Origin of the sequence: Streptomyces sp. NPDC001532 (assembly GCF_040298625.1) — a bacterium.
GTDB lineage: Bacteria > Actinomycetota > Actinomycetes > Streptomycetales > Streptomycetaceae > Streptomyces.
The window spans coordinates 128,503-242,226 of record NZ_JBEPAL010000006.1; the positions used below are offsets into that span (position 1 = coordinate 128,503).

100 protein-coding genes, 4 tRNA genes and 1 riboswitch (2 of these 105 cut by a window edge) are annotated in these 113,724 nt (G+C 71.1%); of the genes, 33 read left to right on the top strand and 71 right to left on the bottom strand.

Annotated elements, in window-relative coordinates; translation table 11 throughout:
* Positions 1-381: the start of an exopolysaccharide biosynthesis polyprenyl glycosylphosphotransferase gene (locus tag ABT232_RS08575; protein ID WP_351837727.1), read on the bottom strand. 1,092 nt of this gene lie to the left of the window's left edge; the window shows 381 of its 1,473 coding nt (coding positions 1-381); its start codon is at positions 379-381; the stop codon falls past the left edge of the window.
* 427 nt (positions 382-808) lie between these two features.
* Between ABT232_RS08575 and ABT232_RS08580 the strand changes: the two genes are divergently transcribed.
* The 7 genes from ABT232_RS08580 (at position 809) to pqqE (ending at position 5,828) form a co-directional block, all read left to right on the top strand.
* Positions 809-1,309: a hypothetical protein gene (locus ABT232_RS08580; protein ID WP_351837730.1), complete on the top strand. Its 501-nt coding sequence runs from the start codon at positions 809-811 to the stop codon at positions 1,307-1,309.
* A gap of 93 nt (positions 1,310-1,402) precedes the next feature.
* Positions 1,403-2,515 carry a PQQ-dependent sugar dehydrogenase gene (locus ABT232_RS08585; protein ID WP_351837733.1) on the top strand — a complete coding sequence of 371 codons (1,113 nt, stop codon included), beginning with the start codon at positions 1,403-1,405 and terminating at the stop codon, positions 2,513-2,515.
* A 25-nt stretch (positions 2,516-2,540) separates the two neighbouring features.
* On the top strand, positions 2,541-2,669 hold the full coding sequence (locus ABT232_RS08590) for a pyrroloquinoline quinone precursor peptide PqqA (protein ID WP_351837736.1): 129 nt from the start codon (positions 2,541-2,543) through the stop codon (positions 2,667-2,669).
* Between the two features lie 24 nt (positions 2,670-2,693).
* Entirely contained in the window at positions 2,694-3,605 is a 912-nt protein-coding gene (gene pqqB / locus ABT232_RS08595; RefSeq protein WP_351837739.1) for a pyrroloquinoline quinone biosynthesis protein PqqB, read from the top strand.
* A complete protein-coding gene (pqqC, locus tag ABT232_RS08600) occupies positions 3,602-4,327 on the top strand; it encodes a pyrroloquinoline-quinone synthase PqqC (RefSeq protein WP_351837742.1) in 726 nt (241 codons plus the stop codon). The genes pqqB and pqqC overlap by 4 nt, the downstream gene beginning before the upstream one ends.
* Complete coding sequence (gene pqqD, locus ABT232_RS08605; protein ID WP_351837745.1) at positions 4,324-4,596, top strand: pyrroloquinoline quinone biosynthesis peptide chaperone PqqD; 273 nt, start codon at positions 4,324-4,326, stop codon at positions 4,594-4,596. Before pqqC ends, pqqD begins: the two co-directional genes overlap by 4 nt.
* A complete protein-coding gene (gene pqqE / locus ABT232_RS08610; protein WP_351837748.1) occupies positions 4,593-5,828 on the top strand; it encodes a pyrroloquinoline quinone biosynthesis protein PqqE in 1,236 nt (411 codons plus the stop codon). Before pqqD ends, pqqE begins: the two co-directional genes overlap by 4 nt.
* A 124-nt stretch (positions 5,829-5,952) precedes the next feature.
* Here pqqE and tuf read toward each other — a convergent pair whose 3' ends face one another.
* The 15 genes from tuf to ABT232_RS08685 all read right to left on the bottom strand — a co-directional run bounded on the left by tuf (position 5,953) and on the right by ABT232_RS08685 (position 25,081).
* Complete coding sequence (tuf, locus tag ABT232_RS08615; RefSeq protein ID WP_351837750.1) at positions 5,953-7,146, bottom strand: elongation factor Tu; 1,194 nt, start codon at positions 7,144-7,146, stop codon at positions 5,953-5,955.
* A 156-nt stretch (positions 7,147-7,302) separates the two neighbouring features.
* Complete coding sequence (gene fusA, locus ABT232_RS08620) at positions 7,303-9,429, bottom strand: elongation factor G (RefSeq protein ID WP_351837753.1); 2,127 nt, start codon at positions 9,427-9,429, stop codon at positions 7,303-7,305.
* Positions 9,430-9,468: 39 nt separating this feature from the next.
* Positions 9,469-9,939: a 30S ribosomal protein S7 gene (rpsG, locus tag ABT232_RS08625; protein WP_009330725.1), complete on the bottom strand. Its 471-nt coding sequence runs from the start codon at positions 9,937-9,939 to the stop codon at positions 9,469-9,471.
* Positions 9,940-9,941: 2 nt separating this feature from the next.
* The gene (rpsL, locus tag ABT232_RS08630) at positions 9,942-10,313 is read right to left on the bottom strand and encodes a 30S ribosomal protein S12 (protein ID WP_003948652.1); all 372 of its coding nucleotides are present in this window, start codon (positions 10,311-10,313) and stop codon (positions 9,942-9,944) included.
* A 481-nt stretch (positions 10,314-10,794) separates the two neighbouring features.
* A complete protein-coding gene (locus ABT232_RS08635; RefSeq protein ID WP_351837756.1) occupies positions 10,795-14,694 on the bottom strand; it encodes a DNA-directed RNA polymerase subunit beta' in 3,900 nt (1,299 codons plus the stop codon).
* Between the two features lie 107 nt (positions 14,695-14,801).
* Positions 14,802-18,287 (bottom strand): DNA-directed RNA polymerase subunit beta, encoded by a 3,486-nt coding sequence (gene rpoB, locus ABT232_RS08640; RefSeq protein ID WP_351837759.1) that lies wholly within the window; start codon positions 18,285-18,287, stop codon positions 14,802-14,804.
* Positions 18,288-18,845: 558 nt separating this feature from the next.
* Entirely contained in the window at positions 18,846-19,235 is a 390-nt protein-coding gene (gene rplL, locus ABT232_RS08645) for a 50S ribosomal protein L7/L12 (RefSeq protein WP_351837762.1), read from the bottom strand.
* A gap of 118 nt (positions 19,236-19,353) precedes the next feature.
* A complete protein-coding gene (gene rplJ / locus ABT232_RS08650; RefSeq protein WP_142193707.1) occupies positions 19,354-19,884 on the bottom strand; it encodes a 50S ribosomal protein L10 in 531 nt (176 codons plus the stop codon).
* A 322-nt stretch (positions 19,885-20,206) separates the two neighbouring features.
* Positions 20,207-21,217: an SCO4651 family lipoprotein gene (locus ABT232_RS08655; RefSeq protein ID WP_351837766.1), complete on the bottom strand. Its 1,011-nt coding sequence runs from the start codon at positions 21,215-21,217 to the stop codon at positions 20,207-20,209.
* A 102-nt stretch (positions 21,218-21,319) separates the two neighbouring features.
* Positions 21,320-22,129 carry an SCO4651 family lipoprotein gene (locus ABT232_RS08660; RefSeq protein ID WP_351837769.1) on the bottom strand — a complete coding sequence of 270 codons (810 nt, stop codon included), beginning with the start codon at positions 22,127-22,129 and terminating at the stop codon, positions 21,320-21,322.
* A gap of 128 nt (positions 22,130-22,257) precedes the next feature.
* Complete coding sequence (gene rplA / locus ABT232_RS08665; RefSeq protein ID WP_351837772.1) at positions 22,258-22,983, bottom strand: 50S ribosomal protein L1; 726 nt, start codon at positions 22,981-22,983, stop codon at positions 22,258-22,260.
* 81 nt (positions 22,984-23,064) lie between these two features.
* Positions 23,065-23,499, bottom strand: coding sequence for a 50S ribosomal protein L11 (gene rplK / locus ABT232_RS08670; protein ID WP_250070948.1), 435 nt, complete (start codon positions 23,497-23,499; stop codon positions 23,065-23,067).
* Positions 23,500-23,683: 184 nt separating this feature from the next.
* A complete protein-coding gene (gene nusG, locus ABT232_RS08675; protein WP_351837776.1) occupies positions 23,684-24,538 on the bottom strand; it encodes a transcription termination/antitermination protein NusG in 855 nt (284 codons plus the stop codon).
* 77 nt (positions 24,539-24,615) lie between these two features.
* Positions 24,616-24,903: a preprotein translocase subunit SecE gene (secE, locus tag ABT232_RS08680; RefSeq protein ID WP_351837779.1), complete on the bottom strand. Its 288-nt coding sequence runs from the start codon at positions 24,901-24,903 to the stop codon at positions 24,616-24,618.
* Between the two features lie 105 nt (positions 24,904-25,008).
* Positions 25,009-25,081 (bottom strand) — tRNA-Trp (locus ABT232_RS08685).
* Between the two features lie 282 nt (positions 25,082-25,363).
* Here ABT232_RS08685 and ABT232_RS08690 point away from each other — a divergent pair.
* Complete coding sequence (locus ABT232_RS08690; RefSeq protein WP_351837780.1) at positions 25,364-26,590, top strand: pyridoxal phosphate-dependent aminotransferase; 1,227 nt, start codon at positions 25,364-25,366, stop codon at positions 26,588-26,590.
* A gap of 129 nt (positions 26,591-26,719) precedes the next feature.
* Positions 26,720-27,790 (top strand): adenosine deaminase, encoded by a 1,071-nt coding sequence (locus ABT232_RS08695; protein WP_351837783.1) that lies wholly within the window; start codon positions 26,720-26,722, stop codon positions 27,788-27,790.
* Here ABT232_RS08695 and ABT232_RS08700 read toward each other — a convergent pair.
* From ABT232_RS08700 to ABT232_RS08735, 8 genes are all read right to left on the bottom strand, one after another.
* A complete protein-coding gene (locus ABT232_RS08700; protein WP_351837786.1) occupies positions 27,780-28,835 on the bottom strand; it encodes a UDP-N-acetylmuramate dehydrogenase in 1,056 nt (351 codons plus the stop codon). The two genes, ABT232_RS08695 and ABT232_RS08700, sit on opposite strands and share 11 nt — an antisense overlap.
* A 90-nt stretch (positions 28,836-28,925) precedes the next feature.
* Entirely contained in the window at positions 28,926-30,368 is a 1,443-nt protein-coding gene (locus tag ABT232_RS08705; RefSeq protein WP_351837789.1) for a DHA2 family efflux MFS transporter permease subunit, read from the bottom strand.
* A gap of 122 nt (positions 30,369-30,490) precedes the next feature.
* A complete protein-coding gene (locus tag ABT232_RS08710; RefSeq protein ID WP_351837791.1) occupies positions 30,491-31,057 on the bottom strand; it encodes a TetR/AcrR family transcriptional regulator in 567 nt (188 codons plus the stop codon).
* Between the two features lie 147 nt (positions 31,058-31,204).
* Positions 31,205-31,633 carry a MaoC family dehydratase gene (locus ABT232_RS08715; protein ID WP_351837794.1) on the bottom strand — a complete coding sequence of 143 codons (429 nt, stop codon included), beginning with the start codon at positions 31,631-31,633 and terminating at the stop codon, positions 31,205-31,207.
* A 5-nt stretch (positions 31,634-31,638) separates the two neighbouring features.
* Complete coding sequence (locus ABT232_RS08720; protein ID WP_351837797.1) at positions 31,639-32,091, bottom strand: FAS1-like dehydratase domain-containing protein; 453 nt, start codon at positions 32,089-32,091, stop codon at positions 31,639-31,641.
* Positions 32,092-32,277: 186 nt separating this feature from the next.
* Positions 32,278-32,442 (bottom strand): 50S ribosomal protein L33, encoded by a 165-nt coding sequence (gene rpmG, locus ABT232_RS08725; protein ID WP_003948671.1) that lies wholly within the window; start codon positions 32,440-32,442, stop codon positions 32,278-32,280.
* Between the two features lie 88 nt (positions 32,443-32,530).
* Positions 32,531-32,603: transfer RNA gene (locus ABT232_RS08730), tRNA-Met, on the bottom strand.
* Between the two features lie 46 nt (positions 32,604-32,649).
* A tRNA-Thr gene (locus tag ABT232_RS08735) sits at positions 32,650-32,722 on the bottom strand.
* 234 nt (positions 32,723-32,956) lie between these two features.
* Here ABT232_RS08735 and ABT232_RS08740 point away from each other — a divergent pair.
* Both ABT232_RS08740 and ABT232_RS08745 read left to right on the top strand, forming a co-directional pair.
* The gene (locus ABT232_RS08740) at positions 32,957-34,231 is read left to right on the top strand and encodes an amidohydrolase family protein (RefSeq protein WP_351837799.1); all 1,275 of its coding nucleotides are present in this window, start codon (positions 32,957-32,959) and stop codon (positions 34,229-34,231) included.
* A gap of 641 nt (positions 34,232-34,872) precedes the next feature.
* Positions 34,873-35,529 (top strand): SDR family oxidoreductase, encoded by a 657-nt coding sequence (locus tag ABT232_RS08745; protein WP_351837802.1) that lies wholly within the window; start codon positions 34,873-34,875, stop codon positions 35,527-35,529.
* A 2-nt stretch (positions 35,530-35,531) separates the two neighbouring features.
* Here the strand turns inward: ABT232_RS08745 and ABT232_RS08750 are convergent, their stop codons facing one another.
* Complete coding sequence (locus tag ABT232_RS08750; RefSeq protein WP_351837805.1) at positions 35,532-35,744, bottom strand: hypothetical protein; 213 nt, start codon at positions 35,742-35,744, stop codon at positions 35,532-35,534.
* Positions 35,745-35,903: 159 nt separating this feature from the next.
* Between ABT232_RS08750 and ABT232_RS08755 the strand changes: the two genes are divergently transcribed.
* Positions 35,904-40,115: a tetratricopeptide repeat protein gene (locus ABT232_RS08755; RefSeq protein ID WP_351837808.1), complete on the top strand. Its 4,212-nt coding sequence runs from the start codon at positions 35,904-35,906 to the stop codon at positions 40,113-40,115.
* Between the two features lie 50 nt (positions 40,116-40,165).
* On the opposite strand, the gene ABT232_RS08760 is transcribed toward ABT232_RS08755, so the two are convergent.
* Positions 40,166-40,247: transfer RNA gene (locus ABT232_RS08760), tRNA-Tyr, on the bottom strand.
* A 224-nt stretch (positions 40,248-40,471) separates the two neighbouring features.
* Here ABT232_RS08760 and ABT232_RS08765 point away from each other — a divergent pair.
* Together ABT232_RS08765 and ABT232_RS08770 are read left to right on the top strand one after the other, a co-directional pair.
* Positions 40,472-40,960, top strand: a complete 489-nt coding sequence (locus ABT232_RS08765; RefSeq protein WP_351837811.1) for a YajQ family cyclic di-GMP-binding protein — start codon at positions 40,472-40,474, stop codon at positions 40,958-40,960.
* A gap of 95 nt (positions 40,961-41,055) precedes the next feature.
* Positions 41,056-42,303 carry an APC family permease gene (locus ABT232_RS08770; protein WP_351837814.1) on the top strand — a complete coding sequence of 416 codons (1,248 nt, stop codon included), beginning with the start codon at positions 41,056-41,058 and terminating at the stop codon, positions 42,301-42,303.
* Positions 42,304-42,358: 55 nt separating this feature from the next.
* Here the strand turns inward: ABT232_RS08770 and ABT232_RS08775 are convergent, their stop codons facing one another.
* From ABT232_RS08775 to ABT232_RS08830, 12 genes are all read right to left on the bottom strand, one after another.
* A complete protein-coding gene (locus ABT232_RS08775) occupies positions 42,359-42,757 on the bottom strand; it encodes a YccF domain-containing protein (protein ID WP_351837816.1) in 399 nt (132 codons plus the stop codon).
* On the bottom strand, positions 42,754-43,617 hold the full coding sequence (gene htpX / locus ABT232_RS08780) for a zinc metalloprotease HtpX (protein ID WP_351837819.1): 864 nt from the start codon (positions 43,615-43,617) through the stop codon (positions 42,754-42,756). The genes ABT232_RS08775 and htpX overlap by 4 nt, the downstream gene beginning before the upstream one ends.
* Positions 43,618-43,827: 210 nt before the next feature.
* A complete protein-coding gene (locus ABT232_RS08785) occupies positions 43,828-45,351 on the bottom strand; it encodes an NADH-quinone oxidoreductase subunit N (RefSeq protein ID WP_351837822.1) in 1,524 nt (507 codons plus the stop codon).
* The gene (locus ABT232_RS08790) at positions 45,348-46,922 is read right to left on the bottom strand and encodes a complex I subunit 4 family protein (RefSeq protein ID WP_351837825.1); all 1,575 of its coding nucleotides are present in this window, start codon (positions 46,920-46,922) and stop codon (positions 45,348-45,350) included. The genes ABT232_RS08785 and ABT232_RS08790 overlap by 4 nt, the downstream gene beginning before the upstream one ends.
* A 6-nt stretch (positions 46,923-46,928) precedes the next feature.
* Entirely contained in the window at positions 46,929-48,923 is a 1,995-nt protein-coding gene (locus tag ABT232_RS08795) for an NADH-quinone oxidoreductase subunit 5 family protein (protein WP_351837828.1), read from the bottom strand.
* Positions 48,920-49,297 (bottom strand): NADH-quinone oxidoreductase subunit NuoK, encoded by a 378-nt coding sequence (gene nuoK, locus ABT232_RS08800; protein WP_351837831.1) that lies wholly within the window; start codon positions 49,295-49,297, stop codon positions 48,920-48,922. The genes ABT232_RS08795 and nuoK (ABT232_RS08800) overlap by 4 nt, the downstream gene beginning before the upstream one ends.
* Positions 49,297-49,968, bottom strand: a complete 672-nt coding sequence (locus ABT232_RS08805; RefSeq protein WP_351837832.1) for an NADH-quinone oxidoreductase subunit J family protein — start codon at positions 49,966-49,968, stop codon at positions 49,297-49,299. Before ABT232_RS08805 ends, nuoK (ABT232_RS08800) begins: the two co-directional genes overlap by 1 nt.
* The gene (locus ABT232_RS08810) at positions 49,965-50,516 is read right to left on the bottom strand and encodes a NuoI/complex I 23 kDa subunit family protein (RefSeq protein ID WP_351837834.1); all 552 of its coding nucleotides are present in this window, start codon (positions 50,514-50,516) and stop codon (positions 49,965-49,967) included. The genes ABT232_RS08805 and ABT232_RS08810 overlap by 4 nt, the downstream gene beginning before the upstream one ends.
* Positions 50,517-50,518: 2 nt before the next feature.
* Complete coding sequence (locus ABT232_RS08815) at positions 50,519-51,487, bottom strand: complex I subunit 1/NuoH family protein (RefSeq protein WP_351837837.1); 969 nt, start codon at positions 51,485-51,487, stop codon at positions 50,519-50,521.
* The gene (locus tag ABT232_RS08820; RefSeq protein ID WP_351837839.1) at positions 51,484-53,427 is read right to left on the bottom strand and encodes an NADH-quinone oxidoreductase subunit C; all 1,944 of its coding nucleotides are present in this window, start codon (positions 53,425-53,427) and stop codon (positions 51,484-51,486) included. Before ABT232_RS08820 ends, ABT232_RS08815 begins: the two co-directional genes overlap by 4 nt.
* Positions 53,424-54,035 carry an NADH-quinone oxidoreductase subunit B gene (locus ABT232_RS08825; protein ID WP_351837841.1) on the bottom strand — a complete coding sequence of 204 codons (612 nt, stop codon included), beginning with the start codon at positions 54,033-54,035 and terminating at the stop codon, positions 53,424-53,426. The genes ABT232_RS08820 and ABT232_RS08825 overlap by 4 nt, the downstream gene beginning before the upstream one ends.
* Entirely contained in the window at positions 54,026-54,433 is a 408-nt protein-coding gene (locus ABT232_RS08830; protein ID WP_351837843.1) for an NADH-quinone oxidoreductase subunit A, read from the bottom strand. The genes ABT232_RS08825 and ABT232_RS08830 overlap by 10 nt, the downstream gene beginning before the upstream one ends.
* 244 nt (positions 54,434-54,677) lie before the next feature.
* Between ABT232_RS08830 and ABT232_RS08835 the strand changes: the two genes are divergently transcribed.
* From ABT232_RS08835 to ABT232_RS08855, 5 genes are all read left to right on the top strand, one after another.
* Complete coding sequence (locus tag ABT232_RS08835) at positions 54,678-55,919, top strand: sensor histidine kinase (protein ID WP_351837845.1); 1,242 nt, start codon at positions 54,678-54,680, stop codon at positions 55,917-55,919.
* A gap of 117 nt (positions 55,920-56,036) precedes the next feature.
* Entirely contained in the window at positions 56,037-57,371 is a 1,335-nt protein-coding gene (locus tag ABT232_RS08840; RefSeq protein WP_351837847.1) for a sensor histidine kinase, read from the top strand.
* Between the two features lie 164 nt (positions 57,372-57,535).
* The gene (locus tag ABT232_RS08845; protein WP_351837989.1) at positions 57,536-58,195 is read left to right on the top strand and encodes a LuxR C-terminal-related transcriptional regulator; all 660 of its coding nucleotides are present in this window, start codon (positions 57,536-57,538) and stop codon (positions 58,193-58,195) included.
* 303 nt (positions 58,196-58,498) lie between these two features.
* A complete protein-coding gene (locus ABT232_RS08850) occupies positions 58,499-60,427 on the top strand; it encodes a 2-oxoacid:acceptor oxidoreductase subunit alpha (protein ID WP_351837849.1) in 1,929 nt (642 codons plus the stop codon).
* Positions 60,420-61,469: a 2-oxoacid:ferredoxin oxidoreductase subunit beta gene (locus ABT232_RS08855; protein WP_351837852.1), complete on the top strand. Its 1,050-nt coding sequence runs from the start codon at positions 60,420-60,422 to the stop codon at positions 61,467-61,469. The genes ABT232_RS08850 and ABT232_RS08855 overlap by 8 nt, the downstream gene beginning before the upstream one ends.
* Before the next feature lie 36 nt (positions 61,470-61,505).
* Here ABT232_RS08855 and ABT232_RS08860 read toward each other — a convergent pair whose 3' ends face one another.
* Positions 61,506-61,901, bottom strand: coding sequence for a winged helix-turn-helix transcriptional regulator (locus tag ABT232_RS08860; protein WP_351837854.1), 396 nt, complete (start codon positions 61,899-61,901; stop codon positions 61,506-61,508).
* 91 nt (positions 61,902-61,992) lie between these two features.
* On the opposite strand from ABT232_RS08860, the gene ABT232_RS08865 reads away from it, so the two are divergent.
* From ABT232_RS08865 to ABT232_RS08875, 3 genes are all read left to right on the top strand, one after another.
* Positions 61,993-62,847 (top strand): SDR family oxidoreductase, encoded by an 855-nt coding sequence (locus tag ABT232_RS08865; protein WP_351837856.1) that lies wholly within the window; start codon positions 61,993-61,995, stop codon positions 62,845-62,847.
* A 224-nt stretch (positions 62,848-63,071) separates the two neighbouring features.
* Positions 63,072-64,142 (top strand): EamA family transporter RarD, encoded by a 1,071-nt coding sequence (gene rarD / locus ABT232_RS08870; protein WP_351837859.1) that lies wholly within the window; start codon positions 63,072-63,074, stop codon positions 64,140-64,142.
* Positions 64,143-64,222: 80 nt separating this feature from the next.
* The gene (locus ABT232_RS08875) at positions 64,223-64,696 is read left to right on the top strand and encodes a VOC family protein (protein WP_351837861.1); all 474 of its coding nucleotides are present in this window, start codon (positions 64,223-64,225) and stop codon (positions 64,694-64,696) included.
* 64 nt (positions 64,697-64,760) lie between these two features.
* Here ABT232_RS08875 and ABT232_RS08880 read toward each other — a convergent pair whose 3' ends face one another.
* On the bottom strand, positions 64,761-66,110 hold the full coding sequence (locus ABT232_RS08880) for a tetratricopeptide repeat protein (RefSeq protein ID WP_351837864.1): 1,350 nt from the start codon (positions 66,108-66,110) through the stop codon (positions 64,761-64,763).
* 216 nt (positions 66,111-66,326) lie between these two features.
* Between ABT232_RS08880 and ABT232_RS08885 the strand changes: the two genes are divergently transcribed.
* A complete protein-coding gene (locus tag ABT232_RS08885; protein WP_351837867.1) occupies positions 66,327-66,905 on the top strand; it encodes a flavodoxin family protein in 579 nt (192 codons plus the stop codon).
* A gap of 17 nt (positions 66,906-66,922) precedes the next feature.
* Here ABT232_RS08885 and ABT232_RS08890 read toward each other — a convergent pair whose 3' ends face one another.
* The 4 genes from ABT232_RS08890 to ABT232_RS08905 all read right to left on the bottom strand — a co-directional run bounded on the left by ABT232_RS08890 (position 66,923) and on the right by ABT232_RS08905 (position 72,519).
* Positions 66,923-67,810, bottom strand: coding sequence for an ABC transporter permease (locus tag ABT232_RS08890; RefSeq protein WP_351837870.1), 888 nt, complete (start codon positions 67,808-67,810; stop codon positions 66,923-66,925).
* On the bottom strand, positions 67,797-68,759 hold the full coding sequence (locus tag ABT232_RS08895; protein ID WP_351837872.1) for an ABC transporter ATP-binding protein: 963 nt from the start codon (positions 68,757-68,759) through the stop codon (positions 67,797-67,799). The genes ABT232_RS08890 and ABT232_RS08895 overlap by 14 nt, the downstream gene beginning before the upstream one ends.
* 46 nt (positions 68,760-68,805) lie before the next feature.
* Complete coding sequence (locus ABT232_RS08900; protein ID WP_351837875.1) at positions 68,806-70,020, bottom strand: LolA family protein; 1,215 nt, start codon at positions 70,018-70,020, stop codon at positions 68,806-68,808.
* 1,488 nt (positions 70,021-71,508) lie between these two features.
* Entirely contained in the window at positions 71,509-72,519 is a 1,011-nt protein-coding gene (locus ABT232_RS08905; RefSeq protein WP_351837878.1) for a polyprenyl synthetase family protein, read from the bottom strand.
* Positions 72,520-72,750: 231 nt separating this feature from the next.
* Here ABT232_RS08905 and ABT232_RS08910 point away from each other — a divergent pair, with 231 nt between their 5' ends.
* A complete protein-coding gene (locus ABT232_RS08910) occupies positions 72,751-74,745 on the top strand; it encodes a CocE/NonD family hydrolase (RefSeq protein ID WP_351837880.1) in 1,995 nt (664 codons plus the stop codon).
* Between the two features lie 311 nt (positions 74,746-75,056).
* Positions 75,057-75,240: riboswitch (cyclic di-AMP (ydaO/yuaA leader) on the top strand.
* A gap of 3 nt (positions 75,241-75,243) precedes the next feature.
* Entirely contained in the window at positions 75,244-75,747 is a 504-nt protein-coding gene (locus ABT232_RS08915) for a transglycosylase SLT domain-containing protein (protein ID WP_351837883.1), read from the top strand.
* Positions 75,748-75,752: 5 nt separating this feature from the next.
* Here the strand turns inward: ABT232_RS08915 and ABT232_RS08920 are convergent, their stop codons facing one another.
* Entirely contained in the window at positions 75,753-76,583 is an 831-nt protein-coding gene (locus ABT232_RS08920; RefSeq protein ID WP_351837886.1) for an HAD family hydrolase, read from the bottom strand.
* 214 nt (positions 76,584-76,797) lie between these two features.
* On the opposite strand from ABT232_RS08920, the gene fahA reads away from it, so the two are divergent.
* Together fahA and ABT232_RS08930 are read left to right on the top strand one after the other, a co-directional pair.
* The gene (gene fahA / locus ABT232_RS08925) at positions 76,798-78,009 is read left to right on the top strand and encodes a fumarylacetoacetase (RefSeq protein ID WP_351837889.1); all 1,212 of its coding nucleotides are present in this window, start codon (positions 76,798-76,800) and stop codon (positions 78,007-78,009) included.
* A 207-nt stretch (positions 78,010-78,216) separates the two neighbouring features.
* Complete coding sequence (locus ABT232_RS08930) at positions 78,217-79,155, top strand: M56 family metallopeptidase (protein ID WP_351837892.1); 939 nt, start codon at positions 78,217-78,219, stop codon at positions 79,153-79,155.
* Between the two features lie 72 nt (positions 79,156-79,227).
* On the opposite strand, the gene ABT232_RS08935 is transcribed toward ABT232_RS08930, so the two are convergent.
* The gene (locus tag ABT232_RS08935) at positions 79,228-79,719 is read right to left on the bottom strand and encodes a MarR family winged helix-turn-helix transcriptional regulator (protein ID WP_351837895.1); all 492 of its coding nucleotides are present in this window, start codon (positions 79,717-79,719) and stop codon (positions 79,228-79,230) included.
* Positions 79,720-79,793: 74 nt separating this feature from the next.
* Between ABT232_RS08935 and ABT232_RS08940 the strand changes: the two genes are divergently transcribed.
* Positions 79,794-80,741 carry a quinone oxidoreductase family protein gene (locus tag ABT232_RS08940; RefSeq protein WP_351837897.1) on the top strand — a complete coding sequence of 316 codons (948 nt, stop codon included), beginning with the start codon at positions 79,794-79,796 and terminating at the stop codon, positions 80,739-80,741.
* 187 nt (positions 80,742-80,928) lie between these two features.
* Here the strand turns inward: ABT232_RS08940 and recQ are convergent, their stop codons facing one another.
* On the bottom strand, positions 80,929-82,974 hold the full coding sequence (gene recQ, locus ABT232_RS08945) for a DNA helicase RecQ (protein ID WP_351837900.1): 2,046 nt from the start codon (positions 82,972-82,974) through the stop codon (positions 80,929-80,931).
* 199 nt (positions 82,975-83,173) lie between these two features.
* Here recQ and ABT232_RS08950 point away from each other — a divergent pair, with 199 nt between their 5' ends.
* The gene (locus ABT232_RS08950) at positions 83,174-83,776 is read left to right on the top strand and encodes a Uma2 family endonuclease (RefSeq protein WP_351837903.1); all 603 of its coding nucleotides are present in this window, start codon (positions 83,174-83,176) and stop codon (positions 83,774-83,776) included.
* Between the two features lie 66 nt (positions 83,777-83,842).
* Here ABT232_RS08950 and nuoN read toward each other — a convergent pair whose 3' ends face one another.
* From nuoN to ABT232_RS09020, 14 genes are read right to left on the bottom strand one after another with little or no spacing between them, the layout of a single operon-like run.
* Positions 83,843-85,501 carry an NADH-quinone oxidoreductase subunit NuoN gene (nuoN, locus tag ABT232_RS08955; protein ID WP_351837905.1) on the bottom strand — a complete coding sequence of 553 codons (1,659 nt, stop codon included), beginning with the start codon at positions 85,499-85,501 and terminating at the stop codon, positions 83,843-83,845.
* A complete protein-coding gene (locus ABT232_RS08960) occupies positions 85,498-87,069 on the bottom strand; it encodes an NADH-quinone oxidoreductase subunit M (protein ID WP_351837907.1) in 1,572 nt (523 codons plus the stop codon). The genes nuoN and ABT232_RS08960 overlap by 4 nt, the downstream gene beginning before the upstream one ends.
* 5 nt (positions 87,070-87,074) lie before the next feature.
* Positions 87,075-89,039 carry an NADH-quinone oxidoreductase subunit L gene (nuoL, locus tag ABT232_RS08965; protein WP_351837910.1) on the bottom strand — a complete coding sequence of 655 codons (1,965 nt, stop codon included), beginning with the start codon at positions 89,037-89,039 and terminating at the stop codon, positions 87,075-87,077.
* 12 nt (positions 89,040-89,051) lie between these two features.
* The gene (nuoK, locus tag ABT232_RS08970) at positions 89,052-89,351 is read right to left on the bottom strand and encodes an NADH-quinone oxidoreductase subunit NuoK (RefSeq protein ID WP_351837913.1); all 300 of its coding nucleotides are present in this window, start codon (positions 89,349-89,351) and stop codon (positions 89,052-89,054) included.
* Complete coding sequence (locus ABT232_RS08975; protein ID WP_351837915.1) at positions 89,348-90,190, bottom strand: NADH-quinone oxidoreductase subunit J; 843 nt, start codon at positions 90,188-90,190, stop codon at positions 89,348-89,350. The genes nuoK (ABT232_RS08970) and ABT232_RS08975 overlap by 4 nt, the downstream gene beginning before the upstream one ends.
* Positions 90,187-90,837, bottom strand: a complete 651-nt coding sequence (gene nuoI, locus ABT232_RS08980) for an NADH-quinone oxidoreductase subunit NuoI (RefSeq protein ID WP_351837918.1) — start codon at positions 90,835-90,837, stop codon at positions 90,187-90,189. The genes ABT232_RS08975 and nuoI overlap by 4 nt, the downstream gene beginning before the upstream one ends.
* The gene (gene nuoH / locus ABT232_RS08985) at positions 90,830-92,194 is read right to left on the bottom strand and encodes an NADH-quinone oxidoreductase subunit NuoH (protein ID WP_351837921.1); all 1,365 of its coding nucleotides are present in this window, start codon (positions 92,192-92,194) and stop codon (positions 90,830-90,832) included. Before nuoH ends, nuoI begins: the two co-directional genes overlap by 8 nt.
* Complete coding sequence (locus tag ABT232_RS08990) at positions 92,191-94,695, bottom strand: NADH-quinone oxidoreductase subunit G (RefSeq protein ID WP_351837924.1); 2,505 nt, start codon at positions 94,693-94,695, stop codon at positions 92,191-92,193. Before ABT232_RS08990 ends, nuoH begins: the two co-directional genes overlap by 4 nt.
* Positions 94,692-96,044, bottom strand: a complete 1,353-nt coding sequence (gene nuoF, locus ABT232_RS08995) for an NADH-quinone oxidoreductase subunit NuoF (protein ID WP_351837926.1) — start codon at positions 96,042-96,044, stop codon at positions 94,692-94,694. The genes ABT232_RS08990 and nuoF overlap by 4 nt, the downstream gene beginning before the upstream one ends.
* The gene (nuoE, locus tag ABT232_RS09000; RefSeq protein ID WP_351837929.1) at positions 96,041-96,922 is read right to left on the bottom strand and encodes an NADH-quinone oxidoreductase subunit NuoE; all 882 of its coding nucleotides are present in this window, start codon (positions 96,920-96,922) and stop codon (positions 96,041-96,043) included. Before nuoE ends, nuoF begins: the two co-directional genes overlap by 4 nt.
* Positions 96,919-98,241: an NADH-quinone oxidoreductase subunit D gene (locus ABT232_RS09005; protein ID WP_351837932.1), complete on the bottom strand. Its 1,323-nt coding sequence runs from the start codon at positions 98,239-98,241 to the stop codon at positions 96,919-96,921. The genes nuoE and ABT232_RS09005 overlap by 4 nt, the downstream gene beginning before the upstream one ends.
* Positions 98,238-98,981, bottom strand: coding sequence for an NADH-quinone oxidoreductase subunit C (locus ABT232_RS09010; protein WP_351837935.1), 744 nt, complete (start codon positions 98,979-98,981; stop codon positions 98,238-98,240). The genes ABT232_RS09005 and ABT232_RS09010 overlap by 4 nt, the downstream gene beginning before the upstream one ends.
* Positions 98,978-99,532, bottom strand: a complete 555-nt coding sequence (locus ABT232_RS09015) for a NuoB/complex I 20 kDa subunit family protein (protein ID WP_030494814.1) — start codon at positions 99,530-99,532, stop codon at positions 98,978-98,980. Before ABT232_RS09015 ends, ABT232_RS09010 begins: the two co-directional genes overlap by 4 nt.
* A gap of 13 nt (positions 99,533-99,545) precedes the next feature.
* A complete protein-coding gene (locus ABT232_RS09020) occupies positions 99,546-99,905 on the bottom strand; it encodes an NADH-quinone oxidoreductase subunit A (protein WP_007383963.1) in 360 nt (119 codons plus the stop codon).
* A gap of 716 nt (positions 99,906-100,621) precedes the next feature.
* Between ABT232_RS09020 and ABT232_RS09025 the strand changes: the two genes are divergently transcribed.
* Positions 100,622-101,470 carry a C40 family peptidase gene (locus ABT232_RS09025; protein WP_351837938.1) on the top strand — a complete coding sequence of 283 codons (849 nt, stop codon included), beginning with the start codon at positions 100,622-100,624 and terminating at the stop codon, positions 101,468-101,470.
* Between the two features lie 105 nt (positions 101,471-101,575).
* Here the strand turns inward: ABT232_RS09025 and ABT232_RS09030 are convergent, their stop codons facing one another.
* The gene (locus ABT232_RS09030; protein WP_351837941.1) at positions 101,576-102,865 is read right to left on the bottom strand and encodes a geranylgeranyl reductase family protein; all 1,290 of its coding nucleotides are present in this window, start codon (positions 102,863-102,865) and stop codon (positions 101,576-101,578) included.
* Positions 102,866-102,962: 97 nt separating this feature from the next.
* On the opposite strand from ABT232_RS09030, the gene ABT232_RS09035 reads away from it, so the two are divergent.
* Together ABT232_RS09035 and ABT232_RS09040 are read left to right on the top strand one after the other, a co-directional pair.
* A complete protein-coding gene (locus ABT232_RS09035) occupies positions 102,963-103,469 on the top strand; it encodes a GNAT family N-acetyltransferase (protein WP_351837944.1) in 507 nt (168 codons plus the stop codon).
* A 93-nt stretch (positions 103,470-103,562) separates the two neighbouring features.
* The gene (locus ABT232_RS09040) at positions 103,563-103,913 is read left to right on the top strand and encodes a PASTA domain-containing protein (protein WP_351837946.1); all 351 of its coding nucleotides are present in this window, start codon (positions 103,563-103,565) and stop codon (positions 103,911-103,913) included.
* Between the two features lie 28 nt (positions 103,914-103,941).
* Here ABT232_RS09040 and ABT232_RS09045 read toward each other — a convergent pair whose 3' ends face one another.
* From ABT232_RS09045 to ABT232_RS09060, 4 genes are read right to left on the bottom strand one after another with little or no spacing between them, the layout of a single operon-like run.
* A complete protein-coding gene (locus ABT232_RS09045) occupies positions 103,942-104,637 on the bottom strand; it encodes a demethylmenaquinone methyltransferase (RefSeq protein ID WP_351837949.1) in 696 nt (231 codons plus the stop codon).
* A 44-nt stretch (positions 104,638-104,681) separates the two neighbouring features.
* Positions 104,682-106,016, bottom strand: a complete 1,335-nt coding sequence (locus ABT232_RS09050) for an acyltransferase family protein (RefSeq protein WP_351837951.1) — start codon at positions 106,014-106,016, stop codon at positions 104,682-104,684.
* Complete coding sequence (locus ABT232_RS09055; RefSeq protein ID WP_351837953.1) at positions 106,013-108,295, bottom strand: bifunctional polysaccharide deacetylase/glycosyltransferase family 2 protein; 2,283 nt, start codon at positions 108,293-108,295, stop codon at positions 106,013-106,015. The genes ABT232_RS09050 and ABT232_RS09055 overlap by 4 nt, the downstream gene beginning before the upstream one ends.
* A 29-nt stretch (positions 108,296-108,324) precedes the next feature.
* Positions 108,325-108,711 (bottom strand): hypothetical protein, encoded by a 387-nt coding sequence (locus tag ABT232_RS09060; RefSeq protein ID WP_351837954.1) that lies wholly within the window; start codon positions 108,709-108,711, stop codon positions 108,325-108,327.
* Between the two features lie 154 nt (positions 108,712-108,865).
* Here ABT232_RS09060 and ABT232_RS09065 point away from each other — a divergent pair, with 154 nt between their 5' ends.
* Positions 108,866-109,876 (top strand): chitinase, encoded by a 1,011-nt coding sequence (locus tag ABT232_RS09065; RefSeq protein WP_351837957.1) that lies wholly within the window; start codon positions 108,866-108,868, stop codon positions 109,874-109,876.
* Positions 109,877-109,915: 39 nt separating this feature from the next.
* Here the strand turns inward: ABT232_RS09065 and ABT232_RS09070 are convergent, their stop codons facing one another.
* The 5 genes from ABT232_RS09070 to ABT232_RS09090 all read right to left on the bottom strand — a co-directional run.
* On the bottom strand, positions 109,916-110,782 hold the full coding sequence (locus ABT232_RS09070) for a dioxygenase family protein (protein ID WP_351837959.1): 867 nt from the start codon (positions 110,780-110,782) through the stop codon (positions 109,916-109,918).
* Positions 110,783-110,820: 38 nt separating this feature from the next.
* Positions 110,821-111,753, bottom strand: coding sequence for a helix-turn-helix transcriptional regulator (locus ABT232_RS09075; protein WP_351837962.1), 933 nt, complete (start codon positions 111,751-111,753; stop codon positions 110,821-110,823).
* A 70-nt stretch (positions 111,754-111,823) separates the two neighbouring features.
* Complete coding sequence (locus tag ABT232_RS09080; protein WP_351837964.1) at positions 111,824-112,423, bottom strand: imidazolonepropionase-like domain-containing protein; 600 nt, start codon at positions 112,421-112,423, stop codon at positions 111,824-111,826.
* Positions 112,424-112,430: 7 nt separating this feature from the next.
* The gene (mqnC, locus tag ABT232_RS09085) at positions 112,431-113,627 is read right to left on the bottom strand and encodes a cyclic dehypoxanthinyl futalosine synthase (RefSeq protein ID WP_351837967.1); all 1,197 of its coding nucleotides are present in this window, start codon (positions 113,625-113,627) and stop codon (positions 112,431-112,433) included.
* Positions 113,628-113,699: 72 nt separating this feature from the next.
* Positions 113,700-113,724: the 3' portion of a prepilin peptidase gene (locus ABT232_RS09090; RefSeq protein WP_351837970.1), read on the bottom strand. Its footprint extends 770 nt past the window's final position; only the last 25 of its 795 coding nucleotides appear in the window; the start codon falls outside the window, past its right edge; the stop codon is at positions 113,700-113,702.

Sequence of the window (113,724 nt, forward strand, 5' to 3'; positions counted from 1 at the left end):
AGGACACAGCGCGACCGGGAGCGCGGCGGGTGCGCCGCCGGCCCCGGTCACCGCGCTCAGCACCGCCAGCGCGCCGAGCAGCATCAGCCAGTCCCGCACGACCGGCCCGACCGGCGCGCCCTCGTCCCAAGTCCAGGGCGCGTACCGCTTGTTGGTGAGGCCGATGAGCACCCAGACGACGGTGATGGCCAGCGCCTGCTGGACGGGGTGAGGCTCCGCGGCCGCGAGGAATGTCAGCGCCGTCGGCAGCGCCACGGCGGCGGAGTCGGCACAGACGGCGAGCGGCACGTACCGCTCGGCTCTCGGGCTCTTGCGCGAGGTGGTCCGGTGCGGCGTGAGGGGGACCGCCTGCCCCGTCGCCGCGCTGCTGAACTGCCGCATGGCTCTCCCTGTGACCCCCGGACCCCGACGAGGACGTAGGGCGGGCTGCATCGGAGGGTTGGGGCAGCTCAGACGCCCCATGTGACGGTTATATCAACCTTTTTGCATGCATGTCCTACTTACCCGGCGGGCTGTCGGCCGGGGTCCGCCCGGGCGGCAGAACGCCCCGAGGGCGCCGGGGGACCGGCCCACCGGGACGAGGGCAGCCTTGTCGGATACCCCGCCGTACGAGATCTGCACTCGTCCTTTCCGGTGCTCTCCGGCCTCCAACGGCGTAGCGGACGGGCCCTCGAAGCGTGGCGCCGGTCGGATTGTGCAAATGATCGGGGTGCCCGGTGGCGGACAGCTGTTCCCTACTCGAATCGCCGATGGAAAAGGCGCGAGAGTCCGCGGGGGCCATCCAAGACTTCAAGGAGGAGTACTCGTCATGCGAGTAGCTACCCGTGCCAAGGCCGCGTCGAAGTTCGGCGCCCGGTTCGCCGGCGTCGGCCTGACCGCCGCCGTCGCCCTCGGCCTCGCCGCCGGCCCCGCCGCCGCCCAGCCGGGCCCGCCCAGCGACGCCGGCGTGCAGCCGGTGGAGGTCCCGGGCAACCCGACCTTCGCGTCGCTGGACCCCGAGGTCTGGGGCACCTTCGACTGCGAGGGCACGCCGATCCGTATCGAGGACCCGCAGGAGGGTGACGTCTCGGGCCCCGTGACGATCACCAACGTCGACGACAACAACACGTTCGACTTCGTGATCGACGACGACTTCGCCGCCATCGGTGTCATCGTCAAGGGCGGCCCGAACGCCAACGTCTACGACTACCGCCCCACCGGCATCCAGGCGGACGAGAACCTGCACGCGCCGATCAACCCGAACAACGGCACGTTCTACGGCCTGAGCCACATCGACTTCTGCCTGATCCCGGACGGGAACAACACCTGAGCCGCGCGGGCGGCACGGCCTGACGGCCTGTCGCCGGCGGACGGGGGCCCGGGAGATCCCGGGCCCCTGTCACGTCCGACCTGAGGAGTCGACATGACACACCCGGCTCGCCCGGTACGGCGTCCGGCCCGCAGGGGCCTGGCCGCACTCACGGCGGCAGCAGCCCTCCTGGCCGTCGGTCTCACCCAGCCGGCGACGGCGGCGCCGGACGCGGCGGACGGCGGGCAGCCGTCCGGGGCGACCGTGCTCTCCGACGCGTGGACCCGGCCCTGGACCATCTCCTTCCTGCCCGACGGCCGCTCGGCGCTGGTGACCGAGCGCCACACCTACCGGATCTTCCGCCTGGACCGCGACGGCTCCAAGACGCTGGTCGGCACCGTGCCGGACACGGTCGCCGGCACCTCCACCCCCGGTGTCGGCACCGGCGGACTCCTGGGCGTCGCCCCCTCTCCGACCTGGAACGGCACGACGGACAAGCGCGTCTTCTTCGTCCACACCGCGGCCACCGAGACCCGCGTCGCCAGGATGAGCTACGACGGCAGCACGCTCAGCGGGTACACCAAGGTGCTCGGCGGCATCGCCCGCGGCGGGGACCACAACGGCGGCAAGATCGCCTTCGGCCCCGACGGGTACCTTTACGTCGCCACCGGCGACGCCCTCCAGCGCAGCCTCGCGCAGGACAAGAACTCGCTCAACGGCAAGATCCTCCGCATCACCAAGACCGGGGCTGCCGCTCCCGGCAACCCGTTCGGCACACGCGTCTACAGCTACGGCCACCGCAACCCGCAGGGCCTCGCCTGGGACCGCTCGGGCAGGCTGTGGTCGGCGGAGATCGGCGAGAGCAGGTCCGACGAACTCAACCTGATCAAGGCGGGCGCCAACTACGGCTGGCCCACCTGCGAAGGCGCCTGCACGGTCGCCGGCATGACCAACCCGAAGCAGACGTGGGCACCGGCCGAAGGCACGCCCTCCCAGATCGCCATCGTGCGCAACGTCGTCTACGTGTCGACCCTGCGCGGCCAGCGACTCTGGCGCGTCCCGGTCGACGGCGACACCGAGCAGGTAGGCACCAAGGCCGCGTACTTCTCCGGCACCCACGGCCGACTGCGCGCCCTCGCCAAGGTGCCCGGCGCCGACGAACTGTGGCTCGGCACCAGCGACCGCGGGCTCGGCAAGGACCGGATTCTGCGCGTCATCATCAAGTAGCGCCTGACGAAAGGCAGTCACGACCATGCACGAGACCCACGACCAGACGCAGCCCGCCGAGCAGCAGCCGGAGCCGGCCGTCTGGCAGCCCCCCGCCCTCACCACCGTCGACACCGCCCTCGAAGTCACCGCCTACTCCCTCAACTCCCGCTAGCCGACAGGCAGGAGAGCAGGAGCCATGCTGCTGCTGGTACTCGGCACCGCCGCCGGTGGCGGTGTCCCCCAGTGGAACTGCGCGTGTCCCGGATGCTCCGGGGCACGCGCTCACGCGCACCGGCGGCGCCGGCACGCCTCGCTCGCGGTGCGCACCGGCGAGGGCCGCTGGTACCTCGTGAACGCCACCCCCGATCTCGGCGACCAGATCGAGGCCCGGCCCGAACTGCACCCCGGCCCCGGCCACCGCCGGACCCCGCTCGCCGGCCTCGTCCTCACCGACGCCGAACTCGACCACACCCTCGGCATCGCCCGGCTGCGCGAGGCGGACCGCCTCCAGGTGCTGGCGACGGCCCCGGTCCGCCAGGCCCTCCTCGACCGCCTCCGCCTCGGCGACATCCTCACGCCGTACACCTCGGTGACCTGGCGGGACCTGCCCCGGCGCGGCGCGGAACCACTGGACCCGGAGACCGAGACGACCGGACGAGGCCTGCGCGTCACCGGCATCCCGGTGTCGGGCAAACGCCCGCGCTACGCCGCCGACGCCCCGGACGACGACGCCTGGGTGGTCGCGCTGCGCCTGTACGACCCCGCGTCCGGCGCCTCGGTGCTCTACGCCCCGGCGCTCGCGGCCTGGCCCGACCGGTTCCAGCAGGCGGCCGAGGAGGCCGACTGCGTCATCGTCGACGGCACCTTCTGGGACGACGACGAACCCCGCCGCACCGGCATCTCCACCCGCACCGCGACCGGCATGGGCCACCTGCCCATCGAGGGACCGAACGGCACGGCCGAACGGCTGGCCGCCCTCCCGGCCCGCTGCCTCTACACGCACCTCAACAACACCAACCCCCTCGTCGACCCGGCGGCACCGCACCACAAGCGGCTCGCGCGGCTGGGCGTCGAGGTGGCGTACGACGGGATGGTGATCGAGCTGTGACCACGGCACTCGCCCCGCTCGCGGAGCCCTGGAGCCCCGCCGAGTTCGAGGCACGGCTGCGCGCGGTCGGGGAGGAGCGGTACCACGACCGCCATCCCTTCAACGTCCGGATGCACGGCGGGGAACTGAGCCGGGCCGAGCTGCGCCGGTGGATCACCAACCGCTTCCACTACCAGCGGCACATCCCCGTCAAGGACGCCCTGATCACCGCCAAGCTGGAGACACCCGCGCTGCGCCGGATGTGGCTGCGCCGCATCCAGGACCACGACGGGCCGGCCGACGGCGAGGGCGGCATCGAGCGCTGGCTGCGGCTCGGCGAGGCGGCCGGCGTGGACCGCGAGACCCTGCTGAGCGCCGACGGCGTCCTGCCGGGAGTGCGGCTCGCGGTGGAGGGATACGTCAACTTCTGCCGGCTGCGCTCGCCGCTCGAGGCCGTCGCCGCCTCGCTGACCGAGCTGTCCGCCCCGGACCTGATGCGCACCCGGATCGACGCCTTCAAACGCCACTACCCGTGGATCGACGGCCACGGACTCACCTACTTCCGCACCCGGGTCTCCCAGGGCCGCCGCGACAGCCGCGAGGCCCTCGACCTCGTCCTGACGTGGGCCCGCGGCCGGGACGACCAGGAGCGGGCGGTGGCGGCGCTGCGCTTCAAGTGCGATGTGCTGTGGTCGCTGCTGGACGCCGTGGACGCGGCGGGCCGCCACGGGGAGCCCTCATGACGGCGGCGCCCGGCACCGACTGGTACCCCGTACTCGCCCCCGGCGCCCTGCGCCGCCACGACCCGGTGCGCGACACCGTCCTGCTGCTCCTGCCGGAGCGCGTCGGCGTGCTGACCGGGCACGGCAGGGACGTCGTCGACCTGTGCGACGGCACCCGCAGCGTCGACGGCATCGTCGGCGTCCTGACCGCACGCTTCCCCGGCGCGCCGGTGGCCACCGACGTCCCGGCGTTCCTCGAACGGCTGCGCGCGGAAGGCTGGCTCCGTTGACCACCACAGATCCGTCGGCCACCACCGGCCCCACGACCACCACCGGTCCCACGACCACCACCGATCCGACGACCAGCCCCACCACCCCGGCACCCGCCCCCGCACCCACGCCCGCGCGCCCCTGGGCCCTGCTCGCCGAGCTCACCCACGCCTGCCCCCTGCACTGCGGCTACTGCTCCAACCCACTGGAACTGACCCGCCGATCCCGCGAGCTGAGCACCGCGCAGTGGGCGGAGGTGATGCGCCAGGCCGGCGAGCTCGGCGTGGTGCACACCCACCTCTCCGGCGGCGAACCGCTGCTGCGCCCCGACCTGGAGCACATCGTCACCGCCGCCGAGACCGCCGGCCTCTACACCCAGCTGGTCACCAGCGGGGCCGGCCTCGACCAGGCCCGGCTGGCCGCGCTCACCGACGCCGGGCTGCGCAGCGTGCAGCTCTCCGTCCAGCACGCCGAGCCGGACGCCTCCGACCGCATCGCCAAGCGCCCCGGCTCCTTCGCGGAGAAGGAACGGGCCGCCTGGCTCGTCCGCTCCGCCGGACTCCCGCTCGGCCTCAACGTCGTGCTGCACCGCGAGAACCTCGACGACGTCGACGCGCTGATCGCCCTGGGCATCTCCTGGGGCGTCGACCGCATCGAGCTGGCCAACGTCCAGTTCTACGGCTGGGGCCTGCTGAACCGCGACGCGCTGCTTCCGACCCGCGACCAGCTCGCCCGGGCGCGCGACACCGTGGAGCGCCGGCGCCGGCGGCTCGCCGCCCGCACCCGGGACGGAGCCCCTGCCGCGGGACCCGACCTGGTCTGGGTGGTGCCCGACTACTTCGACGGCGTCGCCAAGCCGTGCATGGGCGGCTGGGGAGCGGTGTCCCTCACCGTCACCCCGGACGGCACCGTCCTGCCGTGCCCGGCCGCGGCCGCCCTGCCCGACCTGGACCCGCCGAACGTCCGCGACCACCCGCTGCCCTGGATCTGGGACCACTCCCCCGCGTTCACCCGCTACCGGGGCACCGACTGGATGTCCGATCCCTGCCGCAGCTGCTCCCGCCGCGACGAGGACTTCGGCGGCTGCCGCTGCCAGGCGTACGCCCTGACCGGCGACGCCACCCGCACCGACCCGGCCTGCCGGCTCTCCCCCGACCACGGACTGGTCCGGGCACTGACCGAGGACACCGCGAGGCGCGAGGCCGCGGGACACGAGGCCGTGCCGGTCCGGCCACGTACACCCGGGCGCTGACACCACGGGCCGTACCGTCCCGTCCGGCGCACGGCAAAGGGGCCCGTACGACCGAAGTCGTACGGGCCCCTTCGGAGCTCGCAGCTGGAGCTACCAGGTCAAGCGACCCTCAAGCAAGCGGAACTTACTTGGTGATCTTGGTGACCTGGCCGGCGCCGACGGTCCGGCCACCCTCACGGATGGCGAACTTCAGGCCCTCCTCCATGGCGACCGGCTGGATCAGCTCGACCGTCATCTCGGTGTTGTCGCCCGGCATGACCATCTCGGTGCCCTCGGGGAGGGTCACGACGCCGGTCACGTCCGTGGTACGGAAGTAGAACTGCGGGCGGTAGTTGTTGAAGAACGGGGTGTGACGACCACCCTCGTCCTTCGACAGGATGTAGGCCTGGGCCTCGAACTCGGTGTGCGGGGTGACCGAGCCCGGCTTGATGATGACCTGGCCGCGCTCGACGTCCTCGCGCTTGATGCCGCGGAGGAGCAGACCGACGTTCTCACCGGCCTGGCCCTCGTCGAGCAGCTTGCGGAACATCTCGATACCGGTGACCGTGGTGGTGGTCTTCTCGGTCTTGATGCCGATGATGTCGACGGTCTCGTTGACCTTCAGGACACCACGCTCGATACGGCCGGTGACGACCGTACCGCGACCGGTGATCGTGAAGACGTCCTCGATCGGCATGAGGAACGGCTTGTCGACGTCGCGCTCCGGCTGCGGGATCGACTCGTCGACGGCGTTCATCAGGTTGAGGACGGAGTCCACCCACTCCTTCTCGCCCTCGAGGGCCTTCAGAGCGGAGACCTTGACGACCGGAACGTCGTCGCCCGGGAACTCGTACTCGGAGAGGAGCTCACGAACCTCGAGCTCGACGAGCTCCAGGATCTCCTCGTCGTCCACCATGTCGGCCTTGTTCAGGGCGACGACGATGTACGGAACGCCGACCTGGCGGGCCAGGAGCACGTGCTCCTTGGTCTGCGGCATCGGGCCGTCGGTGGCGGCGACCACGAGGATGGCGCCGTCCATCTGCGCCGCACCCGTGATCATGTTCTTGATGTAGTCCGCGTGACCCGGGCAGTCGACGTGGGCGTAGTGACGCGCCTCGGTCTGGTACTCGACGTGCGCGATGGAGATGGTGATACCACGCTGACGCTCTTCCGGCGCCTTGTCGATGTTGTCGAACGGGGTGGCCTCGTTCAGGTCCGGGTACGCGTCGTGCAGCACCTTGGTAATGGCGGCCGTGAGGGTCGTCTTACCGTGGTCGATGTGACCGATGGTGCCGATGTTGACGTGCGGCTTAGTCCGCTCGAACTTCGCCTTCGCCACTGGGGTCCTCCTGGGAGTGGTTCTGGTACGCCTTACTTCATCGGCGCCAGGTGATCTTTGCTGTTAAGTCCCGGAACCCGGGGCATTCATCCAGGATTGCGGCTGAATGCCCCGTGAGGCTCCGGAGTCAAGCCTAAGGCGTGAGAACGCGGTGCGTTACTCGCCCTTGGCCTTCGCGATGATCTCCTCGGCGACGTTCCGCGGAACCTCGGCGTAGGAGTCGAACTGCATCGAGTAGCTCGCGCGACCCGACGTCTTGCTGCGGAGGTCGCCGACGTAGCCGAACATCTCCGACAGGGGCACGAGGCCCTTCACGACGCGGGCACCGGCCCGCTCCTCCATGGCCTGGATCTGGCCACGGCGGGAGTTGATGTCGCCGATGACCTCACCCATGTAGTCCTCGGGCGTGGTGACCTCGACGGCCATCATCGGCTCCAGGAGCACGGGCGAAGCCTTGCGCGCGGCCTCCTTGAAGGCCTGCGAACCGGCGATCTTGAACGCGAGCTCGGAGGAGTCCACCTCGTGGTAGGCACCGTCGAGCAGGGTCACGCGCACACCGGTCATCTCGTAACCGGCGAGGATGCCGAACTGCATGGCCTCCTGCGCACCGGCGTCGACCGAAGGGATGTACTCCTTCGGGATACGACCACCGGTCACCTTGTTCACGAACTCGTACGAGGCGTCGCCGCCCTCGATCGGCTCGATCGCGATCTGCACCTTGGCGAACTGGCCGGTACCACCGGTCTGCTTCTTGTGCGTGTAGTCGACCCGCTCGACCGCCTTGCGGATGGTCTCACGGTAGGCGACCTGCGGCTTGCCGACGTTCGCCTCGACCTTGAACTCACGGCGCATACGGTCGACCAGCACCTCGAGGTGCAGCTCGCCCATACCACCGATGATGGTCTGGCCGGTCTCCTCGTCCGAGTGAACCTGGAAGGACGGGTCCTCCTCGGCCAGGCGCTGGATCGCGACGCCCAGCTTCTCCTGGTCACCCTTGGACTTGGGCTCGATGGCGACCTGGATGACCGGCGCCGGGAAGTCCATGGACTCCAGGATCACCGGGGCCTTGTCGTCGCACAGCGTCTCACCGGTGGTGGTCTGCTTCAGGCCCATCACGGCGACGATGTCGCCGGCGCCCACCGAGTCGATCTCCTCACGCTTGTTCGCGTGCATGCGGTAGATCTTGCCGATGCGCTCCTTCTTGCCCTTGACGGAGTTCAGCACGGCGGTGCCGGACTCCAGGCGGCCCGAGTAGACCCGGACGAAGGTGAGCTTGCCGAGGTGCGGGTCGCTCATGATCTTGAACGCGAGGGCGGCCAGCGGCTCGTCGTCGGACGGCTTGCGCTTGACGACCTCCTCCGCGTTGTTGACGGCGTGGCCCTCGATGGCCTCGACGTCCAGCGGGGAGGGGAGGTAGCGCACGACCGCGTCGAGCAGGGGCTGAACACCCTTGTTCTTGAACGCGGTACCGCAGAACACCGGGGTGACCGTGGTGTCCGAGGACTTGCCGGACGCGATGGTGATACGACGGATCGCGGCGTACAGCTGCTCCGCGGAAGGCTCCTCGCCCTCCAGGTACAGCTCCATGATCTCTTCGTCGTTCTCGGCCACGGCCTCGATGAGCTTGCCGCGGTACTCCTCGGCAGCCTCGGTGTGCGTGTCCGGGATGTCGACGATGTCGTACATCTCGCCCTTGGTGGCCTCGGCGGACCACACGAAGGCCTTCATGGTGACGAGGTCGACGACACCCTTGAAGTCGGCCTCGGCGCCGATCGGGAGCTGCATGACGATCGGCTGCGCGCCCAGGCGGTCGCTGATCATGTCGACACAGCGGTGGAACTCGGCACCGGTGCGGTCGAGCTTGTTGACGAAGCAGATACGCGGAACGCCGTAGCGGTCCGCCTGACGCCACACGGTCTCGGACTGCGGCTCAACGCCGGCAACGCCGTCGAACACCGTCACGGCACCGTCGAGCACGCGCAGCGAACGCTCCACCTCGACGGTGAAGTCGACGTGGCCCGGCGTGTCGATGATGTTGATGGTGTGGTCGACGTCTTCCAGCGGCCAGTGACAGGTGGTGGCAGCAGAGGTGATCGTGATGCCACGCTCCTGCTCCTGCTCCATCCAGTCCATGGTGGCAGCGCCGTCGTGGACCTCACCGATCTTGTAGGAGACGCCGGTGTAGAACAGGATCCGCTCGGTGGTGGTCGTCTTGCCCGCGTCGATGTGGGCCATGATGCCGATGTTGCGCACCTTGGCCAGGTCAAGCGAAGTGGTAGCCATAAGGCTTCAGTCTTCTCTCGGTCTCGATGTGGACTGCGACTACCAGCGGTAGTGCGCGAAGGCCTTGTTGGACTCGGCCATCTTGTGCGTGTCCTCACGCTTCTTCACAGCGGCACCGAGGCCGTTGGAGGCGTCGAGGAGCTCGTTGAGCAGACGCTCGGTCATGGTCTTCTCGCGACGGGCGCGGGAGTAACCGACCAGCCAGCGCAGCGCCAGGGTGTTGGCACGGCCGGGCTTGACCTCGACCGGGACCTGGTAGGTGGCGCCACCGACACGGCGGGACTTGACCTCGAGGGTCGGCTTGATGTTCTCAAGAGCGCGCTTCAGCGTGATGACCGGGTCGTTGCCGGTCTTGTCGCGCAGGCCCTCCATGGCGCCGTACACGATGCGCTCGGCGGTGGAGCGCTTGCCGTTCAGCAGCACCTTGTTGATCAGGGAGGTCACCAGAGGAGAACCGTAGACCGGGTCGATGATGACCGGGCGCTTCGGGGCGGGGCCCTTACGAGGCATTCTTACTTCTCCTTCTTGGCGCCGTAGCGGCTGCGGGCCTGCTTGCGGTTCTTGACACCCTGGGTGTCGAGCGAACCACGGATGATCTTGTAGCGAACACCCGGCAGGTCCTTCACACGGCCGCCGCGCACGAGCACGATGGAGTGCTCCTGCAGGTTGTGTCCCTCACCCGGAATGTAAGCGGTGACCTCGATCCCGCTGGTCAGACGCACACGCGCGACCTTACGCAGGGCCGAGTTCGGCTTCTTCGGGGTGGTCGTGAACACACGCGTGCAGACGCCACGACGCTGAGGGGAACCCTCGAGTGCGGGCGTCTTGTTCTTCTCGACCTTGTCCTGCCGGCCCTTACGGACCAGCTGCTGGATCGTAGGCACTACTTCTCCGGTTTCTGTGTGCCGATGGGTACAGCTAACCTGGAACGTCGCCGACCCACGCGGTCGGGTGTGTCGGATCCTGCGGACTCCCGCCGCGAGGCAGAAACAAGCTCGGATCACGGTGGCCGGTCTCGGGCCCCGATGCGGTCGAAGGCACGCACAAGAGCCAGGGCACACCCCAGGCACAAGGTCTGAGCGTACCTACCGCACCGACTCCGGTCAAAACAAATGGGCGCCACCCCTCCGCCGGCACGCATCCGGCACACATTCGGGGCGAACCGGGCCGACGACGACGCCCCTCCGATCGCGGACGGGGCCGTCATGGCCGCCCACAGGCCTCCTGCGCTCTTCGCGGTCCGTCACCGGCCCGGTGGTGACCCCTGCCGCATCCGACGGCGTCACGGGGGCGCTGAGAGCGCCGGAAGGCGGCCACCCCACAGGGGCGACCGCCTTCCGTCACAGCTGCCGCGCAGCCGCTCGCTTACTGGTTGTACGGACCGTAGTCGTAGTCCTCCAGCGGCACGGCCTGACCCGAACCGGTGCCGAACGGCGAGTAGTCGATGTCGTCGTAACCGACGGCCGAGTACATCGCGGCCTTGGCCTCCTCGGTCGGCTCGACCCGGATGTTGCGGTAGCGGGACAGACCCGTACCGGCCGGGATGAGCTTACCGATGATGACGTTCTCCTTGAGGCCGATCAGGGAGTCGGACTTGGCGTTGATCGCCGCGTCCGTCAGGACCCTGGTCGTCTCCTGGAAGGACGCCGCCGACAGCCAGGACTCGGTCGCCAGCGAGGCCTTGGTGATACCCATGAGCTGCGGACGACCGGAGGCCGGGTGACCGCCCTCCTGGACCACACGACGGTTCTCCTGCTCGAAGCGGGAGCGCTCGACCAGCTCGCCGGGCAGCAGCTCGGCGTCGCCGGACTCGATGATCGTCACACGGCGGAGCATCTGCCGGATGATGATCTCGATGTGCTTGTCGTGGATCGACACGCCCTGCGAGTTGTAGACCTTCTGGACCTCGCCGACCAGGTGGACCTGGACGGCACGCTGACCCAGGATGCGCAGCACGTCGTGCGGGTTGGTGGCACCCACGGTGAGCTTCTGGCCCACCTCGACGTGCTCGCCCTCGCTGACCATCAGACGGGCACGCTTGGAGATGGGGTAGGCCATCTCGTCGCTGCCGTCGTCCGGGGTGACGACGATCTTCTTGGTCTTCTCGGTCTCCTCGATCCGCACCCGGCCGGAGGCCTCGGAGATCGGGGCGACACCCTTCGGGGTACGGGCCTCGAAGAGCTCGACGACACGCGGCAGACCCTGGGTGATGTCGTCACCGGCCACACCACCGGTGTGGAAGGTACGCATCGTCAGCTGGGTACCGGGCTCACCGATGGACTGGGCGGCGATGATGCCGACCGCCTCACCGATGTCGACCAGCTTGCCGGTGGCCAGCGAACGGCCGTAGCACATGGCGCAGGTGCCGACCGCGGACTCACAGGTCAGGACCGAGCGGGTCTTGACCTCCGCGACACCGTGCCGGATCAGCTCGTCGATGAGCACGTCGCCCAGGTCGGTGCCGGCCGGGGCCAGCACCTTGCCGTCCACGACGATGTCCTCGGCGAGGCAGCGCGCGTACACGGACGTCTCGACGTCCTCCGCCTTGAGCAGCGAACCGTCGGCGCCGCGGTCGGCGATCTGCAGACGCAGACCACGGTCGGTGCCGCAGTCCTCCTCGCGGATGATGACGTCCTGCGAGACGTCGACCAGACGACGGGTGAGGTAACCCGAGTCGGCGGTACGCAGAGCGGTGTCCGCCAGACCCTTACGGGCACCGTGCGTGGAGATGAAGTACTCCAGCACGGACAGACCCTCACGGAACGACGCCTTGATGGGCCGCGGGATGGTCTCGTTCTTGGCGTTCGACACCAGACCGCGCATACCCGCGATCTGGCGCATCTGCATCATGTTTCCTCGGGCGCCCGAGTTCACCATCATGAAGATCGGGTTGATCTTCGGGAAGTTGTCGTTCATCGCCTCGGCGACCTCGTTGGTCGCCTTGGTCCAGATCGCGATGAGCTCCTGGGTGCGCTCGTCCTTGGTGATCAGACCGCGCTCGTACTGCTTCTGGACCTTCTCGTCCTGCGCCTCGTAGCCGCGGACGATCTCCTTCTTCGCCTCGGGAACGACGACGTCGGAGATGGCCACGGTGACACCGGAACGGGTCGCCCAGTAGAAGCCGGAGGCCTTCAGGTTGTCGAGCGTCGCCGCCACGATGACCTTCGGGTAGCGCTCGGCCAGGTCGTTGACGATCTGGGAGAGCTGCTTCTTGCCGACCTCGTAGTCGACGAACGGGTAGTCCTCGGGCAGCAGCTCGTTGAAGAGCGCACGGCCCAGCGTGGTCTTCAGCGTGAAGCTGTCACCCTGCTGCCACTCCGGCTCGCCCTCCTCACGGACCGGCGGCTCCCAGCCACGCGGCGGGATGGTGCCCACCGGGAAGCGGATGTCGACCGGCGCCTGCAGCGACAGCTCGCCGGCGTCGAACGCCATGATCGCCTCGGCGACCGAGGAGAACGGACGGTCGGCGCCCTTGATGTCGCGGCCCTCGGCGTCCGTGGTGAGGAAGTACAGACCCAGCACCATGTCCTGGGTCGGCATCGTCACCGGACGGCCGTCGGCGGGCTTGAGGATGTTGTTCGAGGACAGCATCAGGATGCGGGCCTCGGCCTGCGCCTCCGCGGACAGCGGCAGGTGCACGGCCATCTGGTCACCGTCGAAGTCCGCGTTGAACGCGGTGCAGACGAGCGGGTGGATCTGGATGGCCTTGCCCTCGACCAGCTGCGGCTCGAAGGCCTGGATGCCGAGGCGGTGCAGGGTGGGCGCACGGTTCAGCAGCACCGGGTGCTCGGCGATGACCTCTTCGAGGACGTCGTACACCACGGTGCGGCCGCGCTCGACCATCCGCTTGGCGCTCTTGATGTTCTGCGCGTGGTTCAGGTCGACCAGGCGCTTCATCACGAACGGCTTGAAGAGCTCCAGCGCCATCGCCTTCGGCAGACCGCACTGGTGCAGCTTCAGCTGCGGACCGACGACGATCACGGAACGCGCGGAGTAGTCCACACGCTTGCCGAGCAGGTTCTGACGGAATCGACCCTGCTTGCCCTTCAGCATGTCGCTGAGGGACTTCAGCGGGCGGTTGCCGGGACCGGTGACCGGACGACCGCGGCGGCCGTTGTCGAACAGCGCGTCGACGGCCTCCTGGAGCATGCGCTTCTCGTTGTTCACGATGATCTCGGGCGCACCGAGGTCGAGAAGGCGCTTCAGTCGGTTGTTCCGGTTGATCACACGGCGGTACAGGTCGTTCAGGTCGGAGGTCGCGAAGCGGCCACCGTCCAGCTGCACCATCGGGCGAAGGTCCGGCGGGATGACCGGCACGCAGTCCAGCACCATGCCCTTGGGGCTGTTGCTGGTCTGCAGGAACGCGGAGACGACCTTGAGGCGCTTGAGCGCACGGGTCTTCTTCTGGCCCTTGCCGGTGCGGATGATCTCGCGGAGGCGCTCGGCCTCCTCGTCGAGGTCGAAGGACTCCAGGCGCTTCTGCAGCGCCGCGGCACCCATCGAGCCGTCGAAGTACGTGCCGAAGCGGTCGCGCAGCTCGCGGTAGAGCAGCTCGTCGCCCTCCAGGTCCTGGACCTTGAGGTTCTTGAACCGGTTCCACACCTCGTCGAGGCGGTCGATCTCGCGCTGCGCGCGGTCGCGCAGCTGCTTCATCTCACGCTCGGCGCCCTCGCGCACCTTGCGGCGCACATCGGCCTTGGCGCCCTCGGCCTCCAGCTCGGCCAGGTCGGTCTCGAGCTTCTTGGCGCGAGCCTCCAGGTCGGCGTCGCGGCGCTGCTCGATCTGCTGGCGCTCGACGGAGACGTGCGCCTCCAGCGAGGGCAGGTCGCGGGTGCGGCGCTCCTCGTCGACGTACGTGATCATGTACGCCGCGAAGTAGATGACCTTCTCCAGGTCCTTCGGGGCGAGGTCGAGCAGGTAGCCCAGCCGCGACGGAACGCCCTTGAAGTACCAGATGTGCGTGACGGGGGCGGCGAGCTCGATGTGGCCCATCCGCTCACGGCGCACCTTGGCGCGGGTGACCTCGACGCCACACCGCTCACAGATGATGCCCTTGAAGCGGACACGCTTGTACTTGCCGCAGTAGCACTCCCAGTCCCGGGTCGGACCGAAGATCTTCTCGCAGAAGAGTCCGTCCTTCTCGGGCTTGAGGGTGCGGTAGTTGATGGTCTCGGGCTTCTTGACCTCGCCGTGGCTCCACTGACGGATGTCGTCAGCGGTGGCCAGACCGATCCGGAGCTCATCGAAGAAGTTGACGTCGAGCACTATGCGTCAATCCCTCTCAGGGTTGTAAGTCTTGGGGTCTGAAACGGGGGTCCTGGGGCCGGCCGGGGACTCAGCGGACTGCACCGAGTCCCCGTACCGGACTCCCGTCAGACCTCTTCGACGCTGCTCGGCTCGCGCCGGGACAGGTCGATACCGAGCTCCTCCGCTGCGCGGAAGACGTCCTCGTCGGTGTCGCGCATCTCGATGGACATGCCGTCCGAGGACAGCACCTCCACGTTGAGGCACAGGGACTGCATCTCCTTGATGAGCACCTTGAAGGACTCGGGGATGCCGGGCTCAGGGATGTTCTCGCCCTTGACGATGGCCTCGTAGACCTTCACGCGGCCGGTGACGTCGTCGGACTTGATGGTCAGCAGCTCCTGGAGGGCGTAGGCGGCGCCGTACGCCTCCAGCGCCCACACCTCCATCTCGCCGAACCGCTGGCCACCGAACTGGGCCTTACCACCCAGCGGCTGCTGGGTGATCATCGAGTACGGACCGGTCGAACGGGCGTGCAGCTTGTCGTCGACCAGGTGGTGCAGCTTCAGGATGTACATGTAGCCGACCGAGATCGGGTCCGGGAACGGCTCACCGCTACGGCCGTCGAACAGCCGCGCCTTACCGGTCGGGAGCACCATGCGCTCGCCGTCGCGGTTCGGGATGGTGTGCTGCAGCAGACCCGCCAGCTCGTCCTCACGCGCACCGTCGAAGACCGGGGTCGCGACGTTGGTGCCGGGGGCGACGCTGTCGGCGCCGATCGCCTGGAGGCGCTGCGCCCACTCGTCGGCCAGGCCGGAGACGTCCCAGCCGCGGCTGGCGAGCCAGCCGAGGTGGATCTCCAGAACCTGTCCCGGGTTCATTCGGGACGGCACACCCAGCGGGTTGAGGATGATGTCGACCGGGGTGCCGTCCTCCAGGAACGGCATGTCCTCGATCGGCAGGATCTTGGAGATGACGCCCTTGTTGCCGTGGCGGCCGGCGAGCTTGTCACCGTCGGTGATCTTGCGCTTCTGCGCGACGTAGACGCGCACCAGCTGGTTCACACCGGGGGGAAGCTCGTCGCCCTCCTCGCGGTCGAAGACGCGGACGCCGATGACCTTGCCGGTCTCGCCGTGCGGCACCTTCAGCGAGGTGTCACGGACCTCACGGGCCTTCTCACCGAAGATCGCGCGCAGCAGGCGCTCCTCCGGCGTCAGCTCGGTCTCACCCTTCGGGGTCACCTTGCCGACGAGGATGTCGCCGGCGATGACCTCGGCACCGATGCGGATGATGCCGCGCTCGTCGAGGTCGGCGAGGACCTCCTCGGAGACGTTCGGGATGTCCCGGGTGATCTCCTCGGGGCCGAGCTTGGTGTCACGGGCGTCGACCTCGTGCTCCTCGATGTGGATCGAGGAGAGGACGTCGTCCTGCACGAGGCGCTGCGACAGGATGATCGCGTCCTCGTAGTTGTGACCCTCCCACGGCATGAACGCCACGAGCAGGTTCTTGCCGAGCGCCATCTCGCCGTTCTGGGTGGCCGGACCGTCGGCGAGCACCTGGCCCGTGATGATGCGGTCGCCCTCGTTGACGATGACCTTCTGGTTGACCGAGGTGCCCTGGTTGGACCGGGAGAACTTGGCCAGGCGGTACGTGATGTACGTGCCGTCGTCGTTGGCGGTGGTGATGTAGTCCGCGGAGACCTCCTGGACCACACCGTCCTTCTCGGCCTTGACCACGTCGCCGGCGTCGACGGCGGAGCGGTACTCCATGCCGGTGCCGACGAGCGGGGACTCGGACTTAATCAGCGGCACGGCCTGACGCATCATGTTCGCGCCCATGAGGGCACGGTTGGCGTCGTCGTGCTCGAGGAACGGGATCATGGCGGTCGCGACCGACACCATCTGGCGCGGCGAGACGTCCATGTAGTCCACGTCGTCACCGGCGACGTAGTCGACCTCGCCGCCACGACGGCGGACCAGCACGCGGTTCTCGGAGAAGCGCATGTCCTCGTTCAGGCCGGCGTTGGCCTGCGCGATGACGAAGCGGTCCTCCTCGTCGGCGGTCAGGTAGTCGACCTCGTCGGTGACCTGGCCGTCGACGACCTTGCGGTACGGGGTCTCGACGAAACCGAACGCGTTGACGCGACCGTAGGAGGCGAGCGAGCCGATCAGACCGATGTTCGGGCCTTCGGGCGTCTCGATCGGGCACATACGGCCGTAGTGCGAGGGGTGCACGTCACGGACCTCGAAGCCGGCCCGCTCACGGGACAGACCACCCGGGCCGAGCGCGGACAGACGACGCTTGTGCGTCAGCCCGGACAGCGGGTTGTTCTGGTCCATGAACTGCGACAGCTGGCTGGTGCCGAAGAACTCCTTGATGGAGGCGACGACCGGCCGGATGTTGATCAGCGTCTGCGGCGTGATCGCCTCGACGTCCTGGGTCGTCATGCGCTCACGCACGACGCGCTCCATACGAGCCAGACCGGTGCGGACCTGGTTCTGGATGAGCTCGCCGACGCTGCGCAGGCGACGGTTGCCGAAGTGGTCGATGTCGTCCGTCTCGACGACGACCGTCTCGCCGCTGTCGCCGACCGTCTCGGTCTCGCCGGCGTGCAGCTTCACCAGGTACTTGATCGTCGCGATGACGTCCTCGACGGTCAGGATGCCCGCGTCGAGCGGAGCGTCCGCACCCAGCTTCTTGTTGACCTTGTAGCGGCCGACCTTGGCCAGGTCGTAGCGCTTGGGGTTGAAGTAGAGGTTCTCGAGCAGCGTCTGCGCGGCCTCACGCGTGGGGGGCTCGCCCGGACGCAGCTTGCGGTAGATGTCGAGCAGCGCGTCGTCCTGGCCCTGGGTGTGGTCCTTCTCCAGGGTGGCGCGCATGGACTCGTACTCGCCGAACTCCTCGAGGATCTGCTCGGTGGTCCAGCCGAGCGCCTTCAGGAGGACGGTCACGGACTGCTTGCGCTTGCGGTCGATGCGCACACCGACCATGTCGCGCTTGTCGATCTCCATCTCCAGCCAGGCACCCCGGGACGGGATGATCTTGGCGGAGAAGATGTCCTTGTCGGACGTCTTGTCGATGCTGGAGTCGAAGTAGACACCCGGCGAACGGACCAGCTGGGACACCACGACACGCTCGGTGCCGTTGATGACGAAGGTGCCCTTGTTGGTCATGAGCGGGAAGTCGCCCATGAAGACCGTCTGGGACTTGATCTCGCCGGTCTCGTTGTTGGTGAACTCGGCCGTGACGAAGAGCGGGGCGGCGTACGTGAAGTCGCGCTCCTTGCACTCGTCGATCGAGTTCTTCGGCGGCTCGAAGCGGTGGTCGCGGAAGGTCAGCGACATCGACCCGCTGAAGTCCTCGATCGGGGAGATCTCCTCGAAGATCTCCTCGAGCCCGGACTTGGTGGGGACGTCCTGACCGTTCTCGAGAGCCTCCTCGACCCGACTCTGCCAGGCGGTGTTGCCGAGCAGCCAGTCGAAGCTCTCGGTCTGCAGCGCGAGCAGGTTCGGAACCTCGAGAGGCTCCTTGATCTTTGCAAAAGAGATGCGCAGCGGGGCGGTGCTGGCAGCGTTGTTCGTATTCGCGGTCGAGGCGTTGCGCGAGGCGGCCAAGAGGGGGTCCTTCCGAGGGCTCGGACTCACTACGCGCGTACCGGCCCCTCCCCCAGGCGCAGAGACCCAAATCCCCAGGTCAGGGATGATTCGGTCGCCGATGCTCAGGTGAGGGCAGACCCCTGGTGACGGGCAGGGGAAGCTAACAGGCAGCGCAAAGGGTCAGTGTAGCCACTCGGCACACTGATGTCCAGTCCCGCTTTTCGGAGACCCATGTGTTCTCAACGCCTGCGCCATGCCTGCCCTCAACGCACGTTGATACTGCCCTCTTCGTCGTCGATCCATGCCTCGGATTCGGACCGTTGTGACGACGCGTCCTGAGAATTGCGCGCTGCGTGCGGTTCGTCAAGGCCCCCCTGGCCGGAACCAGGTCCTCCGGAGACACGACGAAGATCACCTTACCCGCCGCCACGTCGGGCGCAAGGCAACCGTGGCCACCCCCGGACAACGCCGAAGAGCGACCACCCGGATGGATGATCGCTCTTCGGTGCGTTCGCGTTACAGCCCCCTCAGGAGGCCGTGTACAGCGCGCGGGAGTGCGGTACGAACCGCGAGGTCTTACTTGACCTCGACGGAGGCGCCGGCGCCCTCGAGGGCCTCCTTGGCCTTGTCCGCGGCCTCCTTGTTGACCTTCTCCAGGACGGCCTTCGGGGTGCCGTCGACCAGGTCCTTGGCCTCCTTGAGGCCCAGGGAGGTGAGCTCGCGCACGACCTTGATGACCTGGATCTTCTTGTCGCCGGCGCCGGTGAGGACGACGTCGAACTCGTCCTTCTCCTCGACGGCCTCGGCGCCCGCACCGGCACCGGCGGCACCGGCGACGACGACCGGGGCGGCAGCGGCGGCGGTGACGTCGAACTTCTCCTCGAAGGCCTTCACGAACTCGGAGAGCTCGATGAGGGTCATCTCCTCGAACTGAGCGAGCAGGTCTTCCTGGCTGAGCTTCGCCATGATGGCGGTCCTTCCACTAATTCGGCAGGTGCCGGATGTACTGGGTGAGGCGGGCGTACGTCGGGCCCGCTGTGACCCCTGCCGCGCTCAGGCGGCGAGGATCAGAAAGCGAGCCGAATTACTCGGCACCGCCCTGCTCGTCCTGCTTGGCACGGAGCGCGTCCACGGTGCGGACGAGCTTCGAGGGCAGCGCCTGGAAGACAGAGGCAGCCTGCGACTGCTTGCCCTTCATGGCACCGGCCAGCTTGGAGAGCAGAACCTCGCGGGACTCGAGGTCCGCAAGCTTCTTGATCTCGTCGGCGGACAGCGCCTTGCCGTCAAGGACACCGCCCTTGATGACGAGATTCGGGTTGTCCTTGGCGAAGTCGCGCAGACCCTTCGCCGACTCCACCGGGTCACCGGTGACGAAGGCGACGGCCGTCGGACCAGCGAAGAGCTGGTCGTCCAGCGTGATCCCGGCCTCGTTGGCCGCAATCTTGGTCAGCGTGTTCTTCACCACGGCGTACTGGGCGTTCTCACCGAGCGAACGACGCAGCGTCTTGAGCTGCGCCACGGTGAGACCGCGGTACTCGGTCAGCACGGCGGCGTTGGAGCTGCGGAACTTGTCCGTCAGCTCGGCAACCGCGGCAGCCTTGTCGGGCCTCGCCATAGAGCCTCGGCCTCCTTCCGGGTGATTCGGACCGCGCGGACCCGAAGGAGGACTGGGGAAAACGAAACGCCCCGGCGCAGGCGCACGGGGCGTAGCTCGACCGGGCGGATTCCGTACGAGCGGAATCGATCCGGGAGCACTTCCACAGTCACCTGCGCGGGTCGTCCGCTATTCAGCGGATCCTTCGGCCACCGCGCCCTCTTGCGAGTGCACGGCAACGACCAGCGGTCTTTGGCTTCTCCAGGAAGGTACCTGACCGGATCGCTGTCAAGCAAATCCGGTCGGCGGACCAACGGTGTGGGGCTCTGAACAGGGGTGGGACTCAGACGCCGGAGCCGGACTCCAGGGCCTCCAGCTCGGCCATCTCCTCGTCGAGCGTGCTGTCGTCGAGGGTGCTGTCGTCGTAGGCGCCCTCGTCGTAGCCGCTCTCCTCGGCGGACATCTCGCCCAGGTCCTTCAGCATCTCGAACAGGTCGAAGGTCTCACCGGCCGGCGGCACCTCGACCTCGGCCTTCGTGCCGTAGTCGGAGAGCTTCATGCTCATGTCGATGTCACCCTCGGGGGACTCGATGCCGACGTCCATACGGACCGGCAGGTCGTCCTCGTTGACCCAGACCTCGGTGTCGTAGCCCTTGATGCCGGACTTCTCGATGTTCTCCAGGAGCTGCTCGCGCTCCTTGGGCTCGAGGACGTCCAGGCCGTCGTTGCTCGCCATCATCTCCTTGACGGTGAGCGTGCCCTTGTAGTGCTCGGTCTCCTGGCCGTCGACCTTCTCGCTGCCGACGTGCTTGAGGTTGGGCGACTCCAGGAGCAGCGCGAGTTGTTCCACCGGGTTCTGGTTCATGTTCTCCAGACCGGAGGTCATCGCCTTGGTGGCCTCGGCGTCCCCGGAGGCCTCGGCGGCGGCCGCGAGGTCCAGCTTCATCCAGCGCTTGCCGTCCATGTCCTTGGCGGCGTCCGCCCCCATGTCCATGTACATGACGTTGTCCTGCCAGATCATCCGGACCTGGTCCGGGGCGCCCGGCTCACCGGCGAGCATGGAGCCCTTCATGGTGAGGTCCATGACGGTCGGGTCCCAGCCCATGACGCCGGTCATGGTGGCGTCGCCGCCGCCGTCCATCGCGGCCGGCATCTTCATGGTCATCTCGACCTTGGCGGACTTCGCCTCGGCGGTCTTCTCGTACGCCGCGGTCAGCATCTGCTGCGGGTCCTGCGTGGTGCCGGACGCCCCGTCCTTCTTCTCGGTGCCGCAGCCCACGGCCCCGCCGGCCAGGATCAGAGCCGAGACACAGACGAGCGTCGCCCCGCCCCGCGTACGTATGGAAAGCCCCATCGATTCCCCCCAAGGAACACACAAGGAACAGATTGTCGATTACAAGCAAGCGCGCCGAGCTTAGCCCACGGGCCTCTGGCGGCTCCCGTGGATTCCGGGCCCTTACAGCAGGTCTGTGACATCCCGGGTGTCGTGGGCCGGGGGTCTCGCGGCTCTCACCTCGGCGCCGTAGTCGCCGTAGAACGCGGTCTGGGTCAGCTCGCCGGTGGTGGTCCGGGCCTTCTCGACCTTCTTCACCAGCAGGCCCCGGTCGTCGATCCAGACGTCGACGCTCTGGCCGGTGACCTCGGCCTCCGGCGTCTCGACGGTGCCCGAGTAGTGCGTGGTCCGCCGTCCGCGCACCCGCTCCTCGCCGACCTCGCGCACCTCCTCGGAGGCGAGCAGGAGCCGCAGGGACCGGTCGGGGGTGGACTCGCGCATCCGGTCGCCCAGCCGCGCCCCGGAACCGCCCGCCAGGTCCGCCAGGTCGTCGTACGCGTAGCGCACCCAGTGCCTGCCGCCGGCCTGCGCGGCGAAGGCGTCGCCCATCCGCGCGTAGTACGCGTCGGGGAGGTAGCGGGCCTCCATCGAGGTGCTGCCGAGGCGGCGCAGGGTGTCGGCCATCGAGCCGCCGGTGTAGGTGAGGGTGAGGGTGCCGGTGACCCCGTTCGCCCAGCCGAGGACGCCGTCGGCCGTCAGGGAGATCGTCGAGCCGATCCGTGTGGTCGACTCGACCCGCGCCGACCCGGCCGCCTCGGTGGCCCGCGCGGCCTCCCGCAGCCCGGCCGGCGCTCCGGCCGCCGCGGACGCGCCCGGACGGCCGTCACCGCCATCGGACGATGTGCCGCAGCCGCCCGCTCCCGCCAGCGCGGTCAGCGCGGTCACGATGAGCACCACGCGCCGCAGCGCCCCCCGCACGCCCGTCCCCGTCATCCGTCCCCCTGTGCGCGTCCCGTACCGGAACGCTAACGCAGGGCACCGACATCCGGCCGGGAAAAGGGACGGGCCCCGCACCCTGGAAGGGGTGCGGGGCCCGTGAACCGGTGAGGTGAGCCTCAGGCTCAGACCGCGGCCGGGTCCTCCTCGACGAGGAGGTTGCGGGTGCGGTTGGAGTCGACCGGAATGCCGGGGCCCATCGTGGTGCTGATGGCGGCCTTCTTGATGTAGCGACCCTTGGCGGCGGACGGCTTCAGACGGAGGATCTCCTCCAGGGCCGCGCCGTAGTTCTCCACCAGCTTGGTGTCGTCGAACGACGTCTTGCCGATGATGAAGTGCAGGTTCGCGTGCTTGTCGACACGGAACTCGATCTTGCCGCCCTTGATGTCGGTGACAGCCTTGGCGACGTCGGGGGTCACGGTGCCGGTCTTCGGGTTCGGCATCAGACCACGCGGACCGAGCACGCGGCCGAGGCGGCCGACCTTGCCCATGAGGTCCGGGGTGGCGACGACGGCGTCGAAGTCCAGACGGCCCTTCGCGACCTCGTCGATCAGTTCGTCGGAGCCGACGATGTCGGCGCCCGCGGCCTCTGCGGCCGCAGCACGGTCACCGGTCGCGAAGACCAGGACCCGGGCGGTCTTGCCGGTGCCGTGCGGCAGGTTCACGGTGCCACGGACCATCTGGTCGGCCTTGCGCGGGTCGACACCCAGGCGGAAGGCGACCTCGACGGTGCCGTCGAACTTGGTCGTGGAGGTCTCCTTGGCGAGACGGACGGCCTCGAGCGGGGCGTAGAGCTTCTCCCGGTCGATCTTGGCGTCCGCAGCGCGGAGAGACTTGCTGCGCTTGCTCACTTAAAGCTCCTGTTGCTTCTTAGGAGTCGTGGTCCGGGCCGAGCAGGCCCTGCCACTACTGCTGGCTTACGGGGGTGGAGGTCAGCCCTCGACCGTGATGCCCATGGAACGGGCGGTGCCGGCGATGATCTTCGACGCGGCGTCCAGGTCGTTGGCGTTGAGGTCGGGCATCTTGGTCTCGGCGATCTCGCGGACCTGCGCCTGGGTGATCTTGGCGACCTTGGTCTTGTGCGGCTCGCCGGAGCCCTTCTCCACGCCCGCGGCCTTGAGGATCATCTTGGCGGCCGGCGGGGTCTTGGTGACGAAGGTGAAGGAACGGTCCTCGTAGACCGTGATCTCCACCGGGATGACCCAACCGCGCTGCGACTCGGTCGCGGCGTTGTAGGCCTTGCAGAACTCCATGATGTTCACGCCGTGCTGACCCAGCGCGGGGCCGACCGGCGGGGCCGGGTTGGCGGCACCGGCCTGGATCTGGAGCTTGATGAGCCCCGTGACCTTCTTCTTCTTGGGAGGCATGGCTCTCCGGGTCCTTTCGATTCGGGTCCTGCCCACGCAACGGGGACCAACCCGGACGCAGGCATACCGCACAACGATAACGGGTAAGATTGCGCGGCCAAAAACCGAGCAGGTCAGGCGGCTACCGAGGCAACCGTCTGACCTGCTCGGACGCTGTGTGTCCTGGAAGGACCAGCCTCGGGGGCTAGTTCTTCTGGATCTGGTCGAAGGAGAGCTCGACCGGCGTCTCGCGGCCGAAGATCTCCACCAGGCCCTTGACCTTCTTCGAGTCGGGGTTGATCTCGTTGATGGTCGCCTGGAGCGTGGCGAACGGGCCGTCGGTGACGGTGACCGAGTCGCCGACCTCGAAGTCCAGCACCTGGACCTCGACCTTGCGCTGCGGCGCCGGCTTGCCCTCGGCCTCGGCGGCCTCGCGGGCGGCCTTCTCCTCGGCCTCCGGGGCGAGCATCTTGACGATCTCGTCCAGGGTCAGCGGGTACGGGTCGTAGGCGTTGCCCACGAAGCCGGTGACGCCGGGCGTGTTGCGGACGACGCCCCAGGACTCGTTCGTCAGGTCCATGCGCACCAGCACGTAACCGGGCAGCTTGTTCTGACGGATGGTCTTGCGGTCGCCGTTCTTGATCTGGACGACCTCTTCCTGCGGCACCTCGGCCTGGAAGATGTAGTCCTCGACGTTCAGCGAGACGGCACGCTGCTCCAGGTTGGTCTTCACCCGGTTCTCGTAGCCGGCGTAGGTGTGGATCACGTACCACTCGCCGGGCAGGGTGCGCAGTTCCTGGCGAAGCGCCTCGATCGGGTCGAGCTCGGGCTCCGGCTCGGCCTCTTCCGCCTCTTCGGCGTCCTCGGCCTCTTCGGCGTCCTCGGTCTCGTCCTCGTCGGTCACCTCGACGGCGACGTCCTCGGCCGGCTCCTCCGCCTCGGCGTCGGCAGCCTCGACCTCGACATCGTCCAGGTCCTCGTCCGCGCCCTCGACCATGTCGAGCTCGTCATCCACGGACGCATCCGGCTCGATGGCGTCGTTCACGTTCGGGTCAGACACGGTGGCTGCTTCTTCCTGGATACATACGGGTGGAACACGCGAAAGGGGCGCCAGTGACGGCGCCCTTCGCTCTTGGCTCAGCCGAAGACGTACTTGGCTGCGTGGTCGAGCCCATAGTCAATCACGGTGACCAAGCCGATCATGATGACGACGAAGACGATCACGACGGTCGTGTACGTCGTCAGCTGGCCGCGTGACGGCCAGACGACCTTGCGGAGTTCCGCGACGATCTGCCGGTAGAAGAGCGCGAGCCGCTTCAGCGGGCCCTTCTTGGCGCGCTTGCCGCCCTTGCGCGTCTTCTTCTTGGACTCGGGCGCTTCATCCTGGGCATCAGGCGTGTCGATGGAGCCCACGGCGTCCGTCATAGTCCTCACCTGATCCCGGGTCGTGGCCGTGCCGCGCCCGGTCTGAGCCGCACGGCGGTGCATTGCTGTACGTAACCTGCGCACACATCCTGGCGGAGTGTGTAGCAGGGCCGGAGGGACTTGAACCCCCAACCGCCGGTTTTGGAGACCGGTGCTCTACCAATTGAGCTACGACCCTTTGTCTGTCCCCCAACGTACCGCATCCGACCGAGTGCTCGCTGTGCACCGGACGGGTGCGGCCCGCGAGGGCCAACGAGGTGAGAGTGTACGTGGTCCGGGCCCGGGCGTCGAACAGAAAGCGCCCGTGAAGCCGCTGGCGGGACGGGATGGCCGGGAAATCACCGGAAGATCACCCAGGCCATCGCGGGGATCCGGACTGATGTCCAAACGTTTGCCCGGTCATGTTCAGTCCGTGAAACCAGTGTGCCGGGCAGGTTTCCGGTCTGGAACGATGGGCCTCATGAGCGCTGCAATCCCTCCCACCGAGCGCCGGGTCTCCGCCCGAGTCGGCGCGATCTCCGAGTCCGCCACCCTCGCCGTGGACGCCAAGGCCAAGGCCCTGAAGGCCGCCGGGCGTCCGGTGATCGGCTTCGGCGCCGGTGAGCCCGACTTCCCGACCCCGGACTACATCGTCGAGGCGGCCGTCGAGGCCTGCAAGAACCCGAAGTACCACCGCTACACGCCGGCCGGCGGTCTGCCCGAGCTGAAGGCCGCGATCGCCGAGAAGACGCTGCGCGACTCCGGCTACGAGGTCGACCCGTCGCAGGTCCTGGTCACCAACGGCGGCAAGCAGGCCATCTACGAGGCGTTCGCCGCGATCCTCGACCCGGGCGACGAGGTCATCGTCCCGGCGCCGTACTGGACCACGTACCCGGAGTCGATCCGGCTGGCCGGCGGTGTCCCGGTGGAGGTCGTCGCCGACGAGACCACCGGCTACCGGGTGAGCGTGGAGCAGCTGGAGGCCGCCCGCACCGAGAAGACGAAGGTCGTGCTCTTCGTCTCCCCGTCGAACCCGACCGGCGCGGTCTACAGCGAGGCCGAGGCCGAGGCGATCGGCCGCTGGGCCGTCGAGCACGGGCTGTGGGTGCTCACCGACGAGATCTACGAGCACCTGGTCTACGGCGACGCCACCTTCACCTCGCTGCCGGCGATCCTGCCGGAGCTGCGCGACAAGTGCATCGTCGTCAACGGCGTCGCCAAGACGTACGCGATGACCGGCTGGCGGGTCGGGTGGATCATCGGCCCGAAGGACGTCGTCAAGGCCGCCACGAACCTCCAGTCGCACGCCACGTCGAACGTGTCCAACGTGGCGCAGGTCGCGGCGCTCGCCGCGGTCTCGGGCGACCTCGACGCGGTCGCGACGATGCGCGAGGCCTTCGACCGCCGCCGCAAGACCATCGTGCGGATGCTCAACGAGATCGACGGCGTGCTCTGCCCGGAGCCGGAGGGCGCGTTCTACGCCTACCCGTCGGTGAAGGGGCTGCTCGGCAAGGAGATCCGGGGCAAGCGCCCGCAGGACTCGGTCGAGCTCGCCGCGCTGATCCTGGACGAGGCCGAGGTCGCGGTGGTGCCGGGCGAGGCCTTCGGCACCCCGGGTTACCTGCGGCTGTCGTACGCGCTGGGCGACGAGGACCTGGTGGAGGGCGTGAGCCGGATCCAGAAGCTCCTCGCCGAGGCGCGGGACTGACGTATCCACGTACGCCCGAAAGGGGGGCGCTCGCCGAGTCCGGCGGGCGCCCCCCTTCGTTTGTGCGAGCAAGACCACGATCGGGGAATCGGCTTCCGGGGCGGCGGGGGCGTACGGCAGGATCTGGGAATGGAGCGCGTACGTGATCTCTCTGAGCTGCCGAAAGCCCATCTGCACCTGCACTTCACCGGCTCGATGCGGCCCACCACCCTGCTGGAGCTGGCCGACAAGCACGGCGTACGACTGCCGGAGGCGCTGACCGACGCGCTGGTGAGCGGGGAGCCGCCGAGACTGCGGGCCACCGACGAGCGGGGCTGGTTCCGCTTCCAGCGGCTCTACGACGCGGCCCGGTCCTGCCTGCGGGAGCCGGAGGACATCCAGCGGCTGGTCCGGGAGGCCGCGGAGGAGGATCTGCGGGACGGTTCGGGATGGCTGGAGATCCAGGTCGACCCGACGTCGTACGCGCCCCGGCTGGGCGGGTTGATCGCGGCGCTGGAGATCATCTTGGACGCGGTGGAGGCCGCCCAGCGGGACACCGGGCTGGGGATGCGGGTGCTGGTCGCCGCCAACCGGATGAAGCATCCGCTGGACGCGCGGACGCTGGCGCGGCTCGCGGTGCGGTACGCCGACCGGGGTGTCGTCGGGTTCGGGCTGTCGAACGACGAGCGGCGGGGCATGGCGCGGGACTTCGACCGGGCGTTCGCGATCGCCCGTGACGGGGGGCTGCTGTCGGCGCCGCACGGGGGCGAGCTGACCGGGCCGATGTCGGTCCGGGACTGCCTGGACGACCTGCACGCGCACCGGATCGGGCACGGGGTGCGGGCGGCGGAGGACCCGCGGCTGCTGAAGCGGCTGGCGGAGCGCGGGGTGACCTGCGAGGTGTGCCCGGCCTCGAACGTGGCGCTGGGCGTCTACGAGAAGCCGGAGGACGTGCCGCTGCGGCGGCTGTACGAGGCGGGCGTCCCGATGGCCCTCGGCGCGGACGACCCGCTGCTGTTCGGCTCCCGGCTGGCGGCGCAGTACGAGATCGCGCGCCGCCACCACGACTTCACCGACGCGGAGCTCGCCGACCTCGCCCGTCAGTCGATCCGGGCGTCGGTGGCCCCGGAGGGGATGAAGGCGGAGCTGCTGGCGGGGGTCGACCGGTGGCTGGCCGCCCCGGCCCCGGGGGCGTCCGAGGCCCCGCTGCTCAGAGGCTGACGCCCACCGTCACCGGCTCGTTGACCAGGGTGATCCCGAACGCCTCGCGGACCCCGGCGACCACCTCGCGGGCCAGCGCCAGCAGGTCCTCCGTGGTCGCCTCGCCGCGGTTGGTGAGGGCGAGGGTGTGCTTGGTGGAGATACGGGCGGGTCCCTCGCCGTACCCCTTGGTGAAGCCCGCCTTGTCGATGAGCCAGGCCGCGGAGGTCTTGGTGAGGCCCTCCCCCGCCGGGTAGGCGGGCGGTTCCGTGCCCTCGCCGAGCCGTTCCCGCACGCGCGAGTGGAACGCGGCGAACTCCGCGTCCGTGAGGATCGGGTTGGTGAAGAAGGAGCCCGCGGACCAGGTGTCGTGGTCCTCTGCGTCCAGGACCATGCCCTTGCCGGCGCGCAGGCGCAGCACGGTCTCGCGGGCGTCGGCGAGCGGCACCCGGTCGCCGGGCGCCACGCCGAGGGCGCGGGCCGTCTCGGCGTACTTGAGGGGGGCGGAGAGCCCGTCGGCGTCCTCCAGGCGGAACCGGACGCGCAGCACGACGTACCGCTCGGGGTCGGCCTTGAAGCGGCTGTGGCGGTAGCTGAAGGCGCACTCCTCGTTCGCCAGCGTGACCGTCTCGCCCGACCGGCGGTCGTAGGCGATCACCTCGGTGATCGTGGAGGACACCTCCTGGCCGTAAGCCCCCACGTTCTGGATCGGGGTGGCGCCGGCCGAGCCGGGGATGCCGGCGAGGCATTCGATGCCGGCGAGGCCGGCCTCCACGGTGCGGGCGACCGCGTCGGTCCACACCTCGCCCGCGGCCAGCTCCAGGGTGGTGCCGTCGAGGGTGACGCCGCGCGTGGCGATGCGCAGGGCGGTGCCGTCGAAGCCCTTGTCGCCGATGACCAGGTTGGATCCGCCGCCGATGAGCAGCAGCGGGGTCCCGGTGTCGTCGGCCTCGCGGACGGCGGCGATCACCTCGGCGTCGGTCTCCGCGGTGACCAGACGGGTGGCGGGGCCGCCCAGCCGGAAGGTGGTCAGCGGGGCGAGGGGGGCGTCGTGGAGTTCCAGCACGGGCTCAAGACTACGAGACGGCACCGACAGCCCTGGCACACGCGGACGGCCCCGCCGGGGGACGGGGCCGTACGCGCGCGTGCCGGGGGCTCAGCGGCCGGCGGTCTCCAGGACCGGGGCCGGCTCGGGCGCCCCGGCGGGCGCGGCGGGGGTGGTGCGGAGCCGCGGGATGGCCAGGGCCGCGAGGGCCGCGAGGCCCACCACCGCGGCGCCGACCACCAGGGCGGGCCGGAGTCCGTCGACGAAGGTCTGCGCGGACTCGTAGCCGCCCTGGGCGGCGAAGACGGAGGACATGATCGCGATGCCGAGCGCGCCGCCCACCTCGCGCAGCGCGTTGTTGGCGCCGGAGGCGATGCCCTGTTCGTGGGCGGCCACGCTGGACATGACCAGGGCGGAGGCGGGCGCGAAGTACAGGGCCATGCCGATGCCGCTGAGGATCAGTCCGGGCAGCTGGGAGGCGTAGGAGGCGTCGGCGGTCACCACCATGGCGAGGTAGCCGAGGCCGGCCGCCTGGAAGAAGAGGCCGGCGGCGACGACCGGGCGGCCGCCGATGCGGTCGGAGAGGATGCCGGCGATCGGCGCGACGACCATCGGCATGGCGGTCCACGGCAGCATCCGCAGTCCGGCCTCGGTGGGCGAGTAGCCGAGCACGCCCTGCATGTACTGGCTGAGCAGGAAGATCGAGCCGAACATGCCGAGGAACATCAGCAGGCTGGCCGCGTTGATGCCGGAGAAGGCGCGGGAGCGGAACAGCCGCATCGGCAGCATGGGATGGCGGCCGCGGACGCCGTGGGCGACGAAGGCCGCGAGCAGCGCGCCGCCGGCGATCAGGCCGACCAGGACGGGCGCGCCGGTCCAGCCGTCGACCGGGCCGCGGACCAGGCCGTAGACGATGCCGAAGAGTCCGCCGCTGGCCAGCAGGGTGCCGGGGATGTCGAGGCGGGCGCCGGCGCCGTGCGACTCGGCCAGGCGCAGCCGGGCCAGCGGGAGCAGGGCGATGCCGATCGGCACGTTCAGCCAGAAGATCCACTGCCAGGAGATGTGCTCGGTGAGGGTGCCGCCGATCAGGGGTCCGGAGGCGACCGCGAGGCCGTTGACGGCACCCCAGATGCCGTAGGCCATGCCGCGCTTCTCGGCGGGGACGGCGGCGGTGAGCAGGGTGAGGGTCAGTGGCATCATGACGGCCGCTCCGACGCCCTGCACCGCGCGGGCGGCGATCAGGGAGTCGATGCCGGGCGCCAGGGCCGCGGCGGCGGACGCGGCGGTGAAGAGGGCGAGACCGGCGACGAAGAGCCGGCGGCGGCCGAAGCGGTCGCCGAGGGCCGCGCCGAACATCAGCAGCACGGCGAAGGTGAGCGTGTAGGCGCTCACGGTCCATTCCAGGTCGTGCAGCGCGCCGCCGAGGTCCTCGCGGATGGAGGGCAGTGCGGTGGTGACGACGAGGTTGTCGAGGGACGCCATGAACCCGGCGACACTCGTGATCAGGAGGGCCCAGAAGACTCCCCCGCGCGGTGCGGTCTGCTGCTGTGACATCGCTCCCCCAGAGCGTGGTGCGGACGTGTGGTGCCGTCTTTTGGTTAGTTATTACTGACTAACTTTCGCGGGCGTGAAGAGGCGCCGGTCCGGTGGGCACACGGGCCCCCGGCCGCAAGCCCCTAGACGGAAGCCCGCTTGACCCTGGCGGAGACGTAGAGCCCGTCCCACACCCGGTGTTCACCCGGAAAGCCCATCGCCGCGAGGGTGTTGATGAGCATTCCGTACGCCAGGAAGGTGGTGGTCCCGTCGACGTCGCCCCCCAGGGGCAGATGCACGGTGTCCCAGAGTTCCATCCAGCCCCGGCGGACCATCTCACCGAACTCGTGGTCCCCGGCCGCCTCGGCGGCCGCCACCGTCACGTAGGTCTGCAACTGCATCTGCAGCCGCTCCGGCTCCTCGGCGATCAGCCGGGTGTACGCCTCGGCCATGGCATGCAGGGCCTCCTCGCCCTTCAGGTCGGCCGCGGCCTCCTCGAAGAGCCGGCGCATGTCCGCCAGGCAGCGCTCGGCCGCCGCGAGGAAGATCGCCTTCTTGCCGGGGAAGAGCCGGAAGAGGTACGGCTGCGAGACGCCCACACGCTTGGCGATCGCCTCGGTGGAGGTGCCGTGGTAGCCGCTCCGCGCGAACTCGGTGATCGCCGCGCGGATGACGCTCTCGCGTCGCTCTTCTGCGCTCATCCTGACCATACGAGTAAGTTAGTGGCCAATCACTAACCCTGTCAAGGGGTGGCTGGAGCGGTTTGTGCGGGCCCCTCGCCGATGGGCGCGAACCGCTACCCATACGTAAGGGGCGCCCGCTGTGGCGAGCGCCCCTTACGCCGGTCATCAGGCCCGTCAGGCCAGCCGTACGACCGCGCGCGACATCCCGAGCACCTTCTGCCCGCCGCTGGTCGCCGTGAGGTCGACGCGGACCGTGTTGTCGTCGAGCTTGGCGGCGACCTTGCCGCTGACCTCGATCACGGCGCCCTGGTCGTCGTTCGGGACGACGACGGGCTTGGTGAAGCGGACGCCGTACTCGACGACGGCGGCCGGGTCGCCGGCCCAGTCGGTGACCACGCGGATCGCCTCGGCCATGGTGAACATGCCGTGCGCGATGACGTCCGGCAGCCCGACCTCCTTGGCGAACTTCTCGTTCCAGTGGATCGGGTTGAAGTCGCCGGAGGCGCCCGCGTACTGCACCAGGGTGGCGCGGGTCACGGGGAAGCTCTGGGCGGGCAGCTCGGTGCCGACCTCGACGTCGGCGTACGCGATGCTGGCGGTCATCTTGCTCACGCCTCCTCGGCCGCGCGGGCCACGAGCTTGGTCCAGGCGGTCACGACGTGCTCACCGGAGGCGTCGTGGACCTCCCCGCGGATGTCCAGGATGTCGTTGCCGGCCATCGACTTGATCGCCTCGATGGTGGAGGTGACCGTCAGACGGTCGCCGGCGCGCACCGGGCGGCGGTAGGCGAACTTCTGGTCGCCGTGCACGACGCGGCTGTAGTCCAGGCCGAGCTGCGGGTCGGCGACGACCTCACCGGCGGCCTTGAAGGTGATCGCGAACACGAAGGTCGGCGGGGCGATCACATCGGGGTGGCCGAGCGCCTTGGCGGCCTCGGGGTCGGTGTAGGCGGGGTTGGCGTCGCCCACCGCCTCCGCGAACTCCCGGATCTTCTCCCGGCCCACCTCGTAGGGCGCGGTGGGCGGGTAGGTCCGCCCCACGAAGGACTGGTCGAGCGCCATGGCTCGGCACCTCCTGGTGTCTGCTGTGGTTGACCGGTGAACGACAGCCCTCCAGGGAAGGCCGTTGTCGCACCAGACGCTATAGAAGAGGGCCGGACGCGCGGACGCGGGTCGGCCGAGCTGACCGGAAACGCCACGAGGCCGCCCCCCGAACTGCGGGGGCGGCCTCGTGAACGAGCCTGATTCTTATCGCGTCTCGCGGTGCGCGGTGTGCGCGTTGCAACGCGGGCAGTGCTTCTTCATCTCAAGACGGTCCGGGTTGTTACGCCGGTTCTTCTTGGTGATGTAGTTCCGCTCCTTGCACTCCACGCAGGCCAGCGTGATCTTCGGGCGGACGTCGGTGGCAGCCACGTGAGTGCTCCTTGACGAACGGATGGGACTTATAACGCATAGAAGAGTAGCCGATCGAAGGACCGACCCCACAATCGGCTACTGTCAGTAGCGGTGACCGGACTTGAACCGGTGACACAGCGATTATGAGCCGCTTGCTCTACCGACTGAGCTACACCGCTGCGATGCGATCGGGCCCCGCCTTGCGGCGGGAACCTCTCACACCAGAGCCCCAATACGGAATCGAACCGTAGACCTTCTCCTTACCATGGAGACGCTCTGCCGACTGAGCTATTGGGGCGAGCGATGAAGACATTACACGGTCGCCCGCCGTTCGCCCAAATCCGTTCGGCGACCCCCGCCACGCGTCCTCCGAAGTGCCTCCCGAAGGCCCCGGAAGGCACTCCCGCCCGAGGGGCCACACCGGTACGACTATTGCGCTCCTCCCCGTCCGAGCAGGGCCGCCGTCCTACGCTCGACTCACTCTCTGTGATCTTGTGCCGCCCCGGGCACAGCCCCGAGCCACTGGAGTGCGATGCCCGACAGCCCGCCGCAGCCGCCCCACTCGTCGTCCCGGCCGGGTTCCGCCGATCAGCCCGACGGGACAGCCCTGCTGCTGTGCGGGGCCCGGCTCACCGACGGCCGCACCGTGGACGTACGGCTGAGCGGCGGGCGGATCGAGGCGGTCGGGACGGCCGGCAGCCTGGGCGGCGCCCGTGCCCCGTCCACGCGCGCGTCCGGCGCGCGGGTGGACCTCGGCGGCTATCTGCTGCTGCCGGCGCCCGCCGAGCCGCACGCCCACGCGGACACCGCGCTGTCCGCGGACGCCGACGGCCCGGTCTCCCCCGACCCCCGGGACGTCCAGCGCCGCGCCACCGAGGCCGCCCTGCTGCAACTCGGCCACGGGGCGACCGCGGTGCGCGCACAGGTGCGCGTGGGCGACGTCCAGGGGCTGGGCGCGCTGGGCGCGGTCCTCCAGGCCCGGCGGGCGCTGCGCGGACTGGCCGAGCTGACGACGGTGGCGATGCCGCGGGTGCTGACCGGGGTGGCGGGGGCGGACGGGGTCGCCATGCTGCGGGACGCGGTGAAGATGGGCGCCTCGGTGGTGGGCGGCTGTCCGGACGCGGATCCCGACCCGACCGGCTACGTGGAGACCGTCCTGGAGGTCGCCTCCGAGCACGGCTGCCCCGTGGACCTGCACACCGACGCCACCGACCCGGCCCGCCTGGCCCGGCTCGCCGCCATGGCGGGCGGCCTGCGGCCCGGCGTGACCATCGGACCGTGCGCCGGTCTCGCCCGCCTCCCCGCCGACGTGGCCTCCCGTACGGCGGACCAACTGGCCGCGGCCGGCGTGGCGGTGGTGTGCCTGCCGCAGGGCGGCTGCGGGAGCGCGGAGCATCGCGGCACGGCGCCCGTACGGCTGCTGCGCGCCGCCGGGGTGCGGGTGGCGGCCGGGAGCGGCGCCCTGCGGGACGTGTCCAACCCCGTGGGCCGCGGGGACCCGCTGGAGGCGGCCTACCTCCTCGCCTCCTGCCACGGCCTGCGCCCCGAGGACGCCTACGACGCCGTCAGCACCTCCGCGCGGGCGGTGCTCGGCCTGCCCGAGGTCCGCGTGGAGGCCGGCTTCCCGGCGGAACTCCTGGCGGTCCGCGGAGAACGGCTGGCGGGCGCGCTCTCCCTGGCGTACAGCCGCATCGTGATCCACCGGGGGCGCGTGGTGGCACGGACCAGCGCGGTGCGGGAGTACTGCGACTCGGCGGTGACGGCGGAACTGGGGCTGCCGCGGCAGGGGCGGGGGGAGCTTTCCTGAGGGGGTGGCTTGGGGCGGGGAGGCGAGGCGGTGCCTAGGGGTGCGGGGTTGCGGCCGGCAGTGGTCTGAGCTGTCCCTGAGCGCTTCCGCAGGGCTGCGCCGGGCAGCGGGCGCGGGGTTGGGCCGGCGGTGGTCTGAGCTGTCCCTGAGCGCTCCCGCAGGGCTGCGTCGGGCAGCGGGCGCGGGATGGAGCCCGGCATCGGCGCGGGGGCGTGGCTGACAGCGGCACGGGGGCGTGGCTGACAGCGGCGCGGGGCGCGCCCGAACGCTGGCGCAGGGGGTTGTGCCGGGAGCACGGTCGGCAGCGGCACGAGGGTGTGCGCGAAGGCTTGCGCGAGAGCGAGTCGGAAGCGCGGTTGACGGCGGCGCGAGGTCGCGGCCGAGCTGCTGCGCAGGGTCAGCCGGGAGTGCGGCTCGCAGCGGTACGAGTCGTGTGCGAACGCTTGCGCAGGGTTGCGCCGGGAGCACGGCGCGCAGCGGCACGAGGGCGGGCGCGCCGGGCGCTTGCCCGGCCGCCCGCTCCGGCCGCCCGGGCAGTCACCCGCGCGTCCTCGCACCCCCTCCTGGGCCCGGCGACCCTCGTCCTCCGCCACGCCGGGGTCGTGCGGCGCGGGGGACTGTCCGGGCGTACGGTCGAAGACATGCGCATTGTCATCGCTGGTGGTCATGGACAGATCGCGCTGCGCCTGGAGCGGCTGCTCGCCCAGCGCGGCTACGAGGCGGCGGGCATCATCCGCCGTCGGGAACAGGGCGACGACCTGCGGGAGGCGGGTGCCGAACCGGTGCTGATGGACCTGGAGTCGGCTTCCGTCGAGGAGGTCGCCGCGTATCTGCAGGGCGCGGACGCGGCGGTGTTCGCGGCGGGCGCCGGCCCGGGCAGCGGGGTCGCCCGCAAGGACACCGTGGACCGGGGCGCGGCGGTGCTGTTCGCGGACGCGGCGGTCCGCGCGGGCGTACGGCGTTTCCTGGTGGTGTCGTCGATGGGCGCGGACCCCGGGCACCAGGGCGACGAGGTGTTCGACGCGTACCTGCGTGCCAAGGGCTCGGCCGACGCCTACGTCCAGGGCCAGGACAGGCTCGACTGGACGATCCTGCGCCCCGGTTCGCTGACGGACGACGCCGGCACCGGCCTGGTCCGCCTGGAGGCGCACACGGGCCGTGGCGCGATCCCGCGTGACGACGTGGCCGCCGTACTGGCCGAGTTGCTGGAGACCCCGGCCACGGCCGGGCTGACCCTGGAGCTGGTGGGCGGGTCGGTGCCGGTGCCGGTGGCGGTGAAGTCGGTGGCCGGGAACTGAGCTCAGAAGAGCGGCAGCTGCCCCGGGACCTCCGGCACCACATAGCCGTCCAAGGAGGCCTGCACCGCCCCGAGTTGCGCGTGACGGCGCGAGCCCGGGCACGAGACGAGCTGTCCGCTCCCGCGGGCGCCGGGCGGGTCGTGACGGGCGAACCGGCCGGCGACGACGGCGATCTCGCGACGGCACTCGGGACAGGTTCTGCGGCGGGAGGACATGCGATCAGTGTGCCCCGCGCGGGATCGTGCCGTGGTGGTCGGCGAGGTCCCGATTGTGCCGTTGCCGCTGCTTCGGCCCCCGCCGGGCCCTAGCATTCTGTGCCCCGGAACCGGACTGCCAGGGGTTTCGGCTCCGGGGCACGTGTACGGGGGTGCGGTGTGGCCGAGACCGAGCGGTACGACGTCTTCTTCTCCTACGCCTTCGCGGACGGGCAGTGGCCTGTCGCGCTGGCCGAGAACCTGGAACGGCTCGGCCTGGACGTGTGGTTCGACCGCTGGGAGCTGCTGCCCGGGCAGCCGATCGCCACGCGGCTCCAGGACGGGCTCGCCAGGGCCGACACGCTGGTCGCCGTCGTCAGCCCCCGCTGGGTGGCCTCCCAGTGGTGCGGGGAGGAGTTCGCGGCCGCCATGAAGGCCTCGACGGACGGACGGCAGCGGGTGATCCCGGTGCTGTGGGGTGACGCTCCGGACGCCCCCGACCTCCCGCCATTCGTGCTGTCCCGGCTGTACGTCGATTTCCGGACGGTGGCGACCGCCGAGCAGTACACACAACGGGTCGACGAGCTGGCCCGCGCAGTGCGCGGCAGGACCCTGCTGAAGCGGCCTGAGCGTACCGGCCGGGTGGTCGTGCCGGGCGGCATGGCCTACCGGCCGGACGGACCCGTCCAGGCGGAGTTACGGATCGGCGCCGGCCGGGTGGAGTTCGCCGTGGCCGGTGCCGAGGTCGCCGGAGCGCCGCTGTCCGGGCCGGCCGCCGAGCCGGACCAGCACTGGGAAGAGCTGCTGTGGGCGCTGCGCCGGGCCCGCGAGCGGGTGCGCGGCACCGAGGTCACCCGGGCCACCACCGGGGCGCAGGCCTCGCCCTTCACGGCGGAGGTGAACGGCGCGCTGACCGCCGTCGGTCAGGCCCTGGGCGAACGGTTCACCGTCGGCGACGTGGCCCAGGCGCTGCGGCGCGAGACGGCGACCGCCCGCGCCGGCCACACCCCGCTGCGGATCGGGCTCCAGGTGACGGAACCCCGTTGGCGGGATCTGCCCTGGGAGACCCTGGTCGTCCCCGGCGACCGGCAGCCGCTGGTGCTGTCCGAGGGCGTGGAGCTGTACCGCGCGGTGGAGCGGGAAGCGGCGCCGGTGGCACTCCAGGTGCCCGGCCCGCTGCGCATCCTGGCGGTGGTGGCCAGCCCGGAGGCGGGTGGCGGCGAACTCCTGGACTACGAGGGCGAGCTGGCGCTCATCCTGGACGCGGTGGCGTCCGCGCGGGCCCGGGAGGGCACCTACGTGCGGGTGCTGAACTGGGGCAGCGTCGGCGAGATCCGCGCGGCACTGGTCGAGGAACGCTTCCATGTGCTGCACCTGTCCTGCCACGCCGGCCCCGGCGTGCTGTACCTGGAGACCGACGACGGCGGCGTGGACGAGGTGGACGCCCGGCGGTTCATGGACGAGGTGCTGCCGGCCGGGCGCGGCGTCCCACTGGTGGTGTTGTCGGGGTGCTCGACGGCACAGACCCCGGAGCGCGTACGCGCTGACGCTGACCGCGCGGAGGGCGACGACGGTGGGCGGCTCCGGAACACGGCCCCCGCGGACGACGACGCGGCCGCCGAGGCACGTACCGGTCTGGCGCGCGAGCTGCTGGCCCGCGGGGTGCCCGCCGTACTGGCGATGACCGAGGCGGTCACCGACCGGTACGCCACCGCGCTGACCGCCCACGTGTACGAGGAACTGGCCCGCTCCCGGCGCCCGATGCCGCTGGCCGCGCTGTCCCGGGCCCGCCGCCGGCTGGAGTCCGTGAGGAGGCACCGCGCGGAAGGCGATCCGCGCGGTGCCCTGCCCGAATGGGCCACCCCGTCGCTGTTCCTGGCCGGACCGCCCCTGCCGCTGTTCGACGCCGCCCAGAACACCGAACGGCCGACTCCGGCGCCGGAACCGGTACTGGACGAGGGCATGGTCGTACGCAAGGTCGGCGACTTCGTGGGACGCCGGGCGGAACTCCGGCGGCTGCTGGGCGCGTTGCGCGACCCGGACCGGGCCGGCGTCCTGATCCACGGCATCGGCGGCGTGGGCAAGTCCACGCTCACCGCCGAGCTGCTGCACCACCTGGGGGTGCGGGCCGGGCTGGTCGTACCGGTGTCCGCGGCGACCGCGCCCACCGTGGACAGCGTCCTGGAGACCCTGCGCCGCAGACTGGTGGCCCAGTGCCTCGCCATGGGCCTGCCCGAGAACGATCCGCTGCGGCAGGTCGCCGCAGCCCTCACCGACGCCACCCCGCCCTGGCGGGACCGCTGGGAACTGATCCGGCAGCTCGTGCTCCCCCGGCTGCCGATGCTGCTCCTGCTGGACAACGCCGAGGATCTGCTGACTCCTTCACCGGACGGCCGGCACCTGACCGACCCCGAGCTGGCCGCCTTCCTCGCCGCCTGGACGAGCGCCGCGCCCGCGACCCGGCTGCTGATCACCAGCCGGTTCCCCTTCGCCCTCCCCCGGCGCATGCACCGGCGGCTCCTCACCCACCACCTCGGCCCCCTGACCCTCGCCGAGACCCGCAAGCTGATCTGGCGCCTGCCCGGCCTCGACGCGCTGCCCTTCGCCGACCAGCAGCGCGCCTACACGGACGTGGGCGGCCACCCCCGCGCCCTCGAATACCTGGACGCCCTGCTCCGCGGCGGCCGGGCCCGCTTCCCGGACATCGCCGACCGCATGGAGGACGCCCTCGAACGCCGCGGCGTCCCCCACCCGGAACGCTGGCTGGCGTCGGTCGCGGGCGACCTGGACCGCGCGCTCGCCGAGACGGTCACCCTCGCGGTGGACGACGTACTCCTGGACTCCCTGCTCGCCCAGCTCGACCGCGCACCGGGTGCCCGCCGCCTGCTGGAAGGGCTGGCGGTGCATCGGACGCCGGTGGACCGGACGGGGGCGGCCTGGCACCTGTCGGAGGTGATGTCGGCTCCGGATCCGGACCAGGAGGCGATGGACCGGGTCCGGACCGTGCGGGAGCGGATCGAGCGGGCCGCCGCGGCCGGGGCGTCGGAGGAGGACGACTGGGGGCTGGAACCGGAGACGGTGGCCCAGTTCACCCTCGACAGGGAGACGCTGCTCCGTCCGCCCGTGGAGCTGGACGAAGCCGGCGAGCGGGCGCTGGCGCTGCTCCTGGAGCTCGGGCTGGTGTCACCCGCCCCCGTCTCAGAGGACGACCAGGGCACACCACCCGCCGGACTGGTGATACACCGGTGGACGGCGGACGCCCTCCAAAGCCGCACCGACGCCGAAGCGCTGGTGACGGCACATCGCCGGGCGACGGCGTACTCCATCTGGTACGCGCGTGCCCAGGCCCGGGGGGATGTCGACAACATCCTCCGGCTCGTCGAGGCGCGTCACCACTCCCTCGCATCCGGTGACGGGGCCATGGCGGGTTCTCTTACCCAGCACATCTGCATGCAACTGCACACCTGGGGTGCCTGGGACTGGGAACAGCGCCTGGTCGAGGAAAGCCTTGCCGCAGCCCCGCCCCGATCCCAGGCCGCCGCCATGTGGCTTCACCAGCTGGGGCTGATCGAACACCGCCGAGGCGCCTTCGACGACGCACAGCAGCACTTCCAGGACTCTCTCGCCATCAGCGAGGAACAGGGCAACCGGGGTGGTATCGGGAGCACTTATCACCAGCTCGGCATGATCGCGCAGGAACGGCAGGACTTCGACGCGGCGGAGCGGTACTACCGCCTCTCGCTCGCCATCAGCGAGGAACTCGACGAGCGCCTGGGCATCGCCATCACCCGGCACCAACTCGGAATCGTCGCCCATGAGCGGGGGCAGTACGACGAGGCCGAACACCAGTTTCGAGCCTCCCTCGCCATCAGCGAGGAACTGCGCGAACGGAACAGCATCGGGAGTACGTATCACCAGCTCGGCATGATCGCGGAGAAGCGCGAGGACTACGAAGCGGCCGAACAGTACTACCGCGCCTCCCTCGCCATCAGCGAGGAACTGAACGAACGCCTGGGCATCGCCATCAGCCGGCACCAGCTGGGCATCCTCGCCGAGCGGCGAGAGGCGTACGACGAGGCCGAGCAGTTCTACCGAAGCTCCCTGGCACTGAGCGAGGAGGTCGGCAATCGCGGCGCGATCGCGAGCACCATCAGCCAACTGGGCCTGCTCAAAACCAGACGGGACCAACCGGAGCAGGCCGTGCCGTACAACCTTCAGGCCCTCGCCATGCGCCTGGAGATGCGCGTCTCCCCCACGACGGACCTCACGGCCCTCGGCTTCCAGCGCCGTGCCCTCGGCGACGACCGCTTCCACGCCGTACTCCTGGAGCACGCGTCTCCCGATGACGCTGCCACGATCATGGAGATCACCGACCCGGGCAGCACAGCATGAAAAGACCCCCTCCCTCTGCGTCTCGCAGAGGGAGGGGGTCTTACTCAGCGTGGCGGCGCCAGGATTCGAACCTGGGAAGGCTGAGCCGGCAGATTTACAGTCTGCTCCCTTTGGCCGCTCGGGCACACCGCCGGGGTTGCTGCCGTTCGAACCGCTTTTCGGCGGTGCTCCGTGGCAACGACGTAAACAATACCCGATGCCCAGGGGTGCTTCGCCACCTGATTGATCGGCACCTGGAGGACGGCGGGTGGCTAGGCTTGTCCGGATGCGGACCGGTGCCCCGTGCGGGGGCCGGCCGTCGACCGCGTACGCCGCTACGCACCCGTTTCGCACCCCGATACAAGGAGCCACAGGACATGGCCGACTCCAGTTTCGACATCGTCTCGAAGGTCGAGCGGCAGGAGGTCGACAACGCCCTCAACCAGGCCGCCAAGGAGATCTCGCAGCGCTACGACTTCAAGGGCGTGGGCGCCTCGATCTCGTGGTCCGGGGAGAAGATCCTCATGGAGGCGAACTCCGAGGACCGGGTGAAGGCCGTCCTCGACGTCTTCCAGTCCAAGCTGGTCAAGCGCGGCATCTCGCTGAAGGCGCTGGACGCGGGCGAGCCGCAGCTCTCCGGCAAGGAGTACAAGATCTTCGCGTCGATCGAGGAGGGCATCTCCCAGGAGAACGCGAAGAAGGTGGCGAAGATCATCCGCGATGAGGGCCCGAAGGGCGTGAAGGCTCAGGTCCAGGGCGATGAGCTGCGGGTGAGCTCCAAGAGCCGTGACGACCTCCAGGCCGTCATCGCCCTGCTCAAGGGCAAGGAATTCGACTTCGCGCTGCAGTTCGTGAACTACCGGTAGGCCTCGGAAGGCCGGACGGTGTCGAGGGGCGGGCCGCCGAGGTCCGCCCTTCTCCTTTCTCCGCCGCGGGCCGCACCCGTCAGTAGGGTGCGGTCATGACATCTTCCGGGTCCGAACTGCGGCGCACCCTCGGCGTGGGCGACGCCGTCGTCGTCGGGCTGGGCGCGATGGTGGGCGCCGGGATCTTCGCGGCGCTCGCACCGGCGGCCCGCGCGGCCGGCTCCGGGCTCTTGCTCGGCCTCGCGGTGGCCGCCGTGGTCGCATACTGCAACGCCATGTCCTCCGCCCGGCTGGCGGCCCGCTATCCGGCCTCCGGCGGCACCTACGTGTACGGCAGGGAGCGGCTGGGGCCGTTCTGGGGCTATCTGGCGGGCTGGGCGTTCGTGGTCGGCAAGACGGCCTCCTGTGCGGCGATGGCGCTCACCGTGGGGGCGTACGTCTGGCCCGGTCAGGCGCACGCGGTGGCGGTGGCGGCCGTGGTGGCGCTGACGGCGGTGAACTACGGCGGTGTCCAGAAGTCAGCCTGGCTGACGCGGGTGATCGTGGCGGTGGTGCTGGCGGTCCTCGCGGCGGTCGTGATCGTCTGTCTGGGGTCCGCGCGGTCCGACGCCGGGCGGCTCGGCATCGGCGCCTCCGGTGGCCTCGGCGGGGTGCTTCAGGCGGCCGGGCTGCTCTTCTTCGCGTTCGCCGGGTACGCGCGGATCGCCACGCTCGGCGAGGAGGTGCGGGATCCCGCCCGCACCATCCCCCGGGCGGTCCCGGTGGCCCTCGGGATCGCGCTGGCGGTGTACGTGTGCGTGGCGGTCGCCGTGCTGTCCGTGCTGGGGTCCGGCGGGCTCGGGGCCGCGGTGGCGCCGCTGGCGGACGTGGTGCGGGCGGCCGGGGTGCCGGAGCTGGTGCCGGTGGTCCGCGCGGGGGCGGCCGTGGCCGCTCTAGGGTCGCTGCTCGCCCTGATCCTGGGCGTCTCCCGGACGACGCTCGCCATGGCGCGGGACGGGCATCTGCCGGGCGCGCTGGCCGCCGTCCATCCGCGCTTCCGGGTGCCGCACCGCGCGGAGCTGGCGGTGGGCGCGGTGGTGGCCGTACTGGCGGCCACGGTGGACGTCCGGGGCGCGATCGGGTTCTCGTCGTTCGGGGTGCTCGCGTACTACGCCGTGGCCAACGCCTCTGCCTGGACCCTCGATACGGCTCCGCGGGCCCGGCTGGTGCCGGCCGTGGGCCTGCTCGGGTGCGCGGTGCTGGCCTTCTCCCTGCCGGGGGTGTCGGTGGCCGTGGGCGCGGGGGTGCTGGCGCTGGGCGTGGTGGCGTACGCGGTACGGCGTCGGGTGACCGCGCGGGGCTAGCCGGCGGCGGTCGACCGGGTGTGGCCGGCCGGCGGCCGGGGTCTGCCGGGTGGCGCTACCAGCGCGTTTCCGCGAACGGGCGGTCCGTGGGGACGATTTCGCGGCCCAGGGGCAGCAGCGAGACGGGTATCAGCTTGAAGTTGGCGACGCCGAACGGGATGCCGATGATCGTGACGCACAGCACGATGCCGGTGGCGATGTGGGCCAGGGCCAGCCACCAGCCGGCCAGGATCAGCCACAGGACGTTGCCCAGGCAGGACGGGCTGCCGGCGTCGCGGCGCTCGACCGTGGTGTACCCGAAGGGCCACAGGGCGTAGAGGCCGATGCGGAAGGCGGCGATCCCGAACGGGATGCCGATGATGGTGATGCAGAGCAGCGCGCCCGCGGCGAGGTAGCCGAGGAACAGCCAGAAGCCGCTCAGGACGAGCCATATGACGTTCAGGATTGTCTTCACCGGTGCGGACCTGCCATCTGTTCGAGCCGGCGGATTCGCTCCGCCATCGGCGGGTGGGTGGAGAACATCTTGGACAGCCCCTGGCCGGGGCGGAACGGGTTCGCGATCATCATGTGGCTGGCGGTCTCGATACGCGGCTCGGGCGGCAGCGGGAGCTGCTTGGTGCCCGTCTCCAGCTTGCGCAGAGCGCTGGCCAGGGCCGCGGGGTCGCCGGTGAGCTGGGCGCCGGAGGCGTCGGCCTCGTACTCCCGGGAGCGGCTGATGGCCAGTTGGATGAGGGAGGCCGCGAGCGGGCCCAGGATCATGATCAGCAGCAGGCCGAGGAGGCCGGGGCCGTCGTCGTCGTCCGAGCGCCCGATCGGGATCAGCCAGGCGAAGTTGACCAGGAACATGATCACCGAGGCGAGGGCGCCGGCGACCGATGAGATCAGGATGTCGCGGTTGTAGACGTGGCTCAACTCGTGGCCGATGACACCGCGCAGTTCGCGTTCGTCGAGGAGGCGGAGGATGCCCTCGGTGCAGCACACGGCCGCGTTGCGCGGGTTGCGGCCGGTGGCGAAGGCGTTGGGGGCCTCGGTGGGCGAGATGTACAGCCGGGGCATGGGCTGGCGGGCCTGGGTGGAGAGCTCGCGGACCATGCGGTAGAGCGCCGGGGCCTCGAACTCGCTGACCGGGCGGGCGCGCATCGCGCGCAGGGCCAGCTTGTCGCTGTTCCAGTACGCGTACGCGTTGGTGCCGAGGGCGATCAGCACGGCGACGACGAGCCCCGTACGGCCGAAGAAACTGCCGATGACGATGATGAGTGCGGACAGTCCCCCGAGGAGTACTGCGGTCCTGAGCCCGTTGTGCCGGCGGTGCACGGTACGCCCTCCAAGTGGTGCAGCAGGGGAACCCTTTGCTTGCTGTGATCTCTCGTCTCACTGGTGTCGTGGTGTCACGTCCAGTGGACCCTCCCGTCCTGGTCAACGCCAGGCGGGGACCACTAGTTCCCTTGTGCGTGCGGCGGCGCGGCTGGGCCGTCCGGGTGAGGCGGCCCGGACGGCGGTGAGGAGGTCGGCGAGGAGGGCGGGTCAGAAGAGGCCGGTGTCGGTGAAGCGCAGGACCAGTTGGGGCGCTCCGGACAGGGCGACGCCGAGGACGGCGGTGAGGGCGATCGCGGCCGTGACGGGGGCCGGGACACGGTGCCGCGCGGGTTCGCCTTCGGGCGCGCGGAACAGCAGGGCCGTCCACCGGAGGTAGTAGACCAGCGCGATCACGACGTTCACGGCCATGATCACGGCCAGCCAGCCGAGGCCCGCGTCGACGGCCGCCGAGAAGACGGTGACCTTGGCGAACAGGCCGATGATGCCCGGCGGCAGGCCGGCCAGGCAGAGCAGGAAGAAGGCGAGGACCAGGGCGGTCACGCGGTTCGCGGCGTACAGGCCGCGGTAGTCGGCGACGCGGTTCAGGGACTTCGTACGGCCCACCAGCGCGGCCACCGCGAAGGCGCCGAGGTTCACCACGCCGTACATGAGGGCGTAGGCCACCGTGGAGCCGATCGACCGCTCGGCGTCGTCGGACCAGGCGGCTGCCGCGATCGGCACCAGGAGGTAGCCGGCCTGGCCGACCGAGGACCAGGCGAGCAGCCGGACCGCGCTGTACGCGCGCGTGGACTGCTGCCGGAGGGCGCCGACGTTGCCGACGGTCATGGTCAGGGCGGCGAGCACGGCGAGTGCCGGGCCCCAGACGTCGGCGTACGAGGGGAGGGCGACGACGGTGACGAGGATCAGCCCGGAGAACCCGACCGCCTTGCCGACCACCGACAGATAGGCGGCGACCGGCAGCGGGGCGCCCACATAGGTGTCGGGCACCCAGAAGTGGAACGGTACGGCGGCCGTCTTGAAGGCGAAGCCGATCAGGGTGAGGACGACGCCGGTCTGGGTGAGGACATGCAGCTGTCCGTCGACGTCCTGGATGCCCTCGGCGATCTGCGTGAGGTAGAGGCTGCCGGTGGCGGCGTAGACGAAGCTGATGCCCATGAGGCTGACCGCGGTGGCGGTGACCGAGGACAGGAAGAACTTCAGGGCCGCCTCGGACGATCTGCGGTCGCCGTGCTTGAGGCCGACGAGCGCGAAGGCGGGCAGGGAGGCGACCTCCAGGGCGACGATCAGCGTGGCGAGGTCGCGGGAGGCCGGCAGAAGCGCGGCGCCGGCCGCGGAGGACAGCAGCAGGAACCAGAACTCCCCTTCCGGGAGCCCTCCGCGCGCGTCCTTCAGGCCGGTGACCGAGAGCAGGGCGGCGAGGAGGGCGCCGCCGAGCACCAGGAACTGGATGACCAGGGTGAAGCGGTCCGCGGTGTAGCTGCACACGCCGGGGTCGCCGGTCAGGCAGAAGGTGGCACGGTCGCCGTCCAGGAGGGGCAGCAGCATCAGTGTGGCGGCGGCGAGGCCGGCCACGGAGATCCAGCCGAGCAGCGCCTTGCGGGACTCGGCGACGAACAGGTCGGCGACCAGGACGGCGAGCGCGATCACGGCAGCGATGGTGGGCGGGGCGATGGCGACCCAGTCGACGGACTGGATCAGCGACTCGGCGAGCGGCTGGGCCTGGGGGCTCATCGGGTGCCTCCTGCGAGGAGCTGCTGCACGGCCGGGTCGGTCAGGCCGAGGAGGGTCTTCGGCCAGAGTCCGGCGACGACGGTGAGGGCGACGAGCGGGGTCCAGGCCGCGAATTCGTACGTCTGTACGTCGGCGAGCTTCGGGGCGTCCTGCGGTACGGCGCCCATGCAGACCCGGCGGACCACGATCAGCAGATACGCGGCGGTGAGCAGGGTGCCGAACGCGGCGATCGACATGAAGGTGAGGAAGGCCGGGCGGCTGAGGCCCTCGGCCGGCTCGAACGCGCCGAACAGCGCCAGCATCTCGCCCCAGAAGCCGGCCAGGCCCGGCAGGCCGAGCGAGGCGACCGCGGCGAAGGCGAGCAGGCCGCCGAGGCGCGGGGCCTTGCCGTACAGCGCGGCGCCGGTCTGCTCGGCGAGGGTGTCGAGGTCGGTGCTGCCGGTGCGGTCCTTGAGGGCGCCGACCAGGAAGAACAGCAGGCCGGTGATGAGGCCGTGGGCGATGTTGGCGAACAGGGCGCCGTTCACGCCGGTCGGGGTCATCGTGGCGATGCCGAGCAGGACGAAGCCCATGTGGCCGACGGAGGAGTAGGCGATCAGGCGCTTCAGATCGCCCTTCGCGCCCTGCTTGGCGAGGGCCAGGCAGGCCAGGGACCCGTAGATGATCCCGACGACGGCGAACGCGGCGAGGTAGGGCGCGAAGGTGCGGAAGCCGTCCGGAGCGACCGGCAGGAGGATACGGACGAATCCGTACGTACCCATCTTCAGCAGTACGCCGGCCAGCAGCACCGAGCCGACCGTCGGCGCGGCGGTGTGCGCGTCCGGCAGCCAGCTGTGCAGCGGCCACATCGGGGTCTTGACCGCGAGCCCGATCCCGATCGCCAGCACCGCGGTGACCTGCACGGACGTGCTCAGCGACCGGCCGTTGTCAGTGGCGAGTGCCACCATGTCGAATGTGCCCGCTCGCAGGCCGATCAGGAGCAGGCCGAGCAGCATGACCACGGAGCCGAGCAGCGTGTAGAGGATGAACTTCCAGGCGGCCTCGGCCCGGCCCTCGCCGCCCCAGCGGGCGATGAGGAAGTACATCGGGATCAGCACCATCTCGAAGGCGAGGAAGAACAGCAGCAGGTCGAGGACGGCGAAGCTGGCGAGCGTGCCGGACTCCAGGACGAGCAGCAGGGCGACGAAGGCCTTCGGGGACGGGCCCGAGGGGGTCTTGAAGTACGAGTAGAGCGCGCACAGGAAGGTCAGCAGCGCGGTCAGCACGACAAGGGGGAGAGAGATGCCGTCGATGCCGAGGTGGATCCGCACGTCGAGCGCGGGGATCCAGCTGATGTCCGTCGTGGCCTGCATCGTCGACGGGTGGTCGTGGTCGAAGCCGAGTGCCAGGACGATCGCCGCGATGAGCACCGCGCCGGTCACCGTCACACCGTGCCGCAGCACGGCCTGCTCCGGTGACGTCCCCTTCAGCCCGGGCGGGGCGGGCAGCAGAGCGGCGGCGGCCCCGAGGAGCGGGCCGACCACGACGAACACCAGAAGGAACTGCATCACGGACTCGCTGATATCGATCACGCCTGCTCACGCTCCCGTGGCGACGAGGACGACGGCCACCACCAGGACGACGGTGCCGGCGAGCAGCGCGCTCACATAGGTCTGCACATTGCCGGTCTGGGCGCGCCGTACGGCGACGCCGAGCCAGCGGGGAAGGGCGCCCGCGCCGCGCACATAGGTGTCGACGACCTCGCGGTCCAGGAACCTCACCAGGCTCGCGCCGGCCTGGACCGGGCGGACGAACAGCGCCGAGTACACGGCGTCGACGTGGAAGCCGACCGCCGCGTGGCGGTGCAGCGGGCCGAGCAGCAGCCGTCCCGGGTCGGCCGGGTCGGGGGCCTGGGCGACGTCGCCGTAGGCGGGCGCGTGGGTGGCGATCGCCTCCGCCTCGACCTGTCCGGCGTCGCCCTCCGGGTGGGCGGCGACCGCCCCCAGCGGGACGCGGGCGGTGAGAGCGGTGGTGTGCCGCCAGGCGGCGTAGGTGACGATCCCGCCGACCAGGGCCACGCCCGTGCCGAGCACGGAGGTGGTCAGGGTCGGGCCGAGGTCGCCGCCGTCGAACCAGCCGGGGAACGACTGGTAGGCGAACCCGCCGAGGGCCAGCGAGGGAGCGGCGAGCACCCACAGCACCACGGTCATGGTGACCGGCTGCCGACCGTGGTCGGGGGCCTCGGCGCCGTGGCCGCGGAAGGCCAGCAGCCACAGGCGCATCGCGTACGCGGCGGTGAGCAGGGCGGTGAGCAGACCGACGACCAGGATGATCCAGCCCGCGGCGACAGGCGCGTGCTCGGTGTGGCCCGTGGCGACGTGCTCGGCGGCGCCGAGGACGGACTCCTTGGAGAAGAAGCCGCTGAACGGCGGGATCGCGGCGAGCGCGAGCAGCGCCACGGTCATCGTCCAGTAGGCGTCGGGCACGCGGTCGCGCAGGTGGCTCATGCGGGACATGGCGGCCAGCGAGTTGGTGCCGGTGGCGTGGATGATCACGCCGGCGGCGAGGAACAGCAGCGCCTTGAAGGCGCCGTGCGACAGGAGGTGGAAGACGGCGGCACCGCGGTCGGCGACGGCCAGGGCACCGGTCATGTAGCCGAGCTGGCCGATCGTCGAGTAGGCGAGGACGCGCTTGATGTCGTCCTGGGCCAGCGCGGCGAGCGCCGAGCCCGCCATGGTGACGGCGGCCATCACGGCGAGGACGACCATCGCGGCCTGCGAGGCCTCGAAGACCGGGAGGAGCCGGGCGACGAAGTAGACACCGGCGGCGACCATCGTCGCGGCGTGGATCAGCGCGGAGACGGGCGTCGGGCCGGCCATCGCGTCGGGGAGCCAGGTGTGCAGCGGGAACTGCGCCGACTTGCCGGCGACACCGGCCAGGAGCAGCAGGGCGATCAGCGTCGGATGGTCGATGCCGCCGTTCGCGACGGCGCCGAGGATCCGGGTGATGCGGAACGACCCGGCGTCGGTGGCCAGCGCGAACAGGCCGATCAGGAAGGGGACGTCACCGAGCTTGGTGACCAGGAAGGCCTTCAGGGAGGCGGCGCGGGCCTCCGGGGTCTCCCAGTAGTGGCCGACCAGGAAGTAGGAGCAGATGCCCATGACTTCCCAGCCGACCAGCAGCACCATCAGGTCGCCCGAGTAGACGACGAGGAGCATCGCGGAGGTGAACAGGGAGACGAGCGCGGCGTAGGAGGGGTAGCGCGGGTCGTCGCGCAGATAGCCGGTCGAGTAGATCTGCACACAGGTCGCGATGAAGGCCACCAGGACGGCGACGAGCGCGGCGAAGCCGTCGATGTACAGGGCCAGCTCGATCGGGACGGAGCCGGTCGGCGTCAGCTCCGTGGCGGCCTGGATGGCCGCGTCGCCGCCCTGGTGGACGGCGACGACCACGGCGAGGGCGAGCGCGGCGAGCGTCGGCAGGACCGCGAGAGGACGGACGAAGCCGGGGGCGGTGCGGCCCAGCGCCAGGCCCGCGGCGGCGCCCAGGAACGGCAGCAGGGGGACGAGGACGGCGAGGGTGTTCGTGGTCACGCGGTGGCCTCAGCCTTCTCGGCGCCCGGCTCGGTCGCGGGAGTGTCGCTCTCGTGGCCCTCCGCGGTGTCGCGGAGCCTGTCGATGTCGGAGGTGCCGCGGTTGCGGTACACGGCGAGGACGATCGCCAGGCCGATGCCGATCTCGGCGGCGGCGATGGCGATGGTGAACAGGGTCAGCGCCTGACCGGAGTGCAGGGTCTCCTCGGCGGTCTTGCTGAGCCAGACGTCGAAGGCGACCAGGTTGAGGTTGACGGCGTTGAGCATCAGCTCGACGGACATCAGGACCAGGATCGCGTTGCGGCGGGCGAGGACGCCGTACAGGCCGGTACAGAAGAGGAGGGCGGAGAGTACGGCGGGGTAGGCGAGGTGCATCAGCGGACACCGTCCTGGGCCGGCGCGTCGGGGCGGGCGGGCGCCGGGACAGCCGTTCCCGTCGCCGGGTCGGTCCCCTCCGGCGTCCCCGGTGTCCCGGTCGTCGCCTTCGTCCCCGTGGTCGTCCGCGTCTCCGGCTTCGTCCTGCGGGAGAGCACGATCGCGCCGACGAGGGCGGCGAGGAGGAGGACGGACAGGGCCTCGAAGGGGAGCACCCAGTTCTGGAACAGGCTCTCGCCGGTGACCCTGGTGGTGCCGGCGGCCGGACCGTCCAGGTCGATCCAGGTGGTGCGGAAGGCGTCGACGACCACCCAGACCAGGGCGGCGGCCGAGGCGACGGCCACGGCGAGGGCGGCCCAGCGGTTGCCGGAGTCGGCGTCCGGGGAGCGGCCGATGGGGGCCTTGGTGAGCATCAGACCGAACAGGAGGAGCACGACGACGGAGCCGACGTAGATGAGGACCTGCACCCAGGCGATGAACTCGGCGGTGAGCAGCAGGTACTCGACGGCGAGGCCGCCGAGGGTGACCACCAGCCACAGGGCGGCGTGCACCAGCTGGCGTGTGGTGACGGTGACCAGGGCGGCGCCGAACGTGGCCAGGCCGACGAGGAGGAAGGCGATCTCGACGCCGGTCGGGGAGAGGAAGCCGTGGGCTTCGGCTGCGAGGCTCACGCGTCCCCCTCCTGCGGCTCGGCCTGAGCGGCGGCCAGCTTCTCCGCGGTCTTGCGGGCGGCGGCCAGTTCCTTCGGCTCCTCCGCGGCGGGGTCGAGGGCGGGCGGGGCCGGGACGGTCCACATCCACTCGCGGAGCTTGTCGCGCTCGTGGGTGAGGTCGCGGATGTCGGTCTCGGCGTACTCGAACTCCGGGGACCAGAACAGCGCGTCGAAAGGACAGACCTCGATGCAGATACCGCAGTACATGCACAGGGAGAAGTCGATGGCGAAGCGGTCGAGGACGTTGCGGCTGCGCTCACGGCCGCCGGGGGTCGCCGCGGGGACCGTCTCCTTGTGGGAGTCGATGTAGATGCACCAGTCGGGGCACTCACGGGCGCACAGCATGCAGACCGTGCAGTTCTCCTCGAAGAGGCCGATCACGCCGCGGGTGCGGGGCGGGAGGTCGGGCTGGGTCTCCGGGTACTGCTCGGTGACGGTCTTCTTCGTCATCGTGCGGAGGGTGACGGCCAGGCCCTTGGCGAGGCCGGAGCCGGGGATGGGGGCCATGGTTAGGAGATCACCACCTTGACGATGCCGGTGAGGGCGATCTGGGCGAGGGAGAGGGGGACGAGGAGGGTCCAGGAGAGCTTCTGGAGCTGGTCCTCGCGCAGCCGGGGATAGGTGACGCGGAGCCAGATCACGACGAAGGCGAGCACGGCGGTCTTCAGCAGCGTCCACACCCAGCCGAGACCGTCGGCGCCCCACGGGCCGTGCCAGCCGCCCAGGAAGAGGACGGTGGTCAGGCCGCACAGGACGACGATCCCGGCGTACTCGGCGAGCAGGAAGAGAGCGAAGCGCAGGCCGGTGTACTCGGTGTACGCACCGAAGATGATCTCCGAGTCGGCGACCGGCATGTCGAAGGGCGGTCGCTGGAGTTCGGCCAGGCCCGCCACGAAGAACACGATCGCGCCGACGATCTGCCAGGGCAGCCACCACCACTCGAAGGCGTCGACGATGCCGGGCAGGGAGACCGTGCCGGCCGCCATCGCCACCGAGGCGGCGGCGAGCAGCATCGGCAGCTCGTAGGCGAGGAGCTGGGCGGCGGTGCGCAGGCCGCCGAGGAGGGAGAACTTGTTGGCGGAGGCCCAGCCGGCCATCAGGGAGCCGAGGACGCCCACGCCCATCACCGCGAGCACGAAGAAGATGCCCGCGTCGATCACCTCGCCGACCGCGCCCTCGCCCGGGCCGATGGGGATGGCGAGCAGGACGAGGAGGTACGGCAGGAGCGCCACGGCCGGGGCGAGCTGGAAGATACGGCGGTCCGCGCCGGCCGGGACCACGTCCTCCTTCTGCGCGAACTTCACGCCGTCGGCGACGAGCTGGGCCCAGCCGTGGAAGCCACCGGCGTACATCGGGCCGAGGCGGCCCTGCATGTGCGCCATCACCTTGTGCTCGGTCTGGCCGACGAGCAGCGGGAAGGTGAGGAAGACGCCGAAGACGATCAGAAGTCGCAGAGCGACGTCCAGCACGTCGTTCACCGCGGGCCTCCTGAGGGGTCTTCGGGGGTGGGGGGTTCGTCGGGGGGTGCGGGGTCGGCGGGGGTCGCCGTGTCAGGGGTCCGCTCGGCCGAGTTGGCCTCGTCCGGGGTCCGCTCGGCCGGGGTCGCCTTGTCGCGGGGTGGCTCGGTGGGGGTCGCCGTGCCTGGGCCTCGGTCGCCGGTAGGCGGCTCGGGGGATCCGTCGGCAGGCGGCTCCAGGGATCCGTCGGCAGGCGGCTCCGGGGATCCGTCGGCAGCCGGCCCCCGCGACGGTGCGTGCGGGGACGGTGACGACGGGGTGTCGGGCGCCGAGGGCTCGTCGAGGGCCGACGGCTTGTCGGCTGTCGGGGACTCCTCGGGCGACGGGGACTCCGAGGGCGAGGACGGCTCGTCGGAGGACGACCGCTCGCCCGGAGCCGACGGCTCCGCAGCGGACTGCCGCTCCGCACTCGACGGCCGCTCGTCCGGGACCGACGGCTCCCCAGCGGACTGCCGCTCCGCACTCGACAGCCGCTCCGCAGACGACGGCGTTTCCGTGGGCGGTGTCGCAGGTGCGGCGGCGGACGGTTCGGTCCTCGCGGGGGCGTCCTCGGGGGTCGAGGGCGTGACCGGCGTGGGCGTCTGCTGCGGTGCCGGCTCGTCGAAGGCCGGGCGGGCGTGGTGCCAGGGCGCGTCCGGGCTGCGCGGGGCGGTGCTGGGGCGCGGGGCCGGAGCCTCCGTCGCCGGTGTCTCGGCGCGCTGGGAGGCGGAGCCGTCGCTCGCGCTGCGGGCGCGCCGGGCCGTACCGGCGCCCGGCGCCGCGGCGCGCAGGCTCGCGGAGCCCTCGGATGCGCTCCGGGCCCGCCTCGGACCCGCGTCCGGAGCGGCGGCCGGTCCCGAAGCCTCCGAGGACTCCGGCGCCGCCACTTCCGTACCCTCCGCGTCCCCCGGCTCGCGCTGGGACGCCGAACCCTGAGCAGCACTGCGAGCCCGCCTCGGACCCGCCGGCGCAGCCGAAGCCCCCGGCGCAGCCGCGCCCTCCGCGTCCGCCTCCCCCGGCTCACGCTGGGACGCCGAACCCTGAGCAGCACTGCGAGCCCGCCTCGGGCCCGTCGGCGCAGCCGCGCTCTCCGTGGCAGTCGGCGCCGCCGGAGCATCCGGGGCAGTCGGCGCCGCCGGAGCATCCGGGGCCGTCGGTGTCGTCGGTGTGGTCTCCGGCTGCTCCGGGCGCTGGGAGGCCGAGCCCTGGCTCACGCTTCTCGCGCGGCGGGGGCCGGGCGCCGGTGCGGTCTGGCTCGCGGAGCCCTCGCCGGCGGTGCGGGTGCGGCGGGCCGGGCGGTCGCCGGCGGCAGCGGGGCGCGCGGCGCGGGCCGGACGGGCCGGGGCCGGTGGGAGCTGGCCCTTGAGGGGGCCCCACTCGTTCGGGTCGGGGACGCCCGGCGGCAGCATCTGGCGGCGCTTGGGGCCGCCGTGCTCGGACTCGCCGGGTTCCTTGGCGCCGGGCCACGCCTTGGCGACGCGGGCGGCGAGGACGAAGTCCTTGCGGAGGGGGTGGCCCTCGAAGTTCTCGGGGAGGAGGAGGTGGTCGAGGCCGGGGTGGCCGTCGAAGGAGACGCCGAACATCTCGTGGGTCTCGCGCTCGTGCCAGGTGGCGCCGGCGTAGACGTCGACGGCGGAGGCGAGCAGCGGCGCGGAGTGCGGCACCGTCGTCCGCAGCAGCAGGCGCCGTACCGGGGAGAGCGCGACGACGTGCGCGGAGATCCGGAAGCCGGTGGCGGGTTCGTCGACCGCGCTCAGCCAGTCGAAGTAGGTGCAGTGCAGCTCGTCGCGGGCCGTGCGCAGCGCGTCGGTCCAGGCGGCCGGGGGCACGTCGACGGTCAGGACCTCGTACGCCTCCTCGGCCGTGGCGTCGGGCCCGAACAGTTCCTCGGCGGGGGCGGGCAGCCAGCCGACGGCGCTCATCGGGCCTCCCCGGGCTCCGAGGAGTCCTCCGCGGCCGGGGGCCGGACCAGGCCGCTCTGGAGCGCGGCCGTGGAGGGGCGGGCCGGGACCGTGCCGTAGCGCTCGCCCAGGGACTCGCGGGCGATCTTCTCCTGGAGCTTGAGGATGCCCTGGAGCAGCGCCTCGGGGCGGGGCGGGCAGCCGGGGACGTAGACGTCGACGGGGATGATCTGGTCGACGCCCTTGGTGACGGAGTAGGAGTCCCAGTACGGGCCGCCGCAGTTGCTGCACGCGCCGAAGGAGATGACGTACTTCGGCTCGGGCATCTGCTCGTAGAGGCGCTTGACGGCCGGGGCCATCTTGTCGGTGACCGTGCCGGAGACGACCATGAGGTCGGCCTGGCGCGGTCCCGGTGCGAAGGGGATGACGCCGAGGCGGATGAAGTCGTGGCGGGCCATCGACGCGGCGATGAACTCGATCGCGCAGCAGGCGAGGCCGAAGTTGAAGACCCACAGGGAGTAGCGGCGGCCCCAGTTGAGGACGACCTTCATCGGCTCGGGGGCGAGGCGGGCGAGTGCGCCCAGCCGCTTGGGCTCGGGCAGCGGAACGGGCTCCGGGGTCACGTCCATGTCAGGACGCCCTTCTTGTACGCGTAGAGCAGGCCCACGGCGAGGAAGCCGAGGAAGATGAACATCTCCACGAGGGTGGCGGCTCCGTACTGGGGATCGGCGAAGACCGTCGCCCAGGGGAACAGGAAGATCGAGTCGACGGCGAAGATGACGTAGAGGAAGGCGTAGACGTAGTAGCGGACCTGGGTGTGGGCCCAGCCCTCGCCGACGGGGTCGACGCCGCACTCGTAGGTCAGCAGCTTCTCCGGGGTGGGGACGACGGGGCGCAGCAGCCGGCCGGCGCCGAAGGCCACCGCGACGAACAGCACGCCGACGGCGGCGAGCAGTCCGACGACGGAGTAGGACTGGAAGTAGTCCGCCGCGACCACCACAGCCGGTTCCACGGTCGGTTCCCGCACGTCCGTCCCCTCGCTCCCTGACCTAGACGCGACCTCGACGTTCCTCGAACAACCTAGAACAACTTCGCGTCCTATTCGAACGGCGTTCGATCTCGAACGATCTGTACGCAGGCGAGTCTAGGGCCTGTTAAAGAGGCGGTAAGCAGCCCGTCACACGTTGAGATGCCGGGGTGGGGTTTTCCCCCGGCCGGCTCGGCGGCGCACCTCATGGCGCGACCGCCCGCCGCCCGGCACGCTAACCGCTATGACCGAACGCAACCTGGCCCCGGACCCGGTTCCAGCCCCGGCCCCGGATCCGGCCGCGGCGCCGTACGCGGGCGACGACGACCACCGACCGCCACCGGCCCGCCTCGCCTACGACGCGCACACCTGGAAGGAGATCGCGCATCTCCTGGCCAACCTGCCGATGGCCCTGCTGGGCTTCGTCTACGTGGCCACCGTGCTGTTCACCAGCGCCTTCCTGACCGTCACGGTGATCGGGTTCCCGCTGCTCGCGGCCGGACTGATGGGCGCGCGGCAGATCGGCAAGCTGGAGCGGGCGCGGGCCCGCGCGCTGCTCGGCGTGCGGATCGACGAGCCGAGCCCGCTGCCGCTGCGCTCGCGCCGGGGGGACGCGAGCGGCGGGTTCTTCGCCCAGCTGTGGATGGCGCTGAAGGACCCGGTCGGCTGGCGGACGGTCCTCTACGACTTCATCCGGCTGCCCTGGGGCATCGTCACCTTCACCATCACGCTGACCTCGCTGTTCGTGCTGTGGCCGGTGCTGCCGTTCATAGCGCGGGGGCTCGCCAACGCGGACCGGGCGATGGTGCGCGGGCTGCTGTCGCCGTCCGACGAGCTGGAGCGGCGGATCGCCGAATTGGAGTCCGACCGCGGGGTCGTCGTGGACACCGCCGCGGCCGATCTGCGGCGTATCGAGCGGGATCTGCACGACGGGGCGCAGGCCCGGCTGGTGGCGCTGGCCATGGGGCTCGGGCTGGCCAAGGAGAAGCTGCTGGAGGATCCGGACGCGGCGGCGGCGATGGTCGAGGAGGCGCACGGCGAGGTGAAGCTGGCGCTCCAGGAGCTGCGGGACCTCGCGCGCGGCATCCACCCGGCGGTCCTCACCGACCGCGGCCTGGACGCGGCGCTCTCCTCGGTCGCCTCCCGGTGCACGGTCCCCGTGAAGGTGACGGTCGACCTGGCGGAGCGGCCCGCCGAGGCCATCGAGGGCATCGCCTACTTCACTGTCTCGGAGCTGCTCCAGAACGTCAGCAAGCACAGCGGGGCGAGCACCGCGTCCGTCGAGGTGTGGCGGTCGGAGGAACGGCTGCTGATCCAGGTACAGGACAACGGCCGCGGCGGCGCCCGGCTGGACGGCGGGACCGGGATGCGCGGGCTCGCCGAGCGGCTGGGCGCGGTGGACGGGCTGTTCGTCCTGGACTCGCCGGCGGGCGGGCCGACGCTGGTCACCGCCGAACTGCCGTGGCGGGACCGGCCGCGGGGGTAGGGAAAACCCCCCTCCCGAGACGCCGACGGACTCCATGGTTCGCGAGCCCGCCGGGCGGGAGGGTGGAGTCACGGCACCAGCAGGGCGATCCGAGACGAGCAGAACGGGACGGGACCGATGGCCACGGAGTACGGGCAGGGGTACGGGTACGGACGGGAGTACGGCCGTCGCGAGCGGCGGCTGCCGGCCGGGCTGCGGGCGCCGTTCGAGGCGCGCAGCTGGCGGGAGTTCGCGTATGTGCTGCTCGGGCTGCCGATCGGCGTGCTGTTCTTCACGTACGCCGTCACCATGCTGTCCGTCGGTGCCGGGCTGCTGGTGACCTTCCTCGGCGTTCCCGTGCTGGCCGCGGGGCTCGCCGGGTGCCGGGGGCTCGGGGCGCTGGAGCGGACGCGGGCGCGCGGTCTGCTCGGTCTGGAGGTGGCCGATCCGGAGCCGCTGCGGGCGCGGAGGACCGGCCTGATGGCGTGGATGGGCGCGGTCCTCAAGAGCGGCACGTCGTGGCGGCACCTGCTGTACGCGGTGCTCCACTTCCCCTGGGCGGTGTTCTCGTTCACCGTCGCGCTGACCTTCTGGGCGTACGGCTGGGCGCTGCTGACGTACCCGCTGTGGTTCTGGGTCTTCCCGATGTACGGCGGGCAGGACGGGCTCCAGCTGTACGGCGACGAGACGCACAGCATCTACCTCGACAACCCGTTCGAGATCACCGTCACGGCGCTGATCGGACTGCTGTGCACGCTGGCCACGCCGTGGATCGTGCGGGCGCTGACCACTGTGGACCGGCTGATGGTGCTCGGTCTGCTCGGGCCGTCCCGGCTGGCGTCGCGGGTCGTGGAGCTGGAGTCGGACCGGGGCGTCGTGGTCGACACGGCCGCGGCGGACCTGCGGCGCATCGAGCGGGATCTGCACGACGGGGCGCAGGCCCGGCTGGTCGCGCTGGCCATGGATCTCGGGCTCGCCAAGGAGAAGCTGGCGGAGGACCCGAAGGCGGCGGCGCGGATGGTGGACGAGGCGCACGGCGAGGTGAAGACGGCGCTCCAGGAGCTGCGGGACCTCGCGCGCGGCATCCACCCGGCGGTCCTGACCGACCGCGGCCTGGACGCGGCACTGTCCGCGGTCGCCTCCCGCTGCACGGTTCCGGTGCGGGTGGAGGTCGACCTCGCGTCGCGGCCCGCGGCGGCGATCGAGGGCATCGCCTACTTCACGGTCTCCGAGCTGCTCCAGAACGTCGCCAAGCACAGCCGGGCCCGGTCGGCGTCCGTGGACGTGTGGCGGTCCGACAACCGGCTGATGCTCCAGGTCGGCGACGACGGCGTGGGCGGCGCCGCGCCCTCCCCCGGCTCCGGCCTCGCCGGCCTCGCCGAACGCCTCGACGCCGTCGACGGCATCCTGGTCGTCGACTCCCCGCCCGCGGGACCCACCCGGATCACCGCGGAACTGCCCTGGCGCGGCTGAGACCGGTCACGTACCGCATGCCCCCGCTCACCCCGGTCACCATCGGCCCGCCCGGTACCGGCGAACTCTCCGCCGCGCCCGCATCCGTCCGCCGAGCCTGGAATGCTGGGGCCGTTGCTTGTTCGCGGCAGTCGGCTGGGGGGACGGAAAGCGTGGAGGTCAGGGTGCGGGTGGTCATCGCCGAGGATTCGGTGCTGCTCAGGGAGGGGCTGACCCGGTTGCTGACCGACCGTGGGCACGAGGTCGTCGCCGGGGTGGCGGACGCGGAGGCGTTGCTGAAGACGATCAGCGATCTGGACGGGGAGGGCGCGCTGCCCGACGTGGTGGTGGCCGATGTGCGGATGCCGCCGACCCACACCGACGAGGGCGTGCGGGCCGCCGTGCGGTTGCGCAAGAGCCATCCGGGACTGGGCGTGCTGGTGCTGTCGCAGTACGTGGAGGAGCGGTACGCCACCGAGCTGCTCGCCGGGTCCAGCCGCGGGGTCGGCTATCTGCTGAAGGACCGGGTCGCCGAGGTGCGGGAGTTCGTGGACGCGGTGGTGCGGGTGGCCCAGGGCGGTACCGCGCTGGACCCGGAGGTGGTCGCCCAGCTGCTGGGCCGCAGCCGTAAGCAGGACGTGCTCGCGGGGCTCACCCCGAGGGAGCGCGAGGTGCTGGGGCTGATGGCCGAGGGCCGGACGAACTCGGCGATCGCGCGGCAGCTGGTCGTCAGCGACGGCGCCGTGGAGAAGCACGTCAGCAACATCTTCCTGAAGCTCGGCCTGTCGCCGAGCGACGGCGACCACCGCCGGGTGCTCGCCGTCCTGACGTATCTGAACTCGTGACGCCTCCCGCGCGGCGGCCGGCCCGTCTGACTGCCCGTCAGTCATTGCGTGGTCATCAGGACACGTGAAACGGCCGCCGCGCGGGAAGCATCGGAGCAGGACAGGGGGAGCGGCGTAACGCCTGGTGGGGGGCGGTGGCAGTCGGATGGCGGGCGCGGTCCGGGCGGGGCGCGGGGCGTCACGCGCGCGTGTTCTTCATGCGAATGACCGAGGGTTCGCACCCCTCCCGGTCGTAGGGTTGATCCTGGGAACGCCTGTGGGAGGGCCGCTCCCCGACAACCGCCTCCAGGGAGGTTCAGTTCAGTGACGAGCCAGGTCAGTAGCCCAGCGGAGCAGGCCGACGAAGCCGTCGTCGGAGAGCAGCGCAGACCGGCGGGGACGAAGGACGTCCGCCGGCTCGACCGAGTGATCATCAGGTTCGCGGGGGACTCGGGTGACGGTATGCAGCTCACCGGTGACCGCTTCACCTCGGAGACCGCGTCGTTCGGCAACGACCTGTCGACGCTGCCGAACTTCCCGGCCGAGATCCGGGCGCCCGCCGGCACCCTGCCGGGTGTCTCCTCGTTCCAGCTGCACTTCGCCGACCACGACATCCTGACGCCGGGCGACGCGCCGAACGTGCTGGTCGCGATGAACCCGGCGGCGCTCAAGGCCAATATGGGCGATCTGCCGCGCGGCGCGGAGATCATCGTCAACACGGACGAGTTCACCAAACGGGCGATGCAGAAGGTCGGGTACGCGGCCAGTCCGCTGGAGGACGGCTCCCTCGACGGGTACAGCCTTCATCCGGTGCCGCTGACCACGCTGACCGTGGAGGCCCTGAAGGACTTCGACCTCAGCCGCAAGGAGGCCGAGCGCAGCAAGAACATGTTCGCGCTCGGCCTCTTGTCGTGGATGTACCACCGGCCGACCGAGGGCACCGAGCGGTTCCTGCGGAGCAAGTTCGCCAAGAAGCCGGAGATCGCGGCGGCCAACATCGCCGCGTTCCGCGCGGGCTGGAACTTCGGCGAGACCACGGAGGACTTCGCGGTCTCCTACGAGGTGGCGCCCGCGGCGAAGGCCTTCCCGGTGGGCACCTACCGCAACATCTCCGGGAACCTGGCGCTGTCGTACGGCCTGGTCGCGGCCGCCCGGCAGGCCGATCTGCCGCTGTTCCTGGGGTCGTACCCGATCACCCCGGCCAGCGACATCCTGCACGAGCTGAGCAAGCACAAGAACTTCGGTGTCCGCACCTTCCAGGCGGAGGACGAGATCGCCGGCATCGGCGCCGCGCTGGGCGCCGCTTTCGGCGGGTCGCTCGCGGTCACCACCACCTCGGGGCCGGGTGTGGCGCTCAAGAGCGAGACGATCGGCCTGGCCGTCTCGCTGGAGCTGCCGCTGCTGGTCGTCGACATCCAGCGCGGCGGGCCGTCGACAGGTCTGCCGACCAAGACCGAGCAGGCCGACCTGCTCCAGGCGATGTACGGCCGCAACGGCGAGGCGCCGGTCCCGGTGATCGCGCCGCGCACCCCGGCCGACTGCTTCGACGCGGCCCTGGAGGCGGCCCGGATCGCGCTGGCGTACCGCACACCGGTCTTCCTGCTGTCCGACGGCTATCTGGCCAACGGCTCCGAGCCGTGGCGGATCCCGGAGCAGGACGAGCTTCCCGACCTCCAGGTGCAGTTCGCCCAGGGCCCCAACCACACCCTGGAGGACGGCAGCGAGGTCTTCTGGCCGTACAAGCGCGATCCGCAGACGCTCGCCCGCCCGTGGGCGGTCCCCGGCACACCGGGGCTGGAGCACCGTATCGGCGGCATCGAGAAGCAGGACGGCACCGGCAACATCTCGTACGACCCGGCCAACCACGACTTCATGGTCCGGACCCGGCAGGCCAAGGTGGACGGCATCGACGTCCCCGACCTGGAGGTCGACGACCCGCACGGCGCGCGGGCGCTGGTGCTCGGCTGGGGCTCGACGTACGGGCCGATCACGGCGGCCGTCCGCCGGCTGCGCGCGGCCGGCGTGGGGATCGCGCAGGCCCATCTGCGCCACCTCAACCCCTTCCCGCACAACCTGGGCGCGGTGCTGGAGCGCTACGACACGGTCGTCGTCCCGGAGATGAACCTCGGCCAGCTCGCCACCCTCATCCGTGCGAAGTACCTGGTCGACGCCCGCTCGTTCACGCAGGTCAACGGCATGCCGTTCAAGGCCGAGCAGCTGGCCGAGGCCCTGAAGGAGGCCATCGATGACTGAGGCACTGAAGCTGGTCCCCAAGGCCGAGGCCAAGCAGTCCATGAAGGACTTCAAGTCCGATCAGGAAGTGCGCTGGTGCCCCGGGTGCGGTGACTACGCGATCCTCGCCGCCGTGCAGGGCTTCATGCCGGAGCTCGGCCTGGCGCGCGAGAACATCGTCTTCGTCTCCGGCATCGGCTGCTCCTCCCGCTTCCCGTACTACATGAACACCTACGGGATGCACTCCATCCACGGCCGCGCCCCGGCCATCGCGACCGGCCTCGCCGCGTCCCGGCGGGATCTGAGCGTGTGGGTGGTCACCGGTGACGGCGACGCGCTGTCGATCGGCGGCAACCATCTGATCCACGCCCTGCGCCGCAACGTCAACCTCAAGATCCTGCTGTTCAACAACCGGATCTACGGGCTGACCAAGGGCCAGTACTCCCCCACCTCCGAGCTCGGGAAGATCACCAAGTCGACGCCGATGGGCTCGCTGGACGCGCCGTTCAACCCGGTGTCGCTGGCGCTCGGCGCGGAGGCGTCGTTCGTGGCCCGCACGGTCGACTCGGACCGCAAGCACCTGACCGAGGTGCTGCGCCAGGCCGCCGCCCATCCGGGCACGGCGCTGGTCGAGATCTACCAGAACTGCAACATCTTCAACGACGGCGCCTTCGAGGTGCTGAAGGACCGCGAGTCGGCCGAGGAGGCGGTGATCCGGCTGGAGCACGGGCAGCCGATCCGCTTCGGCGCCGACGGTGCGCGCGGCGTCGTCAGGAACCGGGCCACGGGTGATCTGGAGGTGGTCACGGTGACCCCGGAGAACGAGGCCGACGTCCTGGTGCACGACGCGCACGCGGCCTCCCCGACGACCGCGTTCGCGCTGTCCCGGCTGGCCGACCCGGACACCCTGCACCACACCCCGATCGGCGTGCTCCGCTCGGTGGAGCGGCCGGTCTACGACACCTTGATGGCCGACCAGCTGGACACGGCCGTCGAGCAGCGCGGCAAGGGCGATCTGGCGGCGCTGCTGGCCGGCGGCGACACCTGGACGGTCGTCGGCTGACCGCACCGCACAGTACGTTCAGCGAGGCCCGGGCGGTTACGCCCGGGCCTCGTCGTACTCCCGGCGCGCCCGCTCCACGTCGGCCATCCGCCGCTCGGTCCACAGTGCGAGGGCGCGCACCTGTTCGGCGGCCTCGCGGCCCAGCTCGGTGAGGGAGTAGTCGACGCGGGGCGGGATCACCGGCTTGGCGTCGCGGTGGACGAAGCCGTCGCGCTCCAGGGTCTGGAGGGTCTGGGTGAGCATCTTCTCGCTGACGCGGCCGATGGCCCGGCGCAGCTCGCTGAAGCGGTGCGGGCGTTCCCGGAGGTGGATCAGGACCAGGACGCCCCAGCGGCTGGTGACGTGCTCCAGCACCAGCCGGGACGGGCACATCGTGCTGCCGTCGGCCTTCCACGCGCTCAACGGGCTCGCTTCCAGCGCACTTACTTCCATGGAAGTACCTTACTTCAAAGTGGGTACTTTCCATAGGTTAGCGCCTTCCTTAGGGTTAGTGCGTACGCACCCCACAAGGAGATCCCAGATCATGAGCATCGTCGTCACCGGAGCCACCGGACACCTCGGCCGCCACGTCGTCCACGCACTGCTGGAGCGGGTCCCGGCCGAGCGGATCACGGCCGTGGTCCGCACCCCGGAGAAGGCCGCCGACCTCGCCGAACGGGGCGTGCGGATCGCCGTCGCCGACTACAACGCCCCCGAGACCTTCGACGGCCTCTTCGCCGCCGGCGACAAGGTGCTGCTCATCTCCGGCAACGAGTTCGACAAGGGCCGCGTCGGCCAGCACCGGGTCGTCATCGACGCCGCCAAGGCGGCCGGGGTCGCCCTGCTCGCCTACACCAGCGCCCCCGGCACGCTGAGCGCCGCCCTCGCCGACGACCACCGCGGCACCGAGGAGGCGCTGCTCGCCTCCGGGCTGCCGTACGTGCTGCTGCGCAACGGCTGGTACCACGAGAACTACACCGAGAACCTGGCCCCGGTCCTGGCGCACGACGCCGTCGTGGCCGCCGCCGGGGAGGGCCGGGTCGCCTCCGCCTCCCGCGCGGACTACGCGGCCGCGGCCGCCGCGGTACTGACGGGCGAGGGCCACGAGAACCAGGTGTACGAGCTGAGCGGCGACGAGGCCTGGAGCTTCGCCGAGTACGCCGCCGAGCTGAGCCGGCAGACCGGCCGCGAGATCGTCTACAACGCCGTCTCCCCCGAGGCGCTGACCGGCATCCTCGCCGGAGCCGGGCTGCCCGAGCCGCTGGCCGCGATCCTGGCCGGGGTGGACGTGTCGATCGAGAAGGGCGAGCTGGGCGTCGTCACCGGCGACCTCTCCCGGCTGACCGGCCGCCCGACCACGCCGCTGGCCGAGGCGATCGCCGCGGCGCTGAAGGCCTGAGGAGGCCTGGGAGGGCCTGGAGAAAGCCTGAGAAGGCCTGGGGAGGCCTGGGGAGGCCTGGGGAGGCCTGGGGAGGCCTGGGGAGGCCTGGGGAGGCCTGAGAACCGGGGCGGCACCCGGGTCCGGCCCGGCTGTCATGACCGTATGGCGATACGGACATGACAGCCGGGCCGGTTCGGCGCTACCTTCGTCCGGGCGAGGTGGACGCGACGAGGAGGAGCCCGGTGACCGGAACTTCTAAGGGCGAGGCACGGACAGGACTCCTGAACGGCTTCGCGGCCTACGGCATGTGGGGTCTCGTGCCCCTCTTCTGGCCTCTGCTCAAGCCCGCCGGCGCGGTGGAGATACTGGCCCACCGCATGGTGTGGTCCCTGGTCTTCGTCGGCGTCGCGCTGCTCGTCGTCCGGCGCTGGGCCTGGGCCGTGGAACTGCTGCGGCAGCCGCGCAAGCTGGGGCTGATCGCCATCGCCGCGGCCGTCATCACCGTCAACTGGGGCGTCTACATCTGGGCCGTGAACAACGGCCAGGTCGTCGAGGCCTCGCTCGGGTACTTCATCAACCCGCTGGTCACCATCGCCATGGGCGTGCTGCTGCTGAAGGAGCGGCTGCGGCCCGTGCAGTGGGCGGCGGTCGGCATCGGCCTCGCGGCGGTCCTCGTCCTCGCGATCGGCTACGGCCGACCGCCGTGGATCTCCCTCTGCCTAGCCTTCTCCTTCGCCACCTACGGGCTGGTCAAGAAGAAGGTGAACCTCGGCGGCCTGGAGTCGCTGGCCGCCGAGACCGCCATCCAGTTCCTGCCCGCCCTCGCTTACCTGCTGTGGCTGACCGCCCAGGGCGACTCCACCTTCACCACCGAGGGGCCGGGGCACGCGGCGCTGCTCGCCGCGACCGGACTGGTCACCGCGCTCCCGCTGGTCTGCTTCGGCGCCGCCGCGATCCGCGTGCCCCTGTCCACGCTGGGCCTGCTCCAGTACCTGGCCCCGGTCTTCCAGTTCCTGCTCGGAGTCGTCTACTTCGCCGAGGCCATGCCGCCCGAGCGCTGGGCCGGCTTCGCGCTGGTCTGGCTGGCGCTGTCGCTGCTCACCTGGGACGCGCTGCGCACCGCGCGCCGAGCGGCGCGCACGCTCAGGGCGGCGAAGGCGACCCCCGGCGCAGGCAACAGCACCACGACGGGCACGGCGGGCTCCGCGGGCACGGCGGGCTCCGCGGGCGCTGTCCCGGAGGCTGAGAGCGCGTCGCCGTCGGCATCCGCATCCGCATCCGCATCCGCATCGGCGGTCGACGCCAAGCCGTAGAACGGCGCGACGCGGTGCAGCGGTCCGTCCTCGGGTGCGACGACGGGCCGTTGTCAGTGCCTCGCTCTATAACTGAGGACATGACCGAGAAGGCGTCAGCGCCCGCCCCCGTCCACTGGAAAGTCGTCATCGACGCGCACGACCCGCACGCCCAGGCCGACTTCTGGGCCGCCGCGCTCAACTACCTGGCCGAGGACAACAGCGCCCTCGTCCGGCGCCTGCTGGAGCTCGGCGCGCTGCCCGCGGAGGCCACCGTCGACTTCCACGGCCGCCCGGCCTTCCGGGACCTCATAGCGGTACGCCACCCCGACGACCCCTACGACGAGGACAGCGGCACCGGGCTCGGACGCCGGCTGCTCTTCCAGCGCGTGCCCGAGCCGAAGGCCGCCAAGAACCGCCTCCACCTGGACCTCCACCCGGGCGAGGGCCGTCGCGCGGACGAGGTGGAACGCCTGCGGGGTCTCGGCGCGAGCGTGCTGCGGGAGGTGCGGGAACCGTCCGGGGCGTGGGTGGTGATGGCGGACCCGGAGGGGAACGAGTTCTGCGTGCAGTAGGCCCGAGCGCGGGAGGCCATCGCCGGCCGGGCGGCGGCACCGGCGGTGCCCTCGGGCCCCGGCGTCACTCCGCCGGTGACTGAGCGGCCGCCGCCTTGCGGGCCCGCTCGGTCAGACGGGTCATACGGGAGTGCGCCGACTCCAGCTCCTCCACGTCCTCGGCGGCCGGGCCTGGCTCGGCGGCCAGCTCGGACCACAGTCCGATCAGCTCCCGACCGAGGTCGAGACCGAGCAGCGGATCGCGCACCGCGCGCCAGGCCGTCGCCGCGCTCTGCACATTGCCGTACGCCGCCTCCGCGTCACCCGTCCGGCGGCGGGCCTGCACCAGGTCGACGGAGAGCCGGAAGGCGCGCGCCGGGTCACCGGCCAGGTAGGCGATGTAGGCGGTGAGTTCCCCGAGCCGCAGCACCTCCGGGTGGTCCGCCCCCAGCATCGCCGCGCCGTCGCCCAAGGCCTGCTCGGCGAGGGTGGACGCGGTGTCTATACGGCCCTCCTTCACCGCCTCGCTGATCCGGGCCAGGGGTGCGGTGAGCGGGGTCGGGGCGGTGGCGGGGACCTCGTCCCCGAGCACGGCTTCGGCGACGGCGTCGAAGCCCCGGGGCGGGGTGGGCCGGGGGTCGGGATCGAGGCGGGAGGGGGAGGGGCGGCGGGGGGAGGGGGCGGGGGCGGGGGCCCCGGTGGGAGGGGTGCCGGGTGTGGGGTGCGACGGGGCGTCCGTGGCCGGTGCCATCACCGGCGGCGGTCCGAACGCGCCCGTGGGCGGCGTGACGGTGCCGGGGACACGGGCGGGCTCCGGGACCGCGCGCAGCCGGAAGGTGGGCGCGGAGTCCAGCGGAGCGTCCTGCGTGACGTCGGGCGCGTCACCCACCGCGGGCTCCGGCCAGGCCTGCGGCGCGGGAGTCTGCGGCACACGCAGCACCTGCGTGGGACCGCCGCCGAGAGGGGGGTGCGCGGGACGCGGGTCCGGCTGGGGCCGTGCGTCCTGTCCCGGACGCGGGTCCGGCTGTGACACCGCCTCGTGCCTGAGCGCTCCTTCCGGCCGCTTGGCTCCCTCCGGCCGCTGGGCTCCCTCCGGCCGTGAGCTCGTGCTCTGCCGCGCCGGCGTGCTGTACGGCTGTGCGGTGTAGCGGCTGGAGCCGTCCGGGTCGACCTGGAGCGGGACGACGTAGCCGATCCGTTCGTCGTGGACGGTGGCCAGGACGGGGCGGCCGGCGGCGCGGGCGATGCGGTGGAGGTGGTTGAGCACGGTCTGCTGCGGTTCCTCGCCGGGGACCGGTGCGAGGGATGTGCCGCCGACGGTCGCACCGGCGGTGTCCGGACCGCTTCCGGCGAAGACGCGGACGTCGATCGGCGTCGCCGGAGGTGTGCCGTGGGGCTGCTGTTCCGGCTGCTTCTCGCGGCTGGGTCGAGACATCGGTTCCCTCGTTCTGATGCGTCCGCGGGTCGGCGGACCCTAGCGTCGAGTCTCGCCGCTCGCGCGCGCCGCTGTGGTCACCGGGGCGTCACAGCCTCGTCCCAAGAACCGGTGCCGTTCACCGTCGGCCCCGGACGGCGCAGGAGTTCCCCCTGGACGGCAATTACATGCATGCGCATATGATGCCTGTCGTCGATTCGCTCACATGGGGGAACCATGACGCGCCGCTTCCTGTTCCTGCTCGGCAGCACCCGGCCCGACGGCAACACCGAACTGCTGGCCCGGCGAGCCGCCGAGCAGCTGCCGCCGGAGGTCGAGCAGCGGTGGATCAGCCTCACCGACCATCCGCTGCCGGACTTCGAGGACGTGCGGCACGAGGACGAGGCCTTCCGGTCCGAGCACGCCAACGCCACCCTGCTGCGCGAGGCCACGCTCGCCGCGACGGACCTGGTGATCGCCTCGCCGCTGTACTGGTACTCGGTGTCCGCCCAGACCAAGCGCTACCTGGACCACTGGTCGGCCTGGCTGCGCACTCCCGGCGTGGACTTCAGGGCGACGATGGCCGGCCGCACCCTGTGGGGTGTGACCGCGCTCGCCACCGAGGAAGTGGTCGCCGATCCGCTGGTCGGCACGCTCAACAACTCGGCCGCGTACATGGGCATGCGTTTCGGCGGGGTGCTGCTCGGCAACGGCAGCAAGCCGGGCGACGTCCTGAACGACACCGAGGCGCTGACCCGCGCCAAGACCTTCTTCGCACGCGAGGCCCCGCTCGCCCGGTTCCCGGTCCGCGGCTGAGCCCACGGCGGCTCGGATCAGGCGGTGATGTCCTTCGCCGTGAACCGCGCCCAGGCGGCCGAGCCGAAGACGACCGCGTACAGGCCCTGGAGGCCCAGGTTCTTCCGCAGGTCGTCCCAGTAGACCGGCTCGCGCATCAGGTCCGCGAAGGACAGCCAGTAGTGGGAGAAGAAGTACGGGTGCAGGGCGTCCAGCTGGGGGATCTGGTCGAGGATCTGGACCGTGATGAGCAGGCCGACGGTGGTCGCCATGGCGGCGATTCCGCTGTTGGTCAGGGTGGAGACGAACAGGCCGAGCGCCGCGATGCCGAGCAGTGAGGCGGCGACGACCAGGGCGATCAGCAGGGCCCGGCCCAGCCCTTCGGCGAAGCCGATCCGGGTGCCGGAGATGGTGGTGAGGTCGCCGAGCGGGAAGAGCAGTGCCCCGACCGCGAGCGCCGAGAGCGCGACCGTCAGGGTCGCCGCCAGGCAGAACGCTAGGGTGGCCGCGTACTTGGTGAGCAGCAGCCGGGTGCGGCCGGCCGGGGCGACCAGCAGATAGCGCAGGGTGCCCGCGTTCGCCTCGCCGGCGATCGCGTCGCCCGCCACCACGCCCACCGCCATCGGCAGGAAGAACGGCAGGGTCGCGGCGAGCGCGGTGAACACCAGGAACAGGCCGTTGTTGGTGATCTGCGCGATGAACGCCGGGCCCTCGCCGCCTCCGCCGCCCGCGACCGACGATCCGTCACTGGTCTCGATCTTCACCGCGATCCCGACCAGCACCGGCACGGCGGCCAGCACGCCCAGCAGGGCGAGGGTGCGCCAGCGCCGGAAGGTGGTGAGCAGTTCGCTGCGCAGGAGACCGAGGGTCCACAGCGGACTCGGCGGGCGCAGACCCGGTACGGCTTCCGTCTCAGCCCGCGACATCGAACCCCTCCCCCGTCAGCGCCATGAACGCGTCCTCCAGCGAGGCCCGCTCGACCCCGAAGCCGCGCACCCGCACCCCGGCTGCCACCAACGCGGCGTTCAGCTCGGCCAGTTCCCGCTCGGGCGCCTCCCCGCTCACCCGCTCCTCCGCCACGACGACATCGGTGACGCCCTCCTCCTTCAGCACCCGGGCCGCGTCCCCGGGGTCCGGTGTGACCACGACCAGCCGGCCGCGCACACCGGCGGCGAGGTCCGCGACCGCGCCCTGGGTGATCAGCCTGCCCTGGGCCATCACCGCGGCGTGGGTGCAGACCTGCTCGATCTCGTCGAGCAGATGGGAGGAGAGGAAGACGGTGGTGCCGTCGCCGGCCAGTTCCCGCACCAGGGTGCGGATCTCCCGCATGCCCTGCGGGTCGAGCCCGTTGGTCGGCTCGTCGAGGACCAGCAGCCGGCGGGGCTGGAGCAGCGCGGCGGCGAGTCCGAGGCGCTGCTTCATGCCGAGCGAGTACGCCTTCGCCTTCTTGCCGGCCGCCGCCGTGAGCCCGACCCGGTCCAGGGCCGCCGCGACGCGGGTCCGCCGGGTGCGCGGGTCGGCGGTCGGGTCGGCGGCGTCGTAGCGCAGGAGGTTGTCGCGGCCGGAGAGGAAGCCGTACAGGGCGGGGCCCTCGATGAGGGCTCCGACCTGCGGCAGTACGGCGCGGGCGGAGCGCGGCACGGGCCGCCCGAGCACCCGTGCCGTGCCGGAGGTCGGCTCGATCAGGCCCATCAGCATCCGGATGGTGGTGGTCTTGCCGGAGCCGTTGGGGCCGAGGAAGCCGAAGACACTGCCCGCCGGGACGGTCAGGTCCAGGCCGTCGACGGCGAGTTGCCCGCCTCGGTAGCGCTTGGTGAGCGCTCGGGTGGCGATGACAGCGTCGCCGTCCGGTTCCGGGGCGGGCGGTTCCTGCATGGGCTCCTCGCTTCGGCCGCTGCTCGGGTGGTGCGGGTGTGCCGGTCTACTGTGCCGCGTCGGCCGCCTTCACCAGCGCGTCCTTGGTGACGGCGCCGACGTAGACCTTGCCGTCGTCGGTGATCAGGGCGTTGATCAGACGGGTCTTGAAGACGGTGCCCGAGCCGAAGTCGCCCTTCACCTGGTCGCCGAGGGAGCCCAGGAAGCCGCCGAGGTCGCCGAGGTCGCCGCCGGTCTCGGCACCGCTCGGGATGCCGCCCCCGCCGGTGTCGAACACGGCGACCGAGTTCCAGCCCTCGCCGATGACCTCCAGGCCCTCGAAGCCCTTGGCCAGGTCCTCCTCGGACTTGGGCGCGCCGGGCGCCGGCTGTATGGCGTCTCCTTCCGCGGTTCCCTCGGCCACCTCGCTCTCCTCGGTGACCTTCGCGCCCTTGGGCGGGGTGAAGTCGAAGGTGGCGGCGGCGGGCCGGTCGTAACTGATCTGGGTGAAGCCCGCGTCGACGACGGCGGCGCCGCCGCTCGCCGGGGTGAGCGTGAACTTGAGCGGCAGCCAGGTCTCGGCGTCCACGGCGATGCTGATGGCGCCGACGGTGGATCCGGACTGCTTCGGCTCTATGACCAGCTTGTAGGCGTCCCGGCCGGCGACCTGGGCGGTTCCGTCGACGGTGACGGCGGTCGTGTCGTCGACGGCCTTCAGCGCCTGGTCGGCGAAGTCCTTCGGGGTGGCGGGCGGCTCCTGGCCGGAGCGGCCGGCGTCGTCGGCGGTGCCGTGGAAGACCTCGTTGGAGGCGCTGTCGTAGCCCCAGACGTCCTTGCCGTTGTGGATCAGGCTGTACTCGGCGGCGTCCTCGATCAGGGACAGCTTCTGCCGGTCCGGGCCGTCGGCCGCGACGCGCAGCGTGTGGGTGCCGGTGGCCAGTTCGGTGAGCTTGGCCGAGGGGTCCGCGGCGGAACCGTCGCCGCCGTCGCCGCCCGCTCCGGCCGCGCCGCCGAGGGCGCCCTCCAGACCGGCGAAGTCCGGCAGGCCGAGGTCGGTGGTCGTCTTCACCGTGCCGGACAGCCGCTCGACGTCCGATTCGGCGATGTTCTGGATGAGTTGCTCGGCGGTGATCTTCGGCAGGTCGGGGCTGCCCGAGTCGGCGAGGGCGGGCACGAGCCCGATGGTCCCGGCCGTCAGCCCCAACACCGCGACCGGCACGCCGTACCGGGCAGCCTTGCGCCGCCGCGCGGTCGTGCTGTCGTCGGATTCGTACGGTGCCATGTGTGCCCTCCGTCGTCGGCCCGCCCATTCTCACCCGATTGGGTGAGGAGTGGTTGTTTTTCCGTGCTTCCCATCTGACCAAAACCGCGCCGGACTTTCGTCAGACCCCGGGCTCAACTCCGTGTACTGCTGCGGTATGACACCGACCCCGAGTTCTCCCCCGCCCCGTAGGGGACATGGGGCACTTGGGGCCGGGGCGGGGGCGGGACGGGAGGTGGGAGGTGGGACGGGAGGTGGGGGGCGGGGGTGAGGGGGGAGGGCGAGGGGAGGAGGGTGACGGTGAGGGAGGGCTGGGGCGCAGGGGCGGCAGGTGTTGGGCGGCGGAGCCCCGGGCGCCGGGCGGCGGGTGTTGGGCACCGGGGCGGCGATCACCGGTGCACCAGAGTGCCGAGGCGGCAGGTACCGGACGGCGGGCACCGAAGCGCTGGGTGTTGGGTGGCGAATGCAGGGCGACGGGTGTTGCGGCGCCGAGGCACCGCGCGGCGCCGGTCGGCGGGCACCGGAGCGCTGAGTCCGGGCGGCGGGCGGCGGGCGTTGCGTGCAGAGGCACCGGGGCACCGGGTGTCGGGGCGGGGCGCTAGGCGGCGGGCACCAGAGCGCTGGGCGGCACACGGCGGGCACCGGACGCTGGGTGCCGAGCGGCTGGTGCTGGGGCGTCGAGGCGCCGAGGCGCCGGGCGGCGGGCACGGAGTGCCGAGGCACCGGAGTGCCGGGCGCCGGCGCCGGGCGGCGGGTGTTGGGGCACCTAGGCGGCGGGCACCAAAGCGCTGGGGCCGGGGCGCTTGGCGCCAGGCGCCGGGGCGCGGCGCCGGAGCCCTGGATGCCGAGCCGCGAGCACCCGAGCACTGGGCGCCAGGCGGCGAGTGCAGGGCGGCGGGTGTTGGGGCACCGAGACACCGGGGTGCCAGGCGCCGGTCGGCGGGCACGGAGTGCCGAGGCACCGGAGCGCTGGGCGGCAGGCAGCGGGACCGAGGCGGCGGGCACCGGAACTCTGGGGTGCCGGGACGCCAGGCGCCGGGTGCCGGAGCGGGGCGCCGGAGCCCTGGATGCCGGGCCGCGGGCACCAGAGCGCGGAGGGCCAGGCGGCGAGTGCAGAGCGGCGAGCGCCAGGGCGCCAGACGCTTGTGCCAGCTCGGGGCGCCGGGCGGCGGCACGCACCGGGGCGCCACGCGCCCGGGCACGGAGTGCCGAGGCACCGGACTGCCGAGGTACCGGACTACCGAGGCACCGGACTACCGAGGCACCGGGCCACCGCATGCCGAAGCCCCAGATGACACCGCCGAAGCCCCGGATGACGCCCCGAAGCCCCAGACGACACCGCCGAAACCCCAGACGACGCCACCAGAGTCAAAGATGACCCCGCGCCCCCGAGCGCCAGCCCGACTCAGCCCGCCCGAGCACCGAGCCCACTCAGCCCGCCCAAGCGCGGAACCGACTCAGCCCGCCCAAGCACCGAACCGACTCAGCCCGCCCAAGCACCGAGCCGGCTCAGCCCGCCCGGTGGACCACCGCGTCACACAGTTCCTCCAGCGCGCGCTTCGCGTCGCACTCGCGCAGCGGGGCCAGGGCGGCCCGGGCCTCCTCCGCGAACCGCACGGTGTCCCGCCGGGCCTGCTCCAGCGCCGGGTGGGCGCGCAGCGCGGCCAGGGCCCGGGCGTGCCGGTCGTCGTCGCTGAGGTCGGAGTCCAGCAGCTCGCAGAGGGCGATGTCCTCGGCCAGCCCGCTGCGCGCGGCCTGCTCCCGCAGCCGCAGCACGGGCAGGGTGGCGATGCCCTCGCGCAGGTCGGTGCCCGGGGTCTTGCCGGACTCGTGGGAGTCGGAGGCGATGTCCAGCACGTCGTCGGCGAGCTGGAAGGCGACGCCGAGCCGCTCGCCGTACTGGGTCAGCACGTTCACCACGGACTCGTCGGCGCCGGACATCATCGCGCCGAACCGGCAGGACACGGCGACCAGCGAGCCGGTCTTGCCGCCGAGCACGTCCAGGTAGTGGTCGACCGGGTCGCGGCCGTCCTGCGGGCCCGCCGTCTCCAGGATCTGCCCGGTGACCAGCCGCTCGAACGCCTCGGCCTGGACCCGTACGGCCTCGGGCCCGAGGTCGGCGAGGATGTGCGAGGCGCGCGCGAACAGGAAGTCGCCGGTGAGCACGGCGACGGAGTTGCCCCACCGGGTGTTGGCGCTGGGCACGCCCCGGCGTACGGCCGCCTCGTCCATCACGTCGTCGTGGTACAGCGTGGCGAGGTGGGTCAGCTCGACGACCACGGCGGAGGGCACCACACCCGGCGCGTAGGGGTCGCCGAACTGTGCGGCGAGCATCACGAGCAGCGGCCGGAACCGCTTTCCACCGGCCTTCACCAGGTGCTGCGCGGCCCCCGTGATGAACGGGACCTCGCTCTTGGTGGCTTCGAGCAACCCTTCCTCGACAGCCGCCAATCCGGCCTGGACATCGGCTTCCAGAGCCTGGTCCCGCACGCTCAGCCCGAACGGCCCGACGACGGTCACGAGGGGTCTCCTGTCTGCTGGTGTCTACTGGCGATTACGCGGTTTGTCGATACGTCGCTGCCCTCACTCAAGTCAGCGTATCCGGTCACGTTTCGATCACCGATGCCGCCCACGGTTACAGCACGGGCGGTATCGGATCACGCCCGGTATGTTTTTGATCAGCTCATAAGAACGGATATCTATCGACTCCCTTCGTGCGGCCTTTCCATTCCTCTTCGCGGGGTCCCGTCCATGCACATCCGTACGTCTTTCCCTCACGAGACGACTCATGAGGACGTCCGCATCCCGCTGTCGGACGGGACCCTGCTGTACGCGCGCGTCTGGCGCCCTCTGACGGACGAGCCCGTACCGGCGCTCCTCGAATACCTGCCGTACCGCCTGACCGACGGGACGGCGCCCCGCGACGCCCAGCGCCACCCCTGGTACGCGGGCCACGGCTACGCCTCCGTCCGGGTCGACATCCGCGGATACGGCAACAGTGAGGGGCTGCCCGCGGACATGTACGCGGCCACGGAGGCGGCCGACGGTGTCGAGGTGGTGCACTGGTTGGCCGGCCGGCCCTGGTGCGACGGCAGGGTCGGCATGTTCGGCATCTCCTGGGGCGGCTGCACCTCACTCCAGATCGCGGCTCTCGCGCCCGAGCCGCTGAAGGCGATCGTCACGGTCTGCTCCACGGACGACCGATACGACAACGACGCGCACTACAGGGGAGGTTCCGTCCTCGCGGTGGACATGCACGCCCGATCGGCGACGCTGCTCGCCCTCGCCGCCCTCCCGCCGGACGCGCACCACGCCGGTGAGGCCTGGCGGGAGCTGTGGCTGCGCCGTCTGGAGCGGGTAGAACCGCTCTCCCCCACCTGGCTCGGCCATCCGGTACGGGACGACTACTGGCGGCACGGCAGCGTGTGCGAGGACTACGGCGCGATCAAGGCCGCCGTCCTCGCCGTGGGCGGCCGGCACGACCCGCACCGCGACACCGTGCTCCGCCTGGTCGAGCACCTGCCCGCCGACCGGGTCCGCGGCCTGATCGGCCCCTGGTGCCACCAGTACCCGGACCGGGGTCTGCCGCCGGGCCCGGCCATCGGCTTCCTCCAGGAGACCCTGCGCTGGTGGGACCACTGGCTGAAGGGCGCCGACACGGGGATCATGCGGGAGCCGGCCCTGCGCGTGTACGTCACCGACACGCACCCGCCGGCCACGGTCTACCCCACGCTGCCCGGCCGCTGGGTCGGCGAGCCCGCCTGGCCGTCGCCGAACGTGACGGCGGTCACCTACGCCCTCCAGGGCGCCCCCGTCCTCGTCCGCTCCCCCATGCACACCGGCCTCGACGCCGGCCGCTTCCGCCCGCTCGGCAACGACGCCGACCTGCCCGCGGACCAGCGGGCGGAGGACGCCCGCTCGGCCTGCTCCGATTTCGCGGTGCCGGCGGAGACCTGGGTGCTGGGGCGGCCCCGGGTGCGGCTGCGGCTGACCTGCGAGGTGCCGTACGGACAGGTGATCGCCCGGCTGTGCGACGTGGCGCCGGACGGCTCCTCGACCCTGGTGACCCGGGGCGTGCTGAACCTGTCGGCGCGCCGGGGCCCGGAACGGGCCGTCCCCTGGGAGCCGGGGGCCACCGAGGACGTCGTCGTCGACCTGGACGGCGTCGGCCACGCCTTCCCGCCCGGCCATCGCGTGCGGCTCGCGGTCTCCTCCGCGTACTGGCCGTGGATCTGGCCGCAGCCCGGCTCGGCGGCGGGTTTCACCCTGGAGCCGGCGCTCAGCGCGCTGGAGCTGCCGGTCCGGACGCGCGAGCCGGGTGAGCCGGTCGCCTTCGAGGAGCCGGAGCAGGCCGCGCCGCTGGGCGTGACCGTGCCGGTCACCCTGGACGAGCCGCGCCCCGAGCGGCTGGTGGTGCGGGACGTGGCCAAGGGCGAGTGGCGTCTGGAGGCCGACCCCCGGTACGGCGGCACCCGGATGTATCCCGACGGGCTCCAGGTCACCGAGGAGGTGCGGGAGACGTGCACCGTGCGCGAGGACGATCCGCTCTCCGCCCGGACCCGCTCGGAGTGGTCGGTCCGGCTGCACCGCCCGGATCTCGCCTGGGACACGGCCGTACGGACCCGCTCGGAGCTGAGCGCCGACGCGACGCACTTTCTGTCCGTTGATGAGGTGATTTGCACCGACGGCGAGGAGGTCGTCTTCCACCGGACCTGGGAGAAGCGGATTCCCCGCACGGCGAGCTGATGGCAACTTAGACGCAACTAGGGCTTATTGCCCGATTTGCCACACTTGCATCCGCGCGTGAGTTGACTCACGGCTGCCCACTCACAGGCTTTTCATGCGCATCTCGCAGCTCGTTCCTGAACTCCGTGCCCCGGTTGCCAGTTGACGCACTGCCGACTCTTGGCAACCGCAAAGGATCAAGTACCCCATACGGGCCGATCATGGTCAACGGGCGCGATATGTGAATCCGCCACTTGTTCCGGACAGCGGCTCTCGCATACGTTCCGGGTCCGTCGGGCGGACGCCTAATCCTGCCGCCGCCCGCGTCATCCACTACGAACACACTCGTACGGCAGGAGCGGGGGAACCAGGTAGGACGCCGGGCCGGGCGCGCAGGGGCAGCTGCCTCGACGCGGACCGGAACGGCTTGGGGTGAAGTCGTGCGCCTGTCGCACGGCCGGGCATCTCCCAGCCCGAACCCGACAGCTCACCTCGCAGGCGCCGGAGAGGACATCTGTCATGCCTGCAAAGGGTCTGCCCGCGAACGACCAGCCGGTCAAGGGCCGCCGTGCCCGTCTCGCCCGTAAGCTCGCCGTCGCCGGCACCGGTGCCGCCGTGCTCGCGCTGCCGCTGATCGGGGCGACCAGCGCCTCGGCCGCCACCCCGACCGCGGCCACCGCGGCGACCACCGCGACCGTGTACCCGAACAACCTCGACGGCTGGATCCGCGAGTCGCTGTCGATCATGGCCCAGCACGGCATCCCGGGCACCTACGACGGCATCTACCGCAACGTGATGCGTGAGTCCTCCGGCAACCCGCTGGCCATCAACAACTGGGACTCCAACGCGGCCGCGGGCACCCCGTCCAAGGGCCTGCTCCAGGTCATCGACCCGACCTTCGCCGCCTACCACGTGCCCGGCACGGTCTACGACCCGTACAACCCGGTCTCGAACATCGTGGCGGCCTGCAACTACGCGGCCGACCGGTACGGCTCGATCGACAACGTCTTCGGCGCGTACTGAGACCTCTAGGCAGGACTGAATAGACGTTCGAGGACGACGGCGATGCCGTCGTCCTCGTTCGACAGGGTGACCTCGTCGGCCACCGCCTTGAGTTCCGGATGGGCGTTGGCCATCGCCACACCGCGCGCGGCCCAGTCGAACATCGGGATGTCATTGGGCATGTCGCCGAAGGCGAGGGTGTCCGCGGGGCTCAGCCCCAGATGCCGGGCGGCCAGCGCCAGCCCGGTCGCCTTGGTGACGCCGCACGGTTGCAGCTCCACCGTCCCCGGCCCCGACATGGTGACCGTCGCGAGGGAACCGACCACTCCGCGGGCCACCGACGCCAACGCGTCGTCGGACAGCGTCGGGTGACGCAGCAGCACCTTGCTGATCGGCTCGCCCCACAGGTCGTCGCGGCGCTCCACCCGCACCGCGGGCAGGGTGGGGTGCGGCATCCGGTAGCCCGGCTCGATCAGCGTCAGCCCGTCCACCCCGTCCTGGTCGACGGCCGCGTACACCTGGCCCACCTCGGCCTCGATCTTGCCGAGCGCGTTCTCGGCCAGCTCCTGGTCGAGGGTCACCGACCACAGCAGCCGGTCCGCCGCGACGTCGTACAGCTGCGCCCCCTGCCCGCAGACCGCGAGGCCCGTGCCGCCCAGGTCCTCCAGCAGCGGGCGCACCCGGGGCGCCGGCCGTCCGGTCACCACCAGATGCCGGGCGCCGGCCGCCGCCACCCGCGCGAGCGCGGCGCGTGACCGGTCGGAGACCGTGTCGTCGCCACGCAGCAGTGTGCCGTCGAGGTCGGTGGCGATGAGGGAGTACGCGGTGCGCGCGGCATATGCGGTGGGTGCGGCCATGATCAGAGAATACGGACCGCGCGCCCACCCCGCTCATCCCCAACTCCCTTTGCGTCCTCCGCCTTTCACCCCCGCATGACACCCCCGGGACGGCGACCCGCACCCCTCGCGACAGAACATTCCGGACTCTTCAGACACTGCCCAAACGGGGATCATCGCCGTAACGTGTGGCGCGACCGCATGGACCGCACGTACGAAAGTGAGGCAGCACCCCATGCCCCCCTTCGATGTCCCCGAGGGCGACCCCTTCGGTCCGCACAACCTTCCGTACGGCGTGTTCTCGCCCGCCGGTTCCGAGGAACGGACCGTCGGCGTCCGGCTCGGTGACCATGTCCTCGACGCGGGCGCGGCCGCCCTGGCACTCGGCTCCCCGTACGCCTCGCTGCTCGCGCGGCCCACCCTCAACCCGCTGCTCGCCGCGGGCCGCACCGCCTGGTCGGACGTCCGGCGCGCGCTCACGGCCTGGGTGACGGTGCCGTCCCACCGCGAGACCGTCGCCCCGCTGATGCACCCGCTGTCCTCGGTGACCCTCCACCTGCCGTTCGAGGTCGCGGACTACGTCGACTTCTACGCCTCCGAGAACCACGCCCGCAACGTCGGCCGGATGTTCCGCCCGGACGCCCCCGACTCGCTCACCCCCAACTGGAAGCACCTGCCGATCGGCTACCACGGCCGCTCCGGCACGGTCGTGGTCTCCGGCACCGACATCGTCCGTCCGGCCGGCCAGCGCAAGGCTCCCACCGACCCCGCGCCGGTCTTCGGCCCGTCGGTCCGGCTGGACATCGAGGCCGAGGTCGGCTTCGTGGTCGGCGTGCCGTCGCGGCTGGGCCACCCGGTGGCGCTCGGCGACTTCCGGGAGCACGTCTTCGGCCTCTGCCTCCTCAACGACTGGTCCGCGCGGGACGTCCAGGCCTGGGAGTACGTGCCCCTCGGGCCGTTCCTCGGCAAGTCCTTCGCCACCTCGGTGTCGGCGTGGATCACCCCGCTGGACGCGCTGGAGGACGCCCGCGTGGCGCCGCCGGAGCGCACCCACGAGCTGCTGCCCTACCTCGACGACAGCGACGACGAGCCGGGCGGCTACGACCTGCGCATCTCCGTGGCGGTCAACGGCCACACCGTCTCCGAGCCGCCCTTCGCCACCATGTACTGGACCGCGGCCCAGCAGCTCGCCCACATGACCGTCAACGGCGCCTCCCTGCGCACCGGTGACCTCTACGGCTCCGGCACGGTCAGCGGCCCCGAGCCCGGCCAGCGCGGCTCACTGCTGGAGCTCACCTGGAACGGCCGTGACGCCCTCGAACTCCCCGACGGCAAGCGCACCTTCCTGGAGGACGGCGACACCGTGACCCTGACGGCCTGGGCGCCGGGTCCGGGCGGCGCCCGGGTGGGGCTGGGCGAGGTGACGGGGACGATCGTCGCCGGGTGAAACCCCGTGCGCGGCACCGCGGTTGGGGCTCGGAGGGGTGTCTTCCGCTAATGCGCCCGCCCGGGCACTGACTCCGGCCCCCGCCCGCCGTCATACTGGCGGCGGGCGGAGTGCGCGACGCCGGTGCGGGATGCGGACGGCGCGCGCCCCTCGCCCGCACCGCACGCCTTGAAGCCGCCCCTTCCTCCAGGATCCGGAGCCCTTGGCATGACCGTCTGCCTGCTCCTGCTGAGCGTCCTCGCCGTGACGGCCGCCGTGCCGGCCCCTCGCGCGCTGACCCGTGCCGCCTGGCCCGAACGGGAGCCGGTGGTCGGGCTGTGGGTGTGGCAGTGCCTGGTCGCCACCGTTCTGCTGTGCTGCCTCACCGCGTTGACGCTCGGCGCCGCCGCGGTCTTCCAGACGGTCCGCGACCACGTCTTCGCGCCCGCCCCGCCGGCCGTCACCGCCGCCTACGACCTCTCCGCGGCGCCGCCCTGGGCCGCCGCCCTCACCCTGCTGCTGGCCTGCGGTGCCGCCTGGACCACCGCGATGCTGGCCCGCGAACTGGTCGAGGCCCGCCGCCGCCGCGGTCAGGCCCGCGCCCACCTGCGCGAACGCGCCCCCGATCTGCCGGCCGGGCTGCCGGCCGCGCGGGGCCCGCTGCTGGTGCTGGAGGACGAGTACCCGGACGCCTGGTGGCTGCCGGGCCACCCGGCGCAGCTGGTCGTCACCACCGGCGCCCTGCACCGCCTCACCGACCACCAGCTGGACGCCGTCCTCACCCATGAGCGCGGTCACGCCCGCGCCCGCCACGACTGGCTGCTGCACCTGTCCACGGCGCTGGCCACCGGGTTCCCCCGCGTCCCGCTGTTCGCCCACTTCTGCGACCAGACCCACCGCCTGGTCGAACTCGCCGCCGACGACACCGCCTCCCGGCGCTGCGGCCACCTCACCACCGCACTCGCCCTCATCGAGCTGAACCAGCACCGGGGCGTGCTGTCCTGCGCCTCCAGCCACCGACTGCTCGGCGAGCGCGTCGACCGCCTCCTGGAGCCCCCGCCCCGCCTCGACCGCCGGCACCGCGCCCTGACGACGACGGTGGCAGCCCTGGTCCCCCTGCTCCCCTTGCTGATCACCTTCGCCCCGGGCCTGACGGCACTGGGGTGACGGGACGGTCGAGCCGGCCAGTGGGCCAAGTCCTTGGAGGGTTGGCCGGGGCCTCGCGTGGCGGCCTCGGGCTCAGGTGGCGGGCGGGGCTGTCGCGTGGCGCGTCTGCTGGGTCAGGACGGTGGTGGCGCGTTCCAGAAGTTCGCAGAGTGCGGCGTGTTCGGCGGGCGTGAACGCGTCGGTGAGCGCGCGCTCCAGGACGACCACTTCCTGGTAGGCGCGGTCCAGCAGCGCCTGGCCCTCGTCGGTGAGGGTGGCGATCTGCACTTTGGCGTGCACGGGGGACGTCTCACGGCGGATGAGTCCCTTGGTCTCCATGTTGGTCAGCACGCTGCTCATGCTCTGCTGCGTGACGCCGCAGGACCGGGCCAGTTGGGCGCCGGACAGCCCGCCTTCGCGCGCGAGGATCAGTAGCACGGTGTACTGCGTCATGGTCAGGCCGTAAGCGCGCAGCACTGCCTCGTGATGCGCCATCAACGCCTGCTCCGACCGTCTGATCCGGGTACAGAGGTCGTTCTCGCTCGGGACTTCCACCACACGCCCCCCTTCCTTTAACAGGTTCATGGGTTGACTCAGGAACCTTATATGCCTACGTTCTTGACTATCAGGATACTGAGTCAACGCAGGGGGTTGTCATCATGAAGGCTGTCGTTCTCGATACCGACGACCACTACCGCGTCACCGAACGGGACGCTCCCGCCCCGGGCCCCGGACAGGTGGCGATCCGCGTGGCCTACGCCGGGATCCAGTGGGGCGACACCATGGTCCGCGACGGCCACTTCGCCGTATCGCGGCCTTTCGTCCCGGGGTTCGAGGCATCCGGGCACATCACTGCGGTCGGCGCGGGTGTCGACGCACGCCGTGTCGGTGAGGCCGTCACCGCACTGACCACCTCCGGCGCCTACGCCGAAGTGGTCCTGGCACCCGACACGCTCACCTTCGACATCGGCAGCATGCCGCTGAAGACCGCCGCGGGTCTCGGATGGGGTGCGCCGACCGCCTACGACCTGATCAACACCGCCGCCCGCGTGCGGCCCGGGGAGAGCGTGCTGATCCACGCCGCCGCCGGCTCGGTCGGCACGCTCGCCGCGCAGTTCGCCCGGCTGGCCGGAGCAGGCCGGATCATCGGCGTGGTCGGCACCACCGACAGGGCCGACTACGCCGCACAGTTCGGGTACGACCAGCTGCTGCTCCGCGAGGAGTTCCCGGCGGGACTCGGCGACGACAAGATCGACGTCATCCTCGACCCGGTCGGCGGCCCGACCCGCACCGCCGGCCTCGAGCAGCTCGCAGCACACGGCCGACTGGTGGCGTACGGCAACCTCGCGACGTACGAACCCGTCCTCGCCAACGCCAACGACCTTCTCACGCACGGCAAGTCACTCCTGACCTACAACTGCAACCTGCTCAGCCAGACCCACCCCGAGCGGCTCGCCGAGAGTGTCCGCCGCGTACTCGGCCTCGTCGCCGACGGCACGGTACGCGTGGACATCACCACCGAGTACGCCCTCGGTGACCTGGCCCTGGCCGTGCAGCGCCTCGCCGAGGGCACGACCCGCGGCAAGAGCGTTCTCCGCGTCGCCTGACACCACGCGGAAAGCGCCGACCACTTGCCCATCCGCGGTGACGACCGCGAGAGCCGAACATCACAGGACTCGCCCGCCAGTTGGGCCCGGCGGTCGGGCCGGGGCCGGCAGGTCGAGCCGAGCCGGACGGCCGGTCCGGTCAGCCGGGCCGGCCCGACAGCACCCAGCCCGGCCGGGCCGCCCGCCGCTACGACCAGTCCGGCTCCGGTTCCTCCATCTCGTGCCAGTCGTCCGGGCCGTACGGGTCACTGTCCGCCGCGGTGGCTTGCGCGCCGGGACCGCCGGACGCGGAGCCGGGCGCAGTGGGTCCGGGTGCCGTGGGTCCGGGTGCCGTCGGGGCTCCCGGCGGGGTCAGCTCGGCGAGGACCGCGAGGACGCCCTCCCCGTACGTCACCAGCTTCTTCTCGCCCACCCCGCTGATCCCGCCCAGCTCCCGCACCGAGGCGGGCCGGGCCAGGGCGATCTCGCGGAGGGTGGCGTCGTGGAAGATCACATACGCCGGGACGCCCTGTTCGCGGGCCTGCTCGGCCCGCCAGGCGCGCAGCGCCTCGAAAGCCGGCATCAGCTCCTCGGGCAGCTCCACCGCGGCGGCCCGGCCCTTGCGCTCGCCGCGTCCGGAGGACGCCGACCTGGCCGCCGCCGGCCTCTTGGGCTCCTTGCGCAGCGGCACCTCCCGCTCCCGCCGCAGCACCGACCCGCTGGCCTCGGTCAGCGCCAGCGTGCCGTACTCGCCCTCGACCGCGAGCAGCCCCTGGGCGAGCAACTGCCGTATGACGCCCCGCCATTCGCCCTCGGTCAGCTCCTCGCCGATACCGAACACGGACAGCTGGTCGTGGTCGAACTGGATCACCTTGGCGGTGCGCTTGCCGAGCAGGATGTCGATGATCTGCACCGCGCCGAACTTCTGCCCGCGCTCCCGCTGCAAGCGGACCACCGTCGACAGCACCTTCTGCGCGGCGACCGTGCCGTCCCAGGTCTCCGGCGGGGTGAGGCAGGTGTCGCAGTTGCCGCAGCCCGCCGCGGACGGCTCCTGCCCGAAGTAGGCGAGGAGCTGGCCGCGCCGGCACAGAGCGGTCTCGCACAGGGCGAGCATCGCGTCCAGGTGCGACTGCGCCCGGCGGCGGAACGCCTCGTCGCCCTCGCCGGACTGGATCAGCTTGCGCTGCTGGATGACGTCGTTCAGGCCGTACGCCATCCAGGCCGTGGAGGGCAGTCCGTCGCGGCCCGCGCGGCCGGTCTCCTGGTAGTAGCCCTCGACCGACTTGGGCAGGTCGAGGTGGGCGACGAACCGCACGTCCGGCTTGTCGATGCCCATGCCGAAGGCGATGGTCGCCACCACGACCAGGCCCTCCTCGCGCAGGAAGCGGGACTGGTGGGCGGCGCGGGTGCCCGCGTCCAGACCGGCGTGGTACGGCACCGCCTCGACGCCGTTGCGGGAGAGGAACTCGGCGGTCTTCTCGACCGAGTTGCGGGACAGGCAGTACACGATGCCCGCGTCGCCCGCGTGCTCCTCCCGCAGGAAGCCCAGCAGCTGCTTCTTCGGGTCCGCCTTGGGCACGATCCGGTACTGGATGTTGGGCCGGTCGAAGCTCGCCACGAAGTGCCGGGCGGCGGGCATGTTCAGCCGCTCGGTGATCTCGCGGTGGGTGGCGTCGGTGGCGGTCGCGGTGAGCGCGATCCGCGGGACGTCCGGCCAGCGCTCGCCGAGCAGGGAGAGGGTCAGGTAGTCGGGGCGGAAGTCGTGGCCCCACTGCGAGACGCAGTGCGCCTCGTCGATCGCGAAGACGGAGATCTTGCCCCGGGAGAGCAGGTCCAGCGTGGCCTCGACCCGCAGCCGCTCCGGTGCCAGGTAGAGCAGGTCCAGCTCGCCCGACAGGAACTCGGCCTCGACCGTCCGCCGCTCGTCGAAGTCCTGCGTGGAGTTGATGAAGCCGGCCCGCACACCGAGCGCCCGCAGCGCGTCCACCTGGTCCTGCATCAGCGCGATCAGCGGCGAGACGACGACTCCCGTGCCCGGTCTGACCAGCGCGGGGATCTGGTAGCACAGCGATTTGCCGCCGCCGGTCGGCATGAGCACGACGGCGTCACCGCCGGCCACCACATGGTCGATGACGGCTTCCTGCTCGCCGCGGAAGGCCTCGTACCCGAAGATTTTGCGCAGCGTGGCCAGCGCCTCGGTCTCGGCCGTCCCGGTCGTCCCTGGCATCGTGCTGATCCCGCCCGTCCCGCCCATCGTCGTGCCCCCGTACGTCGTGCCTCGACCACTGCCTCCACCATAGGGGTCCGCACCGACAGTCCCGGAAGTTGTCCACAGGCCCCCTGTCCCGTTCCGTCAAGGACACGATCACCGTTCACACGTTCGCGGGAGACCCGCCCGTTTTCGGCGGATAGTCTGAACGGACCGGCGAGACTCCGTCCCCATGGGAGCACTGATGAGCGTCGCACCGAAGGCGTCCACGCCCAGCTGGCCGACCCCGCCGGAAGGCGGCTGGACCGCCGACGACCTGGACCGCCTCCCGAATCTGCCTCCGCACACGGAACTGATCGACGGGAGTCTCGTTTTCGTGAGTCCGCAAACCCTCTTCCACTCACGAGCGGTCAGCTTCTTCGAGTGGCAGCTTCAATCACTGGCACCGGCGGAGTTCGAAGTCATCCGCGAGTTCACGATCGACATCGACCGCCAGAACCGGCCCGAGCCCGACGTGATCGTGGTGCGGGAGGACGTGGTGGAGGATCCCGAGCAGACCAGGTACCCGGCCGAGGCCGTTCTCCTGGCCATCGAGGTCGTCTCCGCGGACTCCGTCTCCCGCGACCGTGAGACCAAGCCGCTGAAGTACGCCCGGGCCGGCATCCCCCACTACTGGCGGGTGGAGAACGAGCGGGGGCGTGCCGCCGTGCACGTCTTCGAGCTGGAGCCCACCACGGGCACCTACACCAGCACCGGAATCTTCCGCGAGCGGATGAAGGTCGACGTCCCCTTCCCCGCGGACCTCGACCTCACCGCGATCAAGGCCCGGCGGGACAAGGCCCGGTAGGACATGCGCACGACGCTGCCCGGCACCCCGTGACGGGGGCCGGGCAGTAGTCGTACGACGCGCGGGTCAGCGCACGAAGACTCCCGCCTGACCGGCGAGGTCCAGGAAGTACTGCGGCGCCACACCGAGCACCAGCGTGACCGCCACGCCCGCGGTGATCGCCGTGATGGTCAGCGGCGACGGCACGGCGACGGTCGGGCCCTCCGGCCGGGGCTCGCTGAAGAACATCAGCACGATCACCCGGATGTAGAAGAAGGCGGCGATCGCCGACGAGATCACACCGACCACGACCAGCGGGGCCGCGCCACCCTCCGCCGCCGCCTTGAACACGGCGAACTTGCCGGCGAACCCGCTGGTCAGCGGGATGCCCGCGAAGGCCAGCAGGAACACCGCGAACACCGCCGCCACCAGCGGCGACCGGCGGCCGAGCCCCGCCCACTTCGACAGGTGCGTCGCCTCGCCGCCCGCGTCCCGGACGAGCGTGACCACGGCGAACGCGCCGATCGTCACGAACGAGTAGGCCGCGAGGTAGAAGAGGACCGACGAGACGCCGTCCGGGGTGGTCGCGATGACACCCGCGAGGATGAATCCCGCGTGCGCGATCGACGAGTACGCCAGCAGCCGCTTGATGTCGGTCTGGGTGATCGCGATGATCGCGCCGCCCAGCATGGTGACGACCGCCACGCCCCACATGACCGGCCGCCAGTCCCAGCGCAGGCCCGGCAGCACCACGTACAGGATCCGCAGCAGCGCGCCGAACGCGGCCACCTTGGTCGCCGCCGCCATGAAGCCGGTCACCGGCGTCGGCGCGCCCTGGTACACGTCCGGCGTCCACATGTGGAACGGCACCGCGCCCACCTTGAACAGCAGGCCCATGACGATCAGGCCGGCGCCGACGAGCAGCAGCGCGTCGTTGCCCATGGTCCCGGCGAGCGCGGGGGTGACGTCGGTGACGGTGCCGTCGACGACCCGCGCGATGGTGCCGTACGACATCGAGCCGGCGTAGCCGTACAGCAGCGCGATGCCGAACAGGGTGAACGCCGAGGCGAAGGCGCCGAGCAGGAAGTACTTCACCGCGGCCTCCTGCGACATCAGCCGCTTGCGGCGGGCCAGCGCGCACAGCAGGTACAGCGGCAGGGACAGGACCTCCAGGGCCACGAACAGCGTCAGCAGGTCGTTGGCGGCCGGGAAGAGCAGCATGCCGCTGACGGCGAAGAGCAGCAGCGGGAACACCTCGGTGGTGGTGAACCCTGCCTTCACCGCGGCCTTCTCGCTGTCGCTGCCCGGCACGGAGGCGGCCTGCGCGGCGAAGGAGTCGACCCGGTTGCCGTGCGCCGCCGGGTCGAGGCGGCGTTCGGCGAAGGTGAAGAGGCTGACCAGCGCGGCCAGCAGGATGGTGCCTTGCAGGAACAGGGCGGGTCCGTCGACGGCGATCGCGCCCATCGCCGCGATCCGCGCCTTGGTGGTGCCGTATCCGTCGGCTGCGAGCGCGACGACCGCGGCGAAGGCGGCGGCGAGGGCGACGACGGAGACGAACATCTGGGCGTGGTAGCGGAACCTGCGCGGGACGAACGCCTCGACGAGCACTCCGACGATCGCGGCGCCCACGACGATCAGGGTGGGCGCCAGCTGCCCGTATTCGATCTTCGGCGCGTCGATCTTCGCGATCGGTTCGGCCGCGGCTGCCGCCGTTGTCCACAGGCTGTGGACGGCTGATGCGCTCACTTGGCCGCCTCCACCTCGGGCTGGGGGTCCTTCTTCTGAACGTCCGACATGGTCTGCTCGACCGCCGGGTTGACGATGTCCGTGACCGGCTTCGGGTAGACACCCAGCACGATCAGCAGCGCGACCAGCGGTGCGACCACCACCAGCTCACGCACCCGGAGGTCCGGCATCGCGGAGACCTCCGGCTTGACCGGGCCCGTCATCGTCCGCTGGTAGAGGACGAGGGTGTAGAGCGCGGCGAGCACGATGCCGAAGGTGGCGATGATGCCGATCACCGGATAGCGCGCGAAGGTCCCGACCAGGACCAGGAACTCGCTGACGAACGGCGCGAGGCCCGGCAGCGACAGGGTGGCGAGGCCGCCGATCAGGAAGGTGCCGGCGAGTACCGGGGCGACCTTCTGCACACCGCCGTAGTCGGCGATGAGCCGCGAGCCGCGCCGCGAGATCAGGAAGCCGGCCACCAGCATCAGCGCGGCCGTCGAGATGCCGTGGTTGACCATGTAGAGGGTCGCGCCGGACTGGCCCTGGCTGGTCATGGCGAAGATGCCCATGATGATGAAGCCGAAGTGGGAGATCGACGCGTACGCCACCAGCCGCTTGATGTCGCGCTGGCCGACCGCGAGCAGCGCCCCGTAGATGATGCTGATCAGCGCCAGGACGAGGATCGCGGGCGTCGCCCAGGTGCTGGCCTCCGGGAACAGCTGGAGGCAGAAGCGGAGCATCGCGAAGGTGCCGACCTTGTCGACGACCGCGGTGATGAGCACCGCGACCGGTGCGGTGGACTCCTGCATGGCGTTGGGCAGCCAGGTGTGCAGCGGCCACAGCGGCGCCTTCACGGCGAAGGCGAAGAAGAAGCCGAGGAACAGCCAGCGTTCGGTGCTGGTCGCCATCTCCAGCGAGCCGTCGGCGCGGGCCTCGGCGATCTCGGTGAGCGAGAAGTTCCCGGCGACCACGTAGAGGCCGATCACCGCGGCCAGCATGATGAGGCCGCCGACCAGGTTGTAGAGGAGGAACTTCACGGCGGCGTACGACCGTTGGGTGGCCGCCGCCTGCTCGCCGTGCTCGTGGGCACGGTCCCCGAAGCCGCCGATGAGGAAGTACATCGGGATGAGCATGGCTTCGAAGAAGATGTAGAAGAGGAAGACGTCGGTGGCCTCGAAGGAGAGGATCACCATCGCCTCGACGGCCAGGATCAGGGCGAAGAAGCCCTGTGTCGGCCGCCACCGCTTGCTGCCGGTCTCCAGCGGGTCGGCGTCGTGCCAGCCCGCGAGGATGATGAACGGGATCAGCAGCGCGGTCAGCGCGATCAGCGCCACCGCGATGCCGTCGACGCCCAGCTCGTAGCGGACGCCGAAGTCGGCGATCCAGGAGCGGGACTCGGTGAGCTGGTAGCGGTCGCCGTCCGGGTCGAAACGGACCACGACGGCGATCGCGAGGGCGAGCGTGGCGAGCGAGACGAGCAGCGCCAGCCATTTGGCGGCGGTGCGCCGCGCGGCCGGGACGGCGGCCGTGGCGACCGCCCCGAGGGCCGGGAGCACCGCCGTCGCTGTCAGCAGGGGAAAGGACATCGGTATCAGACCGCCCTCATCAGCAGGGTCGCGGCGACCAGGACCGCCGCACCGCCGAACATCGAGACCGCGTACGACCGCGCGAAGCCGTTCTGCAGCTTGCGCATCCGGCCGGAGAGGCCGCCGACCGAGGCCGCGGTGCCGTTGACGACTCCGTCGACCAGGGTGTGGTCGACGTAGACCAGGGACCGGGTCAGGTGCTCGCCGCCGCGGACCAGGACCACATGGTTGAAGTCGTCCTGGAGCAGGTCGCGGCGGGCGGCCCGGGTGAGCAGCGATCCGCGCGGGGCGACGGCCGGGACCGGACGGCGGCCGTACTGCGCGTAGGCGATCGCGACACCGATGACCATGCACGCCACGGTGGCCCCGGTGACCACTCCCGCGCTGATCGGCGGGTGGCCGTGGGAGTGGCCGGTGATCGGCTCCAGCCAGTGGACGAAGCGGTCGCCGATGCTGAAGAACGCGCCGCCCGCGACCGATCCGACGGCCAGCACGATCATCGGGATCGTCATGATCTTCGGCGACTCGTGCGGGTGCGGTTCGGCGTGCGCGCCCTGGGTCTCGGCGGCCGGCTCCACGTCGGGCTGTGCCGGGGACGGGGTCGGGGCGTTGCGCCAGCGCTCCTCGCCGAAGAACGTCATCAGCATCACGCGCGTCATGTAGTACGCGGTGATGGCCGCGCCGAGCAGGGCGCAGCCGCCGAGGATCCAGCCCTCGGTGCCGCCCTTGGCGAACGCCGCCTCGATGATCTTGTCCTTGGAGAAGAAGCCGGACAGGCCCGGGAAGCCGATGATGGCGAGGTAACCGAGGCCGAAGGTGACGAAGGTGACCGGCATGTACTTCCGCAGGCCGCCGTAGCGGCGCATGTCGACCTCGTCGTTCATGCCGTGCATGACCGAGCCGGCGCCGAGGAACAGGCCGGCCTTGAAGAAGCCGTGCGTCACCAGGTGCATGATCGCGAAGACGTAGCCGATCGGGCCGAGGCCCGCGGCCAGCACCATGTAGCCGATCTGCGACATGGTCGAGCCGGCCAGTGCCTTCTTGATGTCGTCCTTCGCGCAACCGACGATCGCTCCGAACAGGAGCGTGACGGCACCGACGATGGTGACGACGAGCTGGGCGTCGGGCGCTGCGTTGAAGATCGCCGCGGAGCGGACGATCAGGTACACGCCCGCGGTCACCATGGTCGCGGCGTGGATGAGGGCGGAGACCGGGGTCGGACCCTCCATCGCGTCCCCGAGCCAGGACTGGAGCGGCACCTGGGCGGACTTGCCGCAGGCGGCGAGCAGCAGCATCAGGGCGATACCGGTGAGCGTGGCCTGCGAGGCGTCGCCGGCCAGTCCCGGCTCCTCCTGGCTGCCGAGGAGCGGGCCGAAGGCGAAGGTGCCGAACGTGGTGAACATCAGCATGATCGCGATGGACAGTCCGACGTCGCCGACCCGGTTGACCAGGAAGGCCTTCTTCGCGGCCGTGGCGGCGCTGGGCTTGTGCTGCCAGAAGCCGATCAGCAGGTAGGAGGCGAGACCGACGCCCTCCCAGCCGACGTACAGCAGCAGGTAGTTGTCGGCGAGGACGAGCAGCAGCATCGCCGCGAGGAACAGGTTCAGGTAGCCGAAGAAGCGGCGCCGCCGCTCGTCGTGCTCCATGTACCCGATCGAGTACAGGTGGATCAGCGAGCCCACGCCCGTGATCAGCAGCACGAACGTCATCGACAGCTGGTCGAGGCGGAAGGCGACGTCCGCCTGGAAGCCCTCGACCGGGATCCAGCTGAACAGGTCCTGGGTGAGGGTGCGGCTTTCGGCGTCCTTGCCGAGCAGATCGGCGAAGAGGACCGCGCCGAGGACGAAGGAGACGAACGCCAGTGCCGTGCCGAGCCAGTGGCCGACGGCGTCGAGCCGCCGGCCGCCGCACAGCAGGACGGCCGCTCCGAGCAGGGGCGCCGCGATCAGCAGCGCAATCAGGTTCTCCACTTCAGCGACCCCTTAGAGCTTCATCAGGCTGGCGTCGTCGACCGAGGCCGAGTGGCGGGCACGGAACAGCGACACGATGATCGCGAGCCCGACCACGACCTCCGCGGCGGCGACGACCATCGTGAAGAACGCGATGACCTGGCCGTCGAGGTTGCCGTGCATCCGGGAGAAGGCGACGAACGCGAGGTTGCAGGCGTTGAGCATCAGCTCCACGCACATGAACAGCACGATCGCGTTCCGCCTGATCAGCACGCCGGTGGCGCCGATCGTGAACAACAGGGCCGCGAGATACAGGTAGTTGACCGGGTTCACTTCGACGCCTCCTCGGTCCGCTTGCCGGCCGTCGGCTCGACCCCGGTCCGCTCCAGACGCTCCTGCGCGCGCTGCTCCAGCGCCCGCAGGTCGTTCAGGGCCTCCGTGGAGACGTCCCGGATCTGGCCGCGCTCCCGCAGCGTCTTGCTGACCGTGAGCTCCGAGGGGGTGCCGTCGGGCAGCAGGCCCGCGATGTCCACGGCGTTGTGCCGGGCGTAGACACCCGGGGCGGGCAGCGGCGGGAGGTGCTTGCCCTCGCGGACGCGCTCCTCGGCCAGTTCCCGCTGGGTCTTGGCCCGCTCGGTGCGCTCGCGGTGGGTGAGCACCATGGCGCCGACGGCGGCCGTGATCAGCAGGGCGCCGGTGAGTTCGAAGGCGAAGACGTACTTGGTGAAGATCAGGGCCGCCAGGCCCTCCACGTTTCCGCCCGCGTTCGCCGCGCCGAGGCCGTCGAACTCGGTCAGCGAGGCGTTGCCGATGCCGCCGACCAGCAGGATGCCGAAGCCGAGCCCGCACAGGGCGGCCAGCCAGCGCTGGCCCTTGATGGTCTCCTTCAGGGAGTCCGCCGCGGTGACGCCGACGAGCATCACCACGAACAGGAACAGCATCATGATCGCGCCGGTGTAGACGACGATCTGCACGATGCCCAGGAAGTAGGCGCCGTTGGCGAGGTAGAACACCGCCAGCACGATCATGGTGCCGGCCAGGCAGAGCGCGCTGTGCACGGCCCTCTTCATCAGGACGGTGCACAGGGCGCCGATCACCGCGACCGTGCCGAGGATCCAGAACTGGACGGCCTCTCCGGTCGAGGTGGTGTAGGCGGCGAGCTGCGCGGTCATCGGCCGATCACCTTCTCCGACGCCGGTTCGTCCGCGCCGAAGGTCGAGGCCGCCTCCTGCACGGTCTCTCCCTTGGAGACGGCGACCTGACGCTCGGTGCCGGGCGCGGCCTCGGTCACCAGGCCGCGGTAGTAGTCCTGCTCGTCGGTCCCCGGGTAGATCGCGTGCGGGGTGTCGACCATGCCGTCCTCGAGGCCGGCCAGCAGCTGTTCCTTGGTGTAGATGAGGTTGGCGCGGCTGGAGTCGGCCAGCTCGAACTCGTTGGTCATGGTCAGCGCCCGGGTGGGGCAGGCCTCGATGCACAGGCCGCACAGGATGCAGCGGGCGTAGTTGATCTGGTACACCCGGCCGTACCGCTCGCCCGGGGAGTAGCGCTCCTCCTCGGTGTTGTCCGCGCCCTCCACGTAGATCGCGTCGGCGGGACAGGCCCAGGCGCACAGCTCGCAGCCCACGCACTTCTCCAGGCCGTCCGGATGGCGGTTGAGCTGGTGCCGTCCGTGGAAGCGCGGAGCGGTGGTCTTCTGCTGCTCCGGGTACTGCTCGGTCAGCCGCTTCTTGAACATGGCCTTGAAGGTCACGCCGAAGCCGGCCACGGGGTTCTGGAAACCGGGCTTGGTCTGTCCGGACTCCTTGGGCTCCTCAGCCATCGGACGCCTCCTTTCCATCCAGCGATCCGTCACTCTGAGTATCGGGGCCGCCACTGACAATCAGCTCCCGCTCCCGGCGCGAGCGGCGCCGCGGTGCCGCGGGCAGCTCCTGTCCCGGCAGCGGCGGCACGGGGAACCCGCCGGCCATCGGGTCGAACGCGGGCTCGGTGCGGGCGGGCGCCTCGGCCGGCTTCCCGCGGTCGCGGAGGAAGTCCGCGACGAAGGAGAGCAGCAGCAGGGCGAGGACTCCGCCGCCCACGTAGAGGGCGATGTCGGCGAAGTCGTAGTTCTCGTTGCGCAGGGTCCGCACGGTGGCGACGAGCATCAGCCAGACCACGGAGACCGGGATGAGGACCTTCCAGCCGAGCTTCATCAGCTGGTCGTAGCGGACCCGTGGCAGGGTGCCGCGCAGCCAGATGAAGAAGAACAGCAGCAGCTGCACCTTGACGACGAACCAGAGCATCGGCCACCAGCCGTGGTTCGCGCCCTCCCAGAAGGTGCTGACCGGCCACGGGGCCCGCCAGCCGCCCAGGAAGAGCGTCACGGACACGGCCGAGACCGTCACCATGTTCACGTACTCGGCGAGCATGAACATCGCGAACTTGATCGACGAGTACTCGGTGTTGAAGCCGCCGACCAGGTCGCCCTCGGACTCCGGCATGTCGAAGGGGGCGCGGTTGGTCTCGCCGATCATCGTGACGATGTAGATGACGAAGGAGACCGGCAGCAGGATCACGTACCAGCGGTCCTGCTGGGCCTCGACGATCGCCGAGGTCGACATCGACCCGGAGTAGAGGAACACCGAGGCGAACGCGGCGCCCATGGCGATCTCGTAGGAGATCATCTGCGCGCACGAGCGCAGTCCGCCGAGCAGCGGGTACGTCGAGCCGGAGCTCCAGCCCGCCAGCACGATGCCGTAGATGCCGACCGAGGCGACCGCGAGGATGTAGAGCATCGCGATCGGCAGGTCGGTGAGCTGCATCGTGGTGCGCTGGCCGAAGATCGAGATCTCGTTGCCGGCCGGGCCGAAGGGGATCACCGCGATCGCCATGAAGGCCGGGATGGCCGCGACGATCGGCGCGAGGACGTAGACCACCTTGTCCGCGCGCCGGACGATGACGTCCTCCTTGAGCATCAGCTTGATGCCGTCGGCGAGCGACTGGAGCATGCCCCAAGGGCCGTGCCGGTTGGGGCCGATGCGCAGCTGCATCCAGGCGACGACCTTGCGCTCCCACACGATGGAGAACAGCACGGTCACCATCAGGAAGGCGAAGCAGAACACCGCCTTGACGACGACCAGCCACCAGGGGTCGTGGCCGAACATCGAGAGGTCTTCAGCGGCGAGGTACGCGCTCATGCCTCCACCTCCTCGGGGGCCGCGGTCGCGAGCGTCGCCGGGCCGATACGGACGAGGGAGCCGGGCCGCGCCCCGGTGTCACCGGCGACGCCGCCGCCGGTGGAGTTCAGCGGCAGCCACACCACGCGGTCGGGCATCTCGGTGATCAGCAGCGGCAGTTCGACGGTGCCGGCGGGGCCGGTCACCGCGAGCGCGTCGCCGTCCTTGACCCCGGACTCGGCGGCCGTGGCGGCCGACACGCGCGCGTGGGCGGCGTGCCGGGTGCCGGCCAGGGCCTCGTCACCCTGCTGGAGCAGGCCCTGGTCGAGCAGCAGCCGGTGGCCGGCGAGCACCGCCTCACCGGCGGCGGGCCGGGGCAGCGGGCCGGCGCTCTCGCGCGGATCGGTGGCCCGCGGACCGTCCCAGGCGCCGAGCCGGTTCAGCTCCGCGCGCGCGGTCCGCAGATCCGGCAGCCCGAGGTGTACGTCCATGGCGTCGGCCAGCATCTGGAGCGCTCGCGCGTCGGTGGGCGGCAGGCGCCGGGTCATCTGGTCGGGCTTGAGCGCGGCCTCGAACAGGCGGACGCGGCCCTCCCAGTTGAGGAAGGTGCCCGCCTTCTCGGCGACCGCGGCGACCGGCAGCACGACGTCCGCGTGCTCGGTGACCTCGCTGGGCCGCAGTTCGAGCGAGACCAGGAAGCCGACCTCGGCGAGCGCGGCACGCGCGCGTGCCGGGTCCGGCAGGTCGGCCACCTCGACACCGGCGACGAGCAGCGCCGCCAGTTCGCCGGTGGCGGCGGCCTCGACGATCTGACCGGTGTCCCGGCCGTAGCGGTGCGGCAGTTCGGCGACGCCCCACACCGAGGCGACCTCCTCCCGCGCGCGCGGGTCGGTGGCCGGACGCCCGCCCGGCAGCAGCGACGGCAGCGCACCGGCCTCGACGGCACCGCGCTCCCCGGCCCGCCGCGGGATCCACACCAGCCGTGCCCCGGTCGCGGTCGCGGCCCGGACCACGGCGGTCAGGCCGCCGACGACTCCGGCGAGCCGCTCACCGACGACGATCACCGCGCCCTCGGCCCGCAGCGCCTCCGAGGCGAGGGTCCCGGCCTCGTCCAGGCCGGTGCCGGCGGTGAGCGCGTCCAGCCACTCGGTCTCGGTGCCGGGTGCGGCCGGCAGCAGCGTGCCGCCCGCCTTCTGAAGGCCCCGGGTGGCGTGGGTGGCGAGCGCGAAGACCCGCTGGCCGTGCTTGCGCCAGGCCTTGCGCAGCCGCAGGAAGACGCCGGGCGCCTCCTCCTCGGACTCGAAGCCGACGAGCAGGACGGCGGGCGCCTGCTCCAGGGAGGTGTAGGTGACACCCGTGCGGTCGAGGTCCCGGCCGCGGCCCGCGATCCGGGCGGCCAGGAAGTCGGCCTCCTCGCCGCTGTGCACGCGTGCGCGGAAGTCGATGTCGTTGGTGTCGAGCGCCACCCGCGCGAACTTGCTGTACGCGTAGGCGTCCTCGACGGTCAGCCGCCCGCCGGTCAGCACCCCGGCCCGGCCGCGCGCGGCCAGCAGCCCTCGCGCGGCCGCCTCCAGGGCCTCCGGCCAGGAGGCGGGCTCCAGGACGCCGGCCGCGTTGCGCACCAGCGGCGTGTCGAGACGGTCCCGCTGCTGCGCGTACCGGAACGCGAAGCGCCCCTTGTCGCAGATCCACTCCTCGTTCACCTCGGGGTCGTTCGCGGCGAGCCGCCGCATGACCTTGCCGCGCCGGTGGTCGGTGCGGGTCGCGCAGCCGCCGGCGCAGTGCTCGCACACCGACGGCGAGGAGACCAGGTCGAAGGGGCGGGAGCGGAACCGGTAGGCCGCCGAGGTGAGCGCGCCGACCGGGCAGATCTGGATGGTGTTGCCGGAGAAGTACGACTCGAACGGGTCGCCCTCGCCGGTGCCGACCTGCTGGAGCGCGCCCCGCTCGATCAGCTCGATCATCGGGTCGCCGGCGACCTGGTTGGAGAACCGGGTGCAGCGCGCGCACAGCACGCACCGCTCGCGGTCGAGCAGCACCTGGGTGGAGATCGGCACGGGCTTCTCGTAGGTCCGCTTGCGGCCCTCGAAGCGGGACTCCTCGTTGCCGTGCGACATCGCCTGGTTCTGCAGCGGGCACTCGCCGCCCTTGTCGCAGACCGGGCAGTCCAGCGGGTGGTTGATGAGCAGCAGCTCCATCACACCCTTCTGCGCCTTCTCCGCGACCGGCGAGGTGAGGTGGGTCTTGACCACCATCCCGTCGGTGCAGGTGATGGTGCAGGACGCCATCGGCTTGCGCTGGCCCTCGACCTCGACGATGCACTGGCGGCAGGCGCCGGCCGGGTCGAGGAGGGGGTGGTCGCAGAACCGGGGGATCTCGATGCCGAGCTGTTCGGCGGCGCGGATGACCAGGGTGCCCTTGGGCACGCTGATCTCGGCGCCGTCGACGGTCAGCGTCACGAGATCCTCGGGCGGCACTGCCGCCTCTCCTCCGCCGGAGGGAGCGCTCGTGGTCACCGTCATGCGTTCACCTCCGTGCGGTGGTCGGCCCAGGCCGTCGACCTGGCCGGGTCGAAGGGGCAGCCGCGGCCCGTGATGTGCTGCTCGTACTCCTCGCGGAAGTACTTCAGCGAGGAGAAGATCGGCGAGGCGGCACCGTCGCCGAGGGCGCAGAAGGACTTGCCGTTGATGTTGTCGGCGATGTCGTTCAGCTTGTCGAGGTCGGACAAGGTGCCCTTGCCGGCCTCGATGTCCCGCAGCAGCTGCACCAGCCAGTAGGTGCCCTCGCGGCACGGGGTGCACTTGCCGCAGGACTCGTGGGCGTAGAACTCGGTCCAGCGGGTGACGGCGCGGACCACGCAGGTCGTCTCGTCGAAGCACTGCAGGGCCTTGGTGCCGAGCATGGAGCCGGCCGCGCCGACGCCCTCGTAGTCCAGCGGGACGTCGAGGTGCTCGTCGGTGAACATCGGTGTGGAGGAGCCGCCCGGCGTCCAGAACTTCAGCCGGTGGCCGGGCCGCATCCCGCCGCTCATGTCGAGCAGCTGGCGCAGGGTGATGCCGAGCGGGGCCTCGTACTGGCCGGGGCTGGCGACGTGGCCGCTGAGCGAGTAGAGCGTGAAGCCCGGGGACTTCTCGCTGCCCATCGACCTGAACCAGTCCTTGCCGTTCTTCATGATGGCGGGAACCGAGGCGATCGACTCGACGTTGTTCACCACAGTGGGGCAGGCGTAGAGGCCGGCGACGGCCGGGAAGGGGGGACGCAGCCGCGGTTGACCACGGCGGCCTTCGAGCGAGTCCAGCAGCGCGGTCTCCTCACCGCAGATGTACGCGCCGGCGCCGGCGTGCACGGTGAGTTCGAGGTCGAGTCCGCTGCCCAGGATGTTCTCGCCGAGGTAGCCCGCCGCGTAGGCCTCGCGCACGGCCTCGTGCAACCGCCGCAGGACCGGGACGACCTCGCCCCGCAGATAGATGAAGGCGTGCGACGACCTGATGGCGTGACACGCGATGACGATGCCCTCGATGAGGCTGTGCGGGTTCGCGAAGAGGAGCGGGATGTCCTTGCAGGTCCCCGGCTCCGACTCGTCGGCGTTGACGACGAGATAGTGCGGTTTGCCGTCTCCCTGGGGGATGAACTGCCACTTCATCCCGGTCGGGAATCCCGCGCCGCCGCGGCCGCGCAGACCGGACTCCTTGACGTACGCGATCACGTCGTCCGGCGACATGGCGAGCGCCTTGCGCAGTCCCTCGTAGCCCTCGTGCCTGCGGTAGACGTCCAGGGACCAGGAGCGGTCCTCGTCCCAGAAGGCCGACAGCACCGGCGAGAGCAGCTTCTCGGGGCTGGTGTCTTTCAGCTCGGCTGCCAAGGTCATCACTCCCCCTCCTCGGCGGTGGGCCCGGCCGGGTGGGCCGGGTCGGATGCCGATGTGTCCTGCGGCGCGTCGTGCGAGCTGAGGTGCCGGGTGGGCGACGGCTCGTGGACGGCCCGGTCCTGCGGCTCGTCGTGCGGCCCGCCCTCGCGCGGGTGGACCACGCGCGCGGCGCCGGTCTCTCCCTTGGCCAGGCGCAGGCCCACCAGGGAGGCGGGCCCGGCGCTGCCGCCGGCTTCGACGGCGCCCTCGCGCTCGTCGGGGAAGCCCGCGAGGATGCGGGCGGTCTCCTTGAAGGTGCACAGCGGTGCCCCGCGGGTGGGCGAGACCGGGGTCCCCGCGCGCAGGTCGTCGACGAGCCGCCGGGCGCTCTGCGGCGTCTGGTTGTCGAAGAACTCCCAGTTGACCATCACGACCGGCGCGAAGTCGCAGGCCGCGTTGCACTCGATGTGCTCCAGCGTGACCTTGCCGTCGTCGGTGGTCTCGCCGTTGCCGACGCCCAGGTGCTCCTGGAGCGCCTCGAAGATCGCGTCACCGCCCATCACCGCGCACAGCGTGTTGGTGCAGACGCCCACCTGGTAGTCGCCGGAGGGCTTGCGCCGGTACATGGTGTAGAAGGTGGCGACGGCGGTGACCTCGGCGGTGGCCAGGCCGAGCATCTCCGCGCAGAACCGCATGCCGGTGCGCGTGACATGACCCTCCTCCGACTGCACCAGGTGCAGCAGCGGCAGCAGGGCGGACCGGGAGTCGGGGTAGCGGGCGATCACCTCGCGCGCGTCCCGCTCCAGGCGGGTCCGGACGTCGTCCGGGTAGTCGGGCGCGGGCAGCTCGGGCATGCCCAGGCTGACGCCTCGCTCGGCTCGCTCCGAAGAAGAGGTGGTCACCGGTCGACGCCTCCCATCACGGGGTCGATGGACGCGACGGCGACGATGACGTCGGCGACCTGGCCGCCCTCGCACATCGCCGCCATGGCCTGAAGGTTGGTGAAGGACGGGTCGCGGAAGTGGACCCGGTAGGGGCGGGTGCCGCCGTCGGACACGGCGTGCACTCCGAGTTCGCCCTTGGGCGACTCGACGGCCGCGTACGCCTGTCCCGGCGGGACCCGGAAGCCCTCGGTGACCAGCTTGAAGTGGTGGATCAGGGCCTCCATGGAGGTGCCCATGATCTTCTTGATGTGGTCGAGGGAGTTGCCCAGTCCGTCCGGGCCCAGGGCGAGCTGGGCGGGCCAGGCGATCTTCTTGTCGGCGACCATGACCGGGCCGGGCTGGAGCCGGTCCAGGCACTGCTCGACGATCCTGAGCGACTGGCGCATCTCCTCCAGGCGGATCAGGAAGCGGCCGTAGGCGTCGCAGGTGTCGGTGGTGGGGACGTCGAAGTCGTAGGTCTCGTAGTCGCAGTAGGGCTGCGTCTTGCGCAGGTCGTGCGGGAGACCGGTGGAGCGCAGGATCGGGCCGGTGGCGCCGAGGGCCATGCAGCCGGCCAGGTCGAGGTGGCCGATGTCCTGCATACGGGCCTTGAAGATGGGATTCCCGGTGGCGAGCTTGTCGTACTCCGGGAGGTTCTTCTTCATCTTCTTCACGAACTCGCGGATCTGGTCCACCGCGCCGGGCGGCAGGTCCTGGGCGAGTCCGCCGGGGCGGATGAACGCGTGGTTCATGCGCAGGCCGGTGATGAGCTCGTAGATGTCGAGAATCAGTTCACGATCCCGGAATCCGTAGATCATGATCGTGGTGGCGCCCAGCTCCATGCCGCCGGTGGCGATGCACACCAGGTGGGAGGACATCCGGTTCAGCTCCATCAGGAGCACTCGGATGATCTTGGCGCGCTCGGTGATCTGGTCCTCGATGCCGAGCAGTTTCTCGACGGCGAGACAGTAGGCCGTCTCGTTGAAGAAGGACGTCAGGTAGTCCATGCGCGTCACGAACGTGGTGCCCTGCGTCCAGGTCCGGAACTCGAGGTTCTTCTCGATGCCGGTGTGGAGGTAGCCGATGCCGCAGCGGGCCTCGGTGACCGTCTCGCCCTCGATCTCCAGGATCAGGCGGAGCACTCCGTGGGTGGACGGGTGCTGCGGGCCCATGTTGACGACGATGCGCTCGTCGTCGGCCTTGGCCGCGGTCTGGACGACCTCGTCCCAGTCGCCACCGGTGACCGTGTAGACCGTGCCCTCGGTGGTCTCCCGAGGAGAGGCGTGCGAAGTGCTCACGAGTACGACCTCCGCTGGTCCGGAGCCGGGATCTGGGCGCCCTTGTACTCGACGGGGATGCCGCCGAGGGGATAGTCCTTGCGCTGCGGATGGCCCTGCCAGTCGTCCGGCATCATGATCCGCGTCAGGGCCGGGTGACCGTCGAAGACGATCCCGAAGAAGTCGTAGGTCTCGCGCTCGTGCCAGTCGTTGGTCGGATAGACCGGGACCAGGGACGGGATGCGCGGGTCGGCGTCGGGGGCGCTGACCTCCAGCCGGATCAGCCGGTTGTGGGTGATCGAGCGCAGGTGGTAGACGGCGTGCAGCTCACGGCCCGTGTCGTTCGGGTAGTGGACGCCGCTGACGCCGGTGCACAGCTCGAAGCGCAGGGCCGGGTCGTCGCGCAGGGTGCGGGCGACACGGACCAGGTGCTCGCGTTCGATGTGGAAGGTCAGTTCGTCGCGGTCGACGACCGTCTTCTCGATGGCGTTCTCCGGGAGCAGTCCCTGCTCCTCCAGAGCGCCCTCCAGTTCGTCGGCGACCTCGTCGAACCAGCCTCCGTAGGGGCGGCTCGCCGGTCCCGGGAGCCGGACCGAGCGGACCAGGCCGCCGTAGCCGGAGGTGTCCCCGCCGTTCTCGGCGCCGAACATGCCCCGCTGGACGCGGATCTCCTCGCCGCCCTGGCCGCGCTGGCCGGGGAGGTTGGAGGCGCTGAGGTCCTTCTCGGGGTTGGCGCCGTTGGTGCCGTTCGCGTCGCTCACCGCAGCAGCCCCTTCATCTCGATCGTCGGCAGGGCCTTGAGCGCCGCTTCCTCCGCCTCGCGGGCCGCCTCCTCCGCGTTCACCCCGAGCTTGGAGCCCTGGATCTTCTGGTGGAGCTTGAGGATGGCGTCCATCAGCATCTCGGGCCGCGGCGGGCAGCCGGGGAGGTAGATGTCGACGGGGACGATGTGGTCGACGCCCTGGACGATGGCGTAGTTGTTGAACATGCCGCCCGAGGAGGCGCAGACGCCCATCGAGATCACCCACTTGGGGTTCGGCATCTGGTCGTAGACCTGCCGCAGCACCGGCGCCATCTTCTGGCTGACCCGCCCGGCGACGATCATCAGGTCGGCCTGGCGCGGCGATCCGCGGAAGACCTCCATGCCGAAGCGCGCCAGGTCGTAGCGGCCGGCGCCGGTGGTCATCATCTCGATGGCGCAGCAGGCGAGGCCGAAGGTGGCGGGGAAGACCGACGCCTTGCGCACCCAGCCGGCGGCCTGCTCGACGGTGGTCAGCAGGAAGCCGCTCGGCAGTTTTTCTTCGAGTCCCATGACTAAAGGCCCCTCAGTCCCATTCCAGGCCGCCGCGCCGCCATACGTAGGCGTAGGCGACGAAGACGGTGAGCACGAAGAGCAGCATCTCCACGAGCCCGAACACACCCAGGGCGTCGAAGGTGACGGCCCAGGGGTAGAGGAAGACGATCTCGATGTCGAAGACGATGAAGAGCATCGCCGTCAGGTAGTACTTGATGGGGAATCGCCCGCCGCCGGCCGGCGTGGGGGTCGGCTCGATCCCGCACTCGTAGGCTTCGAGCTTGGCGCGGTTGTACCGCTTCGGACCGATCAGCGTGGCCATGACCACGGAGAAGATCGCAAAGCCTGCCCCGAGGGCTCCCAGTACGAGGATGGGCGCATACGCGTTCACCGCTCCTCGCTCCTCTCAGTCGGCACTGACTGCTGGCGGAAGTGCATCGGGCTCACATCCGCCCCACCAGTCCCACGAACCCCTTTGGTCCCGGCGAAGATCGAGAACATGTGAAGCAGGTCACAAGCCCAACTGCCTCGCATCTTATGCCCGGCGCTCTGTGATCTGCGACACGGGGTATTCCACAAGCTTTGTGATCTCCACCACCTGACGAAGGATCATGAAGTCGTATGAGCGGTGATCTTCGTACGCGAAGCGTCAGAGTGATCACGAGAGGTGACATTTTCGCTCGTCGCCGCAGCTCGGGAGGGGCGTCTCAATATCAAGAGACTTCCCTTGCATGCAAATTGGCCTTGGACCGGATCTCTTGATAGAGGGCGCCGTTCACACCTCGGAGGGAGTCGCGGGGCGGGATGTGGACGCGTGCACGCGTTCACGAGCTCGCCGACCGCCGAGTCGCACGCGGGACGCACCCCCGCGGGCGACCGTTCCGTGACCTCGGCCACATTCATGAGAGGGCTCTGAGAACCGGGCTTGGCCAACCACCCCAACCGATGGTAGGCCGCGGGCAATTCGGGCGTAACGACGAAAGCCCATGATCACAGGCTTGAGAGGGTGAGTCCGCAATGTCCGTTACGGCGTCAATAAAGAGTGTGACGACGAGGTTTCCGCGGCCCGATTGAACAACTGTGGCGCAGGCCACGTTTCTTGAAGGTATGAAGGAGGCCCTGATACCGCTTGTTCTCATGTCCCACACCGCTCACATACGCAGCCACCGGAAACCCCGCCGCAGCGCGTCGACGATCGCGATGCGGGCCGGAGTTGCCGGTGGCATCCTCAGCACCGTGGCAGTGGCCGGTGCGTCGGGGTCGGCGATCGCCGCCGAACCGGTGACCCAGACGCTCGAACTGCCCACCCTGACGGCCGACCTGGCCGCCCAGGTCGCCCAGTCCGCGGACGCCACGGAGCTGGCCGCCGCGAACTACGAGCTGCAGGCCGAGCGTGACGCGGCCGCCGCCCAGGCCGCCAAGGAGGCCAAGGCCGACCTGGCCGTGGCCAAGAAGAAGGCCGAGGCCAAGAAGGAGGCCGAGGAGGCCGCGCGCAAGGCCGCCGCCGAGCGCGCCGCCCGTGACGCCGAGCGGGCCACCCTCACCGCGGCCACCACCACCACGTCCGCCTCCGCCGACACGAACGTCTCCGCGCCGGCCGGCGGCAGCGTCGCGACGGTCATCGCCTTCCTCCGGGCACAGGTGGGCGACGCCTACGTCATGGGCGCCACCGGCCCCAACGCGTGGGACTGCTCCAGCCTCGTCCAGGCGGCCTTCCGTGAGGTCGGCGTGGACCTGCCGCGCGTCTCGCAGGACCAGTCGATGATGGGCACCGAGGTCTCCCTGTCGAACCTCGCGGTCGGCGACATCCTGTACTGGGGCGGCAAGGGCTCCGCGTACCACGTGGGCGTGTACATCGGGAACGGCCAGTACCTGGACGCCGCGAACCCCTCCAAGGGCGTCGTCATCCAGGACCTGTCCGGCTACCCGGCGTCGGGCGCGGTCCGCGTTCTCTGAACCTCTTGGTTCTCTGACCGTCGTGGTTCTCTGACAGTCGTAGCGAATGGCACGAAAAAGGGCCGCAGCCGCTCGGGGGCTGCGGCCCTTTCGGCGTGGTGCGGCTCAGGCCTTCGGGGCCACCTTGCTCAGCCCGTTGATGATGCGGTCCATCGCGTCGCCGCCCGTCGGGTCGGTGAGGTTGGCGAGCATCTTCAGGGTGAACTTCATCAGCACCGGATGCGTCAGGCCCCGCTGGGCCGCGATCTTCATGACCTTCGGGTTGCCGATGAGCTTCACGAAGGCGCGGCCAAGCGTGTAGTAGCCGCCGTAGGTGTCCTTCAGGACGCGCGGGTAGCGCTGGAGGGCCAGTTCGCGGCCGGCCGGGGTGGAGCGGGCGTGCGCCTGGACGATGACGTCGGCGGCGATCTGCCCGGACTCCATGGCGTAGGCGATGCCCTCGCCGTTGAAGGGGTTCACCAGACCGCCGGCGTCGCCGACCAGCAGCAGGCCGCGGGTGTAGTGCGGCTGGCGGTTGAAGGCCATGGGCAGGGCCGCGCCGCGGATCGGGCCGGTCATGTTCTCCGGGGTGTAGCCCCAGTCCTCGGGCATCGACGCGCACCAGGCCTTCAGCACCTCGCGCCAGTCCAGCTCCTTGAAGGAGTCGGAGGTGTTGAGGACACCGAGGCCGACGTTGGACGTGCCGTCGCCCATGCCGAAGATCCAGCCGTAGCCCGGCAGCAGCCGGTCCTCGCCGGGGCCGCGGCGGTCCCACAGCTCCAGCCAGGACTCCAGGTAGTCGTCCTCGTGGCGGGGGCTTTCGAAGTACGTCCGTACGGCCACGCCCATCGGCCGGTCCTCGCGGCGGTGCAGGCCCATCGCCAGGGACAGCCGGGTGGAGTTGCCGTCGGCGGCGACCACGAGCGGGGCGTGGAAGGTGACTTCGCGCTTCTCCTCACCGAGCTTGGCGGTCACGCCGGTGATGCGGCCGGTGCGGTCGTCGACGACCGGGCCGGAGACGTTGCAGCGCTCGTAGAGCCGGGCGCCCGCCTTCTGCGCCTGCCGGGCCAGCTGCTCGTCGAAGTCGTCGCGCTTGCGGACCAGGCCGTAGTCGGGGAAGGAGGCGAGATCCGGCCAGTCGAGCTGGAGCCGGACACCGCCGCCGATGATGCGCAGGCCCTTGTTGCGCAGCCAGCCGGCCTCCTCGGAGACGTCGATGCCCATGGCGACGAGCTGCTTGACCGCGCGCGGGGTGAGGCCGTCGCCGCACACCTTCTCGCGCGGGAACTCGGTCTTCTCCAGCAGCAGGACGTCGAGACCGGCCTTGGCGAGGTGGTACGCCGTCGTGGAACCCGCGGGCCCCGCGCCCACGACGATCACATCGGCGGTGTTGTCGGAGAGGAGGGGCTCGGTCACGGCGGGATCTCCCCAAGTTCGAAATCTGCGTGCCGACCGGCACTGGACATGGGCAGTCTATTCAGCACAATTGATCAACCGGCTGAAGGGCTGCCCCGTGAACAGAACGCTCCCCGTCGTACGGCTGCGCGTCCCCACCGACGAGGACGCCGTCGCCTGGCACCGGGTCTTCGACCACCCGGACGTCATGGAGTTCCACGGCGGCCGCTCCGCCGGGCTCTCCGTCTACGAGGAGCTGACGGCCCGCCAGCGCAAGCACGACGCCGAGCTCGGCTTCTGTCTGTGGACCATGCTGGACGAGGAGGACCGGGTCATCGGCTTCACCGGCGCCCAGCCCTGGCCGTACGCGTGGGGTCCGGCCGGGGAGATCGAGATCGGCTGGCGGCTGGGCCGCGAGCACTGGGGGCGGGGCTATGTGACGGCGGCCGCGAAGACCACGCTGGAGCGGGTGCGCGCGGCGGGCGTGCCGGACGTGGTGGCGATGGTGAACGCCCGCAACACCCGCTCGATCGCGGTCACCAGACGCCTCGGCATGCACCTCGCCGAGACCTTCACGACCCCCGAGTCGAAGCAGCAGGGGCACTGCTACCGACTGGCGCTGTGACGCAGCGTAGTTGTCGGCTACGGAAAGACACCTGACGCTTCCGGACGGCACCCCCGGGCGGTTACCCTGCCAGTACCGCTGGGGGTGACATCTGTGCGAATACCACCCAAAACACCCGAAGTGCGTGTGCCGCGGCTCGTCGGACTGATGGCCGTGGACGCCCGTGAGACGGCCGAGGCGCAGGGCGTGCTGCTCGCCGCACCCGACCGGCCCGACTTCCACCGCACCGTCGTCGACTACGTCGTACGGCAGTACCCGCCGCCCGGCGCCGAGATCCCGCGTGGGGCCGTGGTCACCGTCTGGTTCGAGTTCGGCGAGGGCGAGGGCGGCGGCGGCTCGGGCGTCCGTGAGCCCCGGCTGCCGCGGCCGCCGCACGGCGGCATCCGGCGCGAGGCGGCCGCACCGCCGGAGCACCGGGCGACGGCCCCGCTCAGCTCGCTCTGAGGCGTCGCCCGGCTGACCGGTGCGGCTTTCAGCTGTCCTTGAAGCCCCGGTGCAGCGCCACCACGCCGCCGGTGAGGTTGCGCCAGGCCACCCGCGACCAGCCCGCGCCCTTGAGCAGTTCGGCCAGGGCCGACTGGTCGGGCCAGGCGCGGATGGACTCGGCGAGGTAGACGTACGCGTCCGGGCTCGACGACACCGCGCGGGCCACCGGCGGCAGCGCGCGCATCAGGTACTCGGTGTAGACAGTGCGGAACGGCGCCCAGGTCGGGTGCGAGAACTCGCAGATCACGACCCGTCCGCCGGGCCGCGTCACCCGGTACAGCTCGCGCAGCGCCGCCTCGGTGTCCTGCACGTTGCGCAGTCCGAAGGAGATGGTGACGGCGTCGAAGACGTCGTCCTTGAACGGCAGCCGGGTCGCGTCCCCCGCGGTCAGCGGCAGCCACGGGTGCTTCCGCTTGCCCACCCGGAGCATGCCGAGGGAGAAGTCGCAGGGGACGACGTAGGCGCCGGTGCGGGCGAAGGGCAGCGAGGAGGTCGCCGTACCGGCGGCCAGGTCCAGGATCTTCTGCGCGGGCCGCGCGTCGACGGCCTTGGCCACTTCCTTGCGCCACACCCGGTCCTGTCCGAGGGACAGCACATCGTTGGTGAGGTCGTACCGGTCCGCCACGTCGTCGAACATCGAGGCGACTTCGTGCGGCTGCTTGTCCAGGGATGCGCGGGTCACGCCCTCATTGTTGCAGTACGGCCGCACGGGCTCGCGGGACGGCCTCACGGAAGCAGCCGCGGCCCGCGCTTCGCCGCCACGTCCTCCACCCAGCCGCACAGCAGCACGAACACCGCGATCAGCACCCAGCCCACCCCGAACATGAACCACTGGCTCTCCAGCGGCAGGTGGGCCTCGAAGGCGGGCACCTTCCAGAACTGGTCGATCAGCGGCACCGCGAGGATCAGCGCGAGCTCGTGCCAGAGGTAGATCGTCACCGCGCGGGCGTTGAAGACACTCACCACCCGGTCCAGCCGCGGGAAGCGGGCCAGCCACGAGAAGTCCGCCTTGAAGTACATCAGCAGCGTCACGAAGCCGGCCGACCAGAAGGCCTGCGCGAGCGGGATCTCGTCCAGGTCGTAGGTGCCGTACTCGGCCTGGTGCGCGAGGGCGTACCAGCCGCCGTACGCCAGCGCCGCCGCCGAGGCGCAGACGACCGCCGCCGCGCTCAGCCGGCGCAGCACCCCGTCGCGGTGGGCGAAGCCGAGCAGCCAGCAGAAGAGATACGTCGCCAGGTCCCACAGCGCGCTGCCGAAGCGGGACTCCGGCGGCTGCCAGGCGAAGGTGAGGACCGCGATCGGCGCGAGCGAGAGCAGCAGCACCGGGACCGGGGCCAGCCGGAACACCCGCAGCAGCAGCGGGGAGAGGAGCACGAACCAGAGGTAGGTCCGCAGGTACCAGAGGATCTCCCAGGCCTGCTCGCCCCAGGCGTCGCCGGGCGGATCGCCGAGCGGGACGATCCAGTAGACGATCTGCCAGCCGGGCATCCAGCCGTGGATCAGCATCGCCACGACCACGAAGAGGCCCCAGAACCAGAACGGCGGCAGCAGCCGGCGCACCCGGCCGCGCAGCACCCGCACCGCCGGACGCTCCAGCGACTTCGCCATCAGCGTGCCGGCCAGGCCGAACATGATCCCCATCGACGGGAAGACCAGCCCGGCCCAGGCCCATCCGAACGTGTGATAGCTGACCACCCGGACGAGGGCCGCGGCGCGGAGGGTGTCGAAGTACCGGTCGCGTCCCGGCCGCGCGGGCCTCTCCGCCGGCTCGGGTTCCGGTTCCGGTTCGGGCTCGGGTCCCGGCTCGGGTCCCGGCTCCGGCTCGGGTTCCGGCTCCAGCACCGGCAGGGGCGCCGTCGACTCCGCGGGCGCCCCCTGCCCGTAGTGCTCCGGGTACCGCTGCGCGTACGGCTGTGTGTACGGCTGTGTGTACGGCTGCGCGTACGGCTGGGGCTGCTGCTCGTGGCCGTACCCGCCGGCGCCGTATCCGTGCGGGTACCCCTGGCCGTACCCGTGGCCGTGCCCCTGCGGATACCCCTGCTGCTCCTGGCCCCAGCTCATCCGCCCGCCCCCGCCGGAGTGCCGACCTCGCCGGTCCGCTTCAGCTTCTGCCAGCGCAGCCGGCCGCCGGTGAGGGCGGTGATGCTGGAGTGGATGAGGACGAGGTACATCATCTGCCGGTAGGCGAGCTGTTGCAGCGGCATCATCAGCAGGTAGCGGTACTTCTCCCGGTCCAGGCGGAAGGCGTAGGCCGCGCAGAAGAGCTGCACGCCGAGGACCGCGAGCCACGCGTAGAGCGCCGCCTGGAAGTCGATGAAGATCATCGAGTAGGCGGTGAACACGTCGATCAGCGGCGCGCACACCGGCGTGACGATCTGGAAGATCACCACCAGCGGCATGCCGACCCGGCCGAAGCGGCCCGAGGGGCCGGAATCGGTCACGGACTTGCGGTGCTTCCACAGCGCCTGCATCGTGCCGTAGGACCAGCGGTAGCGCTGGGACCACAGCTGCTTCAGCGAGCCCGGTGCCTCCGTCCAGGCCCTGGCGTGCTCCTGGTAGACGACCTGCCAGCCCGCGCGGTGCATGGCGATGGTGATGTCGGTGTCCTCGGCGAGGGTGTCCTCGCTCATGCCGCCGACCTCCAGCACGGCGTCCCGGCGGAACGCGCCGATCGCGCCGGGGATCGTCGGCATGCAGCGCAGCAGGTCGTACATGCGGCGGTCGAGGTTGAAGCCCATCACGTACTCGATGTGCTGCCAGGCGCCGATGATCGTGTCGCGGTTGCCGACCTTGGCGTTGCCCGCGACCGCGCCGACCTTCGGGTCGGCGAAGGGCTGCACCAGCTGGTGCACGGCGTCCGGTTCGAAGACGGTGTCGCCGTCCATCATGACGACGATGTCGTGGCTGGCGCTGCGCACCCCGTTGTTGAGGGCGGCGGGCTTGCCCGCGTTCTCCTGGCGGATGACGCGGACGTTGGTCATGCCGAGCCGCTCCGCCGCGGCGCGCGCGATCTCGGACGTGCCGTCCGAGGAGCCGTCGTCGACGACGATGATCTCGATCGGATGGGTGCTCCGCGCCAGCGACTCCAGGGTGTTGGCGATGCACTCCTTCTCGTTGTACGCCGGGACGATCACGCTCACCGGCCGGGTCACCCTCGGTCCCCAGCTGAAGCGGCGTCTGTTGCGGACCCGGTGGTGGCGGCGGGCCAGGATCAGCATCATCCCGAAGCGGCCCAGGACGGCCACGCCCACGACCATCAGCGCCACCGAGAGCGCCGGGACCGTCCACTCGGCGACGGCGACCGCCGCGATCAGGGCGTTGCCCTCGTACAGGGTGACGCCGGTGGCCTCGCGGTGCGCGGCCTGGAGGGCGTTCCCGGCGGTGGTGCCCGCGGCGCCGCCCTGGCCGTCCGGCGCGGCACCGCCGGGCTGCCCGGCCGCGCCGGCGGCCGCCCCGCCGGCGTTCTCCTCCTGGAGCACACCGCTGATGGTGGTGAAGGTGTAGCCCTTCGCCTTCATCTTCTCGATGTACTTCGGCAGCGCCTCGATGGTCTGCGAACGCTCACCGCCCGCGTCGTGGAAGAGCACCGACGCGCCCTCGCCGTCCTCCGGCGTGGCCCACTTGACGATCTTCGAGACGCCCGGCCGCTTCCAGTCGTCGCTGTCGGTGTCGATGAAGACGCTGGTGTAGCCGTCCTCGCCGAGCTTCTGGTAGACGGGCCAGCTGTAGTTGTCGATGGCGTCCGTCTCCGAGGAGTACGGCGCGCGGAACAGCGTGGTGGTGATGCCGGCCGCGCCCGCGAGCGCGAGCTGGGTCTGCTGCATCTCGCGCTCCACCCGGGCGTCGCTCTGGTACGACAGGTCGACGTGGGTGAAGGTGTGGATGCCGACCTCGTTGCCCTGTTCGACCATGTCCGCGACGAGATCGGGATAGCGCGCGACCATCGAGCCGACCACGAAGAACGTGGCCGGTACGTCGTACTCCTCGAGGATCTCCAGCACCTGCGGCGTCCAGGTGGGGTCGGGGCCGTCGTCGAAGGTGAGCGCGATCGTCTTGTCGGGCACCGAGACGGTGGTGGCCTGGCCGCCCCGGAAGGTGAGAATCGGGCCGCCGTCGAGCACCTCGTCCGGCACGTCGTCGGCGCCGGCGCCGGTACGCACGCGCTGGTCGCCGCCGACCTCGGCGCGCAGATAGCCGTCGAGCAGCATCACGCTGGTCAGCGCGAGCAGGAGCAGCAGGGCGAGGATGACACGCGGTTTCTGCAGCGCCGCGGCCTTGCCCGCGGCCCGCTCGATGCGGGTGGGGGCACGGCGCCGGCCGCGGGAGGGAGTCGTCGTCATGTGGGTGGCTGCGTTCCGGTCGTGGGGTGTCAGTCGGCGGTCGCCGGGGCGGACGGGGACGGTGCGGCGGAGCCGGTGGGCGGTGCGCTGCCGGGCAGGCCGACCTGGTGGCCCGTGCCGCCGTCCGGCCGGACGCCGCCGGGACCCTGGACGCCCTGGACTCCCTGGTCGCCGGCGCCGAAGGGCAGCAGCGAGGACGGGGTCAGCGAGGTGCCCCAGCCCATGAAGGCGGCGCCGAGGACGGTGGCGTAGGCGAGACAGCCGACGCCGAGGAGGATGCCGATCCGGCGCAGCAGCCTGGACCTGCGTCCGGAGTTGTCGACGAAGACGGGTCCTTCGGCGAAGTCGCTGTCGCGTTTGCGACGGCGGCCACGCGCGGCCGCCGCACGGCTTTCGATGGCAGGCTCGGAATGCATTCCCCGGAAGGTAGAGAACCTTCATGTGCCGAGATCACCGGGTTCCTGTGGGACGCCCATGAGAAGCGGCCCAGTCTGTGGCCGCGCTGAGAGACGGCGGCGATCGCCCGGATTTTCAGGGCAAGCTCCCAGCCGGGCGTGAGACGTTCCGGCGATGAACCCGATCCTCAAGCCGACGGCCGGTCTGCTGTGCCTGGTCGCCCTGGGCGCCGCGGGATGCTCCGCGGGGTCCGGCGACGGCTCGTCGGACGCGGCACCCGCGACGCCCGAACGGTCCGCCACCGCCGCCCCGTCCGAGACCACCACCGCCTACGCCCCGTACGTCAGTGCCACGACCGCCTACGACACCGACTCGGCGGGCTCGCCCGCCGCCTACAACCTGGCGTTCGTGATCTCGGACGGCAGTGGCTGCACACCACGGTGGAACGGCACGCACGACGTCGACGACGCGTCCGTGGCCTCCCGGATCTCCGCGCTCACCGAGTCGGGCGCCGCCGTCCGCGTCTCCTTCGGCGGGGCGTCCGGCAAGGAGCTGGCGGCGACCTGCGAGAGCGCGGCGGAGCTGGCGGAGGCGTACGGCGCCGCCCTGGACGCGGCCGGTTCGGACCTGGCCGACTTCGACATCGAGGGCGACGAGCTGACCGACCCGGCGTCGGTGGCACTGCGGTCCCGGGCGATCGCCCTGCTCCAGGAGGAACGCCCCGGTCTGGAGGTCTCCTTCACCCTTCCGGTGATGCCGTCCGGCCTGGACTCCGCCGCCCTGGCCCTGCTGAAGTCGGCGAACAAGTACGACGTCCAGGTCTCCACCGTCAACCTGATGACGATGAACTACGGCGAGTCGTACGACGGGGACATGGGCGGCTACGCCGTCACCTCGGCCACCGCCGCGCACCTCCAGCTGAAGGAGATCTTCGGCACCTCGGACGCGGCGGCCTGGAAGGGCATGGCGCTGACCTCGATGATCGGCGAGAACGACATCGAGGGCGAGACGTTCACCCTGGACGACGCGGCGCGGGTGCGGTCGTTCGGGGAGGCGAAGGGCATCGCGTGGGTGTCGATGTGGGCGACGTTCCGCGACCGGAGCTGCGCGGGCGACGACTCGGCGTCGGAGTGCAGCGGGGTCGACCAGCGGGACGGGGCGTTCGGCGAGGCGTTCTCGGGCTGAGCGCCGGCCGCGCGCCCTGCCCGAGAGGTGCGTCGCCGCTCAGACGGCCCGCCACAGGGCCGGCGCGGACGGCGGTTCCCAGCCGGGCTGTGCGGTGTGGGCCTGGAGGCAGACGTAGGCGCGGCTCGCGTGGGTGACGCGGTCGCCGGCCCGGTAGGCGGTGCCGACGGCCCAGGTGCCGCCGGGCGGCGGCGTCGGGCTCGGGCCGGGTCCGGGGTCCTGCGGGACGGCGAGGACGAAGTCGAACGCCGCCTGCTTGGCGCCGCCCGCGTCCCGCACGGTCATCAGCAGCCGCGGATCGAAGATGGTGTCGGTGTTGTTGCGGGGCTCGTTCGGGAAGTACAGCTGGGTGGTCAGCACGGGCCGGTTCGGGGCCTGCACCTTCACATGGATGTGCCGGGTGCGGCCCGGATAGAGGCCGGGGACGATCGTGGTGAGGGTGAACGCGCCGTCGGCGCCGGTGTACTGGTGGCCGCGGAACCGGAAACCGGTGTTGTCGTAGGCCCCGTTGACGTCGGCCTGCCAGAAGTCCAGCAGGGCGCCGGCGACGGGCCGGCAGGCGAGACCGAAGACGTACCCGGTGACGGTGAGCCGGGTGCCGGGTGTGCCGGACTCCAGCAGGCTGGTGCGGCGCGGGGAGTTGGGCTTGAAGTAGGGGCCCTCGGTCTGCGGCGGGGTGGGGTCGTCGCCGTCGTCGCACGGCGGGGTGAGCGCGGGTGCGGTGTCACCGGCGGCCAGGGTGCGGGCCAGGGCCGGTGCGCCCATCAGGGCGGCCGGGACCGCGGCCGTGGCGGCGAGCGCGGCGCGCAGCACCGTCTTGCGCCGGACGAGCGGCCGGCTGTCCTCGGCGGCCGGGGGGTGCGGGGGGTGCGTCGCGTCGTGCGGGCGGGGCGTCGCGTCGTCCATCTCGGCTCCTTGTGGGGGCGGTCGGAACGACACCGAACCTAGGCGCGGGCCTGCGGGGCTTCGATGGACTGGTGTGCGCGACTGTGGTGTTTTCGGAAGGTGCCGGGGCTCAGCCCGGTCTCGCGGCGGAAGAAGCGGCTGAAGTAGGCCGGGTCGGCGAATCCGGTGCGGGCGGCGACCTGGCGTACCGACAACTCCGTGTGCACGAGCAGCTGTTGGGCCTGGCGGGTGCGGGCCTCGATGAGCAGCCGTCCCGGGCTGCGGCCGGTCGCGGACCGCACAGCCTGGGTGAGGTAGCCGGGGGTGACTCCCAGCCGCTCGGCGCACTCGCGGACCGTCCAGGCGACCGCCTCGGGCCGGGCGGCCAGCCGGGCGAAGGCCCGGGCGACCGCCGCGCCCCGCCCTTCGGCCGGGGCGCCGGGCCTGGGGCCGCCCGGCAGCCGGTCCAGCCGGACGGCGAGGACGTGCAGCAGTGCCCGCAGCACCCCCGCGTATCCCGGCCGGCGCTGTTCGTGCTCGGTGACCAGCTCGGCCATGAGGGCGCCGATCCGTGCCCCCTCCTGCGGCGACGGCCGGAACCGGCAGCGGGCGGCGAGCCGCCGGAACAGCTCGCGGTCGCCGGGGTGGTCCACCAGGAAGTCCTCGGTGAACAGCACGAGCGTGCCGTCGAGGCCGCGGGCGTCCGCCCAGTGGTGCACCTGGCCCGGCGCGAGCACGGCCAGCTGCGGCGCGGTCAGCGGCCGGCGGTCGAGGTCGACGACATGGGTCGCGGACCCGGCGGTCACCTGGACGATCTCGTAGAAGGTGTGCCGGTGCGGCCGGTCGAGGCGGGAGAGCGGCCCGAGGGTGTCGAAGGCTCCCGCCGCGAAGGGGACGGCCGCGGGGCCGGCCACTTCCAGCCGGTGCAGGGGCGGTTCGCCGGTGCGGGGCGGGAGGCAGGGCGTTCCGGGCGGGACGGTGGTGGCGCGCATGGACCCGAACCTTCCTCATGGCAGGTACAGACCAATCGAGCGCTCCCAGCGTCTCACGCCGGCCGGCGGCTCAGCGCCTGCGGTGCACCAGCCGTCCCGCGACGACCGTGGCCACACAGGTGCCGGCGCCCTGCCGGACCAGGGCCGCCCGGTCGGGCACGTCGAAGACGGCGAAACGGGCGGGGGCGCCCGGAGCCAGCGGCGGCAGCAGGATCAGCGGGGCCGGGGAGAAGGACGGCGGCCCCGGCAGCGACGGCGGGCGCTGCCCGACGGCGAGCCCGGCGCGCCGCACCGCGTCCAGCGCGGCCCGCTCGCGCAGCTCCCCCGCGATGGCGACGGTGCCGTGCGCGAGGAGCCGCTGCACACCGCGCCGCGCGCTGGCGCCCCGGCGGGCGGGGTCCGCGCGGAACAGCGCCTGCGCGCGTTCGCCGCCGATCGGCTCGGTGCCGAGGGCGTCCGCCTCGCGCGGGTCCGGGTGGTAGGTCCGCTCCAGCAGCTCCGGGCCGTACGGGTTGAGCAGCCCGGGCGTGAGGATGCCGGGCCAGCGCCGCACCCGCGCGTGCGGGTGCGGAGCGGTCAGCTCCTCGTACGGGCCGACGGCGGCGATGCGGTCGCCGTCGACCAGGACGGCAACCTCGGGCGAGGCGTCGGCGACGTGAAGGGTCAGCACCGCGCGCTCAGTTCGCGGCGAGGATCTTCAGCTCGGGATGAGCCGTGCCGCCCTCGATCGCGGTCGACGAGATGTGGGAGACGACCCGCTCGTCGACGGGGTCGTTCGCCGGGTCGTCGTGCACCAGGAGGTGCTCGTACGTGGTGGAGCGCTGCGCCGGGACGCGGTCGGCGCCGCGGATCATCTCGATCATCTCCATGAGGTTGGAGCGGTGCTTGGCACCGGCCGCCGAGACGACGTTCTCCTCCAGCATGATCGAGCCGAGGTCGTCGGCGCCGTAGTGCAGGGTCAGCTGGCCCGCGTCCTTGCCGGTGGTGAGCCAGGAGCCCTGGATGTGGGCGACGTTGTCGAAGAAGAGCCGCGCGACCGCGATCATCCGCAGGTACTCGAAGATGGTGGCCTGGGTGCGGCCCTTCAGGTGGTTGTTCTGCGGCTGGTACAGGTACGGGATGAAGGCGCGGAAGCCGCCCGTGCGGTCCTGGACGTCACGGATCATCCGCAGGTGCTCGATCCGCTCGGCGTTGGTCTCGCCGGTGCCCATGAGCATGGTGGAGGTCGACTCGACGCCCAGGTTGTGCGCGGTCTCCATGATCTCCAGCCAGCGCTCGCCGCTCTCCTTCAGCGGGGCGATGGCCTTGCGGGGTCGCTCCGGGAGCAGCTCGGCGCCGGCACCCGCGAAGGAGTCGAGGCCGGCCGCGTGGATGCGCTGGATGGCCTCCTCGACGCTGACCTCGGAGATCCGGGCCATGTGCTCGACCTCGCTCGCCCCCAGGCTGTGGATGACGAGCTGCGGGAACTCCTTCTTGATGGCCGAGAAGTGCTTCTCGTAGTACTCCACGCCGTAGTCCGGGTGGTGGCCGCCCTGGAACATGATCTGCGTGCCGCCGAGTTCGACGGTCTCCGCGCACCGGCGCAGGATGTCGTCCAGGTCGCGGGTCCAGCCCTTGTCGCTCTTCGGCGGGGCGTAGAAGGCGCAGAACTTGCACGCCGTGACGCACACGTTCGTGTAATTGATGTTCCGCTCGATGATGTACGTCGCGATGTGCTCGACGCCCGCGTACCGGCGGCGGCGTACGGCGTCGGCGGCGGCGCCCAGCGCGTGCAGAGGCGCGTCGCGGTAGAGGTCCAGCGCCTCCTCGGGGGTGATCCGCCCACCCTCTGCGGCGCGGTCGAGCACAGACTGGAGGTCGGCCTTCTCGGTCACCGGGGCGTCCCTTTCGTCAAGGGTTGTGGACGGACTCGCCCAGCGTACGCCAGCCGTTTCACCGCGCTCACGTCAGGCCGCGCCCGCGCCGGACAGC

Excerpts from the sequence above, each read along its gene's own strand:
- recQ (WP_351837900.1), bottom strand. The coding sequence starts at position 82,974 with ATGGGCGGGACGGGCGGGATCAGCACGATGCCAGGGACGACCGGGACG.
- ABT232_RS08835 (WP_351837845.1), top strand. The coding sequence starts at position 54,678 with ATGACCGAACGCAACCTGGCCCCGGACCCGGTTCCAGCCCCGGCCCCG.
- ABT232_RS08950 (WP_351837903.1), top strand. The coding sequence starts at position 83,174 with ATGAGCGTCGCACCGAAGGCGTCCACGCCCAGCTGGCCGACCCCGCCG.
- ABT232_RS09050 (WP_351837951.1), bottom strand. The coding sequence starts at position 106,016 with ATGAGCTGGGGCCAGGAGCAGCAGGGGTATCCGCAGGGGCACGGCCAC.
- ABT232_RS08745 (WP_351837802.1), top strand. The coding sequence starts at position 34,873 with ATGCGCATTGTCATCGCTGGTGGTCATGGACAGATCGCGCTGCGCCTG.
- ABT232_RS08930 (WP_351837892.1), top strand. The coding sequence starts at position 78,217 with ATGACCGTCTGCCTGCTCCTGCTGAGCGTCCTCGCCGTGACGGCCGCC.
- ABT232_RS08765 (WP_351837811.1), top strand. The coding sequence starts at position 40,472 with ATGGCCGACTCCAGTTTCGACATCGTCTCGAAGGTCGAGCGGCAGGAG.
- ABT232_RS08855 (WP_351837852.1), top strand. The coding sequence starts at position 60,420 with ATGACTGAGGCACTGAAGCTGGTCCCCAAGGCCGAGGCCAAGCAGTCC.
- ABT232_RS08810 (WP_351837834.1), bottom strand. The coding sequence starts at position 50,516 with ATGGCCCCCATCCCCGGCTCCGGCCTCGCCAAGGGCCTGGCCGTCACC.
- ABT232_RS08820 (WP_351837839.1), bottom strand. The coding sequence starts at position 53,427 with ATGAGCGCCGTCGGCTGGCTGCCCGCCCCCGCCGAGGAACTGTTCGGG.
- nuoH (WP_351837921.1), bottom strand. The coding sequence starts at position 92,194 with ATGAGCGCGTACCTCGCCGCTGAAGACCTCTCGATGTTCGGCCACGAC.
- ABT232_RS08720 (WP_351837797.1), bottom strand. The coding sequence starts at position 32,091 with ATGGCGCTCGACCAGTCCTTCGTGGGGCGGACCTACCCGCCCACCGCG.
- ABT232_RS09025 (WP_351837938.1), top strand. The coding sequence starts at position 100,622 with ATGAAGGAGGCCCTGATACCGCTTGTTCTCATGTCCCACACCGCTCAC.
- ABT232_RS08900 (WP_351837875.1), bottom strand. The coding sequence starts at position 70,020 with ATGGCACCGTACGAATCCGACGACAGCACGACCGCGCGGCGGCGCAAG.
- ABT232_RS08660 (WP_351837769.1), bottom strand. The coding sequence starts at position 22,129 with ATGACGGGGACGGGCGTGCGGGGGGCGCTGCGGCGCGTGGTGCTCATC.
- ABT232_RS08585 (WP_351837733.1), top strand. The coding sequence starts at position 1,403 with ATGACACACCCGGCTCGCCCGGTACGGCGTCCGGCCCGCAGGGGCCTG.
- pqqD (WP_351837745.1), top strand. The coding sequence starts at position 4,324 with ATGACGGCGGCGCCCGGCACCGACTGGTACCCCGTACTCGCCCCCGGC.
- rpsG (WP_009330725.1), bottom strand. The coding sequence starts at position 9,939 with ATGCCTCGTAAGGGCCCCGCCCCGAAGCGCCCGGTCATCATCGACCCG.
- ABT232_RS08710 (WP_351837791.1), bottom strand. The coding sequence starts at position 31,057 with ATGGTCAGGATGAGCGCAGAAGAGCGACGCGAGAGCGTCATCCGCGCG.
- ABT232_RS08935 (WP_351837895.1), bottom strand. The coding sequence starts at position 79,719 with ATGAACCTGTTAAAGGAAGGGGGGCGTGTGGTGGAAGTCCCGAGCGAG.
- rplL (WP_351837762.1), bottom strand. The coding sequence starts at position 19,235 with ATGGCGAAGCTCAGCCAGGAAGACCTGCTCGCTCAGTTCGAGGAGATG.
- ABT232_RS08865 (WP_351837856.1), top strand. The coding sequence starts at position 61,993 with ATGAGCATCGTCGTCACCGGAGCCACCGGACACCTCGGCCGCCACGTC.
- ABT232_RS08885 (WP_351837867.1), top strand. The coding sequence starts at position 66,327 with ATGACGCGCCGCTTCCTGTTCCTGCTCGGCAGCACCCGGCCCGACGGC.
- ABT232_RS08890 (WP_351837870.1), bottom strand. The coding sequence starts at position 67,810 with ATGTCGCGGGCTGAGACGGAAGCCGTACCGGGTCTGCGCCCGCCGAGT.
- ABT232_RS08880 (WP_351837864.1), bottom strand. The coding sequence starts at position 66,110 with ATGTCTCGACCCAGCCGCGAGAAGCAGCCGGAACAGCAGCCCCACGGC.
- rplK (WP_250070948.1), bottom strand. The coding sequence starts at position 23,499 with ATGCCTCCCAAGAAGAAGAAGGTCACGGGGCTCATCAAGCTCCAGATC.
- secE (WP_351837779.1), bottom strand. The coding sequence starts at position 24,903 with ATGACGGACGCCGTGGGCTCCATCGACACGCCTGATGCCCAGGATGAA.
- ABT232_RS08895 (WP_351837872.1), bottom strand. The coding sequence starts at position 68,759 with ATGCAGGAACCGCCCGCCCCGGAACCGGACGGCGACGCTGTCATCGCC.
- ABT232_RS08940 (WP_351837897.1), top strand. The coding sequence starts at position 79,794 with ATGAAGGCTGTCGTTCTCGATACCGACGACCACTACCGCGTCACCGAA.
- ABT232_RS09070 (WP_351837959.1), bottom strand. The coding sequence starts at position 110,782 with ATGGACGACGCGACGCCCCGCCCGCACGACGCGACGCACCCCCCGCAC.
- fusA (WP_351837753.1), bottom strand. The coding sequence starts at position 9,429 with ATGGCTACCACTTCGCTTGACCTGGCCAAGGTGCGCAACATCGGCATC.
- ABT232_RS08975 (WP_351837915.1), bottom strand. The coding sequence starts at position 90,190 with ATGACCGCGCAGCTCGCCGCCTACACCACCTCGACCGGAGAGGCCGTC.
- ABT232_RS09075 (WP_351837962.1), bottom strand. The coding sequence starts at position 111,753 with ATGCGCGCCACCACCGTCCCGCCCGGAACGCCCTGCCTCCCGCCCCGC.
- ABT232_RS08840 (WP_351837847.1), top strand. The coding sequence starts at position 56,037 with ATGGCCACGGAGTACGGGCAGGGGTACGGGTACGGACGGGAGTACGGC.
- nuoK (WP_351837831.1), bottom strand. The coding sequence starts at position 49,297 with ATGCACCTCGCCTACCCCGCCGTACTCTCCGCCCTCCTCTTCTGTACC.
- ABT232_RS08960 (WP_351837907.1), bottom strand. The coding sequence starts at position 87,069 with ATGTCCTTTCCCCTGCTGACAGCGACGGCGGTGCTCCCGGCCCTCGGG.
- ABT232_RS08915 (WP_351837883.1), top strand. The coding sequence starts at position 75,244 with ATGCCTGCAAAGGGTCTGCCCGCGAACGACCAGCCGGTCAAGGGCCGC.
- ABT232_RS08860 (WP_351837854.1), bottom strand. The coding sequence starts at position 61,901 with ATGGAAGTAAGTGCGCTGGAAGCGAGCCCGTTGAGCGCGTGGAAGGCC.
- ABT232_RS09060 (WP_351837954.1), bottom strand. The coding sequence starts at position 108,711 with ATGCATTCCGAGCCTGCCATCGAAAGCCGTGCGGCGGCCGCGCGTGGC.
- pqqB (WP_351837739.1), top strand. The coding sequence starts at position 2,694 with ATGCTGCTGCTGGTACTCGGCACCGCCGCCGGTGGCGGTGTCCCCCAG.
- ABT232_RS08580 (WP_351837730.1), top strand. The coding sequence starts at position 809 with ATGCGAGTAGCTACCCGTGCCAAGGCCGCGTCGAAGTTCGGCGCCCGG.
- ABT232_RS08825 (WP_351837841.1), bottom strand. The coding sequence starts at position 54,035 with ATGGACGTGACCCCGGAGCCCGTTCCGCTGCCCGAGCCCAAGCGGCTG.
- ABT232_RS08715 (WP_351837794.1), bottom strand. The coding sequence starts at position 31,633 with ATGACCGCCAGCATCGCGTACGCCGACGTCGAGGTCGGCACCGAGCTG.
- ABT232_RS09055 (WP_351837953.1), bottom strand. The coding sequence starts at position 108,295 with ATGACGACGACTCCCTCCCGCGGCCGGCGCCGTGCCCCCACCCGCATC.
- nuoI (WP_351837918.1), bottom strand. The coding sequence starts at position 90,837 with ATGGCTGAGGAGCCCAAGGAGTCCGGACAGACCAAGCCCGGTTTCCAG.
- ABT232_RS09015 (WP_030494814.1), bottom strand. The coding sequence starts at position 99,532 with ATGGGACTCGAAGAAAAACTGCCGAGCGGCTTCCTGCTGACCACCGTC.
- ABT232_RS08655 (WP_351837766.1), bottom strand. The coding sequence starts at position 21,217 with ATGGGGCTTTCCATACGTACGCGGGGCGGGGCGACGCTCGTCTGTGTC.
- ABT232_RS08705 (WP_351837789.1), bottom strand. The coding sequence starts at position 30,368 with ATGTCACAGCAGCAGACCGCACCGCGCGGGGGAGTCTTCTGGGCCCTC.
- ABT232_RS08690 (WP_351837780.1), top strand. The coding sequence starts at position 25,364 with ATGAGCGCTGCAATCCCTCCCACCGAGCGCCGGGTCTCCGCCCGAGTC.
- fahA (WP_351837889.1), top strand. The coding sequence starts at position 76,798 with ATGCCCCCCTTCGATGTCCCCGAGGGCGACCCCTTCGGTCCGCACAAC.
- ABT232_RS08785 (WP_351837822.1), bottom strand. The coding sequence starts at position 45,351 with ATGAGCCCCCAGGCCCAGCCGCTCGCCGAGTCGCTGATCCAGTCCGTC.
- ABT232_RS08875 (WP_351837861.1), top strand. The coding sequence starts at position 64,223 with ATGACCGAGAAGGCGTCAGCGCCCGCCCCCGTCCACTGGAAAGTCGTC.
- ABT232_RS08740 (WP_351837799.1), top strand. The coding sequence starts at position 32,957 with ATGCCCGACAGCCCGCCGCAGCCGCCCCACTCGTCGTCCCGGCCGGGT.
- ABT232_RS08990 (WP_351837924.1), bottom strand. The coding sequence starts at position 94,695 with ATGACGGTGACCACGAGCGCTCCCTCCGGCGGAGGAGAGGCGGCAGTG.
- ABT232_RS08695 (WP_351837783.1), top strand. The coding sequence starts at position 26,720 with ATGGAGCGCGTACGTGATCTCTCTGAGCTGCCGAAAGCCCATCTGCAC.
- ABT232_RS08920 (WP_351837886.1), bottom strand. The coding sequence starts at position 76,583 with ATGGCCGCACCCACCGCATATGCCGCGCGCACCGCGTACTCCCTCATC.
- rplJ (WP_142193707.1), bottom strand. The coding sequence starts at position 19,884 with ATGGCGAGGCCCGACAAGGCTGCCGCGGTTGCCGAGCTGACGGACAAG.
- ABT232_RS09065 (WP_351837957.1), top strand. The coding sequence starts at position 108,866 with ATGAACCCGATCCTCAAGCCGACGGCCGGTCTGCTGTGCCTGGTCGCC.
- ABT232_RS08750 (WP_351837805.1), bottom strand. The coding sequence starts at position 35,744 with ATGTCCTCCCGCCGCAGAACCTGTCCCGAGTGCCGTCGCGAGATCGCC.
- ABT232_RS08910 (WP_351837880.1), top strand. The coding sequence starts at position 72,751 with ATGCACATCCGTACGTCTTTCCCTCACGAGACGACTCATGAGGACGTC.
- ABT232_RS08770 (WP_351837814.1), top strand. The coding sequence starts at position 41,056 with ATGACATCTTCCGGGTCCGAACTGCGGCGCACCCTCGGCGTGGGCGAC.
- ABT232_RS08590 (WP_351837736.1), top strand. The coding sequence starts at position 2,541 with ATGCACGAGACCCACGACCAGACGCAGCCCGCCGAGCAGCAGCCGGAG.